The organism is Pseudoalteromonas sp. RB2-MNA-CIBAN-0110 (assembly GCF_040309305.1).
Taxonomy (GTDB): Bacteria; Pseudomonadota; Gammaproteobacteria; order Enterobacterales; family Alteromonadaceae; genus Pseudoalteromonas; species Pseudoalteromonas arctica.
In genome coordinates, this window is sequence record NZ_JBEOOQ010000003.1 from 173,014 (window position 1) to 263,560 (window position 90,547).

The 90,547-nt window shown below is 39.4% G+C and carries 91 protein-coding genes and 3 pseudogenes (1 of these 94 cut by a window edge); 43 read left to right on the forward strand and 51 right to left on the reverse strand.

Annotated elements, in window-relative coordinates:
• Positions 1-59, reverse strand: the 5' portion of a protein-coding gene (locus AAEY68_RS03350; RefSeq protein WP_350585466.1) for a VolA/Pla-1 family phospholipase. Its footprint begins 2,398 nt before the window's first position; only the first 59 of its 2,457 coding nucleotides appear in the window; the start codon lies at positions 57-59; its stop codon lies beyond the left edge, outside the window.
• A 206-nt stretch (positions 60-265) separates the two neighbouring features.
• On the opposite strand from AAEY68_RS03350, the gene AAEY68_RS03355 reads away from it, so the two are divergent.
• On the forward strand, positions 266-1,012 hold the full coding sequence (locus AAEY68_RS03355; protein WP_350585468.1) for a YciK family oxidoreductase: 747 nt from the start codon (positions 266-268) through the stop codon (positions 1,010-1,012).
• An 81-nt stretch (positions 1,013-1,093) separates the two neighbouring features.
• Here AAEY68_RS03355 and rluB read toward each other — a convergent pair whose 3' ends face one another.
• The 4 genes from rluB to AAEY68_RS03375 all read right to left on the reverse strand — a co-directional run bounded on the left by rluB (position 1,094) and on the right by AAEY68_RS03375 (position 3,884).
• Positions 1,094-1,966: a 23S rRNA pseudouridine(2605) synthase RluB gene (rluB, locus tag AAEY68_RS03360; RefSeq protein WP_007582584.1), complete on the reverse strand. Its 873-nt coding sequence runs from the start codon at positions 1,964-1,966 to the stop codon at positions 1,094-1,096.
• A complete protein-coding gene (scpB, locus tag AAEY68_RS03365) occupies positions 1,963-2,553 on the reverse strand; it encodes an SMC-Scp complex subunit ScpB (protein WP_024590449.1) in 591 nt (196 codons plus the stop codon). Before scpB ends, rluB begins: the two co-directional genes overlap by 4 nt.
• Positions 2,554-2,704: 151 nt before the next feature.
• Positions 2,705-3,226 (reverse strand): EF-hand domain-containing protein, encoded by a 522-nt coding sequence (locus AAEY68_RS03370; protein ID WP_007582579.1) that lies wholly within the window; start codon positions 3,224-3,226, stop codon positions 2,705-2,707.
• A gap of 226 nt (positions 3,227-3,452) precedes the next feature.
• Entirely contained in the window at positions 3,453-3,884 is a 432-nt protein-coding gene (locus AAEY68_RS03375) for a hypothetical protein (protein WP_007582577.1), read from the reverse strand.
• A gap of 240 nt (positions 3,885-4,124) precedes the next feature.
• On the opposite strand from AAEY68_RS03375, the gene xthA reads away from it, so the two are divergent.
• The 3 genes from xthA to AAEY68_RS03390 are packed head-to-tail and all read left to right on the forward strand — an operon-like array spanning position 4,125 to position 6,396.
• Positions 4,125-4,931 carry an exodeoxyribonuclease III gene (gene xthA / locus AAEY68_RS03380; protein WP_165727397.1) on the forward strand — a complete coding sequence of 269 codons (807 nt, stop codon included), beginning with the start codon at positions 4,125-4,127 and terminating at the stop codon, positions 4,929-4,931.
• A gap of 5 nt (positions 4,932-4,936) precedes the next feature.
• On the forward strand, positions 4,937-5,584 hold the full coding sequence (locus AAEY68_RS03385) for an energy-coupling factor ABC transporter permease (protein ID WP_350585469.1): 648 nt from the start codon (positions 4,937-4,939) through the stop codon (positions 5,582-5,584).
• Positions 5,581-6,396 (forward strand): putative RNA methyltransferase, encoded by an 816-nt coding sequence (locus tag AAEY68_RS03390; RefSeq protein WP_165721504.1) that lies wholly within the window; start codon positions 5,581-5,583, stop codon positions 6,394-6,396. The genes AAEY68_RS03385 and AAEY68_RS03390 overlap by 4 nt, the downstream gene beginning before the upstream one ends.
• On the opposite strand, the gene yfbV is transcribed toward AAEY68_RS03390, so the two are convergent.
• Positions 6,393-6,839: a terminus macrodomain insulation protein YfbV gene (yfbV, locus tag AAEY68_RS03395; RefSeq protein ID WP_007582569.1), complete on the reverse strand. Its 447-nt coding sequence runs from the start codon at positions 6,837-6,839 to the stop codon at positions 6,393-6,395. The genes AAEY68_RS03390 and yfbV overlap by 4 nt on opposite strands.
• Positions 6,840-7,123: 284 nt before the next feature.
• Between yfbV and AAEY68_RS03400 the strand changes: the two genes are divergently transcribed.
• The 7 genes from AAEY68_RS03400 (at position 7,124) to AAEY68_RS03430 (ending at position 13,778) form a co-directional block, all read left to right on the forward strand.
• A complete protein-coding gene (locus AAEY68_RS03400) occupies positions 7,124-8,338 on the forward strand; it encodes an acetate kinase (protein ID WP_165721503.1) in 1,215 nt (404 codons plus the stop codon).
• A 1-nt stretch (position 8,339) separates the two neighbouring features.
• Positions 8,340-10,499 (forward strand): phosphate acetyltransferase, encoded by a 2,160-nt coding sequence (gene pta / locus AAEY68_RS03405; protein ID WP_010554245.1) that lies wholly within the window; start codon positions 8,340-8,342, stop codon positions 10,497-10,499.
• A 226-nt stretch (positions 10,500-10,725) separates the two neighbouring features.
• Positions 10,726-11,112 carry an ACT domain-containing protein gene (locus AAEY68_RS03410; RefSeq protein ID WP_024592533.1) on the forward strand — a complete coding sequence of 129 codons (387 nt, stop codon included), beginning with the start codon at positions 10,726-10,728 and terminating at the stop codon, positions 11,110-11,112.
• 3 nt (positions 11,113-11,115) lie between these two features.
• Positions 11,116-11,613 carry a PTS glucose transporter subunit IIA gene (locus AAEY68_RS03415; protein WP_010554244.1) on the forward strand — a complete coding sequence of 166 codons (498 nt, stop codon included), beginning with the start codon at positions 11,116-11,118 and terminating at the stop codon, positions 11,611-11,613.
• Positions 11,614-11,617: 4 nt separating this feature from the next.
• The gene (locus tag AAEY68_RS03420) at positions 11,618-11,962 is read left to right on the forward strand and encodes an ArsC family reductase (protein ID WP_024592532.1); all 345 of its coding nucleotides are present in this window, start codon (positions 11,618-11,620) and stop codon (positions 11,960-11,962) included.
• Entirely contained in the window at positions 11,962-13,092 is a 1,131-nt protein-coding gene (gene dapE / locus AAEY68_RS03425) for a succinyl-diaminopimelate desuccinylase (RefSeq protein ID WP_350585471.1), read from the forward strand. The genes AAEY68_RS03420 and dapE overlap by 1 nt, the downstream gene beginning before the upstream one ends.
• On the forward strand, positions 13,092-13,778 hold the full coding sequence (locus AAEY68_RS03430) for a M15 family metallopeptidase (protein WP_024592531.1): 687 nt from the start codon (positions 13,092-13,094) through the stop codon (positions 13,776-13,778). The genes dapE and AAEY68_RS03430 overlap by 1 nt, the downstream gene beginning before the upstream one ends.
• Before the next feature lie 19 nt (positions 13,779-13,797).
• Here the strand turns inward: AAEY68_RS03430 and AAEY68_RS03435 are convergent, their stop codons facing one another.
• A complete protein-coding gene (locus tag AAEY68_RS03435; RefSeq protein ID WP_024590438.1) occupies positions 13,798-14,667 on the reverse strand; it encodes a DMT family transporter in 870 nt (289 codons plus the stop codon).
• A gap of 515 nt (positions 14,668-15,182) precedes the next feature.
• On the opposite strand from AAEY68_RS03435, the gene AAEY68_RS03440 reads away from it, so the two are divergent.
• The 4 genes from AAEY68_RS03440 (at position 15,183) to AAEY68_RS03455 (ending at position 18,524) form a co-directional block, all read left to right on the forward strand.
• Positions 15,183-16,547, forward strand: coding sequence for a COG3014 family protein (locus AAEY68_RS03440; RefSeq protein WP_024592530.1), 1,365 nt, complete (start codon positions 15,183-15,185; stop codon positions 16,545-16,547).
• Positions 16,548-16,820: 273 nt separating this feature from the next.
• On the forward strand, positions 16,821-17,246 hold the full coding sequence (locus AAEY68_RS03445; RefSeq protein WP_007582549.1) for a YcfL family putative periplasmic lipoprotein: 426 nt from the start codon (positions 16,821-16,823) through the stop codon (positions 17,244-17,246).
• 11 nt (positions 17,247-17,257) lie between these two features.
• Positions 17,258-17,878, forward strand: a complete 621-nt coding sequence (lpoB, locus tag AAEY68_RS03450; RefSeq protein ID WP_007375407.1) for a penicillin-binding protein activator LpoB — start codon at positions 17,258-17,260, stop codon at positions 17,876-17,878.
• 178 nt (positions 17,879-18,056) lie between these two features.
• The gene (locus AAEY68_RS03455; RefSeq protein WP_165740185.1) at positions 18,057-18,524 is read left to right on the forward strand and encodes an outer membrane lipoprotein; all 468 of its coding nucleotides are present in this window, start codon (positions 18,057-18,059) and stop codon (positions 18,522-18,524) included.
• A gap of 380 nt (positions 18,525-18,904) precedes the next feature.
• Here AAEY68_RS03455 and AAEY68_RS03460 read toward each other — a convergent pair whose 3' ends face one another.
• On the reverse strand, positions 18,905-20,122 hold the full coding sequence (locus tag AAEY68_RS03460) for a pyridoxal phosphate-dependent aminotransferase (protein WP_010554238.1): 1,218 nt from the start codon (positions 20,120-20,122) through the stop codon (positions 18,905-18,907).
• A gap of 367 nt (positions 20,123-20,489) precedes the next feature.
• The gene (locus tag AAEY68_RS03465; RefSeq protein ID WP_007582543.1) at positions 20,490-20,834 is read right to left on the reverse strand and encodes an Hpt domain-containing protein; all 345 of its coding nucleotides are present in this window, start codon (positions 20,832-20,834) and stop codon (positions 20,490-20,492) included.
• 137 nt (positions 20,835-20,971) lie between these two features.
• Between AAEY68_RS03465 and AAEY68_RS03470 the strand changes: the two genes are divergently transcribed.
• Together AAEY68_RS03470 and AAEY68_RS03475 are read left to right on the forward strand one after the other, a co-directional pair.
• Positions 20,972-21,568: a tRNA-uridine aminocarboxypropyltransferase gene (locus AAEY68_RS03470; RefSeq protein ID WP_024590433.1), complete on the forward strand. Its 597-nt coding sequence runs from the start codon at positions 20,972-20,974 to the stop codon at positions 21,566-21,568.
• Positions 21,569-21,592: 24 nt separating this feature from the next.
• Positions 21,593-22,375 (forward strand): CLCA_X family protein, encoded by a 783-nt coding sequence (locus AAEY68_RS03475; protein WP_165727525.1) that lies wholly within the window; start codon positions 21,593-21,595, stop codon positions 22,373-22,375.
• A 48-nt stretch (positions 22,376-22,423) separates the two neighbouring features.
• Here AAEY68_RS03475 and AAEY68_RS03480 read toward each other — a convergent pair whose 3' ends face one another.
• Entirely contained in the window at positions 22,424-22,987 is a 564-nt protein-coding gene (locus AAEY68_RS03480; protein ID WP_350585473.1) for a cysteine hydrolase family protein, read from the reverse strand.
• A gap of 99 nt (positions 22,988-23,086) precedes the next feature.
• On the opposite strand from AAEY68_RS03480, the gene AAEY68_RS03485 reads away from it, so the two are divergent.
• On the forward strand, positions 23,087-24,010 hold the full coding sequence (locus AAEY68_RS03485; RefSeq protein ID WP_166421413.1) for a GlxA family transcriptional regulator: 924 nt from the start codon (positions 23,087-23,089) through the stop codon (positions 24,008-24,010).
• Between the two features lie 228 nt (positions 24,011-24,238).
• On the opposite strand, the gene dcd is transcribed toward AAEY68_RS03485, so the two are convergent.
• Positions 24,239-24,823 (reverse strand): dCTP deaminase, encoded by a 585-nt coding sequence (dcd, locus tag AAEY68_RS03490; RefSeq protein WP_007582539.1) that lies wholly within the window; start codon positions 24,821-24,823, stop codon positions 24,239-24,241.
• 6 nt (positions 24,824-24,829) lie between these two features.
• Complete coding sequence (gene apbC, locus AAEY68_RS03495; RefSeq protein ID WP_165741044.1) at positions 24,830-25,906, reverse strand: iron-sulfur cluster carrier protein ApbC; 1,077 nt, start codon at positions 25,904-25,906, stop codon at positions 24,830-24,832.
• 187 nt (positions 25,907-26,093) lie between these two features.
• Here apbC and metG point away from each other — a divergent pair, with 187 nt between their 5' ends.
• Together metG and AAEY68_RS03505 are read left to right on the forward strand one after the other, a co-directional pair.
• On the forward strand, positions 26,094-28,115 hold the full coding sequence (gene metG / locus AAEY68_RS03500) for a methionine--tRNA ligase (protein ID WP_007582537.1): 2,022 nt from the start codon (positions 26,094-26,096) through the stop codon (positions 28,113-28,115).
• A 121-nt stretch (positions 28,116-28,236) separates the two neighbouring features.
• Positions 28,237-28,884 (forward strand): bifunctional 4-hydroxy-2-oxoglutarate aldolase/2-dehydro-3-deoxy-phosphogluconate aldolase, encoded by a 648-nt coding sequence (locus AAEY68_RS03505; protein WP_165727382.1) that lies wholly within the window; start codon positions 28,237-28,239, stop codon positions 28,882-28,884.
• 81 nt (positions 28,885-28,965) lie between these two features.
• Here the strand turns inward: AAEY68_RS03505 and lepB are convergent, their stop codons facing one another.
• Positions 28,966-29,616: a signal peptidase I gene (lepB, locus tag AAEY68_RS03510; protein WP_165727381.1), complete on the reverse strand. Its 651-nt coding sequence runs from the start codon at positions 29,614-29,616 to the stop codon at positions 28,966-28,968.
• Positions 29,617-29,799: 183 nt separating this feature from the next.
• Here lepB and AAEY68_RS03515 point away from each other — a divergent pair, with 183 nt between their 5' ends.
• Positions 29,800-30,300 (forward strand): fasciclin domain-containing protein, encoded by a 501-nt coding sequence (locus tag AAEY68_RS03515; protein ID WP_350585474.1) that lies wholly within the window; start codon positions 29,800-29,802, stop codon positions 30,298-30,300.
• An 81-nt stretch (positions 30,301-30,381) separates the two neighbouring features.
• Here the strand turns inward: AAEY68_RS03515 and AAEY68_RS03520 are convergent, their stop codons facing one another.
• The 4 genes from AAEY68_RS03520 to AAEY68_RS03535 form a co-directional block, all read right to left on the reverse strand.
• The gene (locus AAEY68_RS03520) at positions 30,382-30,633 is read right to left on the reverse strand and encodes a DUF2999 family protein (RefSeq protein WP_007582532.1); all 252 of its coding nucleotides are present in this window, start codon (positions 30,631-30,633) and stop codon (positions 30,382-30,384) included.
• A gap of 62 nt (positions 30,634-30,695) precedes the next feature.
• The gene (locus AAEY68_RS03525; protein ID WP_197139497.1) at positions 30,696-31,658 is read right to left on the reverse strand and encodes a zinc-binding dehydrogenase; all 963 of its coding nucleotides are present in this window, start codon (positions 31,656-31,658) and stop codon (positions 30,696-30,698) included.
• Between the two features lie 64 nt (positions 31,659-31,722).
• Complete coding sequence (aceK, locus tag AAEY68_RS03530) at positions 31,723-33,495, reverse strand: bifunctional isocitrate dehydrogenase kinase/phosphatase (protein ID WP_350585475.1); 1,773 nt, start codon at positions 33,493-33,495, stop codon at positions 31,723-31,725.
• 332 nt (positions 33,496-33,827) lie between these two features.
• A complete protein-coding gene (locus AAEY68_RS03535) occupies positions 33,828-35,099 on the reverse strand; it encodes an IS4 family transposase (RefSeq protein WP_024590080.1) in 1,272 nt (423 codons plus the stop codon).
• A gap of 236 nt (positions 35,100-35,335) precedes the next feature.
• On the opposite strand from AAEY68_RS03535, the gene AAEY68_RS03540 reads away from it, so the two are divergent.
• The 6 genes and pseudogenes from AAEY68_RS03540 (at position 35,336) to AAEY68_RS03565 (ending at position 38,978) form a co-directional block, all read left to right on the forward strand.
• On the forward strand, positions 35,336-36,283 hold the full coding sequence (locus AAEY68_RS03540; RefSeq protein WP_350585476.1) for a LysR family transcriptional regulator: 948 nt from the start codon (positions 35,336-35,338) through the stop codon (positions 36,281-36,283).
• 306 nt (positions 36,284-36,589) lie between these two features.
• The gene (locus AAEY68_RS03545) at positions 36,590-36,922 is read left to right on the forward strand and encodes a hypothetical protein (RefSeq protein WP_139016249.1); all 333 of its coding nucleotides are present in this window, start codon (positions 36,590-36,592) and stop codon (positions 36,920-36,922) included.
• An 87-nt stretch (positions 36,923-37,009) separates the two neighbouring features.
• Positions 37,010-37,459 carry a hypothetical protein gene (locus AAEY68_RS03550; protein WP_101163613.1) on the forward strand — a complete coding sequence of 150 codons (450 nt, stop codon included), beginning with the start codon at positions 37,010-37,012 and terminating at the stop codon, positions 37,457-37,459.
• Positions 37,443-37,892: pseudogene (locus AAEY68_RS03555) on the forward strand (GNAT family N-acetyltransferase). Before AAEY68_RS03550 ends, AAEY68_RS03555 begins: the two are co-directional and overlap by 17 nt.
• A 29-nt stretch (positions 37,893-37,921) precedes the next feature.
• Entirely contained in the window at positions 37,922-38,128 is a 207-nt protein-coding gene (locus tag AAEY68_RS03560; protein ID WP_008169332.1) for a hypothetical protein, read from the forward strand.
• Between the two features lie 418 nt (positions 38,129-38,546).
• On the forward strand, positions 38,547-38,978 hold the full coding sequence (locus AAEY68_RS03565) for a hypothetical protein (RefSeq protein WP_007582519.1): 432 nt from the start codon (positions 38,547-38,549) through the stop codon (positions 38,976-38,978).
• 12 nt (positions 38,979-38,990) lie between these two features.
• Here AAEY68_RS03565 and icd read toward each other — a convergent pair whose 3' ends face one another.
• Positions 38,991-40,244 (reverse strand): NADP-dependent isocitrate dehydrogenase, encoded by a 1,254-nt coding sequence (gene icd, locus AAEY68_RS03570; RefSeq protein WP_350585477.1) that lies wholly within the window; start codon positions 40,242-40,244, stop codon positions 38,991-38,993.
• Between the two features lie 187 nt (positions 40,245-40,431).
• On the opposite strand from icd, the gene AAEY68_RS03575 reads away from it, so the two are divergent.
• Entirely contained in the window at positions 40,432-41,235 is an 804-nt protein-coding gene (locus AAEY68_RS03575; protein WP_350585478.1) for a M61 family metallopeptidase, read from the forward strand.
• Here the strand turns inward: AAEY68_RS03575 and AAEY68_RS03580 are convergent.
• The gene (locus AAEY68_RS03580; RefSeq protein ID WP_350585479.1) at positions 41,232-41,783 is read right to left on the reverse strand and encodes a hypothetical protein; all 552 of its coding nucleotides are present in this window, start codon (positions 41,781-41,783) and stop codon (positions 41,232-41,234) included. The two genes, AAEY68_RS03575 and AAEY68_RS03580, sit on opposite strands and share 4 nt — an antisense overlap.
• A 370-nt stretch (positions 41,784-42,153) precedes the next feature.
• Here AAEY68_RS03580 and AAEY68_RS03585 point away from each other — a divergent pair, with 370 nt between their 5' ends.
• Positions 42,154-42,321 carry a hypothetical protein gene (locus tag AAEY68_RS03585; RefSeq protein ID WP_002961566.1) on the forward strand — a complete coding sequence of 56 codons (168 nt, stop codon included), beginning with the start codon at positions 42,154-42,156 and terminating at the stop codon, positions 42,319-42,321.
• A gap of 139 nt (positions 42,322-42,460) precedes the next feature.
• Positions 42,461-43,303 (forward strand): transporter substrate-binding domain-containing protein, encoded by an 843-nt coding sequence (locus AAEY68_RS03590; RefSeq protein WP_350585480.1) that lies wholly within the window; start codon positions 42,461-42,463, stop codon positions 43,301-43,303.
• Positions 43,304-43,387: 84 nt separating this feature from the next.
• Here AAEY68_RS03590 and AAEY68_RS03595 read toward each other — a convergent pair whose 3' ends face one another.
• The 5 genes from AAEY68_RS03595 to rnm form a co-directional block, all read right to left on the reverse strand.
• Positions 43,388-43,969: a YceI family protein gene (locus tag AAEY68_RS03595; protein ID WP_165741701.1), complete on the reverse strand. Its 582-nt coding sequence runs from the start codon at positions 43,967-43,969 to the stop codon at positions 43,388-43,390.
• Position 43,970: 1 nt separating this feature from the next.
• A complete protein-coding gene (locus AAEY68_RS03600; protein ID WP_002961572.1) occupies positions 43,971-44,522 on the reverse strand; it encodes a cytochrome b in 552 nt (183 codons plus the stop codon).
• 145 nt (positions 44,523-44,667) lie between these two features.
• Positions 44,668-45,504 (reverse strand): segregation and condensation protein A, encoded by an 837-nt coding sequence (locus tag AAEY68_RS03605; protein WP_010554218.1) that lies wholly within the window; start codon positions 45,502-45,504, stop codon positions 44,668-44,670.
• 6 nt (positions 45,505-45,510) lie between these two features.
• Complete coding sequence (locus tag AAEY68_RS03610; protein ID WP_350585481.1) at positions 45,511-46,131, reverse strand: L-threonylcarbamoyladenylate synthase; 621 nt, start codon at positions 46,129-46,131, stop codon at positions 45,511-45,513.
• On the reverse strand, positions 46,128-46,982 hold the full coding sequence (gene rnm, locus AAEY68_RS03615; protein ID WP_024590417.1) for an RNase RNM: 855 nt from the start codon (positions 46,980-46,982) through the stop codon (positions 46,128-46,130). The genes AAEY68_RS03610 and rnm overlap by 4 nt, the downstream gene beginning before the upstream one ends.
• A gap of 464 nt (positions 46,983-47,446) precedes the next feature.
• On the opposite strand from rnm, the gene AAEY68_RS03620 reads away from it, so the two are divergent.
• The 6 genes from AAEY68_RS03620 to trpA are packed head-to-tail and all read left to right on the forward strand — an operon-like array spanning position 47,447 to position 54,035.
• On the forward strand, positions 47,447-49,015 hold the full coding sequence (locus AAEY68_RS03620; protein ID WP_350585482.1) for an anthranilate synthase component 1: 1,569 nt from the start codon (positions 47,447-47,449) through the stop codon (positions 49,013-49,015).
• Between the two features lies 1 nt (position 49,016).
• Positions 49,017-49,619, forward strand: coding sequence for an aminodeoxychorismate/anthranilate synthase component II (locus AAEY68_RS03625; RefSeq protein WP_350585483.1), 603 nt, complete (start codon positions 49,017-49,019; stop codon positions 49,617-49,619).
• Between the two features lie 11 nt (positions 49,620-49,630).
• A complete protein-coding gene (gene trpD / locus AAEY68_RS03630) occupies positions 49,631-50,668 on the forward strand; it encodes an anthranilate phosphoribosyltransferase (RefSeq protein WP_197119743.1) in 1,038 nt (345 codons plus the stop codon).
• Positions 50,661-52,025: a bifunctional indole-3-glycerol-phosphate synthase TrpC/phosphoribosylanthranilate isomerase TrpF gene (gene trpCF, locus AAEY68_RS03635; RefSeq protein ID WP_197179555.1), complete on the forward strand. Its 1,365-nt coding sequence runs from the start codon at positions 50,661-50,663 to the stop codon at positions 52,023-52,025. Before trpD ends, trpCF begins: the two co-directional genes overlap by 8 nt.
• Before the next feature lie 7 nt (positions 52,026-52,032).
• Entirely contained in the window at positions 52,033-53,217 is a 1,185-nt protein-coding gene (gene trpB / locus AAEY68_RS03640; protein ID WP_010554212.1) for a tryptophan synthase subunit beta, read from the forward strand.
• A complete protein-coding gene (trpA, locus tag AAEY68_RS03645) occupies positions 53,214-54,035 on the forward strand; it encodes a tryptophan synthase subunit alpha (protein ID WP_024590411.1) in 822 nt (273 codons plus the stop codon). The genes trpB and trpA overlap by 4 nt, the downstream gene beginning before the upstream one ends.
• A 108-nt stretch (positions 54,036-54,143) precedes the next feature.
• Here the strand turns inward: trpA and AAEY68_RS03650 are convergent, their stop codons facing one another.
• Positions 54,144-54,722, reverse strand: a complete 579-nt coding sequence (locus AAEY68_RS03650) for a type 1 glutamine amidotransferase domain-containing protein (protein WP_007582489.1) — start codon at positions 54,720-54,722, stop codon at positions 54,144-54,146.
• 464 nt (positions 54,723-55,186) lie between these two features.
• Positions 55,187-55,456 (reverse strand): HU family DNA-binding protein, encoded by a 270-nt coding sequence (locus AAEY68_RS03655; RefSeq protein WP_077538106.1) that lies wholly within the window; start codon positions 55,454-55,456, stop codon positions 55,187-55,189.
• 191 nt (positions 55,457-55,647) lie between these two features.
• Here AAEY68_RS03655 and AAEY68_RS03660 point away from each other — a divergent pair, with 191 nt between their 5' ends.
• Together AAEY68_RS03660 and AAEY68_RS03665 are read left to right on the forward strand one after the other, a co-directional pair.
• Positions 55,648-56,223 (forward strand): inner membrane-spanning protein YciB, encoded by a 576-nt coding sequence (locus AAEY68_RS03660; RefSeq protein WP_007582487.1) that lies wholly within the window; start codon positions 55,648-55,650, stop codon positions 56,221-56,223.
• A gap of 89 nt (positions 56,224-56,312) precedes the next feature.
• Positions 56,313-56,954 (forward strand): CPBP family intramembrane glutamic endopeptidase, encoded by a 642-nt coding sequence (locus AAEY68_RS03665; RefSeq protein WP_350585484.1) that lies wholly within the window; start codon positions 56,313-56,315, stop codon positions 56,952-56,954.
• A 77-nt stretch (positions 56,955-57,031) separates the two neighbouring features.
• Here AAEY68_RS03665 and AAEY68_RS03670 read toward each other — a convergent pair whose 3' ends face one another.
• The 8 genes from AAEY68_RS03670 to AAEY68_RS03705 all read right to left on the reverse strand — a co-directional run bounded on the left by AAEY68_RS03670 (position 57,032) and on the right by AAEY68_RS03705 (position 70,335).
• A complete protein-coding gene (locus AAEY68_RS03670) occupies positions 57,032-58,912 on the reverse strand; it encodes a hypothetical protein (RefSeq protein WP_350585485.1) in 1,881 nt (626 codons plus the stop codon).
• 9 nt (positions 58,913-58,921) lie between these two features.
• Positions 58,922-60,013 carry a hypothetical protein gene (locus tag AAEY68_RS03675; protein WP_350585486.1) on the reverse strand — a complete coding sequence of 364 codons (1,092 nt, stop codon included), beginning with the start codon at positions 60,011-60,013 and terminating at the stop codon, positions 58,922-58,924.
• A 62-nt stretch (positions 60,014-60,075) separates the two neighbouring features.
• Positions 60,076-63,108 (reverse strand): hypothetical protein, encoded by a 3,033-nt coding sequence (locus AAEY68_RS03680; protein ID WP_350585487.1) that lies wholly within the window; start codon positions 63,106-63,108, stop codon positions 60,076-60,078.
• A 482-nt stretch (positions 63,109-63,590) separates the two neighbouring features.
• On the reverse strand, positions 63,591-64,757 hold the full coding sequence (gene prpF, locus AAEY68_RS03685) for a 2-methylaconitate cis-trans isomerase PrpF (RefSeq protein WP_121954221.1): 1,167 nt from the start codon (positions 64,755-64,757) through the stop codon (positions 63,591-63,593).
• An 11-nt stretch (positions 64,758-64,768) separates the two neighbouring features.
• Positions 64,769-67,378 carry a Fe/S-dependent 2-methylisocitrate dehydratase AcnD gene (acnD, locus tag AAEY68_RS03690; protein ID WP_350585489.1) on the reverse strand — a complete coding sequence of 870 codons (2,610 nt, stop codon included), beginning with the start codon at positions 67,376-67,378 and terminating at the stop codon, positions 64,769-64,771.
• A gap of 128 nt (positions 67,379-67,506) precedes the next feature.
• Positions 67,507-68,631 (reverse strand): bifunctional 2-methylcitrate synthase/citrate synthase, encoded by a 1,125-nt coding sequence (gene prpC / locus AAEY68_RS03695; RefSeq protein WP_350585490.1) that lies wholly within the window; start codon positions 68,629-68,631, stop codon positions 67,507-67,509.
• A 35-nt stretch (positions 68,632-68,666) separates the two neighbouring features.
• Positions 68,667-69,545 (reverse strand): methylisocitrate lyase, encoded by an 879-nt coding sequence (prpB, locus tag AAEY68_RS03700; protein WP_002962361.1) that lies wholly within the window; start codon positions 69,543-69,545, stop codon positions 68,667-68,669.
• Between the two features lie 97 nt (positions 69,546-69,642).
• Positions 69,643-70,335 carry a GntR family transcriptional regulator gene (locus AAEY68_RS03705; protein WP_350585492.1) on the reverse strand — a complete coding sequence of 231 codons (693 nt, stop codon included), beginning with the start codon at positions 70,333-70,335 and terminating at the stop codon, positions 69,643-69,645.
• Between the two features lie 265 nt (positions 70,336-70,600).
• On the opposite strand from AAEY68_RS03705, the gene rsmF reads away from it, so the two are divergent.
• Positions 70,601-72,052, forward strand: a complete 1,452-nt coding sequence (gene rsmF, locus AAEY68_RS03710) for a 16S rRNA (cytosine(1407)-C(5))-methyltransferase RsmF (RefSeq protein ID WP_350585493.1) — start codon at positions 70,601-70,603, stop codon at positions 72,050-72,052.
• A 304-nt stretch (positions 72,053-72,356) separates the two neighbouring features.
• Here rsmF and AAEY68_RS03715 read toward each other — a convergent pair whose 3' ends face one another.
• The 15 genes and pseudogenes from AAEY68_RS03715 to yceD all read right to left on the reverse strand — a co-directional run bounded on the left by AAEY68_RS03715 (position 72,357) and on the right by yceD (position 83,062).
• A complete protein-coding gene (locus AAEY68_RS03715) occupies positions 72,357-72,515 on the reverse strand; it encodes a hypothetical protein (protein ID WP_350585494.1) in 159 nt (52 codons plus the stop codon).
• Positions 72,516-72,523: 8 nt separating this feature from the next.
• Positions 72,524-72,985: pseudogene (locus AAEY68_RS03720) on the reverse strand (metallophosphatase); the annotation flags it as partial.
• Positions 72,986-72,989: 4 nt separating this feature from the next.
• Positions 72,990-73,769 carry a TatD family hydrolase gene (locus AAEY68_RS03725; RefSeq protein WP_350585495.1) on the reverse strand — a complete coding sequence of 260 codons (780 nt, stop codon included), beginning with the start codon at positions 73,767-73,769 and terminating at the stop codon, positions 72,990-72,992.
• A gap of 115 nt (positions 73,770-73,884) precedes the next feature.
• Entirely contained in the window at positions 73,885-74,211 is a 327-nt protein-coding gene (locus AAEY68_RS03730; RefSeq protein WP_002962367.1) for a PilZ domain-containing protein, read from the reverse strand.
• 11 nt (positions 74,212-74,222) lie between these two features.
• On the reverse strand, positions 74,223-75,137 hold the full coding sequence (locus AAEY68_RS03735) for a DNA polymerase III subunit (protein ID WP_024590369.1): 915 nt from the start codon (positions 75,135-75,137) through the stop codon (positions 74,223-74,225).
• Position 75,138: 1 nt separating this feature from the next.
• Entirely contained in the window at positions 75,139-75,765 is a 627-nt protein-coding gene (gene tmk / locus AAEY68_RS03740; protein WP_007585737.1) for a dTMP kinase, read from the reverse strand.
• Positions 75,766-75,770: 5 nt separating this feature from the next.
• The gene (mltG, locus tag AAEY68_RS03745) at positions 75,771-76,757 is read right to left on the reverse strand and encodes an endolytic transglycosylase MltG (protein WP_350585497.1); all 987 of its coding nucleotides are present in this window, start codon (positions 76,755-76,757) and stop codon (positions 75,771-75,773) included.
• Positions 76,751-77,566: an aminodeoxychorismate lyase gene (gene pabC / locus AAEY68_RS03750; RefSeq protein ID WP_350585498.1), complete on the reverse strand. Its 816-nt coding sequence runs from the start codon at positions 77,564-77,566 to the stop codon at positions 76,751-76,753. Before pabC ends, mltG begins: the two co-directional genes overlap by 7 nt.
• Positions 77,567-77,625: 59 nt before the next feature.
• On the reverse strand, positions 77,626-78,864 hold the full coding sequence (fabF, locus tag AAEY68_RS03755; RefSeq protein ID WP_007585731.1) for a beta-ketoacyl-ACP synthase II: 1,239 nt from the start codon (positions 78,862-78,864) through the stop codon (positions 77,626-77,628).
• A gap of 216 nt (positions 78,865-79,080) precedes the next feature.
• Positions 79,081-79,317 carry an acyl carrier protein gene (gene acpP / locus AAEY68_RS03760; RefSeq protein ID WP_002962377.1) on the reverse strand — a complete coding sequence of 79 codons (237 nt, stop codon included), beginning with the start codon at positions 79,315-79,317 and terminating at the stop codon, positions 79,081-79,083.
• Between the two features lie 250 nt (positions 79,318-79,567).
• A complete protein-coding gene (gene fabG, locus AAEY68_RS03765) occupies positions 79,568-80,314 on the reverse strand; it encodes a 3-oxoacyl-ACP reductase FabG (protein WP_007585730.1) in 747 nt (248 codons plus the stop codon).
• Positions 80,315-80,325: 11 nt separating this feature from the next.
• Positions 80,326-81,252, reverse strand: coding sequence for an ACP S-malonyltransferase (gene fabD, locus AAEY68_RS03770; protein WP_350585499.1), 927 nt, complete (start codon positions 81,250-81,252; stop codon positions 80,326-80,328).
• Between the two features lie 52 nt (positions 81,253-81,304).
• Positions 81,305-82,345 carry a phosphate acyltransferase PlsX gene (gene plsX / locus AAEY68_RS03775; RefSeq protein ID WP_007585728.1) on the reverse strand — a complete coding sequence of 347 codons (1,041 nt, stop codon included), beginning with the start codon at positions 82,343-82,345 and terminating at the stop codon, positions 81,305-81,307.
• 12 nt (positions 82,346-82,357) lie between these two features.
• Positions 82,358-82,528: a 50S ribosomal protein L32 gene (gene rpmF, locus AAEY68_RS03780; RefSeq protein WP_002962381.1), complete on the reverse strand. Its 171-nt coding sequence runs from the start codon at positions 82,526-82,528 to the stop codon at positions 82,358-82,360.
• 9 nt (positions 82,529-82,537) lie between these two features.
• On the reverse strand, positions 82,538-83,062 hold the full coding sequence (gene yceD, locus AAEY68_RS03785; protein ID WP_007585727.1) for a 23S rRNA accumulation protein YceD: 525 nt from the start codon (positions 83,060-83,062) through the stop codon (positions 82,538-82,540).
• Positions 83,063-83,193: 131 nt separating this feature from the next.
• Here yceD and AAEY68_RS03790 point away from each other — a divergent pair, with 131 nt between their 5' ends.
• Positions 83,194-83,796, forward strand: a complete 603-nt coding sequence (locus AAEY68_RS03790) for a Maf family protein (RefSeq protein WP_350585500.1) — start codon at positions 83,194-83,196, stop codon at positions 83,794-83,796.
• 5 nt (positions 83,797-83,801) lie between these two features.
• On the opposite strand, the gene AAEY68_RS03795 is transcribed toward AAEY68_RS03790, so the two are convergent.
• Both AAEY68_RS03795 and rluC read right to left on the reverse strand, forming a co-directional pair.
• Complete coding sequence (locus AAEY68_RS03795) at positions 83,802-84,464, reverse strand: HAD-IA family hydrolase (RefSeq protein ID WP_350585501.1); 663 nt, start codon at positions 84,462-84,464, stop codon at positions 83,802-83,804.
• The gene (rluC, locus tag AAEY68_RS03800) at positions 84,461-85,420 is read right to left on the reverse strand and encodes a 23S rRNA pseudouridine(955/2504/2580) synthase RluC (protein ID WP_350585502.1); all 960 of its coding nucleotides are present in this window, start codon (positions 85,418-85,420) and stop codon (positions 84,461-84,463) included. Before rluC ends, AAEY68_RS03795 begins: the two co-directional genes overlap by 4 nt.
• Before the next feature lie 772 nt (positions 85,421-86,192).
• On the opposite strand from rluC, the gene rne reads away from it, so the two are divergent.
• The 3 genes and pseudogenes from rne to AAEY68_RS03815 form a co-directional block, all read left to right on the forward strand.
• A complete protein-coding gene (gene rne, locus AAEY68_RS03805; protein ID WP_350585503.1) occupies positions 86,193-89,405 on the forward strand; it encodes a ribonuclease E in 3,213 nt (1,070 codons plus the stop codon).
• 343 nt (positions 89,406-89,748) lie between these two features.
• Positions 89,749-90,255: a transposase gene (locus AAEY68_RS03810; protein WP_350585504.1), complete on the forward strand. Its 507-nt coding sequence runs from the start codon at positions 89,749-89,751 to the stop codon at positions 90,253-90,255.
• Positions 90,231-90,547 (forward strand): annotated as a pseudogene (locus AAEY68_RS03815) (IS3-like element ISPpr7 family transposase); the annotation flags it as partial. The gene AAEY68_RS03810 and the pseudogene AAEY68_RS03815, both read left to right, overlap by 25 nt.

A 90,547-nucleotide genomic window follows, 5' to 3' on the forward strand; every position in this document is an offset into this window, starting at 1 on the left:
CCACCGCCACAACCTGCTAAAGCAGCTGTAACTGAGAGTGAAAGTAGCATTTTTTTCATATTGTTGGCTCCGCACATATTTTATTTTTATAGTGTGTTTAATCAGTGTATTAAGTTAAAACAATGTAATCAGATTATTAATGAGACATTAGACCAGTTAAACTTAACGTAAAGTTTCTATTTTCGCCACCTAATTTTACAATAAATTCGATTACTTCATGTTTCGCTATGTTAAAATCAAAAAAATTATATGAATTGGTACTTTTATGCACACATATCAAGCAGCTGAAAACGCACTTAAAGATAAAGTTATTTTAATAACAGGCGCCGGTGATGGTATTGGCCGAGTTGCAGCAATTACGTATGCAAAATACGGCGCTACAGTTATCTTATTAGGAAAAACAACTAATAAACTTGAATGTGTTTACGATGAAATTGTTAATTCTGGCTACCCTAAACCTGCAATAGTCCCTATGGATTTAAAAGGCGCAACGAAGCAAAACTACCGTGACCTTGCTGCAACAATCGAATATCAGTTTGGACGCCTTGATGGGTTGCTTAATAATGCAGGTATTTTAGGGTCACTCGGTCCGCTTGAACATTTTTGCTCATCTACGTTCGAAAACATAATGAAAGTAAACGTGACTGCACAAGCAATGATCACTAAAGCACTTTTTCCTGTTCTTCGTAAGTCTAATAATGCATCGATAGTATTTACGTCATCAGGTGTAGGCCGCAAAGGTCGTGAATTTTGGGGGCCTTATGCCATCTCAAAATTTGCAGTAGAAGGTATGATGCAAACATGGGCATGTGAAGTAGGTAAAACGAATATTCGTGTAAACTGTATTAACCCAGGCGCTACTCGCACTTCAATGCGAGCTGCTGCATATCCAGGTGAAGATAGAGACGCACTTGCTACACCAGAGGATTTAATGCCTACATATTTATATCTAATGAGTGACGATTCAAGTGAAGTGAATGGCGAATCGTTAGATGCTCAAGTAAAAAAGTAATTTAGAGTTTAAATAATTTAAACAACACATTAAAAAAGCCGCAATTAGCGGCTTTTTTGTGTTCAATAAATAACTAATTGATTATTTACGTTTAGTCGGCTTAACACGCTGATTGTGTTTTTTAACTGCTTTACGAATTTGGTTGATTTTAGCGCGTTTATCTTTGCGTTTTTCAGGCATAACAGAAAGCTTAGTTTGTGTTTCGCGGCCTAATTTAACGGTTTTACGCAAGTAGTTTACTGTTTCTAAATCATACTCCATCCAACCACCTTGTGGCACGCGCTTATCAAGCTCTAGTTTACCGTAACGAATACGAATAAGACGAGATACTTCCGCATCTTGAGACTGCCATAAACGGCGAACTTCACGGTTACGCCCTTCATTTAACGTTACGTTAAACCAACGGTTAACGCCTTCGCCACCCATAGGGGTTACAGTCGTGAATTTGGCTGGACCATCTTCAAGCTCAACACCACGTAGTAAGTTTTTAACCGTCTCGTTGGTTACTTCACCAAATACACGTGCAGAGTATTCACGCTCTACTTCATAGCTTGGGTGCATTAAACGGTTTGCCAGTTCACCATCGTTTGTAAAAAGCATTAAACCCGATGTATTAACGTCTAGTCGACCAACCGCAATCCAGCGATCACCATCAATACGCGGAAGTCGGTCAAATACAGTACGACGCCCTTCAGGATCTTTACGTGTGCTTAACTCACCTTCTGGTTTGTTATACATAATCACACGACAGATTCGGTCTGCTTTTTCTTCGATTTTTACACTGTGTCCGTCAACACGAATCAAATCGGTTTCTTCAACACGGTCACCTAATTTTGCCACTTTACCGTTTACACTAACGCGGTTTGCGTCAATGTATTTTTCCATTTCACGGCGTGAGCCTACGCCTGCACGGGCTAAGACTTTTTGTAACTTTTCACCTTGTATAATACTCATTCGGATGGTTCTCTCACAGAAGGATCGCTCAATAACTGGTTAATTTTACTTTGCTGCTCTGTTGGCAACGCAGGTAAATTTTCAAGCCCAGTTAACGAAAAATAATCTAAAAATTGCTTAGTAGTTGCATATAAAGCCGGCTTTCCCGGAACCTCTTTATGCCCTACCACTTTAACCCACTCTCTTTCGAGTAAGGTTTTAATAATATTCGAACCCGTAGTAACACCTCTTACTTGCTCAATTTCGCCGCGTGTAATGGGCTGCCTGTATGCAATAAGTGATAATGTTTCCAGTAAAGCACGCGAGTATTTTGGTGCGCGTTCTTGCCACAAGTTATTTAACCAAGGGCTTAAACTACTGCATGCCTGAAACCGATACCCACTACCAACTTCAACTAAGCGAATACCACGAGTTTGAAAATGCTCTTGTATTGTATCTATTGCGTCATTTATTCGTGCCATAGAAATAGCTAAATCTATTAATACGATGTCTTTGAGGTGGCGTTTACTAACAGGCTTATCTGCAACAAAAATAGCTGCTTCAATGATCTCAACTAGTTGTTCATCACTAATTCGCCGACCCGCCATACACACTCTTAACAAATAAAAATACACAGCCATCTATTATGACAGAACAACACCAAACTAGGAAAATATATCTATCAAATAACTAAATTTAAAACACAAAAAAGCCAGTGACTAGCACTGGCTTTAATCTTACTTACTAAAATGGTAACTATTAGTTACTTTTAAAAGCTTCTAATGCATCATCTTCAGCTACTGCGTTACCGTATTTTTTAATGTAACCCATAAACTCGCTTTTACTGATGCGCTTATCTTGGTTTTTATCCATGTAACCAAAATGATTTGAAATATCATCATCGTTACCTTCAACTACCGAGATATAGCCATTGCTGTCGTTATCTAAGCTTGAAAAACTGCTTTCAATTTTATCGAATTTAGCAATTTCAGCTTTAAATGCCGACTCACTTACTTCAGAATCAGTGGCTACTTTGCCATTATTAAGCTTCATATAAGTGTTAAATTCTTTGCGGCTAATTTCGTTATCCATATTGGTATCAATATTTGAAAAATGGCCCCAAATGCTATCGTCATCAGCTTCAACTTTTGAGATGTAGCCATCGCTATCATTATCTAAACTTGCAAAGTCACTGTCTATTCTTTCAAGACCTTGATTAGATGAACAAGCCGCTAGGCTTAATGATGCTAAAATAGTGGCTGCTAATGTTAACTTTTTCATAAGACGTATCCTTCGTAATTAATTAAATGTCACTTTAACTAATACAAATCCAATGCCAATAATAGTTAACTTATAATAATCAATAACTTAATCTCGATCGGTATATTTATTAAACAGTTTCAATAAGTTAAGCTTGCAAGCTTTGCAAACAACCTTGTAATTTTTGCAAAAAAATACCCGGTAAAAACCAGGCATTTCAAATTTACTTATATAGTTAAGCTAATAATTAGATTGCTGCGTTTTGGTAGCGTTTAACAAACTCAGTAACGTTTTGACCATTACATTTTAATGAGTTTAGGTTACCAATTTTTTGACGAACAGGTGCTAAACCTTGTTTTAAAGCCGTCATACATAATTGAGTTTCTTGTTGAGCGTCTTTTGCAAATACTTCTACTTTCTCAACTGATGCGTTGCTTAATGTCGTTTTTTTAGCAATATCACGAATATCTTCACCATTACATAAAATGCTTTTAGAAAAACGAGATAGGTAAACACCGTGTTGGGCAGCTTCTTTACGAGCAACGCTAAAGCCTTCGTTTGCACTTAGTACACATAACTTAGACTCAATTTTGTTATCTTGGCTAAAGTAAGTATTGCTTTGAGCTGACGCAGTTGCAGATGCTAGTAAAGCAGTGGCTAAAAGTAGTTGAGTTTTCATGAGAGATCCTATTTGAACGAGCTAAACAAGTGAATTTCGCGCATTATATATTCAATAAAGTTAAGTTCAATTGAATTTTTTATTTATTTAAATAATTAATATTGTATTCACAATGTTTAAACTTTACCCATCATTTGATCAACATTTGCGCAGCTATTATCTCAATTCAGTCATGTTATGTACGCGTATTTACTGATACAATTTAATCTATTAAATAGAACCAATTTTAAGGTAAATTTTATGAAAGTGATTTCTTTCAATATCAATGGTCTGCGTGCTCGTCTTCACCAATTACAAGCAATTATCGACAAACATCAACCAGACGTTATTGGCTTGCAAGAGATTAAAGTTCACGACGAAGCATTCCCATTAGAAGATGTACAAAAAATGGGATATCACGTCTACTTTCATGGTCAAAAAGCACATTATGGCGTAGCTATGTTATGCAAAAAAGAGCCTAAATCGGTCTTAAAAGGTTTTGCCACCGATACAGATGAATCGCAAAAACGTATGATAAGCGTCACTGTTGAACAAGAAAACGGTCGCGACCTTACTGTCATGAATGGCTATTTCCCACAAGGTGATAATATTAATCACGAAACTAAATTCCCTTATAAACGTCAATTTTATAAAGATTTAATGACACACCTTGAAACCAATCACACACCCGATCAAGACGTCATCGTTATGGGTGATATCAACATATCACCTACCGATTTAGATATTGGTATTGGCGAAGTAAATGCTAAACGTTGGTTAAAAACGGGTAAATGTTCTTTTCAACCGGTAGAGCGTGAATGGCTTGCAACATTACTTAATTGGGGTTTTAAAGACACCTTTAGAGAGCAAAACCCCGAAACAGACGATCAATACTCGTGGTTTGACTATCGCTCTAAAGGGTTTGTAGATAATCGAGGACTTCGTATAGATGTAGTGCTTGCAACCAATGAGCTTGCAGCACGCTGCATAGATACAGGTATTGATTACGAACTTCGCGGTATTGAAAAACCGTCAGATCATGCCCCTATATGGTCAACATTTAAGTAATTATTATGCTCAACCTAACAATACAGGGGCTACTTTGGGCTCTTGTAATTATTATTGCTCTATTAAGCTTTGATAAAAAAACATATAAAACATTGCTTAATACGCCAGTCCGTCAAACTGGCGTACTTGCGTGTGCGTTAGTGTTTGCAGTGCTTTGGCGAATAAAGGCTGGCATTTTAACTGGCCTTGATTTACACATACTAGGTGTTACGGCTGCTACATTAATTTTAGGCTGGCGGTTGACTATTTTAAGTAGCCTACTTGCCACAGCCCTACTCGCTGCCTTTGGTCAAATTGAACTTGAGCTGTTACCAGTACAACTGCTTATTGGTGCGTTTATTCCTATTTTATTGAGCTATCTTGGCTTTATAATTAGTTACCAATATTTACCTCGTCATTTTTTTGTTTATATATTTGTTTGTGCGTTTATAACCGCAGGATTTATAGCCTGTATAAAAATAGGCCTAGGTGCTTTATTTTACTTAGCTATAGGGCAATACAATTGGCAAGAACTTGCAGATAACTACGTTTATTTAAGTGCCATAATTTGGTTTCCTGAAGCAATGCTCAACGGCATGGCTATAACAATTATGATCACCTATCGCCCGCATTGGGTAAAAACTTTTTACGATAAGGACTACCTAGGCTCATGAGTCTTGAATATCAATGCCCGCTTTGTAACCTAGCACTTTTGAAAACTGATTCAACACTTCGTTGTGCTAACAACCACAGCTTTGATTTTGCTAAAGAAGGCTATGTTAATTTATTGCCTGTGCAACAGAAAAATTCAAAACAACCGGGTGATTCACTTGAAATGGTACAAGCCAGACGTGCATTTTTAGAGCGTGGATACTACCGCTTTTTACAACAAAATCTTAGCGATTTAGTCGGTCGAATAAGTGCGAATACTATTATTGATTTAGGATGCGGTGAAGGGTTTTATACCCAAGCAATCGCGAATAAAACAAATGCTGTTGTATACGGTGTCGACATTTCAAAATCAGCGGTTAAATATGCAGCAAAGCGCTACCCTAATTGCCATTTTAGTGTGGCATCAATCAGCCAAGCCCCCTTTAAAAGCCAATTTGCTGATGTACTTGTTAGCGTATTTGCACCTTTATTTGAGCAAGAGCTTGAACGCCTAGCAAATCAAAACGCAACATTAGTGGTTGCAAGCCCAGGACCTTGTCATTTAAAAGAGCTAAAATCGTATATATATTCAGAAGTAAACGAACATACTGAAATAGCCACTCCAAAAGGGTTTCAAAAATCAGAGCAGATCCTTTTAACAGAGCATGTAGCGCTTAGCTTTACTGATATTAAAAACTTAATAATGATGACGCCATTTGCATGGAAATTTAGACCCGAGCACTGGACAGCACTCGAAGAAAAAGGTGAACACACTGTCACCTTATCATTTTATATTACTCAGTTTACCAAAATAGATAATGATGTAACTCTCTAAAACTGCTCTTTAGTAAACGCCCTGTCCATTTTATCAAACATATCTTTAAGTAAATTGGCAAGCTCCATATAACGGGGCTTGTTTTCACTTAACTGCGTTTGATATCCATTAGCTGCCATTTTAGTGTACAGCTCGTTATACCATTTTTGCATCGCAGGCTCTAAAGGCGTTTGCGCCCGCTTACCCAACCAAAATAGGCCTTGTAATGGTAAAGATATAAAAAATAATGCACTTGCAATGGCTTGCGGTAAAAAATCAGAACCCAAGTAATTTAGCTGAAAAAACAATGTTAGCATGGCTAAGATTGGCATTACTGTAATGGCAAGCTCAGTCGCTCTAATTACTCTAAACTCTAAAAACAAAGGCGCAAGCTCTTTGCGCATTGGCCATTTTTTACCATACAAACGGCCAGTTTGTAATTGTGACATCACACTTTTTTGCATCATGACTCCTCACAGATACTGCTTTTAAATACAATGGAAAAACGAGCTATACTCAAAGTGTAACACAAAATGAAAGAGTTACACTTTCTCAGTAAAACAGCTTAAATTTACCTTTTAATGGCGAACAATCCTAACTTAAACATCTTAATTAAGGTAAAGTAATTAACATTGCGTTAACCACTTTGCAATTGAACATTCAATTGTTTTAGCTTTATTTAATACCGTAAGTGTAACGATTACGTATTAACGTTTACTTACTAAATTTGTTTATGGAAATTGAATCTATGCCAACAACCCCTCCTGAATCACAACACGTTTTAGTTTTAAATTGTGGTAGCTCTAGCTTAAAGTTTGCCATTATTGATGCGAACGATGGTCACGAAATCATTTCAGGTCTTGCTGAACGCTTAGGCGACAAATCGCCCTCTATTAAATACAAATTTAATGGTACTAAAACAGTTATCGACTTAGCGGCTAATCAAGCACATGCTGAGGCTATAAATACGCTTGTAAGCTTAATAAAAGATCACAACTTAGACGAGCAACTTATCGCAGTGGGCCATCGTGTTGTACATGGCGGCGAGCACTTTACGCAATCGGTATTGATTGACGAAAAAGTAATTGCAGGCATTACACAGTCTGCAACGCTTGCGCCGCTTCATGGGCACGCTAATTTACTAGGTATTTCATCGGCGCAGGCATCGTTTGAAGGTTTGCCACAAGTCGCGGTGTTTGATACTGCATTCCACCAAACTATGAATGAAGTTGCCTTTCTTTACGCTCTTCCATATAAGTTGTACACCGAGTTTGGTGTTAGGCGTTATGGTTTTCACGGCACAAGTCATTTTTATGTTGCAGGGCAAACAGCAAAGCTGCTAAAGCAACCTATCGAGCAAAGCAATTTTATTAGTGCCCACTTAGGTAACGGTTGTTCTGTATGCGCTATTAAAAATGGTAAGAGTGTTGATACCAGCATGGGACTAACGCCTCTAGAGGGGCTGATAATGGGCACACGTAGCGGCGATATTGACCCTGGTTTATTTAACTTTTTAACCACTCAACTTGATTACACAGCCCAGCAAATTGATAACCTACTAAATCAAAAAAGTGGCTTGTTAGGTATTAGCGAGCTTTCTAACGATTGCCGTACCATTGAAGAAGCCGCTTTGGCCGGGAATAAAAAAGCGATACTCGCAATTGAAATGTTTTGCTACCGACTTTCAAAACAAATCGCGGCGTATATGGTGCCATTACAGCGCCTTGATGCTGTTATATTTACTGGTGGTATTGGTGAAAACTCAGATATTATTCGTGAAAAAGTAATTACACAACTTGCCTTTTTAGGCATTAATTGTAATCCGCAAGCCAACCTCAATGCGCGCTTTGGTCAAGAAGGCGTTATTAGCTGTAAAAATTCACACGTCAAAGCAGTAGTAATGCCAACTAATGAAGAATGGGTTATTGCCCTTGATGCTGCAAATATTGTAAAGGAGCTTTAATATGGCACGTCGTATTATGTTAATTCCTGTTTCTACCGGTGTGGGTTTAACGTCGGTATCAGTTGGTTTAGTGCGTGCACTTGAACAAAAAACAGTTAAAGTTAACTTTTTTAAACCAATAGCTCAGCCACGTTCAGGTGAAACAGGCCCTGAAAAATCAACGCAAATAGTCACTCAAGGCTCACCTATTAACCCACCAATGCCTTTTGCACTTGATTATGCTGAGCAAATGATTGGCGACGGTAAAGGTGATGACCTACTAGAGGAAATTGTTGAACGCTTTGAAAGTAAAATAAACGACGACGAAGTCGCTATTATTGAAGGTATGGTACCTACTCGTCGCCAACCTTATGCTGGGCGTGTAAACCGCGAAATTGCGCAAACACTCGGCGCCGAAATTGTATTTGTACTTACCCCAGGTAATTACACCATTACTCAAATAGAAGACCGCCTTGAAATTGCAGCAGGTAACTATGGTGGTATCGATCACCCTCGCGTACTGGGCTGTATTTTTAATAAAGTAAATGCGCCACTTGATGAAGAAGGTCGTGCACGCGCCGATTTAGTCGATGCCTATAAACCTGAAGAGCTTGAAAACGAGTTAAATCGTTTAGCATCCCTACCTATTTTTAAAAAAAATCCGTTTATGTTACTTGGTGCAATCCCGTGGGATTTTGACTTAGTAGCGCCGCGCGTAAAAGACTTAAGCGCATACTTAAAAGCCACGATTATTAACGAAGGCGATATGCTTCATCGTCGTCTGCGCCGTATTACTTTTTGTGCTCGTACGGTTTCAAATATTTTAAATTATTTTACGCCAGGCGCTTTATTAGTAACACCGGGCGATCGCTCTGACATACTTGTTGCTGCGTGCTTATCTGCTATGAACGGCACTAAACTTGGCGCTATATTACTCACCGGTGGTTTTGAGCCAGAGCCACGTATTATGGCCTTGTGTGAGCAAGCCATGCAAACCGGTTTGCCAATACTCGCAACCGATGCAGACACGTGGCGTACATCATTACTACTGCATAACTTTAATATGGAAGTACCAAATGATGATGACCAACGTATTGAAAAAGTAAAAGATCACAACGCAGAGCATATCAATTCAAGCTGGCTAGATACTCTAGCTAAAAGTGTAGGTAAAACTCGTAAGTTATCACCACCCGCATTTCGTTACTTACTTACCACTAAAGCGCGTAAAGCAGGTAAAACTGTGGTTCTACCAGAAGGTAATGAACCTCGTACAATTAAAGCGGCTGCTATTTGTGGTCAACGCGGAATTGCTAAAACTATATTACTAGGCGATCGCGAAGAAATAATGCGTATTGCACAGCAGCAAGGTATTGAGCTAAACGAACATGTAAGTATTATCGAGCCAAAAAGTATTATTAATGATTATATTGCGCCTATGGTCGAAATTCGTAAAAGCAAAGGCCTAACTGCCGTAGTAGCACAAGAGCAACTACAAGATAACGTCGTACTCGGTACAATGATGCTTGAGCAAGGTAAAGTAGACGGTTTAGTATCGGGCGCAGTAAACACTACGGCAAATACAATTCGCCCACCACTGCAATTGATTAAAACAGCACCAGGGTCATCACTAGTATCATCTGTATTTTTTATGCTACTGCCTGACCAAGTATTAGTTTACGGTGACTGTGCGATTAACCCAGACCCTAATGCTGAACAACTTGCAGACATAGCGATTCAATCTGCCGACTCTGCAGCTGCATTTGGCATAGAGCCGCGTGTTGCCATGATCAGCTACAGCACGGGCACTTCTGGTACAGGTGCCGATGTTGAAAAAGTACGTGAAGCCACAAAAATAGCAAAACAAAAACGTCCTGATCTAATTATCGACGGCCCACTACAATACGATGCCGCTATAATGGAAAACGTAGCACTTAAAAAAGCACCTAACAGCCCTGTAGCCGGTAAAGCGACTGTATTTATATTCCCAGATTTAAATACGGGTAATACCACGTATAAAGCAGTACAACGTAGTGCCGACTTGATAAGTATTGGCCCTATGCTGCAAGGTATGCGTAAACCTGTAAACGATTTAAGCCGTGGTGCATTAGTTGATGATATTGTGTATACAATCGCCTTAACTGCCATTCAGGCAGCTCAAACAGAAGCGCTAATTACTCATTAAACGTAACGTGTGCTTTTTATAGCCTAGCTATTATTTATTTAATAATTAACTAGTTAGGTTATTTATACCCTGCAACCCCCATACTTATCCACAGAAATTGTGGGTAAGTTTTTACTCCCTTCTTTTATCTACTTATTTACTGCTGAGTTAGTCGTTGTTACACCTTTAATTTAAAGCCAATAATCTATACTATAAAGCTATCAATATTGCTGTTCGCAGGCTTTTAATGTCAAAACAAACATTACAATTACACAGCACCATTTTATCTATACACAGTTTAGATGTAGATGCCGACATACCTGCGGCACTTTTAAAGCAATCTTTGTTTTTTATTTCTAAAACCCATGATGAACTTTCAATTGTATGCCCAAGCGATTTTGAAGTAAAAAGCCTGGATACCGAACCCGACTGGCAAGCTTTAGAGGTTGTAGGTCCACTTGGCTTTTCGTTAACCGGAATTATGGCTAATATTTCAGGGGTATTAGCGCGCGCTAAAATTTCTATCTTTTCAATTTCAACCTACGATACTGATTATATTCTCATAAAAAAACACACTGCAGAAAATGCTATTTCCGCTTTAAAAAAAGAGGGTTATAACGTGGTGGGAAACTAACTTATGAAAGCTCAAAAAATTGACTATTTAGCTCAAAATAAAACGCCTCTTAATGCAATAAATATAACCAGCCCATTTACAGGTAAAGTAATTGCACTGAAAGAGCATCCAGAACCTTTTTTTCGTTTTGGCACTCTGGGCCCAGGTATTATGGTGCAACTAACAAGTCATAAAATTTTAGCACCGTTTGATGGAACTTTATTACAAGTAAAAAATGCAGGTACTGAGTTTATTCTACAAGCTAATAATGGTCTAAAAGTCTTGATTAACTTAACCATTTTTGATTCGCAATCAATTACGCATACCCATATTGCGCAACTCAATGGTAGCAAAATATGCAAAGGTCAACGCCTTGCTTATTTTGATTTACGAGAACTTGATACTCCAATGCTTGCTAGTTTAATTTTACTAAACGGCCATAACCTTGGCACATTTCATTACTCGCATTCGCATGTAAATGCGGGTGAAGACACCCTATTAACTATTATTAAGAAGAACTAGATTTATGATCACTCTATACGGTATTAGCAACTGCGATACGATAAAAAAAGCTAAAAAACATTTAACTGATAACAACATCGAATTTACGTTTCATGACTACCGCAAAGATGGCGTAAATGAGCAAATGGTGAGTGAATTTGCAGACAAGCTCGATTGGGAACAACTCGTTAATAAACGTGGAACAACTTATCGCGCATTAACTGATGAGCAAAAACAAAGCCTAACTAAAGAAAGTGCTATCCCATTGTTGGTTGAACAACCTGCCATGATCAAACGTCCAGTACTGGTAAACAATGGCAGTTACCATTTAGGTTTTAAAGCAGCTCAATACGACGAGATTTTTAAATAATGACTAATGACGTAATTCAACTCGCCCAAGCGCTAATCCAACGTGAATCGGTAACGCCCGAAGATGCTGGCTGCCAACAAATGATAAACGATCGCCTTGCTGCGGTTGGTTTTAATATAGAATCATTATTTTTTACCGACACACTTAATACTTGGGCTCGAAAAGGCACACAATCGCCGCACTTTTGTTTTGCTGGTCACACCGACGTTGTACCAACAGGCCCTGAAAAAAATTGGCAACACCCGCCGTTTTCAGGATTAATAAAAGACGGCCTATTACACGGGCGTGGCGCTGCCGATATGAAAGGCTCATTAGCCGCAATGCTAGTAGCAACAGAGCGTTTTGTTACTAAACATCCAGATCATAAAGGCTCTATTTCTTTTTTAATCACCTCTGACGAAGAAGGACCGTTTATAAACGGCACAACACGTGTAATAGATACACTAGAAGCCCGTGGTGAAAAAATAGATATGTGCCTAGTAGGCGAACCCTCATCACGAGATGTATTAGGCGATGTTGTTAAAAATGGCCGAAGAGGCTCACTTACCGCTTACCTAACCGTTAAGGGCGTACAAGGGCATGTAGCCTACCCTCATTTAGCACGAAATCCAATTCATCTAGCAACGCCTGCACTTACTGAGCTTAGCCAAACGGTGTGGGATAACGGTAATGAATACTTCCCAGCTACTAGCTTTCAAATTTCGAATATTAATGGTGGCACAGGTGCTGGTAACGTGATCCCGGGTGAACTAGAAGTACAGTTTAACTTTAGATTTAGCACGCAAGTAACACATGAGCAATTACAGCAACGAGTGAACGATATTTTACAAAAGCATGACTTAAATTATGAATTAAGTTGGATAGTAAATGGCTTGCCTTTTATTACCGAGCACGGCCCACTTGTTGACGCCACCGTTAAAGCGATTAAATCAGTAACCGGTTTAACTACGAATCTAGAAACTACCGGCGGCACATCTGACGGTCGCTTTATTGCACAAACAGGCGCTAAAGTAATTGAACTTGGCCCACGTAACGCCACTATTCATAAAGTAGATGAATGCGTAAGTACCGATGATTTAATAGCCCTTACCGACATTTACGAGCAAATACTAGAGCAACTTTTAACATAATGGATGTTACTAAACCAACACCAATACTGTGTATCACAGGGCAAAGTGATACACATTTAACTGATATACAAAATCATCGCTTGCACAGCGCTATTATCAGCGACTTTTTAGCGCTGCAAAGTGCAGCACAAAAAGCAGGATTTGAGCTTACTATTGCCTCAAGTTTTCGCGACTTTAATCGTCAATCAATTATTTGGAATAATAAGTTTTTAGGTATTCGACCTGTTTATAATAAACAGCAAAAGGTTGTAGATTTAACTAAATTAAATGATGTAGATAAATGCATAGCAATAATGCTTTACTCTGCATTACCTGGGGCAAGCAGGCACCATTTAGGCACCGATTTAGATGTGTTTGATAAAGCTGCGGTAAGTGATGATTATAAACTACAGCTAACACCTGATGAATACCTGCAAGGTGGGCCGTTTGCGCCTTTAAGTAATTGGCTTGATACTAACTTAGATAAATTTGGCTTTTATCGCCCTTACCAGCATGATTTAGGTGGTGTCGCACCTGAGCTTTGGCATATAAGCCATATTAAGCAATCGCAATTATTAGTGAATAAGCTTACCGAGCAAGTACTTTTTGAATGCATAAAAAACAGTGAACTACAGGGTAAGCAGGCAATACTTGATAACTTACCCGCTATTTATACACGCTTTGTAACGAACGTTAGTCCGCCATAAAGAACTTGTTTAAGTGGTATCACACCTTCTTTTTATTTAAGATAAATACCAGCACAGCCCCTAATATTAACGAGCTTGCTACTATAAATTCCATTGTTACCTGCTCTGATAAAAACAAGACCCCGGCAACGGCTGCAAGTACAGGTACACAAAGCTGCACAACAGCAGCTTGGGTACTTTTAAGCAGTGGCATAGCCACATACCAAACACTGTAACCAATTCCAGACGCTATCGCACCCGAGGCACATGCAAGCAAAACCCCTTCAATACTCATATTTTTTAAATAACTCATACCAACAAGTAATAAAACAGGGATAGCCACTAAGCTTCTTATAAAGTTAAACCCTGTAGTACGCAGTGGCGATACACACACTTTACCTCTAATGCTATAAATACCCCATGCCACACCACTGAGTGCCATAAGTGATGCACCTAATAATGACGGTACAGCAGCAGATGGCAGCATTAGATATACAAACCCACCTAGCGCCACTATAAACGCGCACCACTGAAGCACACTCAACTGCTCTTTTTGATATATACCCCAGCCAATCATAGTGAGTTGCACGGCTGAAAACAAAATCAATGCACCGGTGCCTGTATCTAGCTCTACGTATGCAATCGAAAAACAAAGTGCATAAACTAATAGGCTTATACTGCTTCGCCAGCTTCCTTTATCACTTAAAATAGCGGGATTAAATGTGCCTTTTCGTTTTAAATTATGAGTATAAATAGCCATTATAATGCCCAAACACGCAGCACCACTGAGTAAGCGAATAACTGTAAAGTTCCAAGCATCTATATAACCTTCGGCTAAAGCCATTCTGCAAAAAAGAGAATTTGCAGCAAACGCAATTAAAGCAATGATTGTGTACAACGTAGCTTTCAAAAAAATTCCTTAGCAATAAAAACAAATTACAACGTTATTTCAATTAATTAACTAATTAACCTACTAAGCTAAAAACATTGTCATAAGCGCCTATAAAACCGCTTAATGAGCAGCACATTTAAACAGGATTGGTATAACTGTGCAAAGAGAGTATTTAGTTTTAATAAATTAGATCATTTATACTCAAATCTTAGCCGCATTTGCAAAATACGGTGTCTACAACACAAGATATCCTTTTAGTATTTTTCGTATACGACTTAGTGAATAGCAATTACTTCATTTAAAAAATTCATTTATCATTACGCTTTAGGGATCATTGTATTCAATAAGACCAATAAAGTACCTTAAGCATTTCAATATTGTTACCCAACAAGAAAATTCACACTTTGTTCACCAATGTCATTTTATATTTCTTTATTAGCAGGCAGTTTTACTCTACGATTTTTTACAATATTTCACACATTTAGCTAAAAATAATATGTTAATGTATACAGGTGAATTGAGAGGAGTGCGCAGTGCGCCTAAGTATAATTTTAAGCTTTTGTTGTATTTTAAGTGGGTGTAGCACAATGGGCTTTAATGACCTATTTAATGACTATGCCACGCAAATGACACCAATAAGAAATGCGATCGAGAAAAACAATATCGAAGAAGCGCAATCCCTTATTGCCAATAATAGCACCATGCACAGCAGCTACTTACTCAACCAACTTGAGCAAGCTCGCTTAAACGACTTAGCCAATACGCCACAAGAGGCACAAAGTAAATTTGAGAACGTGTATACACAAATGCAAAAAAAACGCGAAGCCGCCAAAATACAAGTAAGTGCGGGGCTTGAGCAAAGCAATGCGTTATTTACTAACGACTCAGCAATTACTTATGTACCACCGGCTTACGAAATGAGTATGCTTCATAGTTATAAAGCACTTAACTACGTGTATAAAAATGATGTAGAAGGCGCTTTGGTCGAAATTCGCCGTGCTAATAAAGTACAAGTTGATGCACTAAGCGAAAATAAAACAGATGGCGACTCAACAGTTAAGGAAGCGCAGCAGCACTACCCTAGCATGGGCAATGTAACCAGAGATGTAAAAAATGGCTTTCAAAATGCCTACACATTTTATTTATCTGCTTTGCTTTACCAAAGTGCTAAACAGTATGACGATGCTTATATTGATTATAAAAAAGCACTGGCTATACAACCTAACAATATTTATTTACAGCAGGACGTAATGCGCCTTGCTAAAAAACAAGGGTTTGACCAAGACCTAAGCGAATTTAAAAAACGTTTTAGTGATGCACCCACAATTTCTACAACGCAAGGCGAAGTAATTGTTTTATTTGAACAAGGCTTAGTACCAAAACAAGATGAATTTAAACTGCGCTTACCAATTTATTCATCACGCGGCGATGCACGCTTTTACAGCCTTGCAATGCCAGTATATAAAGATAATGCCTATGTGCGCCGCCTTAATAATATAAACTTAGATGCACAAAGCTTAGAGCTGAGCCCATTAGTACACATTGAAGCACTTGCAGCAAAAACATTAGAAGATCAAATACCTGCAAAAGTAGCTCGCCAAGTGCTTAGATTAGTAGCTAAAGAGAAAGTGCGTGCAGAGCTTGCTCGCAGTGCCGGTGATGTAGGTAACATACTTGCTAATATTTATAATTTGGCGTCTGAGCAAGCTGATACACGTAGCTGGCTTACACTTCCAAATCAAATAAGTGTTGCAAGGCAAAGCCTAAATACAGGTGAGCATTCTTTGCATATAGGCACACAAGCACCTATAAATTTTACCGTTAGTAAGCAAGGGTTAACGTTAATTTACTTAACCTCCGTTAATAACTACTTTAATTACCACGTAGTTCAACTATAGGGCCTATTGACCTTTCGAGGTTAAATTTACAGCAGTATGTTTGGTTTTTAGGCAAAGCAGAGCCTATGTAATGTGGTTGTTCCCCATAAATAGGTGATAACGCAGCATAAATGCCAAACATGCGCTGCCCTTTGGGTTCGTCCTAGGGGCGATTGACTCTTTGTTGCTCGGTTTTTACTTAGTCCACTAGGTTACAAACCTCGCGCCTCGATTAAATCGCCACTAGATAAAATAAATTTTAATCCACAAAGGTCAATAGGCCCAGGAGCCATCATGAAATACATAGCGCCATTATTAGCAGTCTTAATGCTCAGTGCATGTTCCAGCAAACCGGTTACATCGGGTATTTCTGTTGAACAAAATAAAAATCAGTTTAATGAGCAATTACGTGTAGATAACCCAGAGCTCGGTAAAAAGCTGGCCATTACTGATGTTAAAACACGTCAAACCAACCAGTTAACCGATGTAGTAGTGACACTTTCGAGCCAGTATAAAAAATCACAGTATTTGCAGTATCAATTTAATTGGTTTGATAAAGACGGCTTTGTTATTAAAGGCAATCATTCACCTTGGCAAGCACTCACCTTATTTGGTTTTGCAAAAACACAATTACCGGGCTTAGCACCTAGCTCTGATGCGGTTACCTTTTCTTTAGCAGTAAGAGAAGTGTCTACCGAATCACAAGAATTTAAAGATTAAAGGAAACAACCATGATCATCAGTAACAAATTTAAAACAGCATCAACTTACGCTTTAGTTGGCTTGAGCGCTTTAGTATTAAGTGGCTGTGCTAATAAAGCCGTAGTAAGTTATGGCGATGCACAAGCAGTAGAAACAACAGATATTAATTTTGGTTCTACCGACTTACAAAAAGTAGCGAGCCAAATGACCGACTCATTACTCAGCTCACCTGTTGTTGGCACAATGACCGCTAATAAACGCCCTGTAGTATTTGTTGAGCGTATTAAAAATAAAACCAGCGAGCACATTGATACAGAATCAATCACCGATTCAATCTCAACACAAATGCTACGCAGCGGTAAGTTCCGTTTTGTAGATATGACCCGTGTTGAGTCAGTACGTGAGCAATTAACGTTTCAAAATGAAGATGCTCTTGTTAACCCTGCAACAGCCGTTGCATTTGGTAAACAAATTGGTGCGCAATATATGTTATACGGAAACTTATCAAGCATCGTTAAATCAAATGCCGATAAATCAGACGTATACTACAAATTTACAATGCGTTTAATGGATATGGAAAGCGGCCTAGTTGAGTGGGCAGACGAAACTGAAATTCGTAAAACTAAAGAAAAATCAACCTTTGGCTGGTAGCCAATACCAATCTGCTTATATATGGGGTCTATTTAACGTTAAGAAAATTACGCTAGTACTAGGCAAAAATTTTTGTATTTAGTTGTTCTAAATAAAAAATTTTTAACGACGTTATAGCGCAATTTAATTCGTTAAATTGATCAAAGATTTATGCAGGTTGGTATAAAAGGAGCAAGTTATGAAAGCAATTACTGTAATTATATGCGCTTTACTTACAATAAGCGCGCCTACGTTTGCTAAATACGAGCGCAATAAAGCAGTCCCTGTGCAGCAAGTTTTATTTGGTGGCGTAAAATCGGTACGCAATATTACCGAGCAAGAAATCATTCAAGACAAAAACAACGGCTGGCAAACCTTTGGTGGTGCATTACTCGGCGGCGTAGTAGGCAACCAGTTTGGTGGTGGTAGCGGCCGTACAGTAGCAACAATATTAGGTTCGGTAATTGGCGGCAGTGTTGCACATAATAGGCAGCAGCAAAGTCATTATCAGCAAAATCACTTTGTAGAGTTATTAATACAAGTTGAAAATGGCGACCAGTTTATGGTTGTTCAAGATCAGGACCAATCAATGCGTTTTAGCAAAGGCGATAACGTAAGATTAGTGTACTTGAACGACAACACAGTGCGTGTAGATAAAGCGTACTAGGCCGTGCTGAACTTTGGTGGTTGAATTTGCAGCAGAATGTTTGGTATTTAGACAAGGCAGAGCCTATGAAATGTGGTTTTTCCCTATAAATAGGCGATAACGCAGCATAAATGCCAAACATGCGCTGCCCGAAGGGTTCTGCCTAGCGGCAATTAACTCTTTGTTGCCTACATGGATGTAGGTAAGGGGCGTGAGCAGGACGCGGAAGCTTTGCTCGGTTTTTACTTAGCCCACTAGGTTACAAACCTCGCTTCGCGATTTAATCGCCCCTAGATTGAACAAATTTCAATCCACAAAGATCAACACGCCCTGTTAATATATTCATGACTAAAGTAAAAAACGAGCCAAATTTGGCTCGTTTTTTTATTATTTTTTAATAACTATACTTGGCGATAATCTTTAAAAAAGCGCTTCATTTTTAACATCGCATCCGATAAATCATCTTTGCTTGGTAAAAAGACCAACCTAAAATGATCAGGATCTGGCCAATTAAACGCCCTGCCATGCACAAGTAATATTTTTTCGGCTTTTAGCAAATCGTACATCATCTTTTCATCATCTTTGACGTTAAAAAGTGCTGTATCTACTTTGGCAAACGCATAGAGTGCGCCTTTAGGTTTTTTACAACTAATGCCTTCAATATCATTTAATCCACGCCATGCAATATCACGCTGCTCATATAAGCGCCCACCCGGGTTTATTAGACTATCAATTGATTGCACGCCGCCAAGTGCTTGTTGAATCGCATACTGCGCAGGTACATTGGCGCACAAACGCATAGATGAAAGAATTTCTAGGCCTTTGCGTAAATCATCCATTACCGAGGTACGACCGCTTAGAACCATCCACCCCATTCTCAGCCCCGCTGCACGGTATGTTTTTGCTAAACCATTAAAAGTAATAATAGGCACATCGTCGCAAAGTGAGCCGATTGAAGTATGCGTTATACCATCGTATAAAATCTTTTCGTAAATCTCATCGCTCAATAACAGCAGTTTATGTTCACGCGCTATATCAATTAATTGCATTAACAAATCATCACTGTAAACCGCACCAGTAGGATTATTAGGATTAATTAATACCAGAGCTTTAGTTTTAGACGTGATTTTACTTTTTATATCGGCAATGTCCGGAAACCAATCTTGCTCTTCATCACATAAATAATGCACGGGATTACCACCCGATAACGTGACCGAAGCAGTCCAAAGTGGATAATCTGGAGCAGGAATAAGCACTTCGTCGCCATTATTTAATAGCGCTTGGGTGATCATCTGAATAAGTTCGCTTACGCCATTACCAATATAAATGTTATCTACATCTAAATTATGTAATCCACGTTGTTGATAGTGTTGATAAATAGCCACGCGGGCAGAATAGAGGCCTTTAGAGTCACAGTAACCTTGGGCTGAATATAAGTTGCGGATAATATCTCGGTGCATATCTTCTGGCATATCAAAACCAAAAGCAGCCGGATTACCTATATTCAATTTTAATACTTTTTGACCTTCGTCTTCCATTTTTTTAGCTTGCGCTAAAACCGGCCCACGAATGTCATAACATACACCTTCTAATTTGTGACTCTTTTTAATATCAGACATTTTTACCTCTTTAGGGCGTATTGACTTTATGGATTAAATTTGTTCAACCTAGGGGCGATTTAATCGCGGCGCGAGATTTGTAACCTAGTGGGCTAAGTAAAAATTGAGTAACAAAGAAAAAATAGCCCCTAGGAAGAACCCTCTGGGCAATGCGTGTTTGGATTTTATGTGTTGTTATCGCCTATTTATGTGGAAAAACCACACTGCATAGGCTCTGCCTAACCTAAAAACCAAACACTCGTTGCAAATTCAATCCCGAAAGATCAACACGCCCTAGTGAGTCTTTAGACTAACCTAGTAAAGGCGTAAAATGCCAGCCTATTTAAACGCTTAATACTGAAATAAATTCACGTTTCAGTTTCAATAATTAACGAGATGCTAACCATTCATTTAGCTTAGCTTGAGAGCCTGTTACTTGAGCCATTAAGCTATTAGATGCGTCGATGGCTTCAGCTAAGTTATCTAGGTTTAAATTTTGTTCAATAACGCGAGATACTTCAGCAAGGCTTGAAGCACCAAACTGAGCAGCGTTAGATTTTAAGCTATGAGAATGACGAATCGCCGCTTCTCTGTCTTTTCCAATGGTTGCTAAAACTTCAGAGCCTAAACGCTCAAACTCCGAGCAGCAAAAATCAAGTGTATCAGCAAACTGCTCACCCAATAACGATTCCATACTCTCTAATGCTGATGTATCAATATTTATTTCTGTCATATTTTAAGCCCTTAAAACAATCCATGTAAATTACAGTTTAATAGTACTACTTTATATTGATGCGTAAAAAAAACCAACTTAATTACCTCATAAATGTATAATTGCGAGGATCATACTGGCAACAAAAAGTTTATTAAATGGCACGCACACTTTGTAATCATTGTAACTTTGCACTTAACACCTGTATTTGCAGCGCAATTACAAATATAAACAACAAAGTTAAGGTTATTATTCTACAGCACCCAAGCGAAGAAAAAATAGCAAAAAATACCGCTAAACTACTCAATTTGTGTCTAACTGATTGCCAAATAGTCAAAGGCGAAAATAATGACGACTTTTCTATTCTTAAATCACTGCCCGTAAGCTCAACTGTTTTGCTCTACCCTAACGAAAACGCTATTAATTTAGACGATAGCGCTGAGCAATCTAATATAAAAAACATCACCCATTTAATCGTGGTTGATGGTACATGGAAAAAAGCCTACAAAATTTTGCAGCTCACCACATTGCTAAATCAATTCAAAACGGTCAGTTTTAAACAGTTACCTAAAAATCGTTATGCTATTCGTAAAGCCCCTAGGGCTGACAGCCTATCCACACTTGAAGCTGTAGCGCATAGTTTGTTTTTAATAGAGCAGCTAAATCCTGCACCACTTTATAATGTGCTTGATGAATTAATACAAAAACAAACCCAACACATGCCCGAGCACGTAAAAGCACGTTACTTAGATTAAATTCGTTACTATATGAAACTTGCAATGCGTAACTACCCTAACAGGCTAAAACGTGGCTTTACTCGCCAAGGCCCCGACTATCGCTTTGACGACCAAGTCGACTTTAGCGATATAAGAGATACCTTTGGCTTTAGATCAATGGTCGTCGGTAAATGGGTAACTAAAGAAGAGCGCTACATTAGCGCTAATTTAATTTACGATGCACTGGCCGACCTTGCACAAATACTGCATTTACCGCCCAAAGCTATTGGTCTTCGTGGCAAACTTAATTTTGCATTTGGGCATGGCGGTCAAAAAGGTGTACAAGCGCATTATAATGCAGCTTCTCAAACGCTTGCCCTTGCAAAAAATGCAGGCGGTGGTGCACTTGCTCACGAATGGTTTCATGCGTTTGACCATCATATAAGCGAGCATTTATTTGCAGCAAAACCACGATTTGGTTTTGCCTCAAAATTATGGCTTTCAAACACGCCTAATTTATCGCATCCACTTAATAATGCTTTGAACAGTTTTTATAAACATGTATTTTTAGATGAGCACGGCGTTGATGCAAATAACTTTGTACAAACGTGTATAGAACACGATAAAGCCCACAATATGAATTATATGAGCATGCCAGAAGAGCTTGCAGCACGGTGTTTTGAAGCCTGTATTGAGCAGCATTCAAATATAAAAAATAGCTTTTTAGTGGGGGGCTTACAAAGTAGTAATTTAATATACCCAAATATTGGGCATATTAATAAAGCAAATGAAGCGCTTAACCAGTACTTTGAACTACTGGGTTATGCGCTTCATAAAATGGATTAAATCAGCTCTTAAAGTGATGCTTAGCTAAACCATTACCTGTACTAATGGTTAGCGAACTAAATCTAGTAATTTGTCTGTGCTCTGAACATTACAATAACCAAAGCTCAATGCAGCCATAAATGCATGATGAACATTATGTGCAGATACTACCACCCCATTAAATTCAAGATCTAATGTAGCACAAGCATCATGTGCTACATGACATTCATAGCCAAAATCTACTGCAGCACGAGTGACAGCATCAATACACATATGGCTCATAGCACCAACAATAATCAACCTTTCAACGTTGAGCTCTTCTAGTACTCTTTGTAAATCTGTATCGCGAAAACTATTTATTTGATGCTTTAAAACGACCGGCTCACCTTCAGTTGGAGTAACCGTAGGATGGATTTTCGCACCATCAGAGTTAGGCACAAAGAACGGAGCCTCGTCAGAAGGAAACTCATGACGAACATGAACTACAGGCATACCATTATCACGAAATTGAGCTAGTAGTATTGCTGCATTTTCTGAGGCTTTTTCAGTTCCAGACAGAGGCCATTTAGCTCCTTCGAATGTAGAGTAATAATCGTTTTGTAAATCAATAAGTAGTAATGCTATGTTAGACATAATAATCTCTCTTATGTTGTTTAGGTTATCTGTTGAGACTATTATGCAAAACATCAACTCATTACACCGATGGCGAAATAGCCATAAATCAGTTTAAAAATGACAAAGCATGTTCAGATCACAATTATCGACTACCCCAACGCCCTACAAAGTGCAGTACAAGGCTTTAAAGAGTTATTTTTTTTGGCAAACAGGATAGTTATAGAAAGCCAGCTTGAAGTTCAGTTCTCTGTAAAGGTCATTCAGCCCGATATAGATTTAGATGGGATGAGCCAAAATGATATTATTATTCTCCCACCAAACTTAGATGGTGATTATTTCTTCACGCCTCAACCCAAGTTGTTGCAATACCTCAACGAGGCTCATCAAAAAGGGACTATATTATGCTCTGCTTGCGCTGGTGCATTTATACTTGCCAAAACAGGCTTATTAAATAATCGTGTTGCTACAACACATTGGCAATTAGCTGATGAATTTCATGAGGCATTCCCTAAAGTATCTCTTGAGATTGAAAGTTTACTAATTAATGACGGTGATATTATTAGCGCAGGTGGGCTGATGTCATGGATTGATCTAGGGCTAGAAATCGTGGCTCAATTCACAAAACCACACGTTATGCGTACACTTGGAAAGTTTCTTATCGTTGATACGGGTAGAAGAGAACAACGCTATTACGGTAGTTTTTCGCCAAAACTTAATCACGGGAATAAACAAATATTACTAGTTCAGCATTTCATTCAAGCAAATTATAGTAAAACACTGAATGTTTCTGTACTAGCAGCTTTGGCCTGTATGAGCGAGCGAACATTTCTTCGACAATTTACCCATGCCACAACATTAAAGCCGATACAGTATATTCAAAAAATAAGAGTGCAAAAGGCATGTGAGCTATTAGAATCGACCACTCACAGTTTTGAGCGAGTGGCTCTGAATATTGGCTATGACGATGTAAACAGTTTTCGCAAAGTATTTATTAAGATAATCGGATTAAGCCCTACGGCGTTTAAAGAAAGATTTGTTTGAATAGATAGTACCAAAGGAAGAATCATTAATTACCGTTGTATTCTCACTTCACTATTAAAATAAATGGCTATTATTGTAAATATTGAATTAAAGGTATAAAGCTTTCATCTTTATACTTAGCAAACTTGTTGCACCCACTTAATAAAGCAAATGAAGCGCTTAACCAGTATTTTGCACTACTGGGTTATGCGCTTCATAAAATGGACGAATAAAAGCTTTATTTAGTGGTTACTTATCGTCACTAATACGACTTGCTACTGCACTGTTTTGATCTTTATATTTTGCATCTTTACGGATGTTGTATGGGTTTTCACACGGGCCCGATAGCATTTCAAAGCTCATAGCCCCAATTTTCATCAGTGGGCGAAGCGCGAGTGGTAATTTACCTGAGTTGTAAAACTCTAAAACAATATTACCGCTCCAGCCTGGATCTATTCGGTGCGCAGTTACATGCACCATTAAACCTAAACGCGCAAGCGATGAGCGTCCATCTAACCAGCCTACTATGTCTGCTGGCAGAGTTACTTTTTCGTGTGTTATAGCAAGTGCAAGTTCACCTGGGTGTAAAAAGAATGCTTCACCTTCATCAAGCACTATTTCTTCACTCATGATTGATTCCATGGCTTTATTTAGCTGATCTTTTGGACCACTTAAATCGACGTATGCCGCGTTGTGTGCATTAAAAGTTCTGAATTTATTACCTAATCGCAAATCGGCAGTTACGCCTGAAATCATGTCACTTGTTGGCGCAGGCTCAATAACAATGCGACCATCGCTTAGGTATTCATTAATATGTGTGTCTGAAAGTCTCATTATTTACTAATCTTCTGTAATCACAATTTCAATCGCATTGTGATGCTGTTGATAATAAAGCGTGCTGGCTATAAGCCTCGCTGCTGCGCTGTATGTTTTGCTTATTGCCGCGTCGTTATCGTTGGCAATAAGTTTTCCTTGCTCAGAATACTCGCGTATATCTATTGCAAGAGGAATATGACTAAGTACGGGTACGCCGTGCTTGTGCGCAAGTTTTTGTGCGCCGTCTTTACCAAATACGTGGTTAGCTTCGCCGCAATGGCTGCAAATGTAATAACTCATGTTTTCAATTAAGCCCAGCACTGGCACGTTTACTTTATTAAACATGGCAATGCCTTTTTGCGCATCGGCAAGGGCTAAGTCTTGCGGCGTAGTGACAATAACAGTGCCGCTCGCTGGTACTTTTTGGCTCATTGTAAGTTGAATATCACCAGTGCCCGGTGGCATATCTACAATTAAGTAATCAAGCTCGCCCCAATCAGTCTCGTTAAGCAATTGGCTAAGCGCGCCTGAAGCCATTGGCCCGCGCCATACGGTGGCATCATCGCTTGGGACTAAAAAGCCAATTGACTGCGCTTTAATGCCATTGGCATCAAAAGGCTGTAGCTGTTTGTTATCTTTAGTGACGGGCTCTGCGCCCACTAATCCTAAAAGCATTGGGATAGATGGGCCATAAATGTCAGCATCTAAAATACCCACCTTTGCGCCTTCATTTTTAAGCGCGCCTGCCAAGTTAACAGCAGTAGTCGACTTACCTACCCCACCTTTGCCTGAGGCAATAAGTACAATATGTTTAATCGCTTTAAACTTAGCCGCCTCTTTAATGATAACCTTGGCGCTAATAGTTACAGGCACATTTAAGCTTTCACATACGTGTTGCTCAACTAAAGGCATTTCTGATTGCCCAGCAAATGGCAGAGTTAATTTGATTTGTAGTGATTTATCGTCATTTTGAGTAATAGTATTAATGAAGCTTTCGTCAATACCGACGGCAAAAGCCGCACTACGATATGCCGCTAAGGCAGTAATAATCGGTTGTTTTTGCACCGATTTAGAAGAGAATAGTTTCGACAGTCCAAACATAGCAATTAAATAGCGTTTCTTTGATGAAAAGTGCCACGGAATTATGTAACATTCAGGGCATTAACACCAGTCAATTAATAAAAATCCATAAGCTGTGCGCACTCTAAGCAGATAGCTTGTAGATAAATTAATGATAATTGCCGTTTGTATAATAAAAACGGCGTTTTATCCTCAATTCGGAATGATTATGACGCAGCGAAAGATCCTGATTACCAGCGCATTACCTTATGCAAATGGCCCTACTCACCTAGGTCATTTATTGGAATATATTCAAACTGATATTTGGTCACGTTTTCAAAAACTACAGGGCCACGAAGCTTATTATGTTTGCGCAGACGATGCCCACGGCACGCCAATTATGCTTAATGCGCAAAAGCAAGGGATCACGCCTGAAGAAATGGTAAAACAAGTGAGCATAGAGCGCCAACGCGACTTCGCTGACTTTAATATCAAATTTGATAACTACCACAGCACGCATAGCCAAGAAAACAAAGAATTAAGCGAACTTATTTATAACCGCCTAAACGATGCCGGTCATATTAAAAAGCACACTATTTCGCAATTATTCGATCCAGAAAAAGGTATTTTCTTACCCGATCGTTTTGTAACTGGTACTTGCCCAACGTGTAAATCTGAAAACCAAAACGGCGACAGTTGTGATTCGTGTGGTGCTACATACAGCCCTACCGAACTCATTAATCCGCGTTCTGTAATGTCAGGTGCAGAGCCTGTACTTAAAGATTCTGAACATTACTTTTTTGACCTGCCAGCATTTGAAGGCATGCTAAAAGAGTGGTTACACTCGGGCACTATTCAACAAGAAATGGCTAACAAGCTAGACGAATGGTTTACCGATGGCCTGCAGCAGTGGGATATTAGCCGTGATGCGCCTTACTTTGGTTTTGAAATTCCAAATGCACCGGGCAAATATTTTTACGTTTGGTTAGATGCACCTATTGGTTACATGGCGAGCTTTAAAAACCTATGTGATAAAAAAGGCATCAACTTTGATGAGTTTTGGGCTGAAGGTTCAGACGCTGAGCTTTATCACTTTATTGGTAAAGACATCATTTATTTCCACAGCTTATTTTGGCCAGCAATGTTAGAAGGCGCTAATTTTAGAAAGCCAACTAACGTATTCGCTCATGGTTTTGTTACTGTAAATGGCGAAAAAATGTCTAAATCAAAGGGTACGTTTATTAAAGCGCGTACTTATTTAGATAACTTAAACCCAGAGTACTTACGTTACTACTACGCAGCAAAATTAAGCAGCGGTATTGTTGATCTTGATTTAAACCTAGAAGACTTTGCACAACGCGTAAATTCAGACCTAGTAGGTAAAGTAGTAAACATAGCGAGCCGTTGTGCTGGCTTTATTACTAAAAAGTTTGATGGCAAGCTAAGCAGCACTATTATGCAACCAGAGCTGTTAGCAGAGTTTCAAGCGGCTGCACCTAGCATTACAACACACTATGAGAACCGCGATTACAGCCGCGCAATTCGCGAAATAATGGCGCTTGCCGACAAAGCAAACCAATTTATTGATGGCGCAGCACCTTGGGTATTAATTAAAGACGAAACTAAGCAACAAGAAGCACACGAAGTGTGTTCTCTTGGTCTTAACTTGTTCCGCGTTTTAATTACTTACTTAAAACCAGTGCTACCAGAAATGGCCGACAACGTACAAGCATTTTTAAATGACGACCTTGCATGGGACGGCGTTCAAAATGCTCTCGTAAGCCACCCTATCAATAAATTTAAACCGTTAATGCAGCGTGTTGAAATGGATAAAGTAAATAAAATGGTTGAAGAATCTAAAGAAAGCTTAGCGCCAAAAGTAACTATTGACCCTAACAGCCCACTTGCAAAAGAGCCGATTAGCGACGAAATAGAATTTGATGACTTTGCAAAAGTAGACTTACGCGTAGCTAAAATTGCTAAAGCAGAGCACGTAGAAGGCGCTGATAAACTACTTAAGCTAACACTTGATTTAGGCGGCGAAACTCGCCAAGTGTTTGCAGGTATTAAATCAGCTTACGCACCAGAGGATCTCGAAGGTAAGTTAACCGTTATGGTCGCTAACCTTAAGCCTCGTAAAATGCGCTTTGGTATGTCTGAGGGCATGGTATTAGCAGCAGGTCCTGGCGGAAAAGAAATTTATATTCTTAACCCAGATGACGGCTCAGAGCCTGGTATGCGCGTAATGTAATATTACTCATACAATAAAAACCGCTGATACATCAGCGGTTTTTTTATGGGCTTCCCTATTTGCTTTATAAGCATTATTTAAATAATATCAGTGTATTAAAATATTTTTTAGATCAACAACCATGACCAGCAACCTTGATACCCAAAGACTAAATACCAGTGCGCTAATCAAGCAATATAAGTTACTCGCAATCTTACGCTTAAAACAACAAAGCGACGTAGCTCCATTAATTGATTGCTTAGTTAATGCAGGCATAAACGCACTCGAAATCACTTCAAACACGCCTGGCTTTGAGCAAGAAATAACAAAAGCACGCGCAGCTCATAAAAACGCACTTATTGGTGCAGGCACAATAATTAACACCACCCTTGCTCAGCAAGCAATTGATGCAGGCGCGCAGTTTATTGTAACGCCAAATACCAACAAATCGGTTGTCGAACTTGCCCACCAGCACGGGTTGCCGGTATTAATGGGCGCGCTAACACCTACCGATGTAGCAAATGCAATTGAATATAAGGCAGATATTATTAAGGTATTTCCTGCGGGCAGTATGGGCGTTGGTTACTTTAAAGCATTAACAGGTCCATTTTCAGAAGCACAATTAATACCTGTTGGTGGTGTGAATTTAGATAATTTATCACAATGGTTTGAAGCAGGTGCTTGTGGCGCGGCAGTAAGTGGCGATTTTTGTAAGGTATTAAATACCGAACAAGAGCGTAGCCACCTTACCAAGCTTGTAAAAAACTATATAAGTAAACTGCCTAAATAGGCAGTTTATTTTATTTATAAAATAGCCAAATGTGTGCTCATAAAATTTGATTGGGCGCTATACAAAATTAATTACTACTAATTAATTCAGCTTTTTCAATACGCGATCTTTTCTTGGTAGGTAATAATTATCGTAATCAAGTGACACTATAACGCGTTCTGCTTTTCCTAATAACTCGTTACGCGGAATTAAACCTATTACACGCGAGTCAGCGCTATTGTCGCGGTTATCGCCCATTGCTAAGTAATAATCATCAGGAATTGTAATTGCATCAAACCCCGATAAACGTGAAGGAATATTTGCCACTCTTATCGAATGCTCTAATCCGTTTAAATTTTCAATTTTATCAAGCGAGTCTATGTTGCTTCGCTGATCTGCATAATTAAGTTTTTTACCATTAATAATGAGCTCATTATTTTCAAGCGCAACGGTGTCTCCTGGCACACCAATTACACGTTTAATTAAACGGTTATCGGCAGCTTGTGAGTCAAAAACAATAATATCACCAGCTTGTGGATCCGCTAATTTAAGTAATTTTATGTGCGTAAATGGGACGCGAATATCGTAGGCCATTTTATCGGTAAGTATTCTGTCACCTTCTTGAATTGTCGGTTTCATTGAGCCTGTTGGCACTTCGTACCAATCGGCAACAGCGCTTCTAAATACGCTCATCAGTGCAATAAATACGATAAGAGAGCGGTTATTTTTCCAAAACTTATAAACTAATTTCATGCCTATTCCCTTCAATTGAACAAGTCTTTAATTGAGTAACTATTTATATGACTTTGCTAACTAGCTGCAGTTCAATCAATGATGTAACAAAACATGTTGACTACTAATTTTAATTGATCGATTAAATTTAGAGCGTCGTAACATTTAACGAAACCAACGGGTATTAACTTAAAGGAAAATAAAATGTTTAAGAAAATTACTACTGCATTATTGTTTACAACTGCAAGCCTTGGATTTACTGCAATGGCTTATGCTGATCATCATGGTATGAAAAAAGACGTTGTTGAAGTAGCCGTTGAAAATGGTTCGTTCACTACTCTTGTTGCTGCTGTTAAAGCCGCAGGTTTAGTTGAAACACTGCAAGGTAAAGGACCATTTACTATTTTTGCACCAACAGATGCTGCATTTTCTAAATTACCTGAAGGCACTGTTGAAATGCTACTCAAGCCTGAAAACAAAGACAAGCTAACGGCGGTATTAACTTATCACGTAGTGTCTGGAAAAGTGATGGGAGCCGATGTAATGAAGGTAGACAGTGCGAAAACACTACAAGGCCAATCAGTTATGGTTAAAGCCGACAGCATGGGCGTAATGATAAATGATGCTAAAGTTGTAAAAGCTGATGTAAAAGCAAGCAACGGCGTAATTCATGTTATCGACACCGTACTACTTCCAAAAGAGTAGTCATAAAAGAATAAGTCAAATAAAAAAGCATAAGTAAATACTTATGCTCTTTTATTTATTTTTGTTTCATCACATAAAAAATTATTGATTTAGTTTTTCTTTCGCTTCTTTTACTTTTTCAAAATCTAAACCAAGTTCGTCAGTCGCTTCTTTAATAAGGTGCGGTTGAGTCATTACGACTGCCATTAGTTGCTGTAGTTTTTCTGGCGGAATACCAAGCTCTTGAACAAGCGCCATTGCCATCATTGGGTTTTGAGTAAACGCTTCAAACAATGCTTTTACTTTTTCGTCGCTTACATTGTGCTCTTTAAGTATTGCTAGTATTGGATTCATTATTAAACCTTAAGTGTTTTTTATAGGGCTTAGTATATGGGCTAAACCCTAAAATTAAAGAGTTACTCTACAAGTAAAACAACTTTACCAGCATTTTCATTACGCTCTAAAATAGCATGAGCTTCGTTTGCGTCGCTCCAAGGCAATGTTTTATACAGGTTAAAGTCGTACTTTTTAGTGGCAATATCATTGTAAAAACGCGCTACAAAGTCGTCGCGCACCTGGCGTTTAAACTCAATACTACGATTTCTAAGCGTTGAGGCATGAAACGAAATACGTTTGCGTAAAAGCGCGGCAAAATCAACTTCTGCAAAACGTCCATCTAAAAATGCAAGCATTACAATTTGGCAATCCATCGCTGCAATAGCGGCATTTTTATTTAAGTAACTCCCCGAAACAGGATCTACAATTGCATTCGCTGTTAACTCATTTGCTTTCATGTATTCTACAAAGTCAGTGGTTTTGTAGTTAATTGCATGATCGGCACCGAGTTCCTTTGCGTGTTGGCATTTATCATCCGTACCGGCAGTAATAACAACGGTTGCACCTGCGCTTTTAGCCATTTGAATTGCTGCACCGCCCACACCACTAGCACCTGCATGAATAAGTGCTGTTTGCCCTTTTTGCAATTTACCAAGCTCAAATAAAGCGCCAAATGCTGTTAGGTACACTTCGCTTATTGCAGCCCCCTCTGCCATTGTTACATCATCGGGTAATTCCATAAGCTGCTTTGCATCAACGGCTACATATTCACTGTAAGCGCCGCCTGAGCACAAGGTAAAAACACGTTTATTAAGCCAAACTCTATCAACTTTACCGCCAATATCACTAACTACACCAGCGCATTCTAAACCTAAAATTGGACTATCTCCCGCAGGAGCCGGGTATTTTCCTTGACGCTGCATGCTATCTGCACGGTTCACACCTATAGCTTCTACTTTTACGAGTACTTCATGGCTCTTTAAAACCGGTTTTTCGGTTTCATTAAATGCAAGATTGCCATCTTCATGAGAAATATATTTCATTGTCGCTCCAAGTTTAAAAACTGTAATAACATATAGATGGGGATGAACACAGATTCAAACAACCTCAAAATCGCCAACTTTGTTTATAAGGATAAACATCGGGTAGATAGCCATTATGTATTTGTTGCTGGCAGCCTTGCCAAAATGGCGCTAAAAACAAATGACTGTGCTCGTTATTAAAATAGTTAAACGCAAGTTCGTTAGCACTAAAAAACACCTTAAATTGGCTCGGAAATATATCATTTTCGGCTATATCAAAATACGAGTGACTACTTAGCTCTTCAAGTGCATTTTGGGTTTGTGGCACCTCTCTAAAGTTGCAATCGGTCAGTGGGCAAATTTCGTCAAAGTCGTAAAATACCACTCGCCCCCATCGCGTTACGCCAAAATTTTTCATTAGCATGTCGCCCGGAAATATATTAGCGCCGGCTAACTCTTTAATTGCTTTACCGTAATCATGCATCACTCTTTCTAAGGTTTTGTTATCGCATTGGTTAATATACAAATTAAGTGGGGTCATTTTACGCTCAACGTAAACGTGCTTTAAAATAAGTGCCTTGCCCGATATAACCATACTGCTACCAATTTGGCTTTTCATCTGCTCAAGCAGCTCGTCGCTAAAACGGCTTAAATCAAACGCTAAATATCTAAATTCGTGTGTGTCTACCAAACGACCAACCCTATCGGCTTGTTTTACAAAGTTATACTTTTCTTTCACTTGTGCTTTGGTGGCTGTTTTTGGCGCACTAAATTTGTCTTTAATTACTTTATAAACGTAATCTAGCCCTTCAATAGTAAATACCAGCATTACCATACCTGGCGTCCCTGGTGCTGTAACATACTTAAAGTTGGCTGGACTATTTTTAGTCGTATCAACCTTGTGTCGATAAAACTCAGTTTTGGCGTGCTTTATAAAACCAATGGCGTTAAATAACTCAAAGCGTTGTTTATGTGGCATTAACACACTTAAGTAATCTACATAACGAGCGGGCTTATCGGTATCAACCATAAAATAGGTGCGTGCAAAACCAAATAATAAACTTAATTGATCGGCGCCCATCATTACAGCATCAAGCTTTAGTCCCTCATCGGTATTTAAAATAGCGATAGCAAAAGGCATATTGTCGCCATTTTTAGCAATGCAGCGCCCAATTAAATAACAGGCTTTGTTTCTAAAAAATAATGAGTTGGCGTATTCAATATACCCATCGTTTAAATTTATAAGTTCGTACACCTGTTTGCATTGCTGCTTAGAGCCTTGCATTAACGTACTTTGTAATGTGGCTACATCGCGTTCTAAATGACTAAACGGCACTCTAAATACTTGATTAGTGATAAGCGTTTTAACGGCGTTATTAAACCCATTATGTAGCGATACCCTGCTCACTAAGCTTTCATAAGAGCGTGGCTCACTACGATACTTTGCTTTTAATACAAACAAATGCACAGTACGAATTTTTTTATCGTCCCAAATTGCGCCAAACGTTGAGTTAAAAAAGGTATGCGCAATAGGTTTATTTTCGTGATTTTCTACCATATCGCCATAAATATTTTTAGCTAACTGCCACGTTTGCGGGCAAGTAAGTTCAGCATAAGCAATAACTCTGACGGCTTCACTCACGTTTTTAACTTCGCGCTCATACACCTGTAAACGTTCACGCATAGCACTTTGTACACTGTGATACTGTCGTTGCTCAAACCGGCTTTGTGCACCCAGTGTAATATTTAAAAATTGCGAAAACATCGCCTCAAATCCAGCAAAAACAGATCGTGCAAGCTTACTGGCTACAACGTGTTGTAGCGCATTATTAGATTGATTTGTTAGCTTATTTTGCATAAATACAGCACTTATATTGATGCCAGTTATGGCGGTTATTTTTTATTAATGGTTTACACCTTAGCAAGCAGGCTTTAATTTAGATAATTAATAAAGCATATAAATAGAATTTATTGGGCGTATTGACCTTTCGAGGTTAATTTTGCAGCCGTGTATTTGGTTTTTAAGCAAGGCAAAGTACATGTAGTGTTGTGACTCCCCATAAATGTAGTTTAACGCTATATAAAGGCCAAATACACACTGCCCATAGGGTTCTTTCTAGGGACAATTAACTCTTTGTTGCCTACATGGATGTCATAGGTAGGTACTTAAGAAAAACATTAAGTACAGCCTTAAAAATTTGGCTCTACCCCATACTGAAATACTCCTGTTTTTCGATCGCGTTTGGGGTGTGCCCTAGCAGCATTTTTCCTCAGAAAGTCAAATGCTCCATTAACTGCATTTAACAATCCTTTCCTATGCTTCCTAATAATCGCTGTTAATATGCCAATCCACCAAACACCCGTTGTTTTTGCTACTGTCATTGTAGACATTTCAGTTTTGAATATCTTTTCAATACAGCCAGTTAAAAACCTTTTAAGCGTGGTTACTATTAAACTTACATAAATTAGCGCCTCTTGTAAGGTTGCGTTTGATGTTTGAAAGCCGCGTAAATTATTATAAGACTTACACTCCTTAAAAAGTAATTCAACCTGCCAGCGTAACCTATATAATTTGCCTATTTCAGTCGCTGTAAATTCATCAATAGATAAATTAGTGACTAAAAATGTATATTGTTTTTCTTTTTTTGACCAATACCCAACGACTCTTGTTAGCTTGTTTTTTATGCTAACATTCATATCAATAAGATCATTTTTAGGTAATTCGGGGAGCAATTCACATAACTTTGGGGAATGACTTCCTGTTAATTCCTGTCCATTTTGCTTAAAAGCATTATGTACTCTGACTGCTTTTAACCCCTTAGCTCTTAATACGTAAAATCCTCCTGCTTTATCTAATTCATGAATATAACTACCTGAATAATACCCTCTATCAGCAAGTAACAACTGTCCTTTCAACTCTTTAAATGTTGGAAGTTCTTCACGTTCAGAATAACTGTCTGGTGTTATACCTGCTTTTTCAAAGCAACCTTGCGTTAAATTTAAAGTAGCATGCAATTCAATCGCTGCTGGACACGTATTTGAAAATCGCCCAGGAAAAACATCTTTTAAAGAACGATGAAGCATAATAGAGCTACCGTCCTGAATTAAAATATTCTCAAACTTGAACAAATCTTTTTTCGTGTACTTAAGCGCATCATTTATCCAACAATTAAAAACTCTATTTGTTACCTCTCGCATTAGTTCAGCTAGTTCAGGTTTAACTAACTGGTTATGAAAAGGCTTATACTTAATAGACTGCCCTGTTAGCTGATTATAAACTCTTAATATTTCGGATAAATAGATCGTTTTTTTATCCCCAAGCGCAGCAACAAGACTAACAACCATATGAAATGCGGTAATATTTCTTTCTCTTTTAGTAAATGCTACTTGTTTACCAAGTCGGTTCAGTTTTTTTTCACTTAGGATACTTTTTAACTTATTAATAAAAATGTTAGCATTCATTTGAAGCTCTTTTCTTGATTCTGTGGTTTGTGTGGTAACAACCATTTGATCATGAATTGAGCTTCAACTCAATTTCTTAAGATCTTACCTATGACATGGATGTAGGTAAGGGGCGTGAGCAGGACGCGGAAGCTTTGCTCGATTTTTACTTAGCCCACTAGGTGGCAAACCTCGCGCCGCGATTAAATCGCCCCTAGATTGAACAAATTTCAACCCTGAAAGGCCAACACGCCCATATGAATATAAGAAATGTCGATCTTAACCTTCTCGTTTATTTAAATGTGTTAATAGATGAAAAAAGTGTGTCAAAAGCTGCAAATAAACTTGCTCTTACGCAACCGGCTATGAGTAATGCGCTAAAACGTTTGCGCGATTTATTTGACGACCCGCTACTTGTGCGTGCCGCAGGCTCTATGACGCCAACGGCAAAGGCACTTGCATTAAAGCCTGAAGTTGAGGCCCTATTAAAAATGGCTGAAGCTATTACGCAGCCTAGTGAGCAGTTTAACCCTACAACCGCTGAAGTTACCTTTAGAATAATGGCAAACGACTATATAGAGTCGACCTTAATAGCCCCTTTTATAACGGCGCAGCTTAGTAAAAACCCCGGTATTAATTTTGATGTATTGAGCCCAAGCGACGTAAACCTACAAGACATGGAAAAAGGCACTATAGATTTAGCTATAAACCGCTTTAACGGTCTCCCTCGCTCGTTTCATCAGGCCAGTGTTTGGCGCGATAACTACTGTTGTTTAACGCATCCTAAAAATACATTTTTACAACATTCAGGGTTAGACGACTACTTACAAAAAGAACATATTTGGGTAAACCGTGCAGGCTGGGGACCAGAGGCCGCTGTTACTAATAAATCAGGTAAGCAAAAATTAGGCTGGGTAGACGAAGCGCTTTGGCAACTAGAGCAACCCCGTAAAATACGTGTTTTTACTCGCCACTACATGGTCGCAAGCCTGCTTTGCCAATCAGAGCAACTTATTGCCACCCTACCGCGCAGGCAAGCTAAGTTATTAACTTCTCATACTGATTTAGTAATCAGCCCTGTGCCATTTCAAATAGTGCCTATTGAGGTAAAAATGATATGGAGCCCGCTACTACACCACGCGCCTGCACACCAATGGTTAAGGCGTGAATTATTAGCGTTTGCTAAAACGATTGCAGATAGGTAATTAAGAGCAAACCTTTGATTAGTACTCAAGAGCCTAATGAGAGTGCCTGTGCTATGTACTGAATCATCTTATTTTGAGCTAATAGCTTGGTTAGCATTTTAAATACATTGAGTTAAAAACTACCTAATGAAAAAGCTAGAACTCAAATACAATGTTCGCTGAAGAATTGAATCAAAATAGGTACTGCGTTATTCTTAATTAGTAATATAAAGTCAATAACTTTAGATACTCGTTATCAATAACCTAAGACATATTAAAAAATGGAATTTTATGTACCAATACCTATATTTGAAGTGTTCACTTATAATGAGCAAGGTCACCAAAATTAGCTTTCTTCCTTTCTCTAAAGTTGAAACTGATAATTTAAAAACCCTCTTATTTACTGCACGACTTTTTGTTTATATAGCTCTTGCATACTTTTTGAATGGGTTAGGTACTTTTTTATATGATGTTCATGAAGTTGTTAATTTATACAACTTTGAACAAACTTGGAGCGTAATATTTACAAATATTCATCAGACTCTACTGTTGAAAAAATTATTATGGGAGATGTTATTTAGCGCTGCTATATTAGCGACTGGAGGTATATTGGCTGCAATAGTTTCATTCGAGTTTAAATATGAAAGTAAAAGTGACTAACCTCAAGTCTTTGCTACATTAAAATAAACTTAATCGGATTATAAAAATACCATTAAATAACAACAATTTAAAAACCTTGCTGTGTAAGTGTTATTTAAGAGCCTTTTAAGGAAGATTATTATAAATATTGATTACTCTGCTTATTCACTTAGTGAATTAAACGAAGCAATTGAAAGTATTGACTCACATAAATATCCAGAGAACTACAAACGCCTTAAAGATGAATTAGCTAAACCAAGTCGTACTGAGCCAAAAGCTGCGCAACAAATAGTAATAGCTAAAAAGAACACTAAGAAAACAAGTAAAGCGCTCCTGTGTATTGTTCTAGGTTTGTTTATTCTTTTGCGCAGCTATTTTAATTACGAAAGTGGTGTTATTTATAAGAGATACAATGAGCCGGCAGTGGCATCTTTAGAAAATAACCCGAAAAAGTTTTATTTATTTCTTTTTTTCACAATTAGTGCCGGAGGTTTTATTACGGCATATGGTATTCATGCTTTATTTTCTAAAAAAGAAGACAATGATAAACAAACTTAATAATAAGAATAACGATACTGCAAATAAAATTTTTGCTGTCTTTCAAAAATCCTATGCTATTGAGGCTAAACTGATCGGCGCGCATAACTTCCCTCCTTTAACACGTAATACTGAAGATATTAAAAAATCATAAACAACCTTTTATGGCTACAGCGAAAATGAATGTTTAGTAGCTGTTATTGAAGTAGATACAAACAACGAGTGTTTAGATATTTGTAGTTTAACCGTTGATCCTAGCTATTTTAAAAAAGGTATCGCAAGTAAGCTAATAAATTATGTTCTAGCAATCGGTGATTTATCTCATGCAAGAGTTGAGACTGCAGTTGCTAATACTCCTGCAATAAGTTTATATAAAAAGCATGGTTTCGTGGAATTCAAAAGATGGACTCCTTCACATGGTATTGAAAAACTGGCTATGTCGGTCGTAATTTAAATCAGTATTTCAAAATAGGTAATTTATAAATGGATAGTGCATCAATAATTGCGTGGAGTGTTTTGTTTGGCGGCATAGGTATTGGCTACCTTACTTACGGGCGAAGAAAAAAAGCCGTAGTGCCACTTTGTATTGGTTTGTCATTATTGGTTTTTCCGTACTTTATGACCAGTGTTAGCATGCTGTTGATTGTAGGCGCTATTTTAGTGGCTATTCCCTACTTTATTAAAATTTAACATTGTTATTGCTATTGTGACGGCTAAATAAAATACACGCGAAAAATAAAAAAGCGCCACGGTATTCAACTTTGGGAAAATACCGTGGCGCTTTTGGAAATCGTCGATATAGGAATCTACCTACAGCGTATTATTAGCAAGCTTAGTACCAACTTCATAAAATAATTAAAATTCAATAAAAACAATTAACTAAAATTCCTTCTTTATTCCTCAACTCCTCCCCTTGTTCCAGTTTTGTGCACACTTTCACCGCATTGCACCAAATTAATTAGTATTATTTAGATATGTTTTCTATTTTTTATTTAGTTTTAAAACTTACTATTGATAAAATCAATATCAGTTATTGAAAACAACAATTTTATTAATAATACACTTAGCGCTAGAGTGAAGTTAAGCCAACAAACTAAGAGTAATTATTATGACAACAACTTCTTTCACACGCCAAGACGGATTATTCATCGATGCTAACTTGCATCAGTTCATTGAAGAGCAGTTATGCACTAAGGCTAACACCACTGAAACTTACCAAGCGTTAGCTACTTTAGTTGACGAGTTTGGTTGTAAATGCCGTAAAACAAAGCATCAACCAGATGATGTATTAGAAGTTGATACATTATTAAATGCATACCAACTTAAAAATCATCCACTTTGCCATGTTGATGCACAAACTACGGAAGCCGTTTTAGACGAGTATTGCTGCCAGGTTCCTGCAATTATTGTTGTTGCGTTAATGGATACGCTTAGTGGTACACAGTGCGATGAACCCCAAGCACACGAGATTTACCATCGTGCAGCGCAGTTAACCAACCGCCCTTGTATGCACAGAGTAAAAACTGCCTCAGCAGCTTAATAATGGATGTATTTAAAAGTGCTCGATAACCTTCTTTGCAAAGCCAGTACAAGTTAAGGTTGTTGAGTTATCGCTCTGCTCTTGCGCTAAATCAAAGGTTACTTCACCGCTTTTAAATGTTTGCTCTAACGCATTTTCTATGAGTAATGCGGCTTCGTCCCACCCCATAAATTTAAGCATTAATACCGCACTTAAAATACTACTGCTGGGGTTTGCTTTATTTTGCCCTGCTATACGTTCAAACGTGCCGTGTGTAGGCTCAAAAAATGCGACATCGTTATTTAAATTTGCAGCAGGCATTATGCCAACACCACCAACTTGTGCACTGAGCATATCCGCTAAAAAGTCACCATTTTGATTAGTCGTCACCACTACATCAAATTGCTCTGGATGCATTAAACATTGTTGCAGCATGTTGTCAGCTATGACTTCTTTAATAATTAAGGGCGATTGGTGTGCTCGCTCTATTTGCAACCAACGCCCATTTTCATGTGCAGTGGCATTAAACTCGTTTTGTGCAAGTGCAAACCCCCAACGCTTAAATGCACCATCGGTAAATTTAAGTACATTACCTTTGTGCACTAGCGTTAATGATTCACTATCGTTTTTAAGTGCATAGTTAATTGCAAAGCGCATTAGTCGCTCAGAGCCTTCTTTAGATATATTTTTAATACCAATTCCGCACTCTTGTGAAAACCTTAGGCGGGTTACGCCCATTTCCTCACATAAAAAATCGAGCATTTTTTCGCTTTCTACACTGCCTGCTTGCCACTCAATACCTGAGTACACGTCTTCGCTACTATCACGAAGCACTGTTATGTTTGTTAAAAAAGGGTTTTTTAAAGGAGAAGGGAGTGCACTAAAGCCTTTTATAGTGCGCATATTTACAAACAAATCCATTTCTTGCCTGAGTGCAACATTAAGAGATCGAAAGCCACCACCTAGTGGTGTGGTTAACGGCCCTTTTATGACAATTTTACAGGCACGTACCGCGTTAATTGTTTCTTGTGGAAACCAATCACCGTCGTACAGCTTTGCGGCCTGCTCGCCATTATAAACCTGCATCCAATGAATTTTCCGTGCGCTTTTATAACAATGCTCAATTGCACTATCAACAACATGGCGCATTACCGGCATAACATCTAGACCCACGCCATCGCCATCAATGAAGGCAATTATAGGTTCTAACGGTATTTGCCAGTGTCCTTGTGCATCAATAGTGATATTTTGGCCGTGCTCAGGAACTTGAATATGCTGATACGTCATGGCTAAACCTAACTTAAAATAACGATTAATTGATTAAACCATGCTTAGCTAGGAGTGTCTGTATTTGTACTTTTATAGTTACTATCATTTTAAAAAATAAAGAATTAGGCGTGATTATTTATCCATTTAGTTGGTCTTGTATATTAGAATTTTCGTACCAGTTATTAAATTACAGTGGAGCATTTTAATGAAATTTTTTTTTGTACTGCTACTATTAATCAGCTCTTTTAACGCATTAGCCGTTGAAGTAGCCATACATAACCTTAGCTCGCTCTCAAGTAATGCTCAAAATACGGTGTCTATATGGGTTAATCAAAGTGTTGAAAAAACACAAAATACACTGGGACCTTTAAAACAAACCACATTGCCTATTTATTTAAAACCGCAATACTTTGCTTTTGAGCCTGTACCTTGGGCTACAGTTAAGCGCAATAACCCCGATGGGCTTGAACTACATATAGATCGCTATGCCAGTTTAAATGCATTCACTAAAGATTGGACGCTATACCATGAACTTTCGCATTTATATTTGCCGCTACTTCCCTACTCCGGTTTTTGGCTTAGCGAGGGTTTTGCCAGTTATATGCAAAACGTAATAATGCGTGACAGCGGTATAATTACCCAGCCGCAATTTGTACAACGTTTAAATGCAGGATTTGATCGTGCCCGCCTGCAAACTAAAACTAAAACACAGCCACTTGATAAGCTCTCTGCCGATATGTGGAAACAACGAGCCCAGCAACGTGTTTATTGGACGGGTGCGGCTTTTTTTGCACAGGCCGATTTGGAGCTACAAAAACAAGGTTTATCTGTCGCGGGTATAATAAAACAGTATCAAGTATGCTGCAGGCCTGCTCGCTCAAGTGCTAAAGCCTTTATAAAAGAGTTAGATAAACTCTCTCGTAGTAGCGTTTTTACAACGCTGTATGCAAAATATAATACCCGCACCGATTTTCCTGATATTAGTAAAGAGCAGCTAAACACGCTTTAACGGCTGCTCTGCTTTATATAGTTACTATATTCAACCAGCCCTTGCGCATCAAAATTGGTTGAGTACTCGTTCATAAAACCATGCAAAAAATTGGTTTTATAGCACTTAACATCCGCTTTGGTGCTTAAAGCTTTAATAACTTCATCAACATTAAAGTGACTCTCACTTGCTGGAAATATGAACTCACAGGGTACTTTTGCGCTTAAATTTAAATTATGTCTAATTTGCGACGGATAAAAGCCAATTAACTTTTTAAGGTGTGTATTGCCTGTTAATAACTGTGCCCGCCATGCTGCACTTGCCCCTGCACTAAACGCAATACACGTCGTTTGCAATTTTAAACTCTCAAAGCATTTTTGAAGTTTGTCGGTGTATTTATCATGGCCACACTGCTGTATAAAATTGTTGTAACTATCTTGTTCACTTTCAATAGCTTGAAACTTGTTATTGTAAGGGTCAACAATCACTAAATTTGAACTAATTGCCTGTGATAACTTCCTTAAAGCAGGGGTTAAACCATAAATATCACTCACTATTAGGTAATTCATACTTATCCTTTGGTAACTAAAAATGGGCTTTGTAAGCAGTTGATAAGATTTATTATAAATATTTTTACAAAAATAGCTTGCACACAATTTATATATAAGTTACCTTCCCTCTCTGGTTTAAAGAAACCGCCGCGGTTAACCATTTACCCTGATCCAGTAAGCCCCGCAAAACGTATATTTGAAAGCTAAGTTATTGTACGGCGAGAACCCCTTGAATAATACCGAGATGATTTTTTACTATCATCGCAAAAGTGTCATAAAGATCGTCAACACTGTAATGAAGCTAAACACAACATCGTTAATTTATTAACTGCAATTTGCTATAAAAATATAGCGCAGAATAAATAACAAGAATAAAGTGAGTTTTATTATGTCTTATAAATATAATGGGTCTATGATCCAAATCGCACATCCAGTGCAATCAATTTCAGTAAACAAACATCGTGTAATCTTTAGTGATACACAAGGTTTAAAAAATGCATTGTTTCAAAAAGCGAGTGATGCACGCCAGTTTGTTAAGTGGCTAAAAGCTAACTAAGCAACACATAACTTTAATTGCCCTTTTATTATTGCAATTATTGATAAGATATTATGCCAGCCTCGTTGCTGGCATTTTACTTTTTAGCTCTTTATTGGTTACAATAGTTTTACAATAATAATTACTGGCAGCTGTTGTAATGCTCCGTATATTTTTAACTTTCTTACTTTTTTTCTGTCTGACCTCAATAGGCAATGCTAGAACCATAAACTGGCTAGCGCACGACTTTGCACCCTATTATATTTTAAATGGTCAATATCAACACCAAGGCCGTGACGAAAGCATAATTTCATTACTTGAAAAACAACTTCCTAATATTACCTTTAACCGCATGCTTATCCCTTCAGGTAAAGTAATCCAAGAGCTATCTAATACTTCAAATAATGTTTGTGCGTTATCGCTTTATAAAAATGATTACAGAAAAGAGCATATTTATTTTACAGACGAAAGCTCAACAACGGGCCTCTCGCCTTCAATAGCAATGCACAAAAGGCTCGCCAAAGCGCTAAATATAGCGGAATCAAAAGAAGTATCACTATTAGATTTAATACAAGATAAAAAACTAACTCTTGGGATCTCTATGAGCCGCTCTTATGGCCAAGAGATAGATACATTGATAAACAGTACGCCTAATATAGATTTAGTAATTAGACCCACTCGCGATAGCCTAGCGAGCCTCACATATATGCTTAACCTAAAACGAATTGATATTTTGCTGGGTTACCCAAGCGAGCATTACTATTTAGCTAAATCAATGCACTTTGAAGAAAACTTAACGCAGCGTCCATTAACCGAATCACCCGCGTTAAGTTATGGTTTTATTGGCTGTACTAAAAACGAGCAAGGCGCAGAAGACATTACTATTCTTAATGAGCAGCTTAAAGTTATTAAAAAAACGCAGGCTTATAATGATTTACTCATGCGCTGGTTGCCCGAGCATTTAAGGCCGCTATTACAGTCACGTATTAATAGCGCAAAATAAGCAAATTCGAAGTCGCTTAATTTGAGTTTCTGTTAAGCAAAAAAAACGCCACAGTAAGTGGCGTTTTTATATTTAATAATGGTATTACTGACGAACGCCTTCTATTGATAAAATAATATCAACATGAGTAGATGCAGGTCCTAAGTTGTAATCAATACCGTAATCGGTAAGTTTAAGGCTGGTTTCGCCCTCAAAACCTACGCGGTAGCCGCCCCACGGATCTTTACCTTCGCCCACTTTATCTATTTCAAAGGTAATAGTGTTAGTTACGCCGTGCAGCGTAAACTCACCGGTTACATCAGCCTCTTCGCCGTCTTCATCAAATTTAATACTCGTGCTTTTAAATGTCGCTTTTGGGTATTTATCTACATTTAAAAAATCTTTACCATGTAAATGCTTATCGCGCTCTGCATGGTTAGAGTCAAGGCTTGTGGTATCAATGTTTACCATAATTTTTGACGTATTAGGGTTTTTAGCATCGTAGCTAAATGTGCCGTCAAAAGTATTAAAACGACCATATAACCAGCTGTAACCTAAGTGTTTAATTTTAAAATTAACAGATGCGTGCCCGCCTTTTGTGTCAATAACATAATCAGCTGCATTAGCGGCTGTTGCCGATAACATCATTGCAGCCGAAACGGCTGTGCTTACTAATAATTTTTTCATTTTAATCATCCTTTAATGGTTTGATCATTCTGATTAAGGTTTTATCTTTATCGATAAAGTGATGTTTTAGCGCCCCTAGTGCATGCAATACTGCAAACCCGATTAATGTGCACGCGCCGTAATAATGTACTTTTCCTGCAATATCGGCTTGGTCATCAAAGGCAAAATCAAGCGCTGATACATTAAATAAAGTAAATACTTCTATTGGACGCCCGTCTGCGGTTGATATTAAATACCCTGCAACAACAATAACAGCCAAAATAATATACATAGCAATATGCGCCGTATGCGCTAATTGGTTCATGCCTTTACTCTCACCTAATGGTTTAGGTTGTGTAGATAAAGCACGCCATAAAATTCTAAATAAAAATACGGCCACAAGCGTAATACCAATACTCTTATGTAAATCGAGTGAACCTTTATACCAGCTATCGTAATAAGTAAGCTCAACCATATATAAACCTAAACCAAACAGGCCAAAAATAGTCAGCGCCATGAGCCAATGTAAAATAATGGCGACAAGTCCGTAAGATGAAGGTGTATTTTTAAACATGTGTAAGTTCCTATAATGCTATGACGTTACAATATAGTGCACAGCCGTAAATGAAAATAACATTTACAAACACTTTGCGTGCGTATACGCACAGAACTTTATTATTTAAAGTCAGTTTTGCAAATAGATGATTAAACAGATAGTTTTATAGGGTAGATTGTTCGCTTAAGCTGACATAAATTAAGCTCTCAGGGCTTACTTGCAAACAGGTAACAAGTCCTTCTTTAATAAGCTCAAGCATAGCTATAAAACTAACCACTACACCACTTCGCCCTTCATTTGGGGTAAAAAGCGCATTAAATACCACTGCCGAGTTTGCTTGCGATAGTTGCTGTAATATTTGGCTCATTCTCTCTCGGGTTGAGAGTACTTCAGCAGTAATTTGATGATGCTCAAACGTTTTTGCTCGCGCCATTACATCACTCAGCGCCAGCATTAAGTCTTTAAGTTCAATATCGGGGAGATTTTGACTTGTATCTTCACTTATTGGCATAGCGGCATGCGCTATAAAAATATCACGACCAACACGGGGAATATCGTCGAGGTTTTCGGCGGCTTGTTTAAACAGCTCATACTCTTGCAGGCGTTTAATAAGCTCAGCGCGAGGATCTTCTTCCTCTTCAAGCTCTTCGTGTACAGGTAATAATAAGCGCGACTTAATTTGCGCAAGTAACGCAGCCATTACTAAATATTCGCCAGCAAGTTCGAGTTGAAACTCGGTCATCATTTCTACATAACTTACGTACTGCTCTGTAATACTAAAAATAGAAAGTTCGAGTACATCAAGCTTATGCTTTTTAATTAAATAGAGCAGTAAATCGAGCGGGCCTTCAAAGGTTTCTAATATTATTTCGAGCGCGTCAGGTGGAATGTATAAATCTTCTGGTTTGTCTACAACCGCTTTACCATGCAAAAAAGCCAGTGGCAGCTTTTGCTGCACTGGCTTTTCACTATTTTTTGTATTCGCAGTGCTTTCGCTCACTCGCTATTACTCAAACGGGCTTGTATCACCACAGCCAATACGCAAAATCTTGACTTCATCTTCCGACAAATCGATTACCGTGGTTGCTTGCTCGGCTAAGTGGCCACCGTGAATAATTAAATCAACGTGTTTATCTAATCGCTCTAATATTTCATCAGGATCTGATTCTGTAAACTGCTCACCTGGTAAAATTAAAGAACACGACATTAACGGCTCACCAAGTTCGGCAAGTAACGCACAGGCTATTGGGTGCTCAATTACACGCATGCCAATGGTTTTTTTCTTGTCGTTTAATAAACGTTTAGGGACTTCTTTTGTGCCTTTAAAAATAAAGGTATATGGCCCTGGCGTATTATTTTTAATGAGTCTAAATAGCTGGTTATCTACGCGTGCATAAGTAGATAACTCCGATAAATCACGGCAAACTAGCGTAAAATTATCGTTTTTTTCAATACCACGAATACGCTCTATGCGCTCTTTGGCTTGCTTATTACCAATGTTACAACCGATGGCGTAGCCCGAATCTGTTGGGTAAACAACAACGCCGCCTTGTTTAATAATATCAACGGCTTGACTAATTAGTCTCGGTTGCGGGTTATCAGGATGAATATGAAATAATTGACTCATGTTAATGCCCCTTCTTCTCCTTCCCAAGCTTGCCAAACACCTTGGCAGTCTTTTGGTAGGTATAAATTTTTGCCAAGCTCTAAATAGCTTGTCGGAAAATGAAAATCAGACCCTTGTGAGCAAAGTAGTTCGTACTCACGGCTGAGTTCACCTAAAAATTGACGTTCGCTTGGCGCCTGTTGAGGTTGTGCAACTTCCATTGCGTCCCCTCCTACACTTTTAAATTCTACTAATAATTTGCGTAGCCACTTGTTTGACATTTGATAGCTACTTGGATGCGCTAGTACAGCAACACCACCAGCGGCATGTATGGCCTCAATAGCGGTTTGCATGGTGCACCAGCAACTTGGTACGTAGCCTGTTTTGCCACGCCCTAAGTACTTTTTAAAAACACCCGGGAAATTTTTAGCAACACCGCGCTCAATAAGGGCGCGTGCAAAATGTGCACGCGTTATTTGCGCGTCTTTTGCCAGCTCTTTAGCTTGCTCGTAAATGCCATCAAAGCCATTTTTTGCAAGGCGAACACCAATCTCTAGTGCACGCTCTTCTCGCTTTTGCTGCTGAGCTGATAATAAAGAAGTAAGGTCAATATTATTAATATCAATATTTAAACCTACAATATGAATTTCGAAGCTTTCCCATTTAGTAGACACTTCGGTACCCGTTATTAATGAAAGCGGTAAGTTTTCGGTTTTAATAAATTGCTGCGCAGGCTTAATAGCCGCCACAGTGTCATGATCGGTAATAGCAAACACATCAATATTTTTATCAACAGCGCGATGCAATAATTCTTCAACCGTTAAACGCCCGTCTGAATGAGTGGTATGGCTATGTAAATCATATTTTATCAAAAGAAAACTGCTTAAAATTAAGGGTTACTGGTGTTTATGTAAGTATAACAACTTTTTTGACTAAATTGTTTTAAATAAACACTTGACACAAAAGCATAAGATACGTTTTACTGTAGCCACTTTCAGACACATTAAGAATTAACAATAATGATCAATTCAAACTTAAACACTATTTGGTGGTGGCACTCGTAATTATCGGGTGATGAATTGTCGTGTCTAACAAAAATTCAAAACCCGCAACTATGCGGGTTTTTTTATAACTAAATTTTACGAAACGTATACGTTAAAAATATTTAATAAATTTTGAGGCAGAAAAACATGAATAACGGTCTTACTCTTACACATCGTTGGTGGTGGCGCCTGATATAGCGGGACGGTAATGATCTGTTTGTAATTTAGATATCGTTATTCAAACCCCGCATTGCTAAAGCATTGCGGGGTTTAATTTTTTGAGGGAATGAGGTTTGATTTTTAGTCATATAACTACCACACCAGGCGAAGTAACAAGCATTACGCAAGTACGCGACTATATTAGTAGTCCTCTTGCATTATACGCGGCACTTGATAAGCCTAACTCACTACTGCTTGAATCGGCTGAGATTGATTCTAAAGACAGTGTAAAAAGTTTAATTTTAGTCGACTGTGCCCTACGCATCGTATGCCAAGGTAAAACAGTTACTATTACTGCTCAATCTAATAATGGGCAACAGCTTCTAAGCTACTTGCAGGCAAATGTTAAAAGCTGTGATGCCACTTTAGACGGCGCAACACTTACCCTGTGTTATTTAGACACTAGCGGCGATACTGACGAAGCAAGTAAACTAATTGCAGATAATGCATTTAGCGCCCTTCGTACTTGTATTAATAGTATAAAAAGCACAACTAATAATCCATTTTCGTTATTTTTAGGCGGTGTATTTTCCTACGATATGGTAGCAAACTTTGAGCAGTTAAGTGATGTACCTGATGGCGAAAATACGTGCCCAGATTACGTATTTTATTTAGCCGAAACCTTAGTTGTTATTGACCATCAAAAACAAACAACTGAGCTTATTGGTAATGTATTTAATGGACCAGACGTACACGCTAACTGCTTTGAAGTAGGTAAAGAGTTAGAACGCTTAAATACACTGTGTGATAACGCTTCAGAATTTAGCGCACCAATGCAAAGTGGCGAATGTGAGGTAAGCGTTGATATAGACGATGACACTTATTGTGAGCAAGTGGTTAAGCTTAAAAAGAATATTGTAGATGGTGATATTTTTCAGGTAGTGCCGTCGCGTACATTTTCACTACCTTGTCCTGACGCTTTACATGCTTACAGCCAACTTAAAAAGCAAAACCCAAGTCCGTATATGTTTTATATGCGCGATGAAGACTTTGCTTTATTTGGCGCATCGCCTGAATCAGCACTTAAATACACAGTGCAATCTCAGCAAGTTGAAGTATACCCAATTGCTGGCACTCGCCCACGTGGCAAATTTGCTAATGGGCAAATAAACCCAGACCTAGACAGCCGCATTGAACTTGAACTTAGAAACGATCAAAAAGAGCGCGCCGAGCATTTAATGCTTGTCGATTTAGCCCGTAACGACGTAGCACGTATTAGTGTTGCAGGTACTCGTTTTGCCAAAGAGCTATTAAAAGTAGACCGTTATTCACAGGTAATGCATTTAGTGTCACGCGTTGTTGGCACACTAAAACCCGAGCTTGATGCACTGCATGCTTACCAAGCTTGTATGAACATGGGCACGCTTGTTGGTGCACCAAAGGTTCGTGCTGCTGAGCTTGTTCGTCAAACTGAAGGGAAACGCCGTGGCAGCTATGGCGGCGCTGTAGGTTACTTAACGGGCGATGGCACAATGGATAGCTGTATAGTTATTCGCTCAGCTTTTGTTAAAAACAACATAGCCTACGTGCAAGCTGGTGCCGGTGTAGTGTTTGACTCAGATCCTATTTCAGAAGCAAACGAAACTCGCGCTAAAGCACAAGCGGTTATCACCGCCATAAAATCTACATATAAGGCGGTATAAAATGAGTAAAGCGAATCCTATTAAAATCTATTTTTTAGATAACTTTGACTCATTTACATATAACCTTGTTGATGAGCTAACGATGCTTGGCTGCGAACTGGTTGTTTACAGAAACAACATTAGCGCTGAGGTTATTTTTAACAAAATGCGCCAAGAGCAAGGCCAAGTGCTATTAGTACTCTCGCCTGGTCCTGGCACACCAAGCGATGCGGGCTGTTTAATGGAGCTTATTGAGCTGTCTAAAGGCCACTTCCCAATGCTAGGCATTTGTTTAGGCCAACAAGCATTAACACAAAGTTACGGTGGAGTAATCGGTCACGCGGGTGAAACCGTACATGGCAAGTCTTCAATTATTAATTTAGGTGAGCACACTGTATTTGATGGTATGGGCAATACAATGCCTGTGGCACGTTACCATTCATTAATGGCAACAAAAGTGCCTGATAATATTGAGGTTATTGCCCAGTACGAAGATATCCCTATGGCTATTTATCATCATAGTGACAACGCATTGGGTTACCAGTTTCATCCAGAATCAATACTAACGCCAAACGGCGCAATGCTACTCCAGCAAAGTGTCGCTTACTTAACACGCGCTAAATAAAAGAGGACATTATGAGTACACAACCAGAACAACCCATAAATGTTCAACACGCGATTGAGCAACTAATTACTGGGCAATCATTAAGCTACGCAGACGCCAAAGCACTTTTTGATGAAATAATGCAAGGTAATATGAGTGAAATTGAGCTAACCGCCCTACTTATAAGCCTTAAAATTAAAGGCGAAGTAAGCGACGAAATTGCAGGCGCTGCAGCCTCTATGCGCGAAAACGCCGTTGCTTTTACTACCAGCAGTACGCAACTTGCCGATAGCTGTGGCACTGGTGGCGATGGCTCAAACACAATTAATATAAGTACAACGGCTGCAATTGTTGCCGCTGCTGCCGGTATTAACATGGTAAAACATGGTAATCGCAGTGTATCGAGTAATTCAGGCTCAGCCGATTTACTCAAAGCCCTGGGCATTAATATAGATATGAGCCCAGAGCAAGCAGCAAAATGTCTTGAGCAAACCAATTTTACCTTTTTGTTTGCACCGCACTATCACAGTGGCGTACGCCATGCGATGGGCGTACGAACATCGCTTAAAACACGCACTATTTTCAATATTTTAGGTCCGCTTGCTAACCCTGCTGCACCTGAAGTGCAATTACTCGGCGTCTATAACGAAGCGTTGTGTATGCCAATGGCACAAACACTTAAAACCCTTGGCACAAAGCGCGCTATGATTGTTCACGGCTCGGGCACTGACGAAATAGCCCTACACGGCCCAACAACGGTAGTTGAGCTAAATAATGGCGAGATTACGCAGTACACACTAAACCCAAGCGACTTTGACCTTGCAAACTATTCACTTGAACAACTCGCTGGTGAAGGCCCACAATACAACGCAAATGCTAGCCTCGCCATCTTGCAAGGCAAAGGCACAGGTGCACACAATGCCGCCATTGTGGTTAACGTAGCTGCATTGTTATACCTAACAGGTAAAGCACAATCTTTAAAAGAAGGTGCGCAGCAAGTAAACACATTATTAAGTTCAGGCAAGGCCATGAACACATTAAATGCAATTATTGAGGTAAGTCATGGCTAACGTATTAGACAAAATTGTTGCTGATAAAGAATTAGAACTGATTGAGCGTAAAGCCGCGCGCCCGCTTGAAAGCTTTAAGCACCTTGCAGTGCCTACCAGCCGTAGCTTTTATAAAGCGCTTGCAGCGCCTGGCACACAGTTTATTTTAGAGTGTAAAAAAGCATCTCCATCAAAAGGGCTTATTCGTGAGCCATTTGATTTAACCGAAATCACCTCGGTTTATAAAAAATACGCCACCTGCATGAGCGTGTTAACTGATGCTAAATATTTTCAAGGCAGTTTTGATTACCTCGAATTTGTGCGCAGCCAAGTAGAGCAACCGCTTATCTGTAAAGATTTTTTTATAGATGAGTACCAAGTGTATATGGCGCGTATTTATGGCGGTGATGCTATATTACTGATGCTTTCGGTACTTGATGACGAAAGCTACAAAGCTCTACATGCGGTTGCCGATTCTCTGAATATGTCGGTATTAACCGAAGTAAGCAACGAAGAAGAAGTACACCGCGCACTTGCGCTTGATGCACAAATTATTGGTATTAATAACCGCGATTTACGCGATTTAAGCACCGATTTAGCCACTACCGAAAAGCTACGCAAACTTATCCCAGCAGATAAAGTGGTTATTTCGGAATCGGGTATTTACACCCATCAAGACGTAAAACGTTTAGCTCCATTATGTGATGGCTTTCTAATTGGCAGCTCGCTTATGAGCGAGCGCGATTTAGAGCAAGCATGTCGCCGTGTTATTTTAGGCGACAATAAAGTATGTGGTTTAACACGTAGCCAAGATGCACAAGCCGCTTATAAAAATGGTGCTGTTTACGGTGGTTTAATTTTTCACCCTAAATCGCCGCGTTATGTTGATTTAGATTGCGCAAGAGAGCTAAGCCAAAGTGCTCCGCTTAATTTTGTGGGTGTATTTGTCGATGCCCCAATTGAGCAAGTTGCTCAATACGCAAGTGTGTTAAAATTAGCGGCAGTTCAATTACATGGACAAGAAAGTGACGATTACATTGCTGCGCTGCGTACACAACTTCCAACTAATTGTGAAATTTGGAAAGCCCAAGCAATTAAAGATGCATTACCAACACCTGTAAAAGGCGTTGACCGACACCTTTACGATACACACAGCGACACGCAAGCTGGCGGTACAGGTAAAGCATTTGATTGGTCGGTGCTTAGCGGCGCAACTACACCGTTTATGCTCGCTGGAGGCTTAAATCCAGACAATATTAAAGATGCGCTTTTTCAAGGTGCCTTAGGCCTTGACTTAAACTCAGGCGTTGAAGAATCTGCGGGTAAAAAGTGCCCTAACAAATTACATAATGCTTTTACAAGCATCAGAAATTATTGAGGTTAAAATGCAAAATCCAGCTTATTTTGGCGAGTTTGGCGGTATGTTTGTACCCGAGTTACTTGTCCCTGCGCTTAAGCAGTTAGAAAACGAATTTAACAAAGCACAAAAAGACCCTGAGTTTCAGGCAGAGCTAAGTAAATTATTAAACGAGTATGCGGGTCGCCCTACCCCACTTACTTTAACGCGTAATTTAGTTAAAAACCCAAAAGTAAAACTGTACCTAAAGCGTGAAGATTTACTACATGGTGGCGCACATAAAACCAACCAAGTACTTGGTCAGGCGTTACTTACTAAGCGTATGGGTAAAAAACAAGTTATTGCTGAAACAGGTGCCGGTCAACACGGTGTTGCAACAGCGCTTGCATGTGCACTACTGGGTTTAAAATGTCGTATTTATATGGGCGCAAAAGACGTTGAACGTCAGCAACCTAACGTATTTAGAATGAAGTTAATGGGTGCAGAGGTTATTCCGGTAACAGCGGGTTCTGGCACATTAAAAGATGCCGTAAACGAAGCGCTGCGTGACTGGTCAGCAAATTACCAAGACGCGCACTACCTACTAGGTACAGCTGCGGGTCCTCACCCATTCCCAACAATTGTACGCGAGTATCAAAAAATTATTGGTGAAGAAGCTAAACAACAAGTACTTAAAGCAGAAGGTCGTTTACCTGACGCTGTTATTGCCTGTGTTGGTGGTGGTTCAAACGCAATTGGTATGTTTACCGACTTTATTGACGAGCCAGGCGTTAAATTAATTGGTGTTGAGCCTGCTGGTAAAGGTCTTGATACAAATGAGCACGGTGCAACAATTTGTAAAGGCACAAAAGGCATATTGCACGGTACTTATACGTACATTATGCAAAATGATGATGGCCAAATTGAAGAGTCTTACTCTGTATCAGCGGGTCTTGATTACCCAGCAGTTGGTCCTCAGCATGCATTTTTACACGAAACTGGTCGCGCTCAATACGTGGGTATTACCGATACAGAAGCGCTTGATGCGTTTCAGTCGCTTGCTAAAAACGAAGGGATTATTCCGGCACTTGAATCAAGCCATGCGCTAGCTTATGCGCTTAAGTACGCAGAGGAGCTAACCGAGGAAAGTGTTATAGTGATTAATTTAAGTGGTCGTGGCGATAAAGATTTAGCACACGTTCACAATGTACTAACTGAAAGAGGTCAGCTATGAGCCAAGTAAAAACGGATCGTTACGGCAAAATGTTTGCAGCGCTTAACGAGCAAAAACAAGGTGCGTTTGTACCATTTGTAACGATTGGCGACCCAGGTAAAGAGCAAAGTATTGCGATTATTAAAAGTCTAATTGACGGCGGAGCAGATGCGCTTGAGCTTGGTATTCCGTTTTCTGACCCAATTGCAGATGGTCCAGTAATTCAAAAAGCTAATATTCGCGCCCTCGATGTGCACATTAACACACAAGATTGCTTTGATATTATTAAAGAAATACGTGAGTATAACGCCGATATTCCAATTGGCTTATTATTGTATTCAAACCTTGTGTTTAAACGTGGTATTGAAGCATTTTATAAAGATGCAAAAGCAGTAGGCGTAGACTCAATTTTAGTGGCTGATGTGCCTTTACATGAATCTAAAATGTTTAGAAAGTCAGCAATGGATAACGGTGTAGACCCAATTTTTATTGCAACACCAAATGCCGATGACGACACACTTCGCCAGTGTGCCTCTTACGGTCGTGGTTATACGTATTTACTATCGCGCGCAGGTGTTACCGGTACAGATACTAAAGCACAAATGCCAGCGGGTAATATTGTCACTAAATTAAAAGAATACCATGCAGCCCCTGCTCTTTTAGGGTTTGGTATTTCAACACCAGATGATGTAAAAGCCGCACTTAACGCAGGCGCAGCAGGTGCTATTTCAGGCTCTGCAGTGGTTAAAATTATTGAAGCTAACCTTAATGATTTACCAACAATGACCGCGCAACTAAAAGCATTTGTAGCCGATATGAAAGCAGCTACATCGCTATAATCTAACTAGGGCGTGTTTTATACGCATTAAAAAAAGGGCATTTTAAATGCCCTTTTTTGTTTTTAAAATCAAACGCTGTATCAATATCCAAACGTTTTAAAAAGAAAATTAGTGAGCTTGGTGTTTACCCTCTAAGATCTCTTCAATAAATTTAGCATTAAATGCTTCTAAATCTGCTGGGCTTCGGCTTGTTACTAAACCTTTATCTACACATACTTCTTGGTCAACCCAATTAGCACCTGCATTAATTAAATCGCTTTTAATACTAGGAAAAGAAGTTATAGTACGATCGCGCAATTTATTAATTTCAGCTAACAACCACGGCGCATGGCAAATAGCAGCAACAGGCTTGTTTTTTTCTGCGCCAAAAAAGCCATCAATAAAGGCTTTAGCATCTTTATCTTGGCGTAAGCTGTCTGGGTTAAATAAGCCACCTGGAAGCATAAGCGCGTCGTAATCAGCAGGGTCTGCGTTTGTAACTAGTTTATCTACTGTTACTTTATCGCCCCACTTATCTTCATCCCAGCCCGTAATTTGGCCTTCTTTAATTGATACTATTTCGATGTTTGCACCGGCATCAAGTAATGCGCTGCGTGGAGATAAAAGCTCACTTTGCTCAAACCCATCAGTGGCTAAAATTGCAATTTTTTTGCCTTGTAAACGCGTGCTTGTTTGTAATGTACTCATTGAGATCTCCTTATTTGATACCAACCTGCATAAATCTTTGAGCAATTTAACGAATTAAATCGCACTATAACGTCGTTAAAAACCTTTCATTTAGAACAACTAAATACGAAAAATTTTTGCCTAGTTCTAGCGTAATTTTCTTAACGTTCAATAGACCCCATATATCAGCAGACTGGTATTGTTTAAAAATATGTTCGAAACACACAGTTAAACAGCATAATGCATGCCGAAATCAAGCTATTGAAAATTAAAGAATAAATTGGAGTAGAGTTTGTGGTGCTATGTAAATTATTTAGAGATTATGAATAATGTACATAAGTGCGAATCTATTTCCAACTCATGTAATTTAACGCCACTAAACGCGAGGAATAAAACCTCACCTACAACATATAGCTGTAGGTGCGAATTTACTTCGCGCTCATGTAACTTATCTATCAATACGGGGTATAAAACCTTAAATAAATTTAAAGAAGATCTTTTAACGCTTTAGCCGGTTTAAAAACCGCTTTGTTTGCGCCTTCTATTTCAATTGCAGCCCCTGTTTGCGGGTTACGCCCAGTACGCGCTGGATAGTAACTTAGTGCAAACGTACCAAAGCCATTAATTTGAACTTGATCGCCCTCAGAAAGCGATTTAGTAATCACTTTTTGCAAGCTTGAAAGTGCCGCTTGAGCATCTTTTTTTGTTAATTCACTTTTGTGTGCAATGGCAGCAACGAGTTCTGCTTTATTCATTTTAGGCTCCTAAATACACGCCAAATCAGTGTTGGTTAAGCGTGGGAATATGATGATATAAAAAATACCAAACCAAATTGGCAATAAAGCCACGCAGGCTAAGGGTTACAGGGCAACAAGTCAACCTTGTAGTTGCTAAGCTTTATGTGGTAAAAAGCCTTTGACTCTTTTTTGTATAATTTAGGTAAGCTATGCACGCATTAATTGAATACATCCCACTCATACTGTTTTTTGCAGTGTTTAAACTCGTCGATATTTATTGGGCTACCGGTTTATTAATGGCCACTACGCTCATTCAAGTTGCTTATAGCTACTTTAAACATGGAACTGTGCCTACTCGTCAGTGGATATTTTTTGGCATTGCTGCCGTCTTTGGTACGTTAACGCTGGTACTTCATGATGAGCAATACATAAAATGGAAAGCAACACTCATATACGCAGGTTTAAGCTTAACGTTACTTGTTAGCCGTTATGTACTTAAGAAAAATCTCGTTAAAAAAGCGCTTAGCTCAATCCTCGAAAATGCTAATGATACAAAACAAGCCATTGTAGTCCCAGAACCATTATGGGATAAGCTTAACCTAATGTGGGTTGCTATAACTGCTGGCATCGCAGCACTAAACATTTATATTGCATATAATTTCTCGCTCGACTTTTGGGTTAATTTTAAAGTGTTTGGTTTAATGGGTATTACCTTTGTGAGTATTTTTGCCACTATTATTGCCTTGTACAAATACCTCCCTAGTGAAGAAGAACCTGCAAAATAATTTTATAGATCACTTTGTAGATTACTAATCTCGTCATAAAAATGTCGTCTTAGCTTGATAACTTATTAAAAAAACAAGTTGAGACGACCTTGAACGCCAATCAATATCGCTGGTTTGAATTTACCCTCATTTTTGTATTGCTGCCCTTGTTGGGTTTTGGATTACGCGAGTATTTAGCTAACTGGCTTATTCCTGCGCTTATTATTTTAATGAGCGTGTGTTGTATGTTGCTACTGGGCGATCCGCATTTTAAACGTTTTAGGCTTACAAGCCTTGGGCAATTTTCTGCTGTTAAAAAACGTGTGTTTAGCTTCTTTTTTTTAGGTGCACTGTTCTCAGGTATGTTTTACGGGATTATTCATCAGGGCAACTGGTTTACCCTTCCCCGTAACTCGTTTAATGATTGGCTTTTACTGTTGCTACTCTACCCAATACTGTCGGTTATTCCTCAAGAATTAATATTCAGAACGTATTTTTTTCATCGTTATAAACGCATCATGCCCAAAAAAGCAGTGCGTATTGTAGTTAGTGCGAGTGTATTTGCGTTGGCGCATATTGTGTATGCAAATTGGATTGCAGTAGGTTTAGCATTTTTAGGTGGCTTACTGTTTTCCTATACCTACGCACAAAGCCGCTCAACCGTCGTGTGTGTTATTGAGCATAGTTTATGGGGGATATGGATGTTTACACTCGGGATCGGCAGCTACCTTGATTCAGGCGCATTTAACTAATATAACAAGCATTAAAAATCCGATACTAGAAAACTAATATCGGATTTTGAATATTTCTAAAACCACTTAACTAATGGTTAAAATAACGATTCAAACTCACCATTTGGAAATAAAACACCAGGAATACCACGTACTGCAGTAACATCAGCTAGTTTAGTATCACCAAAATATAAACCGCCACTGTAATTACGGCCCTTTTGCTTTACATCTAACCAACGTCCATTTTCGCCTTTCGCTATTAGATTAATGTTGCCACTAACATCACGAATACGTAAATCTAACGCACGGTTTTTTATGCTAACAAATATATCTGTAGAGGTAAGTTCTGATAAGTTTTCAACATCGCCCACGTAAGCAAACTTAAAATCGCTTGCACCACTCAACGGAAAATCTAATTCAAAAGTAAATGCTAAATCGTCATTATCTTCACCAATAAAAGGCGAAGCCTCTACTGCAGTGATATGAAATGCAGTGTTTTGAATGTCACTTACGTAATCACCATTAAAATCAAAAGTAGATAACGTCGTAGACTCTTCACCTAATGAATTAACAAAGCGATTTAAGTTTAGTGATAAGTCACCTTCAAGTTTACCAGCGGCTTTATTGATAATTACATTGGTAGTTACCTGTGTAATACCTGTGTCGGCTTCTGGATTTAATTCACTTTGAGCATCTATACCATCAAACTGAATTAGCAACTCACTTACATCTACACTTAATACCGTAGCACCATTTGTGACTGTTGCGCTCATTACACCTTCAATTTTATTACCTAATACACCACTTACTCTAAATGTTGGAATTGATAAATCAATTGTTATAGGTAAATCATCATATGTGCCAGTTATAGCCCAAGTATAAGGTGATTGGCTGTAATCAATATCTAAGTCACGAAGTTTATATTGTCCTGATGGTGTAGAGCCATCAGCTAGTGGTGAATAATTTGTAATAACTTCGTTTAAAGCATTAGTAAGTGCATCAAATGTTCTTTGTGTGTCTTCATCAAACGCACTTTCAAGCTCAGCAAATTTTACGTCTAATTCATCTGAATAGCTTTTTTCTTGAAGTCTTGCTGCACCTATAATATTTCGTGTATCAACAAGTAACTCTCTTGAATCTAAGCTTTGAACTTCTGTTGAGCGAGCCTGCCAATTTGTAAATGTAGTTACACTTGCAATCGTTTGCTTAACTTGACCAGCTACATTTTGCAGCAAAGCATTACCTTGGTCGCTAAATAAGTTATCTGTAACATACTGCGCTGCTAAATCGCTATAATCTTGCCATGCTTGTTGGTCAGTCTCTAAGTTAGTAAATGCATTAAAAGCACTTTCAACACTAAACGAACTATCAGCAACACCAGCTAAAATTGCCGCGTAAGTAAATGCATTAGTAACCATTTCTGCTTCAACACTTGCATTTAAATTGCTGTGCGTTAAATGATAAAAAGGCGTGGCTGATAAACTAGCTTGCGTAGCACTAAAGCCTTCATCTGTAATTGCTTTACTCAATGGCGATAAATAAACCGTATTTACACCCGGTGCACTAAATGCATCTGCTTTGTAATTAAGAGTAACGGCTGTCAATTCTTGGTAATCTATTAAACGGTTTGCGTTTAAGTCATTTACATCACCACGAACTGTTCTGCCACAACCTGTAAAGCGAGGACAAGGTAGAGCAGTATCACTCGGTATAAACTCAAAACTATTAAAAGTAAGTGGAGTTACACTTACACTCGCAGTATTGATGTTTTCAACTTCAATTGATTCTTGCACCACCCCGTCGCTATCTAAAACATTAAGCGTGCCCTGTGGTGATTGCCAATTAGATACATAAAAACTCACAGAAGAAGATGTAGCAATCTCACTCACTGCAACAGACTCTGAACTGTCACTGTCTGATGAAGAGCCACAACCTACCAATGCAATAGCTACCCCTAAGGGTATAATTTGTTTTAACATCTTCATTCCTTAAAACTTAATGTTCACGTACCAATTCACATTAGCATAATAGGCTTTATCTAAATCTAGGCTATCAGTTTGTAAATTAAGACCAAAATACTCGTTTTCTATACCAACTAAAAATGCTTCACTTTTTGTTTCGTAGCCCGCCTGTACTTTCCAATGATCCCAAAAGTGTATACGGCCTTTTAATTGGCTGAACGTGTCTTTGTCGTAACGTTTTAAAGTTAACTGAGTCGAAAATCGGTCGTTTATTCTGTAATCGGCAAATGCTTGTAGTCGCATTTCCATTTCTAAATCATGAGATACCGTATTTCCAAATGCAGATGTTTTTAATGAAACTGTTGGCTGAGTAATAATATCGCCGTTGTCATCTTCGCTAAATGGAATTTCAGTAGTTTGACCCTTTACAGAGCCGCTGTCTTCGTACTCTGTTTTATAGAGTAAATCTTTTACGCTAAAACCAACTTGAAGCTCATCATTTACTTGCCAATCAGCAAAAATATCTAGGCTATAGCCAAGCCCTTCAGGTTTTTGTGAAGGTGAAAACTTTTTAAATAATATGTCTTTTGAAAAGTTGTAATCAACAGTTACAGCGCCTTCAACTTCATCACTATAAATTTCACCATTTACAGTGGCATCTTGATAGTGCGAGCTGGCAAAAGCAGAAAGTTTAGGTGTTATTGTTAATGCATTTTTATCTAAAAATTTAAAATCATAAGATACAAATACACCATTAGACGTTGCTTGTTTAGCATCAAGGTAATATGTATAAAATCTATCTTCAAACTCTAGATCATTTTTTTCGGTATGAGTATATTTGGCTGTATCAGGATCAAAGTTAAGAACATAGTCGTAACGACTTTGTAAACCTACCTTAAAATTACCGTAGCCAACACCTACTTCAAATATATTATAGGTGAATGCACTGTCACCCGATTTTAATGGAGCATCAAAATCATCTACAAAGGCTTGTACTGGTTGTGCTTCTGTATAAATTTCTGCGTCAAAGTGGGTAAAAATTTGAAATTGGTTATCTGCGGAAGCAAGAGGAGAAATAAAAGCTGTTGAAAATCCTAACAAGAGAATTTTTTTTTTCATAATTTAATCGCTTTCTATAAAAAAAGGGAAAAGCGCTGCTTTCCCCTTTTATAGTTTAAATATTACTTAGATGAATCAATTAAATCAACATCAGTGTAATCAACTACGTCACCATCAATGTAAGTAATTGAAAGACCGTTTGTTGTTTTAGCTGCAGTACCAAAAGACATCATCATCTCATTGTACATAGCCATAACGTCACCAGTGTAACCTGCACTTTCATTACCAGTAATAGACAACGTGTAACCCATTGCATTATTTACTGTAATATCTAAAGCACTTGCTTCTTCCATGTCGCTGTCAAGGTATGTAGTCATTACTTTAAAGTCTACATCACCAGAAACACCCTCTAATGTAATAGAGCCTGAATCTGTTGCATCATCAGCTGTAATACTTAACATACCAGTGAAGCCAGAATCACCATCCATGATTTCAACATGGTTAGCCGTTTCAGTCATTATGATTTCTGCATCATCTACATTGTCAGCAGTTACTGCGCCATCAAAAGTAAATACTAAACATGAATCGATTTGAGTAGCATCAATTGTACCGGCTGCAAAATCAACACAATCTGTAAGTGCTTGTGTTTGTGTAGCAGCAGTAACAAGCTCAACAGATACGTCATTCTCACCTTTTAATGTAGCGCCCCAAGCAACAACAAGCTTGTCGCCTTCATAAGAAGCCGCTGCATTAATCATCTCACCTGTAGTCGCATTGCTAAGCATTAGCGTAAGATCATCTAAGCTGTAAGCATAGTCCCAATCAGCATTGCGAGTTGATGTGCCTGTACCTGAGTTATTACCCATTTCAGCTAATTCATCAATTACGTCTGCAAGAATATCTGCTGCATCAGCAACTGCATCAGCACCAGTGCCTGTAAGCACAGTCATAGTCGATAATGACTCTGATGTAGCTTTAACAAAAGTTAGTACTTCAAGTTTTGCAACTGCAGTTTCAGCAGCAAGCTGTAGATTATAAGCTGTTACAAATTGCTCGCTAGCTAGTTCACCTTGAGCTACAGCAGCTGTTTGCATAGCTGTAAGCGCATCAATCATTGCTTGTGCGCCTTCGCCTTCAAGTTCTAGGTAGGCATTAGCAGCAACAAGTGCTTGCTCAATAGCAATTTTAAGTGCATCAACAGCAGCAGCAAAATCAGACGCAGCAGTAACGGCAGTCATTGCAAGCTCTTTTGCTTCAGCAGCGTTTGCAGCAGTATCTACCATTGCATTTTCTGCGTTAGCAAGTGCGCTAGTAGAAGCCGCTTCAGCTGTGTCTGCTACTGATTTTTTCTCATCAGCAACGTCTGCAGTGTCTTCAGCAACTAGTTTTGCAGCAGCAAGAGCCACATCAAACTCTGTAATCGCTGCTTCAGCTTCAGCTACTAGTGCAGCTAGTGCCGCGTCGTATGCAGCGGTGTCAGTTACAGCAACAGATGCATCTGTTTGCAACGACGTTGCAGAATCAAGAACTTGTTGGTAATCAGAGCTTTGAGTAACTAACGCTTTTGCAGCAGTTACATAGCCTTGTGATTTAACAAAAATAGAGTCTGCTTTAGCTGTTAAATCAGCCGTAGTAGCTTCATTTTTCAGTAATGTAACAGCGCTTACAAATGCAGCTGCGTTATCAGCTGTAAGAGCATCGCCACCCATTGCTTGAACATCTGCAAGTGAGCTTTGAGCTGTTTCAATGCTCATTTCTAATGCAGTAAGTGCAGTTTGAGAAGCTGTAACTTCTACTGTTAAAGCAGCTGCTAGAGCTGTATAAAAATCATCTCCAACTGTACATTCTGCACCAGTACAACCAATTACTTCTAGTGCTTTTTTAACTTTTACTGCAGCGGCTGCAAGGCTCGCATCAGTTGCAGCACCATTTTTAACAGCTTTATCTTTAGCAGCTTTTGCTTTTTTAGCAACATCAGCTGAGTTAGCAGCAAATGCAACTATCTCACCAGCAGTAGGAGCTGGAATTTTTGCTGCGAAAGCGGCTTCTAATGCAGTTTTAATGTCATCTTCAGTACCAGTAGCAATGGCAACAAAAACATTTGCAGTATTTGTAATAGCTGTTTGTAACATTGTCGCTATTGCTGCAATGCTAGCATCAGCATTACCTTTAAACTGGCCTGATTTAATACCAGCTTTAATGCTGCTCATTACATCACCAATTGAAGGTAAACCTTGAATTGAAGATGAAAGCTGTGCAATTGCTAAAATACCGTCAGTAAGTTCTTCTTCGCCATCAACATCACTTAAATCTACAGCGCCGCCGTTAGATAAATCACCAATAATAGCTGAAAGTAAAAGTGCAGCGTCTTGACCCATTACTTGTACAACAGTATCTAAGCTTGCTTTAGCAATTGCGTCTTCATCTACACTTGAACCTGAGTCAAGAAGAAGAGCCGCCACTAACGATGTTAAGAAAGTAACATTAGCTTTATAAGAAGCTTCTACATTAGCATCGCCTGCAGAACCACTTACTCCAGATGTATCTGCTTCAACAGCTGGAACAAATTTAACAACTGAAAGCTCTAGGTCAGTTTTGTACCATTCGCCAAACTCAATCGCAGTATCGCCATCATTTACGTCATCTTCTTCTGGCGCTACATCGTAATCGCCACAACCTACGTAAGCATCACAACGTAAAAAGCTATCATCGCCTTCTGCAGACGTTTTAACAGTAATGTAAACTGGTCCAGTAAAGTCATCATCTAAGTAGATGCTGTAACGGCCGCTTTCATCAGTTAATACTTCAGGGTTAGCAGCAATTTTACTTGCTTCTACTGCAGCATCAGCAGCACTTTGTGATAGTGCTTCTTCAGAAAAAGACTCTGCTTCTGCTGAAGCAGCTGAGCGAAACGCAACAGGAACGCTTTGACCAGATGCATCTAAAGTCATTACAGTTACTACTGCACTTTTCATTGAACCTTTAACTGCTTTACCAGTTACTTCAATGTTGAACTGTGCATCACCTGTTGCAGTAAAAGATTCTACAGGTGTAACAGGAATGTTTCTGTCATTGTCCGAACCACATGCTGTTAAGCCTAATGTAAGTGCAACTGAAGCTGCAATAGGTGTAAATTTGATCGTACGCTTTACCATTTATTTCTCCTTGATAGCCTGGAATGAGTATCAGAAATTAGTTTAGTTGATAGTGGCTTGTGTAAGCTTTTATGTTTAAAAAGCATTAAAAAAGTACACAATCATAACCTTTGTTACCAGAACATTAAAAATACCATTAAGCTATATAGTTATGCTACATATTTATACGTTTTATAGAAGTATTTATCTTTATTCTATGAGCTACTTCTTTATCAGCATCTCTATTATTCAATAACCTATAGACACTCATAAAGAACCAGCACATATTGATACAATATATTCACTTTATTAAATGAATATTACATACAATCTAGTTTGTTAATTATATTCTTCAAGTAAATGCGATGGATGAGAGCTAAAAAAGAGGATAATTCGAAAAATTAATGAAAAAGGATTGTTTATAATGAATGTTAGTAGGTTTTACTTTAGCTAAGCAAACGTTTATAAAACTTGTTTACTTACCTAAAGTAAATGTTTAGTAATTACTGAGGGACTCTTACAACCCCTTCCATTAATACCCGTGCACTTCGGCTCATACTTGCTTTGGTAACTAGCCAGTTGCCTGCATTATTTTTAGCTTCAGCACCTACTTTTAGCGTACCTGACGGGTGACCAAAGTTAACTTCACTCAATACACCGCCACCTGCGGCTATATTAACGAGTGTGCCTTCAATCGCGGCAGCAGTGCCAATAGCAACCGCAGCTGTGCCCATCATGGCATGATGCAGCTTACCCATCGACATAGCGCGCACGAGTAAGTTAATATTTGCAGCCTCAATAAGCTTACCGCTAGACGCTGTATAATCTAAAGGCGCTGCAACAAACGCAACTTTAGGCGTATGTTGGCGAGCTTGCGCTTCACTAATGTTAGTGATTAAACCCATTTTAACAGCGCCATAAGCACGAATGGTTTCAAGCTTTTCAAGCGCTGCAACATCGTTATTTATATCGTCTTGCAGCTCTGTGCCGGTATAACCAATATCAGTGGCGTTAATAAATATGGTAGGAATACCTGCATTTATCATTGTTGCTTTTAAAGTACCAACACCCGGTACTTCTAAATCATCAACTACATTACCAGTTGGAAATAACGCGCCATCGCCATCAGCGGGGTCAATAAATTCAAGTTTTACTTCAGCTGCTGCAAATGTAACGCCATCGAGCTCAAAGTCGCCGGTTTCTTGTACTTCGCCATTTGTCATGGGGACATGCACTAATATGCTTTTTTTAATATTAGCCTGCCACACACGCACGATAGCAACACCGTTATCGGGTACTCTGCTTTTATCGACCAAACCATTACTAATGGCAAAAGCACCCACTGCTGAGGTTAAGTTGCCGCAGTTACCGCTCCAATCTACAAAAGGTTTATCTATCGCCACTTGACCAAATAAATAATCTACATCGTGGTCAGTTTGCTCACTTTTACTTAAAATTACAGTTTTACTGGTACTTGATGTAGCACCACCCATGCCATCCGTTTGCTTAGCATACGGATCGGGGCTGCCAATAACACGCAGTAATAAATTATCCCGCGCCTCGCCTGCTACTTGAGCAGGCTTTGGCAAATCAGTTAAATTAAAAAACACACCTTTACTGGTGCCGCCACGCATATAGGTTGCAGGCACTTTAATTTGCGGTTTAAACATAATGCTTGCCCTTATGCAGATTGTGCTGCTTCTAAAAAGTCTTGTGCAAAGCGTTGTAACACACCACCAGCCGCGTAAATAGAAAGCTCTTCTTGGGTATCGATACGGCACTTCATAGGCACAGTGAGTACTTCACCGTCTTTACGAGTAATACTTAAATTAACGGTGGCACCTGGTTTTAAATCGCCTGCTACATCGTACGTTTCGCTGCCATCCAGCTGTAGAGTTTTACGCGTTGTGCCTGCTTTAAACTCAAGCGGTAAAACACCCATACCAATTAGGTTAGTGCGGTGAATACGCTCAAAGCCCTCAGCTGCTATTACTTCAACGCCTGCAAGTCTTACGCCTTTTGCAGCCCAATCGCGCGACGAACCTTGGCCGTAATCGGCACCGGCTACAATAATAAGCGGTTGTTTACGCTCCATGTAGGCTTCGATTGCTTCCCACATACGGGTATTAGTGCCTTGTGGTTCTAAGCGTGCGTAAGAACCTTGTTTAACGTTGCCGTTTTCATCCAGTACCATTTCATTAAGTAGTTTTGGATTGGCAAAGGTTGCGCGCTGCGCTGTTAAATGATCGCCCCGGTGCGTTGCGTACGAGTTGTAGTCTTCCTCTGGGACGTTCATTTTGGTCAGGTATTCGCCAGCAGCGCTGCTTGCCATAATTGCGTTTGATGGCGATAAATGATCCGTTGTAATGTTATCGCCAAGTACAGCAAGCGCACGCATACCGGTCATTGTGCGCTCACCCGCAAGTGCACCTTCCCAATAAGGAGGGCGACGAATGTACGTACTTTCTGGGCGCCAGTAGTAAAGTGGGTCGTTATCTTCACCGTAATCTACGGTTAAATTAAACATTGGCTCGTACACTTTTCTAAATTGCTCTGGCTTAACGCTTTGCTTAATTACTGCATCAATCTCTTCGTCAGACGGCCATAAATCTTTAAGCGTAATATCGTTGCCTTCTTGATCTTGCCCTAGTATCCCTTTTTCAATATCAAAGCGAATAGTACCTGCAATGGCGTACGCAACAACTAAAGGAGGTGACGCTAAAAATGCTTGCTTAGCATAAGGGTGAATTCGTCCATCAAAGTTACGATTGCCCGAAAGCACCGCTGTAGTGTATAAATCGCGATCGATTACTTCTTTTTGAATAACAGGGTCAAGCGCCCCGCTCATACCATTACAGGTAGTACACGCAAAACCAACAATGCCAAAGCCAAGTTGCTCAAGCTCTGTTAGTAGGTTTGCATCTTCAAGGTATGATTGCACTGCTTTTGAGCCTGGTGCTAATGAGGTTTTAACCCAAGGTTTGCGCATTAAACCCTTAGCATTTGCGTTACGGGCAAGGAGTGCAGCGGCAATTACATTGCGTGGATTACTAGTATTAGTACAGCTAGTAATCGCGGCAATAATACATGCGCCGTCTGGCATTAAGCCTTCTTCATTTTCAACAACACCCGAAATACCTTCTTTAGCTAAATCGCTTGTCGATACGCGGCGGTGTGGATTAGATGGACCCGCAATATTGCGCCCCACGCTTGATAAATCAAACTTAAGCACACGCTCATATTTTGCGGTTTTTAAGCTATCGCTCCAAAGGCCTGCTGTTTTTGCGTAGTTTTCTACAAGGGCAATTTGTTCTTCTTCACGGCCTGTTAAACGCAAGTAATCTATTGTTTTATCATCGATATAAAACATGGCTGCAGTTGCGCCAAATTCAGGCGTCATGTTCGAAATGGTTGCTCTGTCGCCAAGAGTAAGTGCGTCGGCACCTTCACCGTAAAACTCTAAATAAGTAGAAACAACACGTTGCTCACGTAAAAATTCAGTAATAGCCAACACAATATCGGTTGCGGTAATACCGGGTTGGCGCTTACCTGTTAGCTCAACACCGACAATATCAGGTAGGCGAATATAAGAAGCACGACCAAGCATCACGCTTTCAGCTTCAAGCCCACCTACGCCCACAGCAATAACGCCCAGCGCATCAACATGTGGCGTGTGGCTGTCGGTACCTACTAGTGTATCTGGGAATGCAATGCCATCTCGGTTTTGAATAACCGGCGACATTTTTTCAAGGTTAATTTGATGCATAATGCCGTTACCCGGTGGAATAACGTCAATATTTTTAAAGGCAGTTTTTGTCCAGTTGATAAAGTGAAAACGGTCATCATTGCGTCTGTCTTCAATGGCGCGGTTTTTTTTAAATGCGTCAGGATCAAAACCGGCATGCTCTACCGCTAACGAATGATCCACTATTAACTGCGTGGGTACCACAGGATTCACTTTTGCCGGATCGCCGCCTTTGGCTGCAATTGCATCACGCAAACCTGCTAAATCAACAAGCGCTGTTTGCCCTAAAATATCGTGACATACTACCCGCGCCGGATACCACGGAAAATCTAAATCTTGCTTGCGCTCAATTAGCTGATTAAGTGCATCGGTTAACATGGCAGGGTCGCATCGGCGTACTAGGTTTTCGGCAAATACACGCGATGTATAAGGTAGTGTGGCGTATGCACCTGGCTTAATTGCATCTACGGCTTCTTGCGTATCGTAGTAGTCTACATTTGAGCCCGGTAAAAGTTTACGGTATTGGGTATTATTAATTATGGTCATGGTAAGGGTTCGCTAATTTGGTGACGGTGTTTGCTCACAGCTAGCGTGTTTAATAAAAAGTTTGAGAAAAACTGCTCGCTAGTGGCTATGTGCAATAAAAAAGTGAGCACATGCGTGCTCACCCATTTTTAACGTGACTCTATTGGTGTGTAACTGCGTGCGTCAGGCCCTGTGTAATCGGCACTTGGGCGAATAATACGGTTGTTAGCGCGTTGCTCTTTTACATGCGCAGTCCAACCAGTAACGCGGCTCATTACAAATATTGGCGTAAATAATTTAGTCGGAATATCCATAAAGTGATAAGCAGATGCATGGAAAAAATCGGCGTTACAAAACAGTTTTTTCTCGCGCCACATAATCTCCTCACAACGAACAGACACAGGGTAAAGCACGGTATCGCCCACCTCTGCCGCTAGTTTTTCAGACCATTTTTTAATAATTACATTGCGAGGATCAGACTCGCGATAAATCGCGTGACCAAAGCCCATAATTTTGTCTTTACGCTCAAGCATGCCCATTACTTCTTGCTCAGCATGTTCAGCACTTGTAAAACCTTGAATCATATCCATAGCTGCTTCGTTAGCACCACCATGTAATGGACCACGCAGCGTGCCAATCGCACCTGTTACGCAAGAGTGAATATCAGATAAAGTTGAAGCACATACACGGCCTGTAAAGGTAGAGGCATTAAACTCGTGCTCTGCGTATAAAATTAGCGATACATTCATCACTTGTGCAAATAACTCGCTAGGTGCTTTATCGTGTAATAGCGTTAAAAAGTGTGCACCTACAGAGTCGTCATCTGTTTGTGTTTCAATGCTTACGCCATCGTGTGTAAAGCGGTACCAGTAGCAAATAATACTTGGGAACACAGCTACCATACGGTCGATTGCATCATTGGCTTGGCTAAAATCAAGCTCTGTTTCAAGGTTACCCAACATTGAGCAGCCTGTGCGCATTACATCCATTGGATGCGCGTCTTTAGGAATATTTTCGAGCACGGTTTTAAGCGCATCGGGTAAGCCGCGTAAGCTTTTTAACTTTGCTTTATACTCAGCCAATTCGCTAGTGGTTGGTAACTCACCACGAGAAAGCAAAAATGAGACTTCTTCAAACTGCGCTTTTTCGGCCAGTTCGCTAATATCGTAACCACAATACGTTAAACCAGAACCACTTTGCCCTACAGTACACAATGCTGTTTGACCAGCCACTTGTCCGCGTAAACCCGCGCCGCCTAATGCTTTATCTACCATGATCTTCTCCTATCTTAAATTTGTGTGTGATTTTATTATTTGTCAGATTTTGATGAAAAAAGGGTGTCGAGTGTGTTCTCGTACGTGTGGTAATCTAAAAAGTCGTAAAGCTCAGAACGCGTTTGCATATTTTCGATTTGGCTTTGTTGTGAGCCTTCATTTAAAATTGCTGAATACACGTTTAATGCTGCTTTGTTCATGGCTCTAAATGCACTTAGTGGGTAAAGCACCATTTCAACGCCTACATCGCTTAACTGCTCTTTTGTGTAAATAGGTGTTTGGCCAAACTCAGTAATGTTTGCCAAAATTGGAACGTTAATCGCTTTTGCAAATGCTTGGTAATCAGCAAGGTCGTGTACGGCTTCTGCAAAAATAGCGTCAGCACCGGCTTCAACACAGGCAGCTGCACGGTCTATCGCGGCGTTTAAACCTTCTTTTTGAAATGCATCGGTACGCGCCATAATATAAAAATCGCTATCGGTTTTTGCATCAACCGCCGCTTTAATGCGGTCAACCATTTCACCTTGGCTTACAATTTCTTTATTAGGGCGATGACCACAGCGCTTTTGCGCTACTTGGTCTTCTATATGAAAACCCGCCGCACCGGCTTTAGTCATTTCTTTTACTGTGCGTGCAATGTTAAACGCCCCACCCCAACCGGTATCGGCATCAACAAGTAGTGGTAAATCGCTAGCACCTGTAATACGGCGAATATCTTCAAGCACGTTATCAAGGCTCGTCATACCCAAATCAGGCATACCAAACGAGGCGTTTGCAACACCGGCACCTGAGAGGTAAATAGCTTGGTGACCCATTTTTTCAGCCATCATCGCTGTGTAGGCGTTAATAGTACCTACTACTTGTAACGGGCGGTTATTGGCAATAGCGTGTTTAAATTTTAATCCTGCTGACATTACTTTCTCCTCACTTTGAACGGTTGCTACGTGGAGTAACTTATAGTTTTAATCTGTAATTATGACTGTTTAACTGCTCTTGCTAGCTTTTAACAGCTTATGCTTTCTGCTTAGCTAATAAATCAAATTTGGTTTGAATATTTGCTTGCGATGCGCTGATGTGGCGCTTCATAAGCATTTCGGCCAGTTCGCCGTCGTGGTTTTCAATGGCGTTAATAATAGCTAAATGCTCATCAAACGCTTTTGATACACGCGGCCCCACCATGCCCATTTGTACACGGTACATGCGTATTAATTGATAGAGATCATTACACAGTAAATGAATTAAATGCGCGTTTTTACTGCCTTGAATAATACGGTAATGAAAATCTAAATCGCCGGCTTCTTGATAATAAGATTCGCCTTCTTTAACACGTTGTGTTTGTAGGTGCTGATTAAGTAATTGCTTTAAGCCTTTTACTTCTTCGGGTTCCATATTGTCGGCAGCAAGCCTGCATGCTAAACCTTCAAGCGAGCTGCGAACTTGATAAACTTCAATCAAACGCTCAGCGGTAAGGGCAACTACGCGACAACCTACGTTAGCTTTACGCTCAACAAGGTAGCAACTTTCTAAGCGATTTAACGCCTCTCTAAGCGTTGCACGGCTTACACCATAACGTTTAGCAAGCTCAGGCTCTGATATTTTACTGCCTTGAACTATACTGCCTTCAACAATCTCACGGCGCATATCTACAAATACTTGATCTGATGCGGTAGTTATAGGCGCTTCGTTTAAAAATGTGTGTGTCATAAGTTATTTTTTAGATTGTCGACAATTCATGTGGTCACTATGGGCTTATTAAAAAAATATGTCAACCCTTAAACCTATCAAAACGACTAAAAAACACACTCATTGTCGACACTATTAACCTAACGTCACATAGAAATGGTTTTATAATGGATTAAAACACTGAAGTGTCGACAGCGTAATAAATCAGATGTAACGCTTTTTAACGCTGAAAACACCTCGCATAAATGCTATTATCGCGCTTTATTTTTATAGTATGAGCTAACGCGTGAACGCCAACACTTTTATTCCTGAGCACTTTATTGATGACGTAAAAACCTATTTACCAGCGCATCTAAACTTAGATGACTTTTTAAATGCGTGTCGCAGACCACTCAGAAAATCTATCCGCGTTAATACTTTAAAAATTAGCATTGAAGAATTTGTAAAACGTGCCACTGAAAAAAATTGGCTGCTAACCCCAATCCCATGGTGCAGTGAAGGCTTTTGGTTAGAGCGCCCAAACGATGAAGAGCAAAACCTAGCCCTTGGTAATACCGACTTACATCTAAGCGGGGCTATGTACGTGCAAGAAGCAAGTTCAATGCTGCCCCCTATCGCATTAAAGCAAAGTATTAAACTCGCAGACTCTCAAAATAACACCGTGCTTGATATGGCATCAGCACCGGGTTCTAAAACATCACAACTTGCAGCACTTATGGATAACCAAGGCGTGCTTGTTGCAAATGAGCTATCGTCATCTCGTTTAAAGGTACTCAGCGCAACACTCAAACGTATGGGAGTAGGTAACTGTGCGCTCTCGCATTTTGATGGCGTTATATTTGGCAACTACATGTTTGAATGCTTTGATAGCATATTGCTAGACGCGCCATGCTCTGGCGAAGGCACAGTACGTAAAGACGCCGACGCACTTAAAAATTGGTCAATAGAATCAAACATTCAAATAGCCCAAGTACAAAAAGACTTAATTAAGAGCGCTTTTTATGCATTAAAGCCAGGTGGCACATTAGTGTATTCAACCTGCACACTTACCCCGCTCGAAAACCAACAAGTGTGTGATTATTTACTGAGTGAGTTTGGTGACTATATTGCGCCTGAGTCACTCAGTGATTTATTTGAAGGTGCAAGCAAAGCCACCACAAGTGAAGGCTATTTACATGTATGGCCGCAAACATTCGATAGCGAAGGCTTTTTTATCGCTAAATTTAAAAAACACGCGAGTTGCGATAACCCAAATCAAACTGTTAAAAAAGGTGCATTCCCGTTTAACGAGTTTGATAAAAAACAAAGCGTCGCGTTCATGCAATCACTTAAAAAACACTTTGGGATAACCACCTTGCCAGGCAATTTAATGCAACGCGACAAAGAGCTGTGGTTATTTCCACAAGGGTTTGAAGCTGTGCAAAATAAAATTAAGTACGCACGTTTAGGTATTCAAATTGGCATCATCCATAAAAACGGCGTAAGGCTAACCCACGAGTTTGCTACTGTGTTTGGCAACGAGTGCAAAACGAATATTTACGCGTTAAATAACGAGCAAGCAAATGATTATTTTCAAGGTAAAGATATACGCTTAGCTGAGGCAACTCAAACAATAGGTGAAGTAGTATTAACGCTGTGTGGTTGCCCTATTGGGCTGGGGAAATGGCAAAAAAATAAGATTAAAAATTCACTACCACGCGATCTAGTACAAAACACACAGTTAATAAGCTGGAGTTAAACTAAAGTACAAATTACACATAATTAATCTAATCCTTTGTTATCAAATGTAACCAGGTGGCAAAATTAGTTATGCTTTATTGAGTACCTTTACTATAGTTTTAAGTACTTTCTTCTTCTCCCTAACGAACCAGAAAGTTTTTAGTTAACGCTAGGCTCAATTTAGAGTCACTTTATAGCCCAGAGGTTTTTATAAGCCTTTGGGCGTTTTTATTTGCAGTTTCTTCTATAGACAGTACTATTTCTTACTTTTTCAAACGCCTTACCAAGAGTGCTCATCTACAATTGACTTGTAGATGAGCAACTTACTGTTCTTCTAAATCAAACTCAGTTAAATGCCCTTCACCATGTATGAGTTGATAGCGGGCTAAATTTCCTTGCTCTAGTGTTATTAAACTAATAGCTGAGTCGCTTACTAAGTATTTTTGCCCTTCACCTTTAGTTTGGTGTTTATCTACTTCCATATGCCAGCGTTTAGTAATAACAATTGTGCGCCTTGGTTATTATTACCGCGCTGAGTGTTTTGCCAGTGACTTGCGGACACTAAGCTGTCTTTTGCTGGATGATGTGCATTACGGCACGAGCCATGCAAAATATCACTGAGTTTATTGGGGATTACAAATGCAGGCGTTGTTTGATTGCTATAGCACCAAGGGGATAAATCCATTGCTGTATCGTCAATTACAAGCTTATAGCTTAATAAGCTATCGACAGGGAGTTTGTTGTCTATTAGCTTTATAATGACGAAATGCAGGTATAAATGTTCGCCTAAAGAAACAGTGTGTTGATCGCTATAACATTCATGATTTATAAGTGTAATTTGGCAATTTGCAGGCTTGGAGGTAGCAAACTGAATGCAGACTCCAGTTTGATCTGCACGGCGCACCATTGGCCCCATTAGTAAAATAGGAAGGTTTGCCGTGTGAGTAATCATGTATTTAGCCTTTAGCTGCTAATTTAAATAAAGAATAAAAGTTCTCGGTAGTCGCTTTAGCAAGTTCATTAAAGCTAATGCCTTTAAGTTCGCTAATGTAATAAGCAACATCTTCTACGTATGCCGGCTGATTAGTTTGCCCACGGTACGGTACCGGCGCTAAATAAGGCGAGTCGGTTTCTATTAGTAATCTATCTAGCGGTATTTGCTTTACTACTTCTTTTAGTTCAATAGCATTTTTAAAGGTAACAATGCCCGAAATAGAAATATAAAAGCCCATGTCTATGGCTTTTTTAGCCATACCCCAATCTTCGGTAAAGCAATGTAATACACCACCGCAGTTCTCGGCTTTGTGCTCACGCATTAAATTAATGGTGTCGGCGCGGGCATCACGAGTATGAATAATTAACGGTTTTTGTAATTCGTTAGCCACTTCAATATGCCCAACAAAGCTGGCTTGCTGCACTGCGTGAGTATCTTTTGAATAGTAGTAATCAAGACCCGTTTCACCAATAGCGACGACTTTTTCGTGTGAGGCTAAGTCGATTAGTTGCTGTTTATTAAGGGCGTCTTTTTGATCAAGTGGATGTACACCGCATGAGGCTGATACATCGTCGTAATGCTTAATTTTATCAAGCATGCTTGGAAACTGATCAAGCGTTACGCTTACACATAAAAAGTGCTCTATTTGCTTTGCACGCGCTTTATCAAGAACTTGGTCAAGGTTTAAGTCTAGTTTATCAAAATCAAGACGATCTAAATGGCAATGAGAATCTACAATCACTATAAGGCCTGTATTATGTTCAGGGTTTAAATTTGTTCGTTTAATTTATTATGTTAATAATTAAAAGAACCCAATATAGGGCGGCGTTAATCTCAATGAAAAACCGACCCTATAACTACATGGTATATGTTTGATCGCCTGAGTTTAACATAGTCCCAAGTAGCTTTTCGATTTTAGCGTTTAGGTTTGTTTTATCGTCTAAAAAGCTAATACCAATACCTGGAGGGTTAGAGCTTTGTGCCCCTTGTGGCGTGATCCACGACACTTTACCTGTTACTACATCATCTTCTAAGGCATCGGGCAAGGTAACTCTAAGCGCTAATGAATGCCCTGCTTCGTAACGCATATTAGTACGTACAAATAAGCCACCTTTTTTTAAGTAAGGCATATAACAACGGTATAACTCGTCTAAATCGTCTATGTCTACTAGTAGTTCTTGCATGATTAATCCTTTTAAGAATTTCGCAATGTGTATGCTAATCGTGATACAGCAAGCGGTAAATTAAGGCCAAGTACTTGTGTGTTATTTTGTAAAAACTCGCCTAATGCATTTTGCGCACTTTGATAAGCGTCAAAACTCATGCCTTGCAGTAATTGCTGCTTTAATTGCACGCTTAAAAATAAAGTAAATATGCGAACAAGTTCAGGCTGTTTATTTATTATATCGACTAACGCTTTGAAATTATGGCTTTGTTTAAACTCAGTTGCAAACTTATAAAGTGTATCAATATTTTTTAGCTGGTCTTGCTGTTGCCAATGCTTTACTTGCAGCGGTTGGTTATAAAAAAGTGCTAGCCAACTATAGTTAGGTATATCTAATGTTTCTAGCCATTGCTGAGCAAGTGCTGTATTTGTTATTTTTACGTCACTTTTAGCGCATCGACTTAAAATAGTTGCAGGGAGCTGTGCTGGTTGACTTGTAGTTAGTATTAAAAAGCGGCTATTAGTTGGCTCTTCAAGTGTTTTTAATAATGCGTTAGCTGCTGCTGTGGTCATTTTTTCGCAATTTTCGATTATCGCGACTTTATTACCATTTTGCGCTGCTGAGTGATTCATAAAATCACTAATGCCGCGTATATCATCTACGCCTATGCTTTGCCCATCAACTTGCGTTAAACGCTTGTCGGGATGAGTACCCGCAAGAGTAAGTAAACAGCTTTTACAATGCCCGCAAGGTTTTAGCATACTGTTTTGCGCAGCTACCTGCTTAGCTATATTTTGGCATAACAAAGCATTACCAAGCTCATCACTTAACTCAAATTTACCTACGCCAACAGGCCCACAAAATAATTGCGCATGATGAAAACGCTCTGCGCGATAACTTTGCGCTAAACGTGCTTGAGTATCATGTAGCCACGGCAATGGCATATTATTTTAGGCCTTCAAAAAATGAATGCAGTACATTGGTTATATCGCGATGTACTTTATCAATACTTTGGTTTGCATCAACCGTTTTAATTGTATTGTCGTCATTAGCAAGTTCAACATAACGCATACGTGTACGCTGAAAAAACTCAATAGCTTCTTGTTCAATACGGTCAAGCTCACCACGCCCTTTTGCACGTTCAAGGCCTATCACTGGATCAATATCAAGGTAAATAGTTAAATCAGGCTTTAAGCCCTTTAATACCATTGACGAAAGTGAAGCTAATGTATTTGAGCTAATACCACGCCCACCACCTTGATACGCCTGAGACGATAAATCATGACGATCGGCAAGTACCCATTGGCCTTTATCAAGCGCTGGGGTAATAACATTGTGCATTAGCTGCGAGCGAGCTGCGTACATAATAAGCAACTCGGTTTCAAAGGCAATTTCTTCTTCATGCTCTGCTTTTACAAGCGTACGAAGCGATTCAGCAAGCGGTGTGCCGCCAGGTTCGCGGACGTTAATGAAGTCTATTTTTTGTTTGTTTAAAAAGTCTTGGCATAACGAAATAGCGGTTGATTTACCCGCGCCTTCTAGCCCTTCTATTACTATAAATTTTGATTTCATAAAAATTAATTCTTTTTATTTAATATATACGTTTTAACTGCCGCGTTATGCTGCTTTAACGTGGTTGAAAACTGGTGACTACCATCGCCTTTTGATACAAAGTAAACGTATTCACTTTGTGGCGGATTAACTGCAGCTAAAATAGCGGCTTTTGATGGCATTGCAATCGGTGTTGGTGGTAAACCATTAATACGATACGTATTGTAAGGCGTATAATCGCGTAAATCTTTGCGTTTAATATCGCCATCAAAATCAGCGCCTAATCCGTATATTACGGTTGGATCGGTCTGTAGGCGCATATTGGTGTTTAATCGATTAACAAACGCTGATGCAATTAACGGACGCTCGCTGGCAAGGCCTGTTTCTTTTTCAATAATTGAAGCCATTATAAGTGCTTCGTATGCTGTTTTGTAGGGCAGATTAACAGCGCGCTGCTGCCAAGCGTCATCTAACGTTTGCTGCATTTTTTGCGCTGCACGTTTTAAAACACTGCTTGCAGTATCGTTATTATGATAATGGTAAGTGTCGGGGAATAACCAACCTTCTAAGTGCGTATTATTACCCAGTATTTGTGTACTTAGTTCGTCAGTTTTTAAATCGTTTTGTAAATTATCAGCTTTTTTAATAGCACTTAGTACTTCACGTAAGTTTTGCCCTTCAATTATGGTAAAACTAAAACTAATTTGCTGGCCTTGGTTAATTTTTTTTACGTTATTAATAACGCTATCGGCTGTTAGCTCGTAAAGTCCCGCTTTTAAGTCGGTGAGTGTGGGATCTAATTTGGCAATTACTTGATAACGCCAGCAGCCTTCCACCCAGTTATTAGCTTGCCACTGCTGACATAACTTATTAAAGCCAGTGCCATGCTTAACTTCAAATTGTGTGTTTTGCGCTACTTTTAGCGGGCTATTTATTGTTGCTTGTAATTGCTGGTAACCAATAGCAGTGGTTATAACAGCTAAAAAAAGTACCGATAAAATAACTTTTAACACTCAGCCTCCTTGGCTAATAATTTAGTTAGTAATGCGTGGCTGTCGTCTGTATTAAATACCTGTTGCTCAATACGTTTAACAGGTACTGCTCCCATTAAGCTATTACACACAAATACGGCGTCTGCTTGGGTTAAATCTTCTACTTTCACGCGTTTAAATTCAACAGGCAATTTATCACATAACGATTGTAGATAAACGCCCTTTATTCCGCACTCATCAAGCAATGGCGTAAACACACACTTATTTTTAATCGCAAAAATATTAGCTGCTGAAGCTTCAATTACATTGTTATTGTAATCGAGCACTAACACATCGTCACAGTTTTGCGTTTGCATCGCTTTTTTAATTAGCACTTGTTCAAGTCGATTTAATGTTTTAAGGCCCGCTAAATAAGGCTGTGCCGCTAATTTAATCGGGCTTATTTCGAGATTTACACCCTTTTTAACAAGCGCTTCGTAATTACTAGGGTAGTCCAACACGCTCAATAAAATAGTGACATTACACTCACTTGGCAGCCCATAACCACGTCCGCCTTCGCCTCGCGTTACAAGTATTTTAAGCACGTTTAGTGGTGCAGCGTTTATATGCAAAGCAATTTGATTTTCAAGGCTATTAAAGTCTAACTCAGGAAAACCCAAACGCTGTGCGCATTCAATCAAACGCGCTTTATGATGAGCCCAATACTGTACTTGCCTATCAACAACCTTAGCGGTTGTAAAAAAGCCATCACCGTAATTTAAGCCCCTGTCACGCGTGCTTAAAGTGCTGTTTTGATCTACTGCTATTATTGTTTGCATTTTGTTTGGCATATAAAAAAAGCCCAGTTAAACAACTGAGCTCTTATAATTTGATTCGTTGTTAAAAAAGATTATACCTTTTTAAATAGCAACGAGCCATTAGTACCACCAAAACCGAACGAGTTACACAGTGCAAAGTCTAACTTTGCATCACGTGCAGTGTGAGCAATATAATCTAAGTCACACCCTTCGTCTGGGTTATCAAGGTTGATAGTTGGCGACACTTTTTGATCTGTCAGTGATAAAATCGAAATAATCGATTCAACTGAACCTGCAGCACCTAACAAGTGACCCATCATCGATTTAGACGAGCCTACCATTACATCTTTAGCTGCATTACCAAAAATAGACTTAACAGCGGCAGTTTCTGCTTTATCGCCTGCATTTGTAGATGTACCGTGTGCGTTAATGTAACCAATTTGCTCAGCGTTTACTTGCGCATCGTTTAGTGCGTTTTGCATTGCAAGTGCAGCACCCGCACCATCTTCTGGTGGTGATGTCATGTGATACGCGTCGCCGCTCATACCAAAGCCTACTAGCTCAGCATAAATTTTAGCGCCACGCGCTTTAGCATGTTCGTACTCTTCAACTACAACAACACCCGCACCATCAGAAAGCACAAAGCCATCGCGGTCTTTATCCCAAGGGCGAGAAGCCGCTTGTGGATCGTCGTTACGTGTTGAAAGTGCACGCGCAGCATTAAAGCCACCCATACCAATTGGGGTACACGCTTTTTCTGCACCGCCAGCAACCATTGCATCTGCATCACCGTAGGCAATCATGCGCGCAGCATGGCCAATATTATGCAAACCAGTAGTACAGGCAGTTACAATTGAAATATTTGGACCACGAAGTCCATGCATCATTGATAAATGACCTGAGATCATATTAATAATGGTAGACGGCACATAAAATGGCGATAACTTGCGCGGACCACTATTTAATAGCTTAATGTGGTTTTCTTCAATTAACGTAAGCCCACCAATACCTGAACCTACAGCTACACCAATGCGTGCTGCGTTTTGCTCAGTGATTTCAAGGCCTGAATCTTTAAAGGCTTGAACACCCGCTGCAATGCCGTACTGAATAAACAAGTCCATTTTTTTAGTATCTTTCGCTGACATGTATGCAGTTGCATCAAAATCATTTATTAAACCAGCGAATTTAGTACCAAATTTTGATGTATCAAAGTGCGTTATTGTTTGAATGCCACTTTTACCATCTAATAAGCCTTGCCAGGTTGATTGAACATCATTACCTAGCGGCGTCAACATTCCTAAGCCAGTTACGACGACTCGACGTTTAGCCACGGTTTGCCTCCAATAAGGGATATTTTACAAGGGGATGATCATACCCAAGCTACCTCAAAGTGCTAGTCCCAAAATAGATTAAAAACGCATAACACAATCAAAATTAATTTTTAGCTAAAATTGAGCATAGAGATTTAAGTTTTGAATCACGAACTTTGAGGTGGTTTGGATATAAAAAATTAAAGGCAGCGGATGCTGCCTTTAACGTGCGATTAATTACTCAGCGTGTGCTGTAACGTAATCGATAGCAGTTTGTACTGTAGTGATCTTCTCAGCTTCTTCATCTGGGATCTCAGTATCAAACTCTTCTTCAAGAGCCATTACTAGTTCAACAGTATCAAGAGAATCTGCACCTAGGTCATCTACGAAAGAAGATTCATTTTTAACTTCTTCTTCTTTAACACCTAGTTGTTCAATGATAATTTTCTTTACGCGTTCTTGGATATCGCTCATTCTTCTTTCCTTTATTAAAAACGCCAATGCGTTATTTTCAGATTGCGGCGTAGTTTACGCCGCATAATTCTCTGATTCAATGATTTGACCATAAATAATTGTCTGGTCAAACCTCTGAGTGTGTGTTTTGTCTTTTATCGCTTATTTTCGCAGCGATTTCAAGTATGTTTAAAGCAAGTTCACAAATAATTCAATGTTTTTGAGGTAACTTACTTAACTTTATCAAGTAGCAATCTAGGTACAATGGCGATTAAACCATGTACATCGCGCCATTTACATGCAAAGTTTCGCCTGATACATACGCAGCCGCGTCAGATGCTAAATAACATACTGCAGCAGCAATTTCGTCTGGTTGGCCTAAACGCCCTGCTGGAACATTTGCAAGTGTTGCTGCTTTTTGCTCATCAGTTAAATTATCAGTCATGTCTGTTTGAATAAAACCAGGTGCGATTACGTTAACTGTAATACCGCGTGATGCAACTTCGCGCGCAAGTGACTTAGAAAAACCAATTACACCCGCTTTAGCCGCTGCATAATTAGCTTGACCTGCATTACCCATAGTACCCACTACTGAGCCAATGTTAATAATACGGCCTTTCTTTTTCTTCATCATTGGACGAAGTACCGCTTTAGATAAACGGAAAACTGAGCTTAAATTAGTGTCAATAATATCGTCCCACTCAGTTTCTTTCATACGCATTAATAAGTTATCGCGTGTAATACCTGCGTTATTTACAAGTACGTCAATATCGCCTAAATCAGCTTTTATTGCAGCAAGTGTTGCTTCAATAGATGCAGGATCGGTTACGTTTAATGCATAACCTTTACCATTGTCACCTAAGTATTCACTGATTTTAGCAGCGCCTGACTCACTTGTCGCAGTACCTGCAACTTTTGCACCTTGTGCAACTAATGTTGTTGCAATTGCTTTACCAATACCACGGCTGGCGCCAGTAATTAGGACAATTTTGCCCTCTAATGAAAATAAATTAGACATTTTATATACTCTTATTTAGCTGCATCAATTGAAGCGGCGTCGTTTACTGAGCCACAGATCATTGCTTTATCAATTCGTTTAGCAAGTCCTGTTAATACTTTACCAGGACCAAATTCGTAGCTTTGTGTTACATCTTGCACAACCAAGGCTTGTACTGTTTCTGTCCAGCGAACTGGGCTGTAAAGCTGGCGTACTAGTGCGTCTTTAATTGCATCAGCTGACGTTTCAGCTTTTACATCAACATTATTAATTACATCACACTTAGGTGTATTAAATGTTAAAGCGGCTAAGTCTGCTGCTAGCTTGTCAGCTGCTGGCTTCATTAACTCACAATGTGAAGGTACGCTAACAGAAAGTGGTAATGCACGTTTAGCACCGGCATCTTTACATGCTTGCGATGCTCTATCTACTGCCGCTTTATGGCCTGCGATAACAACTTGACCAGGAGAGTTGTAGTTAACTGGAGATACAACCTCACCTTGCGCTGAGGCAGCACAAGCCGCTTTAATTTCTTCATCGCCTAAGCCAATAATAGCAGCCATTGAACCTACGCCTGCTGGCACGGCTTCTTGCATGTATAAACCACGGTTTTCAACAAGCTTTACGGCTTCGCTCAAGCTTAATACATCGCTACATACTAACGCTGAGTATTCACCTAAGCTGTGACCCGCCATAACAACGTCTGCATCAGGGTTAGCTGCTAACCAATCACGGTAAATAGCAACACTTGCAGTTAGTAATGCAGGTTGTGTGCGGTGGGTTTGATTTAATTTTTCTTCTGGGCCATTAATAACTAGCTCTGCTAAGTCGTAACCCAGTGCATTTGACGCTTCTGTAAATGTTGCTTTAACAATGTCAGAACTCTCTAGTAGTTCTTTTAACATACCAACGCTTTGCGAGCCTTGACCTGGGAATAGAAGTGCAATTTTTTGTGCCATACTTTGCTCTTTTTAATTAAACAAATAAATAATGAAATACACGGCACATCAATTATTGATTAACCGCCGTGTCTTTAGAATGTGTTTTTTCGAAAATAGCGGCTATTTTATCAGGAAGTTGACGTTCAACCTCTTTTACCGCTTCATCAATTGCTGCTTGAAATGCTTTAGCTGACGCATTTCCATGACTTTTAACGACAATACCGCGCAATCCTACCAGAGAAGCACCGTTATACTGGTCGGGGTTCACCCTTTTATAGAGTTTTTTTATTATTGGGCGCAATATAAACGCCATACATTTATATAAAAGGTGCTTTTCGAGTGCGGTTGTAAACTTATTCATAATAAGCTTGGCAATGCCTTCACATGTTTTAAGTGCCACGTTACCCACAAATCCTTCGCATACAATTACATCAGCCTTACCCGAAAAAATATCACTTCCTTCGCTGTAACCAATATAATTAATATGTGGGCTTTGCTGCATTAATTGTGCAGCTTGTTTAATATCGTCGTGGCCTTTAATGTCCTCAGCGCCAATATTTAATAAACTAACGCGAGGATTATCCAAACCAAGTGCTTGTCCAGCAACAATAGAGCCCATAATGCCAAACTGATACAACATTTGCGCATCACAATGCACATTAGCACCTAAGTCAAGTAAATATACTGGGTTTTTAAGCTCTGTAGGAACAGATGAAATGAGTGCGGCACGTTTAACACCTGGCAGCATTTTTAATACATAGTGAGCCATAAAAAATAGAGCGCCGGTATTACCTGAGCTAACACATGCTTGAGCCTCGCCCGATTTAACTAAATCTAGGGCAACACGCATGGATGAATCTTTTTTTGAACGCACAGCAATTGCTGGTTCACAGGCATTAGTGACTATTTCACTACAGTGACGAATTATGAGTCTAGGATGAGGTAGAGAATCGAGGGATTCGAGTTCTTTAGATATAACGTGTTCATTGCCACATAAAATGAGAGTTAAATTGGCATGAGCATTTACCGCACAAACGGCAGCAGGAATAGATGAACGGGGGCCGTAATCGCCCCCCATCATATCTAACGCTATGGTTAGATCTTTCAGCATATAAGTAATCTCTTATTTAGAAATTACTTGAACGCCTTTGTAGTAACCATCTGCAGTCACATGGTGACGACGATGAGTCTCACCAGATGTTTGATCTACAGTTAAAGTTGGACCACTGATCGCATCGTGTGAACGGCGCATGCCGCGTCTTGCACGAGACTTTTTGCTTTTTTGTACAGCCATAGTCTTCTCCTAAGAATCTTTCTTAAGTTGTTTCAAAATATCAAATGGATTAGGTTTATCATCTTCCGCCTTTAATACACCAAAGCTGGCAGGCTTTGCTGAATAACTGCATGAAGCTTCGTTGTGGGTAGCTACTAATGGAATTGCTAAAATTAGTTCGTCTTCAATTAAATTAAAAACGTTAACTTCACCATTTTCATCAAGCGCTACTTCATCGTAGTCTTCTGGAAAAATATCTAACTCTGTATCTTCACCTACTGGTGAATATGCAAAGTCTTGAACCAAATCCAACCCTAAATCACCATTACAACGTTGACAAATGACAGTAACGTGTGTGGACAAATTGCCTCTAATCACAGCGAAACCTTGATCATCGTTTTTGCAATGTATTTTTACCGCTATTTCACCTACTTCTTCCTGCACAACTTTCTCTAAACGAGTAAGTTTTTCAAGCGGTACAATTCCGTCATACTTTAAACGGTGCTGCGCTGCTTTGCCTGGATGAAGAGTGATGGGAATTTTCACCTTTTGCATAGGGGCTGCATCATATAGATAGTTAGTTTGTTAGTCAAAGTAAAAAACCATTTTTACTTGGTTTTTAACGTGTTTTACTCTCGGATCTGATTTATCCTAACTCAATCTGAATTATTGAAGGAAAACAGTCCGTGAAGCACCCACTTATTTTAGCGTCAAGCTCGCCTTTTAGGCAGTCTTTATTACAAAAATTTAATTTACCATTTGATACGTTTTCACCGGATGTTGACGAATCAGCACTTGAAGCCGAAACACCTACTGAACTGGTTAAGCGTTTAAGTGAATTAAAAGCCTCAGCAGCTAATAAACACTTTAACAAAGGGTTAGCTATTGGATCAGACCAAGTCGCTGTATTTAACAATCAAATTTTAGGTAAACCACATAATAAACAAAATGCCGTAAAACAACTAAATTTATTTAGCGGTAATACTGTAACATTTTTAACAGGGCTTTGTGTTTACGATATTGTAACTGGCACTAGAAAAACCTGCGTAGAACCTTTTAATGTGTCGTTTAAAACACTTAGTGACGCACAAATTAGTGCTTATTGCGATGCTGAGCAGCCTTATAACTGTGCTGGCAGCTTTAAGAGTGAAGGGTTGGGTATTTGTTTATTTGAAAAACTAAGCGGAGACGATCCTAATAGCTTAATTGGATTACCATTAATTAAACTCAGCCAACTACTGGCTGAGTTTGGTATTGATGTACTTACTGCTCAAACAAGTTCTAGTTAAATAAATTAACCAAGCAGAACCTGTTGCAATTGCAGATAATTACCTACTGTTGCAACAGGGCTAAACTTATTTAGCTGCTGTGCGTTATGTACACCCATTGTTACGCCAATTCTATCCATGCCAGCAGCTTTTGCCATAGTCATGTCTATTTGAGTGTCGCCAATCATTACAGCGTCTTGAGCGCTTATGCCAAGTTCTTCAAGTAATTGATACAACATATCTGGAGAGGGCTTTGATTGCGCGTCATCGCTTGTACGTGTCGCACTAAAAAAATGCCTCAATTGACTTTGTTCAAGCAAACGCTCTAACCCACCCCTACCTTTACCTGTTGCAACCGCTAAAACAATGCCCTGCTCTTTTAAGGCACCTAAAACGTTGACAACATTATCAAATACAGGAGTTGGCGTGGTATCAACACTATATTGGTGTTTATACCCTTTAATTAGCGCTTGGTGCTGCGCTACATTATCGGGAAATAAAACATCAATTGCTTTTTCAAGCGACATACCAATAATATTTTTAATTGCTAAATCACTAGGCGACACTAAATTAAGTGACTCAGCACTACTACGAATACAGTTAACTATTTTAGTGACTGAATCCATAACGGTACCGTCCCAATCAAAAATGACGAGCTTATATTTTTTAACTGGGGCTACTTTTATCACAGTTTTGCATCTCGTAATTTTAGTAATGTATTTTTAAGCGTTTTATCTAGCGGTGCTTCAATACGCATGGTTGTTTCGTTTTTAGGGTGATAAAAACTTAAATCATGTGCGTGTAAAAACAATCGGTTTAACCCAACTTTACGCATAGAATCGTCGAAACCCTGATCGCCATATTTGTCGTCGCATGCTATTGGGTGACCTTTACATTGCGTATGCACACGAATTTGGTGCGTACGCCCTGTAACAGGCGATGCTTGTACAAGTGAGCAATCGTTAAAACGTTCAAGTACTTTAAAACGAGTATGTGAAGGTTTTCCCTCAGTGTTATCTACGCGTACTACGCGCTCGCCCGATTTAAGTGTATTTTTACGCAACCCTTCGGTTACGTTTTTAGTTTTAGAATCCCACTGCCCTTCTACAAGTGCCCAGTAATTTTTTTCCATTGTTTTTTCGCGAAGTTGTTCATGCAATGCGGTTAACACCGAACGACGCTTCGCTATAAGTAAACAACCTGATGTATCACGGTCAAGCCTATGAACTAGCTCAAGGCTACGTTCCTCTGGGCGAAGTGCCCGCAAAGCTTCAATTAAGCCATAACTTAAACCACTGCCGCCATGAACAGCCATACCTGATGGTTTATTTATTACGATAAGGTATTTATCTTCAAATATAATATCGTTTTCAAGGCGAGTTACTTTGTCTAATTTTGATGGAACAAATTCTTCACGCTCAGCAACTCTGATAGGTGCAATACGAAGTACATCTTCAAGCTGTAGTTTATATACAGGCTTAATACGCTTTTTATTAACGCGTACCTCACCTTTGCGCAAAAGTTTATAAATAGCGCTTTTAGGCACCCCTTTTAAATGGGTAATAAGAAAGTTATCAATACGCTGACCTAAATGGTCTTCGTTGATCGTGACATAAGTTACTTGTAAGTCGTTTTTTTCTGACATTGCCTAATCACTAATTTAAGTAAAATAATTTAGTTGCTAACACTGTAATAATAGTGGGATAATCAGCAGCGCAAATATTTAGTATTTGCAAATAACAACGGTGCTTTTTAACACATTAAAACATTCGTGATGCACATTCTGGGTAGCCGATCATACAGATCCGAGTTAAGTTTTCCAAAGCTTTTATGCCTCCTCAGTTAACACGTGCGATCAATTAACGGCAATGCGCGTAATATATTGCTGGTTAAGTTTGAACATGAAACGATTTTTAACGTGCTAGAGAAAGCAATGAACAGATAATTTGTCTGATAGTGACGACGTAAAAAACGTCGTTCAGCACTAGCTCAATTATTGTAGTACCGTATAGCAGCTTATTTAGAACTAAAAAAATCTAATAAATAAGCGTTCATTAACATCGGCAGCGATTTTTGCTCTTAAAACGGATATTAGCGATACATCAGTATGTATTGCTCACCAACTTAATGAGCCCTACGCGCCTAATATGAATGATATTTAGTAAGATTAATATGACAGGCCGACTTCTGGGTAAAACTTGTAAACGTAGCTGAAAAGCCGACAGTTTTAGCACCATTAAGAATTTAATAGCGATAATAATCGCTATTGTTTGCCAGCATTTAAAATACTGCATACGAGAAACAGAGCCGTTCCGTTAAAGACCCAGTCGTGAGGCTGCACATTCTAAAAATAGGGACAACTGAACAGGCGAGAAAAACATCGTCATGTCAGCGACATAAATAAGTAGAGTAACAATATGAAACGTATGCTAATCAATGCAACGCAGCAAGAAGAAATGCGCGTAGCACTGGTTGATGGCCAGCGCCTTTATGATTTAGATATCGAAAGCCCAGGTCACGAACAGAAAAAAGCCAATATTTATAAAGGCAAAATCACTCGCATTGAACCATCTCTTGAAGCAGCATTTGTTGATTACGGTGCTGACCGCCATGGTTTCCTTCCTTTAAAAGAAATTGCCCGTACTTACTTCCCTGCAGGTTACACTTTTCATGGTCGCCCTAACATTCGCGACGTGATCAAAGAAGGTCAAGAAGTTATAGTACAAGTTGATAAAGAAGAGCGTGGCCAAAAAGGCGCTGCGTTAACTACTTTTATCAGTGTTGCTGGTAGCTACTTAGTACTTATGCCTAACAACCCACGTGCTGGCGGTATTTCTCGTCGCATTGAAGGTGATGAACGTACTGAACTTAAAGAAGCATTGGGTCGTTTAGAACTTCCTAAAGGTATGGGCTTAATTGTTCGTACAGCGGGTGTTGGTAAATCGTTTGAAGAATTAAACTACGATTTAAAAGCATTATTAGTACATTGGGAAGCAATTAGACAAGCAGCCGATAGTGCTAAAGCGCCATTTTTAATACACCAAGAAAGCAATGTAATATTCCGTGCGATACGCGATTATTTACGTCGTGATATTGGCGAAATTTTAATTGATAAACCACGTGTTTTTGAAGAAGCTAAAGCGCACATTGAGCGTTTTCGTCCTGACTTTATGAGCCGTGTTAAGCTTTATCAAGGCGACACTCCTTTATTTACGCATTACCAAATTGAAAGCCAAATTGAGTCTGCGTTCCAGCGTGAAGTACGCTTGCCTTCTGGTGGTTCAATTGTAATTGACCCAACTGAAGCACTAACGTCTATCGATATCAACTCGTCTAAAGCAACTAAAGGCGGCGATATTGAAGAAACAGCACTTAATACTAACTTAGAAGCAGCCGATGAGATTGCACGTCAATTACGTCTTCGTGACTTAGGTGGTTTAATTGTTATCGACTTTATCGATATGACGCCTCCACGTCATCAACGTGAAGTAGAAAATCGTTTAAAAGATGCTGCTCGTCCAGATCGTGCTCGTGTTCAAATTGGTAAAATTTCACGCTTTGGTTTACTTGAAATGTCGCGTCAGCGTTTGCGTCCTTCATTAGGTGAAGCAAGCCAAGGCCCATGCCCACGTTGTAGTGGCCAAGGTACTATTCGTTCAAACGAATCAATCGCGCTTTCTATTCTTCGTTTAATTGAAGAAGAAGCAATTAAAGACAACACAGCACAAGTAAATGCACAAGTGCCTGTTGCCGTTGCCGCTTATTTATTAAATGAGCAACGTCGTAGTGTTCATCGCATTGAAAAACATCATAAATGTGACGTAGTGATTATTCCTAATCAACATATGGAAACACCACATTACGAAGTTATGCGTTTACGTAAAGACGAAACACTTGAAACGGTAAGTTACGGACAAGTTGTTGCGCCAGAACCTGAAGCATTTGAGATGTCAAAATCACCAAGTGCACCAGTACGTGAAGAGCCAATGCTAAAAGGTGTTGTAATGCCTTCTACACCGGCTCCACAAGCAGCGCCTACACCAGTAGCTCAGCCAGTAGTAACAGAGACTAAAACTGAAGGTGGCTTGTTTGAAGCAATCACTAAATGGTTTAAATCGTTATTTGCAAGCGAAACAGTAGAAGAGAAAAAAGAAGCTGTAGAAAAAGAGCAGCAAGAAGCGCGTAATAACGCTCGCCGTGGTAACGATAATCGTCGTCGTAATAACAACCAACGTCGTCGTAATAATAACCCGCGCACTAATAAACCACGCAATGAGCGCCCTGCTGCTGAAGAGGAAGTTAAAACAGACTCACCAGCAGCAACAAGCACCGAGACGCAAGAGAGAAACGAGAACCGCAATAAGCGTCGTCGTAACCCTAACTCTCGTAAGCGCCCAGAGCATAAAAGCGAAGAAAAAGATCAAGTTAAAACTGAAGCCCCTGTAAAAGCAGAAGTAGAAGTAGAAACTGATTCTAAGCCAGCTCAAGCTGTAGAGCCTAAAGAGCAAAAGCCTAAGGTTCGCCGTCAACGTCGTAACATACGTAAAAAAGTACGTCTGCAAGATGAAAACGCTGAGCAAGCAAACTCAACAGAGCAAACACCTGAACAAGCGGTAGTTACTGACACTCCACAAGTTCAAGAGCAAGCACCTGTTGTAGAAAAGCAAACACAAGCTCCGGCAGAAAAAACAGCTCACATTAAAGAAGAGAAAGTTGACGTTGTTGATTCTAACGATGAAGCAGCAACTACTGAAGACGAGCAAGAGCAAACACGTACACGTTCACGCCGTTCTCCTCGTCATCTTCGTGCATCAGGTCAACGTCGTCGACGTCCTGAAGGTGAAGCAGAAGTTAAATCTGACGAAGCCCCTGCATTTGTTCCAGTTGCTGATCAAGCTGCTGCAGAATATGAAGCAGAGCTTAAAGCTAAATCTGAAGAAACACCTGTGGATGCAGCACAACAAGTTGAACAAGCCGTTGCAGTTGAAGACTTAGCAAAAGTTGAAGCTGTAGAAGAGCCAGCTAAAGTTGAAACGCCTGTAGTAACTGAAGAGCCAGCTAAAGTTGAAGCTCCAGTAGCAACTGAAGAGCCAGCTAAAGTTGAAACTCCAGTAGCAACTGAAGAGCCAGCTAAAGTTGAAACTCCTGTAGTAACTGAAGAGCCAGCTAAAGTTGAAGCTCCAGTAGCAACTGAAGAGCCAGCTAAAGTTGAAACGCCAGTAGTAACTGAAGAGCCAACTAAAGTTGAAACGCCAGTAGTGACTGAAGAGCCAGCTAAAGTTGAAGCGCCAGTAGTAACTGAAGAACCAGCTAAAGTTGAAACTCCAGTAGTAACTGAAGAACCAGCTAAAGTTGAAACTCCAGTAGTAACTGAAGAGCCAGCTAAAGTTGAAGCAAAAGTGAAAACTGAAAAATCAGCACCGCATGTTAAAACAGCGGTTACTCAAGGGTCTGCAAGTGCGCCAATGGCACAGCCTACTCCTGTAGCTGATAGCGAAGTAAAACACACATCTGTAGCAATGGCTCACGATAAACGTGAACTAGTGCCAGATAGTGGTTTACGTGCGGGTTCTATCAAACCTGCTGGTCGTGCAAGTTCTGCAATGACTAAAACATTGAGTGTTGATTAATAACTAACACTTATTTAAAAGCCCCGCTATTTAATAAATAGCGGGGCTTTTTTGTTTACATACTTTGAATAATTATTAAAGTTTCTTCACGCCCATAATAAGCGATTTGTTCACAAAGAGGTTAAAAGACGCTGCGCTTTTAGAGGTAACAATAAAGCTAAATTGAAAAAGCTCCGCTAATAAACCATCGCTTGTGTTTTCTCATTTACTCCTCTTTCACTTCTCTTTGTGAAATAGATCTTTAAGTTGTTTTGTTAGCAAAGAAATTAAGTAAACAGAAGCGATGCTTCTCCCCCTGTGTCAGGATAGTTGTCGCCTCTAACTTTTAATAGAGGCAGATAAAATGAGACGTCGATTTACACAAGAATTTAAAGTTCACGCTGTTGAAAAAGCATTATCTCAATGTGATGATGTTCGCCTAGAAGATATTGCGTTTGATTTAGGCATCGGTTATTCAACCTTGCAACGATGGATCACGCTTGCTAAAAACCATGAACTTGAAACTAAAAATAATGGTAGTCACATGACAACAGAAAAACGCCCTCATGACTGGAGCTTAGAAGAAAGGCTTAACGCCATTATTGAATGTGCGAGTTTAGATGAAGCAGCTCTTAATGAATATTGCCGCGCTAAGGGGCTTTACCCGCATCATATTAAACAATGGAAGCAAGATTTTGCTAAAGGGCCTTCAACGAAGCCCGTAAAATCAGACAGTAAACAGCTCAAACAAGAAATTAAGCAGCTTCAAAAAGAGCTTAATCGTAAAGACAAAGCGTTAGCAGAAACAGCCGCCTTACTTGTACTCAAAAAAAAAGCAGATGCGCTTTGGGGTTTCAACGAGGACGATTAACCAGCTCAACTGAACGTCATGAACTGATAGAGCTCATTACCGACGCGCAGAAATCAGGGGCAAGGCAAGAAAAAGCATGTGAGTTACTTGGTCTAACGGCAAGAACAATTCAACGCTGGATTGAAGCTGATGATATGACAGATAAGCGAACAAGTACGATAAAGCGACCACCTAACAGGCTAACTGAATTAGAGCAACAGCGTATAATTAAGACGGTTAATTCAATAGAATATGGACATTTACCACCCAGCAAGATAGTCCCTAAACTATTGGATAAAGGTGTGTGGATAGC

Excerpts from the sequence above, each read along its gene's own strand:
- AAEY68_RS03540 (WP_350585476.1), top strand. The coding sequence starts at position 35,336 with ATGAATATAAGAAATGTCGATCTTAACCTTCTCGTTTATTTAAATGTG.
- AAEY68_RS03595 (WP_165741701.1), bottom strand. The coding sequence starts at position 43,969 with ATGAAAAAATTATTAGTAAGCACAGCCGTTTCGGCTGCAATGATGTTA.
- AAEY68_RS03670 (WP_350585485.1), bottom strand. The coding sequence starts at position 58,912 with ATGTTAAAACAAATTATACCCTTAGGGGTAGCTATTGCATTGGTAGGT.
- tmk (WP_007585737.1), bottom strand. The coding sequence starts at position 75,765 with ATGAAATCAAAATTTATAGTAATAGAAGGGCTAGAAGGCGCGGGTAAA.
- fabD (WP_350585499.1), bottom strand. The coding sequence starts at position 81,252 with ATGGCACAAAAAATTGCACTTCTATTCCCAGGTCAAGGCTCGCAAAGC.
- trpB (WP_010554212.1), top strand. The coding sequence starts at position 52,033 with ATGCAAAATCCAGCTTATTTTGGCGAGTTTGGCGGTATGTTTGTACCC.
- rpmF (WP_002962381.1), bottom strand. The coding sequence starts at position 82,528 with ATGGCTGTACAAAAAAGCAAAAAGTCTCGTGCAAGACGCGGCATGCGC.
- AAEY68_RS03370 (WP_007582579.1), bottom strand. The coding sequence starts at position 3,226 with ATGAAAAAGTTAACATTAGCAGCCACTATTTTAGCATCATTAAGCCTA.
- AAEY68_RS03375 (WP_007582577.1), bottom strand. The coding sequence starts at position 3,884 with ATGAAAACTCAACTACTTTTAGCCACTGCTTTACTAGCATCTGCAACT.
- AAEY68_RS03660 (WP_007582487.1), top strand. The coding sequence starts at position 55,648 with ATGCACGCATTAATTGAATACATCCCACTCATACTGTTTTTTGCAGTG.
- lepB (WP_165727381.1), bottom strand. The coding sequence starts at position 29,616 with ATGAAATTAGTTTATAAGTTTTGGAAAAATAACCGCTCTCTTATCGTA.
- AAEY68_RS03580 (WP_350585479.1), bottom strand. The coding sequence starts at position 41,783 with ATGAATTACCTAATAGTGAGTGATATTTATGGTTTAACCCCTGCTTTA.
- AAEY68_RS03545 (WP_139016249.1), top strand. The coding sequence starts at position 36,590 with ATGAGCAAGGTCACCAAAATTAGCTTTCTTCCTTTCTCTAAAGTTGAA.
- yceD (WP_007585727.1), bottom strand. The coding sequence starts at position 83,062 with ATGCAAAAGGTGAAAATTCCCATCACTCTTCATCCAGGCAAAGCAGCG.
- AAEY68_RS03625 (WP_350585483.1), top strand. The coding sequence starts at position 49,017 with ATGAGTAAAGCGAATCCTATTAAAATCTATTTTTTAGATAACTTTGAC.
- AAEY68_RS03515 (WP_350585474.1), top strand. The coding sequence starts at position 29,800 with ATGTTTAAGAAAATTACTACTGCATTATTGTTTACAACTGCAAGCCTT.
- plsX (WP_007585728.1), bottom strand. The coding sequence starts at position 82,345 with ATGCTGAAAGATCTAACCATAGCGTTAGATATGATGGGGGGCGATTAC.
- dapE (WP_350585471.1), top strand. The coding sequence starts at position 11,962 with ATGACTAATGACGTAATTCAACTCGCCCAAGCGCTAATCCAACGTGAA.
- AAEY68_RS03480 (WP_350585473.1), bottom strand. The coding sequence starts at position 22,987 with ATGTCTAACATAGCATTACTACTTATTGATTTACAAAACGATTATTAC.
- pta (WP_010554245.1), top strand. The coding sequence starts at position 8,340 with ATGGCACGTCGTATTATGTTAATTCCTGTTTCTACCGGTGTGGGTTTA.
- yfbV (WP_007582569.1), bottom strand. The coding sequence starts at position 6,839 with ATGCAAAAAAGTGTGATGTCACAATTACAAACTGGCCGTTTGTATGGT.
- AAEY68_RS03430 (WP_024592531.1), top strand. The coding sequence starts at position 13,092 with ATGGATGTTACTAAACCAACACCAATACTGTGTATCACAGGGCAAAGT.
- acnD (WP_350585489.1), bottom strand. The coding sequence starts at position 67,378 with ATGACCATAATTAATAATACCCAATACCGTAAACTTTTACCGGGCTCA.
- AAEY68_RS03505 (WP_165727382.1), top strand. The coding sequence starts at position 28,237 with ATGACCAGCAACCTTGATACCCAAAGACTAAATACCAGTGCGCTAATC.
- AAEY68_RS03460 (WP_010554238.1), bottom strand. The coding sequence starts at position 20,122 with ATGTCTGATATTAAAAAGAGTCACAAATTAGAAGGTGTATGTTATGAC.
- rluC (WP_350585502.1), bottom strand. The coding sequence starts at position 85,420 with ATGTCAGAAAAAAACGACTTACAAGTAACTTATGTCACGATCAACGAA.
- AAEY68_RS03810 (WP_350585504.1), top strand. The coding sequence starts at position 89,749 with ATGAGACGTCGATTTACACAAGAATTTAAAGTTCACGCTGTTGAAAAA.
- AAEY68_RS03705 (WP_350585492.1), bottom strand. The coding sequence starts at position 70,335 with ATGACACACACATTTTTAAACGAAGCGCCTATAACTACCGCATCAGAT.
- icd (WP_350585477.1), bottom strand. The coding sequence starts at position 40,244 with ATGACGTATCAGCATATTCAAGTTCCTGAGCACGGCCAAAATATCACT.
- AAEY68_RS03445 (WP_007582549.1), top strand. The coding sequence starts at position 16,821 with ATGAAATACATAGCGCCATTATTAGCAGTCTTAATGCTCAGTGCATGT.
- AAEY68_RS03730 (WP_002962367.1), bottom strand. The coding sequence starts at position 74,211 with ATGCAAGAACTACTAGTAGACATAGACGATTTAGACGAGTTATACCGT.
- apbC (WP_165741044.1), bottom strand. The coding sequence starts at position 25,906 with ATGTTTGGACTGTCGAAACTATTCTCTTCTAAATCGGTGCAAAAACAA.
- trpD (WP_197119743.1), top strand. The coding sequence starts at position 49,631 with ATGAGTACACAACCAGAACAACCCATAAATGTTCAACACGCGATTGAG.
- AAEY68_RS03680 (WP_350585487.1), bottom strand. The coding sequence starts at position 63,108 with ATGGTAAAGCGTACGATCAAATTTACACCTATTGCAGCTTCAGTTGCA.
- AAEY68_RS03715 (WP_350585494.1), bottom strand. The coding sequence starts at position 72,515 with ATGGAAGTAGATAAACACCAAACTAAAGGTGAAGGGCAAAAATACTTA.
- AAEY68_RS03520 (WP_007582532.1), bottom strand. The coding sequence starts at position 30,633 with ATGAATCCAATACTAGCAATACTTAAAGAGCACAATGTAAGCGACGAA.
- AAEY68_RS03735 (WP_024590369.1), bottom strand. The coding sequence starts at position 75,137 with ATGCCATTGCCGTGGCTACATGATACTCAAGCACGTTTAGCGCAAAGT.
- acpP (WP_002962377.1), bottom strand. The coding sequence starts at position 79,317 with ATGAGCGATATCCAAGAACGCGTAAAGAAAATTATCATTGAACAACTA.
- xthA (WP_165727397.1), top strand. The coding sequence starts at position 4,125 with ATGAAAGTGATTTCTTTCAATATCAATGGTCTGCGTGCTCGTCTTCAC.
- AAEY68_RS03410 (WP_024592533.1), top strand. The coding sequence starts at position 10,726 with ATGTCAAAACAAACATTACAATTACACAGCACCATTTTATCTATACAC.
- aceK (WP_350585475.1), bottom strand. The coding sequence starts at position 33,495 with ATGCAAAATAAGCTAACAAATCAATCTAATAATGCGCTACAACACGTT.
- fabG (WP_007585730.1), bottom strand. The coding sequence starts at position 80,314 with ATGTCTAATTTATTTTCATTAGAGGGCAAAATTGTCCTAATTACTGGC.
- AAEY68_RS03465 (WP_007582543.1), bottom strand. The coding sequence starts at position 20,834 with ATGACAGAAATAAATATTGATACATCAGCATTAGAGAGTATGGAATCG.
- AAEY68_RS03420 (WP_024592532.1), top strand. The coding sequence starts at position 11,618 with ATGATCACTCTATACGGTATTAGCAACTGCGATACGATAAAAAAAGCT.
- AAEY68_RS03590 (WP_350585480.1), top strand. The coding sequence starts at position 42,461 with ATGCTCCGTATATTTTTAACTTTCTTACTTTTTTTCTGTCTGACCTCA.
- pabC (WP_350585498.1), bottom strand. The coding sequence starts at position 77,566 with ATGCCAAACAAAATGCAAACAATAATAGCAGTAGATCAAAACAGCACT.
- AAEY68_RS03675 (WP_350585486.1), bottom strand. The coding sequence starts at position 60,013 with ATGAAAAAAAAAATTCTCTTGTTAGGATTTTCAACAGCTTTTATTTCT.
- AAEY68_RS03560 (WP_008169332.1), top strand. The coding sequence starts at position 37,922 with ATGGATAGTGCATCAATAATTGCGTGGAGTGTTTTGTTTGGCGGCATA.
- AAEY68_RS03650 (WP_007582489.1), bottom strand. The coding sequence starts at position 54,722 with ATGAGTACATTACAAACAAGCACGCGTTTACAAGGCAAAAAAATTGCA.
- AAEY68_RS03585 (WP_002961566.1), top strand. The coding sequence starts at position 42,154 with ATGTCTTATAAATATAATGGGTCTATGATCCAAATCGCACATCCAGTG.
- lpoB (WP_007375407.1), top strand. The coding sequence starts at position 17,258 with ATGATCATCAGTAACAAATTTAAAACAGCATCAACTTACGCTTTAGTT.
- AAEY68_RS03575 (WP_350585478.1), top strand. The coding sequence starts at position 40,432 with ATGAAATTTTTTTTTGTACTGCTACTATTAATCAGCTCTTTTAACGCA.
- AAEY68_RS03655 (WP_077538106.1), bottom strand. The coding sequence starts at position 55,456 with ATGAATAAAGCAGAACTCGTTGCTGCCATTGCACACAAAAGTGAATTA.
- trpCF (WP_197179555.1), top strand. The coding sequence starts at position 50,661 with ATGGCTAACGTATTAGACAAAATTGTTGCTGATAAAGAATTAGAACTG.
- AAEY68_RS03400 (WP_165721503.1), top strand. The coding sequence starts at position 7,124 with ATGCCAACAACCCCTCCTGAATCACAACACGTTTTAGTTTTAAATTGT.
- AAEY68_RS03390 (WP_165721504.1), top strand. The coding sequence starts at position 5,581 with ATGAGTCTTGAATATCAATGCCCGCTTTGTAACCTAGCACTTTTGAAA.
- AAEY68_RS03470 (WP_024590433.1), top strand. The coding sequence starts at position 20,972 with ATGGCACGCACACTTTGTAATCATTGTAACTTTGCACTTAACACCTGT.
- AAEY68_RS03355 (WP_350585468.1), top strand. The coding sequence starts at position 266 with ATGCACACATATCAAGCAGCTGAAAACGCACTTAAAGATAAAGTTATT.
- AAEY68_RS03525 (WP_197139497.1), bottom strand. The coding sequence starts at position 31,658 with ATGAAATATATTTCTCATGAAGATGGCAATCTTGCATTTAATGAAACC.
- AAEY68_RS03385 (WP_350585469.1), top strand. The coding sequence starts at position 4,937 with ATGCTCAACCTAACAATACAGGGGCTACTTTGGGCTCTTGTAATTATT.
- AAEY68_RS03600 (WP_002961572.1), bottom strand. The coding sequence starts at position 44,522 with ATGTTTAAAAATACACCTTCATCTTACGGACTTGTCGCCATTATTTTA.
- rluB (WP_007582584.1), bottom strand. The coding sequence starts at position 1,966 with ATGAGTATTATACAAGGTGAAAAGTTACAAAAAGTCTTAGCCCGTGCA.
- prpB (WP_002962361.1), bottom strand. The coding sequence starts at position 69,545 with ATGTCAGCAGGATTAAAATTTAAACACGCTATTGCCAATAACCGCCCG.
- prpC (WP_350585490.1), bottom strand. The coding sequence starts at position 68,631 with ATGGTAGATAAAGCATTAGGCGGCGCGGGTTTACGCGGACAAGTGGCT.
- trpA (WP_024590411.1), top strand. The coding sequence starts at position 53,214 with ATGAGCCAAGTAAAAACGGATCGTTACGGCAAAATGTTTGCAGCGCTT.
- AAEY68_RS03535 (WP_024590080.1), bottom strand. The coding sequence starts at position 35,099 with ATGAATGCTAACATTTTTATTAATAAGTTAAAAAGTATCCTAAGTGAA.
- dcd (WP_007582539.1), bottom strand. The coding sequence starts at position 24,823 with ATGAGACTTTCAGACACACATATTAATGAATACCTAAGCGATGGTCGC.
- AAEY68_RS03415 (WP_010554244.1), top strand. The coding sequence starts at position 11,116 with ATGAAAGCTCAAAAAATTGACTATTTAGCTCAAAATAAAACGCCTCTT.
- rne (WP_350585503.1), top strand. The coding sequence starts at position 86,193 with ATGAAACGTATGCTAATCAATGCAACGCAGCAAGAAGAAATGCGCGTA.
- AAEY68_RS03455 (WP_165740185.1), top strand. The coding sequence starts at position 18,057 with ATGAAAGCAATTACTGTAATTATATGCGCTTTACTTACAATAAGCGCG.
- AAEY68_RS03485 (WP_166421413.1), top strand. The coding sequence starts at position 23,087 with ATGACAAAGCATGTTCAGATCACAATTATCGACTACCCCAACGCCCTA.
- metG (WP_007582537.1), top strand. The coding sequence starts at position 26,094 with ATGACGCAGCGAAAGATCCTGATTACCAGCGCATTACCTTATGCAAAT.
- scpB (WP_024590449.1), bottom strand. The coding sequence starts at position 2,553 with ATGGCGGGTCGGCGAATTAGTGATGAACAACTAGTTGAGATCATTGAA.
- AAEY68_RS03610 (WP_350585481.1), bottom strand. The coding sequence starts at position 46,131 with ATGAGTCAATTATTTCATATTCATCCTGATAACCCGCAACCGAGACTA.
- prpF (WP_121954221.1), bottom strand. The coding sequence starts at position 64,757 with ATGTTTAAACCGCAAATTAAAGTGCCTGCAACCTATATGCGTGGCGGC.
- AAEY68_RS03565 (WP_007582519.1), top strand. The coding sequence starts at position 38,547 with ATGACAACAACTTCTTTCACACGCCAAGACGGATTATTCATCGATGCT.
- AAEY68_RS03475 (WP_165727525.1), top strand. The coding sequence starts at position 21,593 with ATGCGTAACTACCCTAACAGGCTAAAACGTGGCTTTACTCGCCAAGGC.